The organism is Sphingobium sp. EM0848, from assembly GCF_013375555.1.
Taxonomy (GTDB): Bacteria; Pseudomonadota; Alphaproteobacteria; order Sphingomonadales; family Sphingomonadaceae; genus Sphingobium.
On the sequence record NZ_JABXWB010000001.1, the window covers coordinates 390053 to 502803 of the forward strand.

The window sequence follows — 112751 nt, forward strand, 5'->3', positions numbered from 1 at the left end:
GCCGTGGCCAGCGCGGACGAAAGCGCGCCGCCGGAGGTGCCGGCGATGGGGGATTGCTGGATCGTGGCGGCGGAGGCCGAGGGCGATTGGGCCGGACGGGAGGGGGCGGTGGCGTGCTGGACCGAAGGCGGCTGGCGCTTTGTCGTGCCGCGGGCGGGGCTTTCGCTATGGGTCGCGGATCGCGATCATGTCATGGCATATGACGGCGCGGTCTGGCGCGACGCGGCGGTGCGGCAGGAAGGGCTTTACTTCGGCGGGAGCAGGGTGGTAGGCGCACGGGGTACGGGGATCAGCGATCCGTCGGGCGGCGTGACCGTCGATGCCGAGGCGCGCTCTGCAATCGGCGCCATACTCAATGCGATGCGGACGCATGGCCTGATTGATCCATGACTTGGGATGTAGCGGCCTTTTACCAGATGGGCTGTTCGAATTAGCCTGAGGCGGGTAGCGAACAGGGTTAACTGCGCCATTTATGCAACAGTTTTGGCAAATGTGGACTTGCCATGAAACTTTCTAGCCGATAGATGGTTCCAGCAGTCCTTCGTGACACTTTTGAAAGGGGAATTCAGATGCGGAAGCTTGCCCTCGCGGCTGTGCTTGCGACCAGCGCCCTGGCCACCCCGGCCTTGGCGCGTGACAATAGCTGGTATGTCGGCATCGACTCCGGCGTTGTCCTCGTCGAAGATCAGAATGCCACCGTCAATGGCGTGGCAACCACCGGTTCCGTCGACTACCATAAGGGTTGGGACGGCGACGCCAACATTGGTTATGACTTCGGCGGTTTCCGTCTGGAAGCCGAAGCAGCTTATAAGCGCGCCAAGGTGGATCTGGACAAAACCGGCTTCGGTGGTTCGGCTTCGGCTCTGTCGTTCATGCTGAACGGCCTGCTGGACTTCGGTCCCGATGATGGCCTTCAGGGCTTCGTCGGCGGCGGTGTCGGCGTTTCGCGTGGCAAGCTGGCCAACGACATCGTCAACGATTCCGACACCGGCTTCGCCTGGCAGGCGATTGCTGGCGTTCGCTATCCGCTGACCAGCCATGTCGACGTATCGTTGAAGTATCGCTTCTTCAACCAGGACAACATCAAGGTCATCGCGGCCTATCCTGACCTGCGTTATGGCACCGGCGTCCGCGCTGGCGACACCATCGAGACCAAGCTGCGCACGCACAGCCTGCTGCTGGGTCTGACCTACAACTTCGGTGGCGAACCGGCTGCTCCGCCGCCCCCGCCGCCTCCGCCGCCTCCGCCGCCCCCGCCGCCCCCGCCGCCTCCGCCGCCGCCGGTCGCTGAGTGCAGCCCTGGGCCGTACATTGTCTTCTTCGAATGGAACAAGTCGGACATCACGCCTGACGCGGCCACCATTCTGGACAACGCGGTTTCGGCCTACAGCAACTGCGGTAGCGCTCAGGTCATGCTGGCGGGCTATGCGGACCGTTCGGGTTCGGCCTCCTACAACGTTGGCCTGTCCCAGCGTCGTGCTGACTCGGTCAAGGCCTATATGGCTTCGAAGGGCATCGCCGATGGCGTGATGACGACCCAGGCGTTCGGTGAAGCGAACCCCCGCGTCGAAACCGCCGACGGCGTCCGCGAACTGCAGAACCGTCGCGTGGAAATCACCTACGGTCCGGGTTCGGGTCACTGATAGGAATTTCCGTCCTTCGGGATGGAAAAGGATTGAGGGGCTGGTCGAGAGACCGGCCCCTTTTTCTTTGCCGGCTTGGGGAGCGAGGGAGCAAGCGGTGATGTGCTGCTCTTGTGTCGCAGGATTGGAAAATGGGTGACAATTCAGATCGCTTGGGCAACAAAAGATGAACTGCGGCGTTCGCCAATCAGCTTAGTTGTGGGAGTTCCATTCAGATGAAAAATCTCGCTTTCGCCCTGGCTCTGCCATTGGTTGTCCTTGCTTCGGCTTGCGCCACTTCCTCTGCCTCGTCGGCGGAGCCTGCCTCCGGCGCCGCGCCGATGGCGCATGCGAAATTGCTTGCAGGCGACGGGTCGCCGCGCGGTACGGCCATGGTGACTCAGGCTGCCGATGGGTTACATGTCGTGGTTAAGGCGCAGGGCCTGACTCCGGGCATGCATGCGGTCCATATTCACACCACGGGCATGTGCACGGGACCGGACTTCACCAGCGCGGGCGGGCATTGGAACCCGACAGGTCACAAGCATGGCAAGGATAATCCGCAGGGCATGCATATGGGCGATATGCCGAATATGATCGCGGGCGCCGATGGTGCGGGCGAACTGGAATATGTCATTCCCGGCGGCGCCATCAGCGGGGGCGCTACGCCCCTGCTGGACAGCGATGGCGCAGCGGTCGTCATCCATGCGCAGGCGGACGATTACAAGACCGATCCGGCGGGCAATGCCGGCGGGCGGGTCGCTTGCGGCATATTGTCGGCGGGGTAGGCTTTGGACGGCGCGGCGGGGCGTCGCGCCAGCCTTTTGCTACGGAATGGGGGCGTCGGCTCGATAGCGTTCGATCATATGATAGGTTGAGCCTGCCTGGCTAAGATGGCTTTCGAACAAGGCGAAGTCTTCGACCGTGAAGGATGGGCTGGCGAGGCCTGCGTGGCGGGCCATGAACGCGTCCATGGAGCCGACGGCCCGACCGAAGCGGGCGAGTGTGACATGCGGGAAATAGCTGCGGTCGTCCGGGGAGAGGCCGGCCTGGATGCACGCGCGGTCGGCCTTCCGATGGAGTTGGGCAAGGGGATCGCGCGGCTGTACGCCCGCCCAAAGAGTGTGGACGTGGCCCTTGCGATCGAAGCAGCCGACGCCGGAGAGGGCAATTTCAAAGGGTGAAAATCGCACCTTGCCAAGCGCATCGGCCAAGTCATTGGCTTGGTGGCGATCGACTTCGCCGACAAAGCGCAAGGTGAGATGCAGTTGATCGTCACTCTGCCAGCGCGCGCCCATGATGCCGTGCATCAGGGTGAGCAATCCGGCGCGGACCTCGGCGGGGGGACGGATGGCGATGAAAAGGCGATGCATGATCTTTCTATAGCTGTTCTGCCGCGATAAGTCAGGTTGCGCTACCGGCTTGAATTGGCGACCGGATGAGCCGATAATAGGGAAACCGGCCGCGAAGATGCCGGTGAAGGAGATTATCCCATGGCCAATTGGTCCGATCCGCGTTCCGACATTGCGGGTTTTGGCGGCACGACCGTTGCGCGCGGCGAGGCGTTCGATGCTGGCCTGCGCAGCTATATGCTGTCGGTTTATAATTATATGGCGAGCGGCGTGCTGCTGACCGGCGTGGTCGCCATGCTGTTCGCGTCGAGCGGCCTTGCCTATCAGATATTGGCCGGACCCGGCATTCTGAAATATGTCATCATGTTCGCGCCGCTGCTGTTCGTGATGGTCATGAGCTTTGGGATGAACCGGCTGTCGACCGTCGCGATGCAGGCGATGTTCTGGGGCTATGCGGCGGTGATGGGCCTGTCGCTTTCGTCCATCCTGCTCGTTTATACCGGCACGTCGGTAGCGCAGACCTTCTTCGCGACGGCGGCGGCTTTTGCAGGTTTGAGCCTGTGGGGGTACACGACGAAGCGTGATCTTTCGGCTTTCGGCACCTTCCTGATCATGGGTGTGGTCGGGTTGCTGGTCGCCAGCCTCATCAACCTGTTTTTCAAGTCCAGCGCGATGAACATGGTCATCAGCTTCATCGGTGTGCTGCTGTTCGCGGGTCTGACTGCCTATGACACGCAGAAGATCAAGAGTATCTATGCCTATGTCGCGGGCACGGACATGATGGGCAAGTCGGTGGTGATGGGGGCGCTGAACCTCTATCTCGACTTCATCAACATGTTCCTGTTCCTGCTGCGCTTCATGGGCAACCAGCGCAACTGAGGCTGGTGCACCAGGATAGCGGAAGGCCCGGCGGAGTGGTTCGCTGGGCCTTTTGCTTTATGCAGGCTTCTGCATCTGGGCGATCAGGGCGTTATCCAGTTCCTTCTGCCGCCGATAGGCGGGACGTTCACGCAGGCGGGCGGCATAGGTTTCGAAGCTGGGTCGGGTTGGGATGGTGCCGAAGCTCAGGCCCCAGTCGATCTGGGAGCCGACATAGACGTCGGCGGCGGTGAACTGGTCGCCGCAAATCCATGCAGGACTGGAAACGGCGTGTTCAAGGGCATCGATCATATGGTCGAACGTGCCATAGCCCGCCATGCGTTCGCGGCCTTCAGGGACAGTGAAACCAAGCGCCTTGTTGGTCACGGCGGCCTCGACCGGGCCGGCGGCGAAGAAGAGCCAGCGATAATAGTCGGCGCGCTTGTCGGTGGCGGGGGCGAGGCCGGCGGCGGGGAAGGCGTCGGCGAGATAGGCGCAGATGGCGGCGCATTCGGTCACCACCTTGCCTGCATGGACGATGGCGGGAACCTTGCCCATCGGGTTGATCGCCAGATAGTCGGGCGACTTCATGCCGCTCTCATAGTCCAGCACGATCATCTCATAGGGCTGGCCGACTTCTTCCAGCATCCAGCGGGCGATTTGGCCGCGCGACATGGGGTTGGTGTAGAAGGTGATAGCATTGGACATTGAGACTCTCCCATCCTGACTGACCGGATGAGTGTACCAGTCCCTGCGCCGACCCGAGAGGGGGCTTGGCCAATTCCATCATGAAAATGGGGCGACCCAAATGGGCCGTCCCTATTTTTCCGTTATTCGACAGGTGCGATTATTTCGCTGATTCCGCAGGCTTCGCCTTGCCACCCTTTTTGCCCTTTTTGGGGGCGGCGGGGGTGATTTCGAAGGCGAGGGCGTCGTCTTTCAGCCGGACATGGACCTCACCGCCGTGGACGAGCTTGCCGAACAGCAGTTCCTCGGCCAGCGGCTGCTTGATCTTCTCCTGCATCAGACGGCCCATCGGGCGGGCGCCGTAGAGCTTGTCATAGCCGCGCTTGGTGAGCCATGCCTTCGCCTCGTCGTCCAGGGTGATGTGGACGTCGCGGTCCGCCAACTGCAATTCCAGCTGAAGGATGAACTTGTCGACGACGCGGGCCACGATTTCCGGCGGCAGATAGCCGAAGGGCACGACGGCATCCAGACGGTTGCGGAATTCGGGGGTGAAGAGCTTCTTCACCGCGTCTTCCTGAACATCCTCGCGGGTCAGTTCACCGAAGCCGATGCTTTCCTTCGCCATGTCCGACGCACCGGCATTGGTGGTCATGATGAGGATGGTGTTGCGGAAATCCACCGTCTTGCCGTGGTGATCGGTCAGGCGGCCATTGTCCATCACCTGGAGCAGGATGTTGAACAGGTCGGGATGCGCCTTCTCGATCTCGTCCAGCAGCAGGACGCTGTGCGGATTCTGGTCGACCGCATCAGTCAGCAGGCCGCCCTGATCATAGCCGACATAGCCCGGAGGGGCGCCGATCAGGCGGCTGACCGAGTGCCGTTCCATATATTCCGACATGTCGAAACGCTGGAGCGGGATGCCGAGCAGATGGGCCAGCTGACGCGCGACCTCCGTCTTGCCGACGCCGGTGGGGCCGGAGAAGAGATAGTTGCCGATCGGCTTGTCGGGATCGCGCAGGCCCGCCCGCGACAGCTTGATCGCGGAGGACAGGACTTCGATGGCCCGGTTCTGGCCGAAGACGACGCGCTTGAGATCCGTATCGAGGGTTTCGAGCACCGACTTGTCGTCCGCCGACACCGTCTTGGGAGGGATGCGCGCCATGGTCGCGATGACCTGCTCGATCTCCTTCGGCGTGATCGTCTTCTTGCGCTTGCTGGGCACGACCAGCATCTGCATCGCGCCGACCTCATCGATCACGTCGATCGCCTTGTCGGGCAGCTTGCGGTCGTTGATGTAGCGCGCCGACAGCTCCACCGCCGCCTTGATCGCGTCGGGGGTGTATTTGACGTTGTGATGCTCCTCAAAGGCGCTGCGCAGCCCGGCGAGAATCTTGATCGTGTCCTCGACCGAAGGTTCGTTGACGTCGATCTTCTGGAACCGGCGCAGCAGGGCGCGGTCCTTCTCGAAATGGTTGCGGAACTCCTTGTAGGTGGTCGAGCCGATGCAGCGGATCGTGCCGCCCGACAGAGCGGGCTTCAACAGGTTGGACGCATCCATCGCGCCGCCGCTGGTCGCGCCAGCGCCGATCACCGTGTGGATCTCGTCGATGAAGAGGACCGCATGCGGCATCTTTTCCAGTTCGGTGACGACCGCCTTCAGGCGCTCCTCGAAATCGCCGCGATAGCGGGTCCCGGCGAGCAGCGCGCCCATGTCGAGCGAGTAGATCACCGCTTCCTTGAGGACATCGGGAACTTCGCCCTCGACGATCTTGCGCGCCAGGCCTTCCGCGATGGCGGTTTTGCCCACGCCCGGATCGCCCACATAGAGCGGGTTGTTCTTCGACCGGCGGCAGAGGATCTGGATCGTCCGGTCGACTTCGGCCGCGCGGCCGATCAGCGGGTCAACCTTGCCCCGCGCTGCCTTCTCATTGAGGTTGACGGTGAACTGCTCCAAGGCACTGTCCTTCTTGCCCTTGCTGTCCTGCGCCTTCTTTTCCTCTTCGGCAGCGCCCTTCGTTTCGCGCTGCTGTTCAGGAGCGGCCGTGCCCTTGCCGACGCCGTGGCTGATATAGCTGACGGCATCCAGGCGGCTCATGTCCTGTTGCTGGAGGAAGTAGACGGCATAGCTTTCCCGCTCGGAGAAAAGCGCGACGAGCACATTGGCTCCCGTCACTTCATCCTTGCCGGAAGACTGGACGTGCAGGATGGCGCGCTGGACCACGCGCTGGAAACCGCTGGTGGGGGAGGGGTCGCTGGCCCCTTCCACCTTCAGGCTGTCCAGTTCCGTGTCGAGATATTGCGTCACCGCATCGGAAAGCTCGCCAAGTTCCACACCGCAGGCCTGCATCACCTTCGACGCATGTTCATCGTCGATCAGCGCGAGCAGCAAATGCTCCAGCGTCGCATATTCGTGACGACGCTCCGAAGCGTGGGTCAGCGCATTATGCAGGGTGGTTTCAAGGGCGGGTGCGAAAGATGGCATGTCTTTTATACTCCTGACCCCAAAAGAGGGGCTGTCTTGAACCATATGTCGGCATTGCTCCACGACGGATCAAGATGGACATCCTGACCGCTGGAATTGCCAGACTGCCCATACCCGGTGAAGCCTTCAGCAAGGCCGCAGAGGGTGGGGCGCGGGTTCATCGCTTGAATAACGCCTCGGCACTTGCTTTGTGGTTAACGGCGCTTTCAATCTTTGATCGGGTTCGGGCGATTTCACCCTCCAGCGCGAGGATACGCGCTTCCAGATCGGCCACGGAAAGTGGACCCAAATCCTGTCGAAGCAGTTGGGCCAGCGGATCATCAGCCTTTCTTGGCAGATTGTCATCCATGTCCATGAATCGTAATGTTGACCCTGAGGATCAGTCTGTCAATAAGGCCTTCATTCCGCCCGTCGATTTAGGTGCGGTGCAACATTGACGGCGGGGGCGCCAGTGACGGTTGAAAACGCAATTCCGGGCGAAATGATGGCCATCGGCATAGCGGCGCCGGGTGGGCCGGAGGCTTTGGTGCCGGAACGGCGGCCGGTTCCGGTGCCGGGTCCCGACGAAGTGCTGATCAAGGTGGCGGCCGCGGGCGTGAATCGCCCGGACGTGATGCAGCGGCAGGGGAAATATCCGCCGCCGCCGGGTGCGCCGGATATTCCGGGGCTGGAGGTTTCCGGAACCATCGTTGCCGCCGGCGGGAGCGCCGAACTGCTCGTCGGGCAGCGCGTGTGTGCGCTGCTGCCGGGCGGGGGCTATGCCGAATATGTGGTGGCGCCTGCGGGCCAATGCCTGCCCGTGCCGGACGATTATGATCTGGTGGAGGCGGCGGCGCTGCCCGAAACGCTGTTCACCGTATGGAGCAACCTGTTCGAGCGGGCCTATGTGGTGGAGGGAGATACGGTGCTGGTGCATGGCGGCACCAGCGGTATCGGCACCATGGCGATTTCGCTCTGCAAGCTGTTCGATATCACGACCATCGTCACCTGCGGCAGTGACGAGAAATGTGAGCAGGCCAAGGTCTGGGGTGCGGATCATGCGATCAATTACCGCACTCAGGATTTCGTCGAGGAAGTGAAGCGCATCACCGGCGGACAGGGTGTGCAGGCGGTTCTGGATATGGTCGGCGGCGATTATGTCCCGCGCAACATCCAGTGCATGGCCGAAGACGGCCGCCATGTGTCGATCGCGGTGATGAGCGGGCCGAAGACGAGCGTCTTTCTGCCCACGATCATGAGCAAGCGGCTGACGCTCACCGGGTCGACGCTGCGGCCACGCTCCGTCGCGTTCAAGAGTCTGGTGGCGGACGAATTGATGCGGGTCGTCTGGACCTTCGTCGAGCAGGGCAAGCTGCGGCCTGCCATGGATAGCCGCTTTCCGCTGGCCGATGCGGCCAAGGCGCATGCGCGCATGGATGCCGGCGACCATTTCGGAAAGATCGTGCTGACGGTTTGAGGGGCAGCGGCTCCATCGATTCCGTGCTGTCGGCCGCTCGGGAATCCCCTGAAATCGTAGTATTTCCGTCATATTCGGTGCGGAGTTGTAACATAGCGGCGCTATGGATTCGCTCCTGAGGGAAACAGCTCAGGGGTCGCATCATGAACGCCATCACACGCCTGCCATTTCTGGCAGACGTTGGTTTGTCGGAGGGGGATGACGCCGCCGACGACAAGTTCACCATCCCCGAACGGGAAGGGCAGCGTCGCCGCTATCGCACGATCTGGATTTCGGACATCCATCTCGGCACGCGCGGCTGCAATGCGAAGATGCTGATCGACTTTCTCGACAGCGTCGACAGCGACACCATGTATCTGGTGGGCGACATCATCGACGGCTGGCGGCTCAAGAAGCGCTTCTACTGGCCCGCCGCGCACAATGATGTCGTGTGGCGCGTGATGAAGCGCGCCAAGCGCGGCACCCGCGTCGTCTATATTCCCGGCAATCATGACGAGATGTTCCGTCAGTTCACGGGCCTCAGCTTCGGCGGCGTGGAGATCCGGCGCAAGGCCATTCACGAAACCGCCGATGGCCGCAAGCTGCTGGTGCTGCATGGCGACGAGTTCGACACGATCATGCTCGCGCATCGCTGGCTCGCCTTCATCGGCGACGCGGCCTACACCATGCTGATGCGCGTCAATATCGTGGTGAACGCGGTGCGTCAGCGCATGGGGCTGCCCTATTGGTCGCTCAGCAAGATGGCCAAGCACAAGGTCAAGAATGCGGTCGAATTTATCTCCCGCTTCGAGGAAGTGGTGGCGCATGAAGCCGGATCGCGCGGCGTCGACGGCGTGGTCTGCGGTCATATCCACAATGCCGAGATTCGCGAGATAGCGGGCGTCGAATATTATAATGACGGCGACTGGGTCGAAGGCTGCACCGCGCTGGTCGAGCATTTCGACGGCCGGATGGAAGTGCTGCACTGGGCCGAGGAGATCGCCAAGCGCACCGCCGATGAACCCGCACGGATCGCGGCATAGGAGTGGAGCCGATGCGCCCACCCCTCATGCGGATCATCATCGTCACCGACGCCTGGAGCCCGCAGGTCAACGGCGTCGTCCGCACGCTCCAGACGATCCAGACGGAACTGGAGCATATGGGGCATGAGGTGAAGGTGATCTCGCCCGATCTTTTCGGCTCGATCCCCTGTCCGACCTATCCCGAAATCCGGCTGGCCTTTGTGCGTTCGACCGTGGTGGGGCAGATGATCGCGGCCTTCCGGCCCGATGCGGTGCATCTCGCCACCGAAGGCCCGCTCTGCCTCGCTGCCCGGCGCTGGTGCCTGCGCAGCGGTATTCGCTTCACCACCGCCTATCATACCCATTTCCCGGATTATGTGGCGCAGCGCACCGGCCTGCCTGCTTCCTGGTTCTGGCGCTATATCCGCTGGTTCCATGGACCCGCCGAAGCGGTGCTGGTCTCGACCCGCTCGGTGCGGCAGCAATTGCGTGCCCATGGGCTGGCGCAGGTCCGTGCATGGGGCAGGGGGGTGGACCTTGTCGCCTTCACCCCCAAGGCGCCGCAGCCCGCCGCCTTCGCCGACCTGCCCCGTCCGATCCAGCTCTATGTCGGGCGCGTGGCGGTCGAGAAAAATCTCGAAGCCTTCCTTGCCAGCGATCATCCCGGCACCAGGGTTGTCGTCGGTGACGGTCCAGCCCGCGCCATGTTGGAAAAGACCTATCCGCAGGCCCGTTTTCTTGGGCCGATGTTCGGCGCTGACCTCGCGGGCGCCTATGCGGGCGCCGATGTGTTCGTCTTCCCCAGCCGCACGGACACATTCGGCCTGGTCATGATCGAGGCGCTGGCGTGCGGCACGCCCGTTGCCGCCTATCCGGTCACCGGACCCATCGATATCGTCACGCCCGAAACCGGCGCGCTGTCCGACCGGCTGGAAGATGCCATCGCCGCCGCCCTGACCCGCGATCGGCGTGCCTGCGCCGCCTATGGGCAGAGTTTCAGCTGGGAACGCAGCGCCCAGGAATTTCTGGCGGGTCTGCACAATATCGACCGGGAAGTCCTGGAAAGCGCCGCCTGACGCTTTTTCTTGCCGTGTACGTTGGGATGCACTATCTCAGGTCGGGCGTGGCCGCCCTGCTTGGGCGGCCCTTATCGTTTTTAGTGCCGGAGAATTCCCGTGTCCCAGCCTCTCATGCCCCATGCGACTGCCAGTTGGCTGGTCGACAACAGCGCTCTGAGCTTTGATCAGATCGCGGAATTTTGCGGGCTGCATATTCTGGAAGTGCAGGCGATCGCCGACGATACCGCCGGCATCAAATATACCGGCCGCGACCCGGTCCGCGCCCATGAGATCACCATGGAGGAGATTCACAAGGGCGAGGCGAACCCCGATTACCGGCTGAAGATGCTGAAGGGCCCCGAGCCGGTCCGCCGTACCAAGGGGCCGCGCTACACGCCGGTTTCCAAGCGTCAGGACAAGCCGGACGGCATCGCCTGGATTCTGCGCAACCATCCGGAGATTTCGGACGGCGCCATCGGCAAGCTGATCGGCACCACCCGCACCACCATAGCCGCGATCCGCGACCGCACGCACTGGAACATCTCCAACATCGTGCCCAAGGACCCGGTGACGCTCGGCCTCTGTTCGCAGCGGGAACTGGACGCGCTGGTGGCCAAGGCCGCGAAGAAGGCAGGCATCGAGACGCCGACCGATTCGCGTCTGGATGGCGATCGGGAAGCGCTGATCAACGAACTGCGCAGGGAGCGCGAGGATGCGTCCCGCCGTGCGGAAGAGGCGCTGAAGGCTGAATCCGACCTTATTTCGGGTGCTGCCAAGATCCTCGATCCGTTCAGCGACAATAAGGACCATGCCTGATACCGTAGCGTCATTCCGTCGGTGACGGAGTGACGATCGGGCAATGACGAAAAGGGCCGCGCCTCCTGCCGAGGCGCGGCCCTTTTTGTCGGGCTTTACGCTTGCGTAAAGGGAAGGGGTGACTTACACCTGTACAAATGGAGAGCAGCGAAAATATCTGGAAAACCCGTTATAATCACCCCTCCGCCTGGGAGCAGGCCTTCCCTCCCTTGTCCATGGTCGACATGGTGGTGGGCAGCGCGACGGCGAACCCCGATGCGGTGATGATCGACTTCATGGGTCGCAAGACGACCTATGGCGACATGCTCCGGACCATCCGGCGCGTCGCAAAGGGCTTGCAGGATCTGGGCGTGCGGCAGGGCGACCGCGTTGGCCTCTATCTTCCCAATGTCCCCCATTATGTCGCGGCCTATTATGGCGCGATGATGGCCGGGGCCACGGTTGTCAATTTCTCCCCCCTCTATACCGCCGCCGAACTGGAGCATCAGGTCGAGGACAGCGGCACGAAGATTCTCTTCACCCTGTCGGCCAAGGCGCTGCTGCCGACCGCGCTGGAGGTGCTGGACAACAGCAGCCTGGAACGACTGGTCGTCGGCTGCGTGGCGGAGGCGCTGCCCCCGGCCAAATCCGTCCTGTTCCGCCTCTTCAAGCGCGCCGAAACGGCCCATGTCCCGCATGATCCGCGTATCACCCATTATGCCGACCTGCTGCGCCATGGGGATGACCCCGCGCCCGTCGCCATCGACCCTGAAAATGATGTGGCCCTGCTGCAATATACCGGCGGCACCACAGGCCGGCCCAAGGGCGCGATGCTCACCCATCAGAATCTGACCGCCAATGCCCGGCAGGTCCGCCTGATCGACCCGCATCCCGAGGCGCCCGACCGCATATTGGCGGTGCTGCCCTTCTTCCACGTCTTCGCCAATACCTGCGTCCTCAACCGCACGGTGCTGAACGGCGGGGAAATGGTGATGCTGCCCCGCTTCGAGGGGACGCAGGTCCTGGCCGCGCTCCAGCGGACCAAGGCCACCTCGCTGCCGGGCGTGCCGACCATGTATCAGGCGCTGCTGGATCATCCGGCGACGCCCAATATCGACTTCTCCTCGTTGCGCCTCTGCATTTCGGGCGGCGCGCCGCTGCCGCTGGAGGTCAAGCAACGGTTCGAGGCGGTGACGGGCTCCAAGCTGGTCGAAGGCTATGGCCTCACCGAAAGCAGCCCGGTCGTCTGCACCAACCCCTATGAAGGGCTGAACAAGGCCGGCACGGTGGGACAACCCGTCCCCGGCACCCGCGTCAAGCTGGTCGACCGGGAGGACCCGACCCGCCCGCCGCCTGAAGGCGAACCGGGCGAACTGGTCTTTTCCGGGCCGCAGATCATGAAGGGCTATTGGCAGCGGCCCGACGCCGACAGGGATGTGTTCGTCGACGGCTGGCTGCGCACCGGCGACGTCGGGCTGATCGACGAGGACGGTTATGTGAAGATCGTCGATCGGTTGAAGGATATGATCGCCGTCGGCGGCTTCAAGGTTTTCCCCAGCCAGGTCGAGGCGATCCTCTACCATCATCCGGCGATCAAGGAAGCGCTGGTGATCGGCATTCCCGATGCCTATCGCGGCGAAAGCCCCAAGGCATTCGTGACGCTTCAGGAGGGCGCGGAGATTGACGGTCCGGCGCTCAAGGACTGGCTCAACCCCCAACTCGGCAAGCATGAGCGGGTGAGCGAAGTCGAAGTGCGCCTGAACCTGCCCAAGACGCTGGTCGGCAAGCTGTCCCGCAAGGAACTGGTGGCCGAGGAGCGGGCCAAGGCGGAAACCGCGCAGGCGAAGGCTGGAACAGCGGGCTGACAGTCCCTATCTGAGCGGGCCATGCAAGATGCAGGGCAGGATAAGGACGGATAAATGGCGGAAGAGATCGCAACCCTGGCGGGTGGCTGCTTCTGGTGCACCGAGGCGGTTTACCAGAACCTCAAGGGCGTGAAGGCTGTCGAGAGCGGCTATATCGGTGGTACGCTGCCCAATCCGACCTATGAGCAGGTCTGCTCCGGCGCGACCGGCCATGCCGAGGCGATCCGCATCAGCTATGATCCGGCGGTGATCGGCTATGGCGATCTGCTGGACATTTTCTTCGCCACCCATGATCCGACGACGCTGAATCGCCAGGGCAATGATATCGGGACCCAGTACCGCTCCGCCATCTTTCCCCATTCGCCTGAGCAGGAGGCGGAGGCGAGGGCCGGTATCGAGCGTGCCCAGACGGATCAGGCGAACCCCATCGTCACCGCCATCGAGCCTGATGCCCCATGGTATCCGGCCGAGGATTATCATCAGAAATATTGGGAACGGGTGGGGGATCGCAACCCCTATTGCATGGCCGTGATCCCGCCCAAGCTCGCCAAGCTGCGCAAGGGCTTTGCCGAACGGATCGGCGGCTAATGCCAACCCGCTGAGATGCTGACGCATCACGGATTGGCAATGCTCAAGCGCCGCACGGGCTTAACCAAGGCGCAATGAGTCAAGCTCATCTCACCTTGGTATAACCGTTCGTCGCCAACGGCTTGCCCCTGCCGCCAACGTCTTTAGGCTGTGTTCCAGAAGACAAGCCGGGGAAGGTGAATGAAGCGGACATTATTGCTGAGCACGCCGGCGCTGATGCTGGTCCTGTCGGGCTGCATCGCGCGGACGGCGGCGAATGTCGTCACCCTGCCGGTGCGCGCGGGCGCGCAGGTGGTCGACTGGAGCACGACCAGCCAGGAAGAGGCCGACCGCAATTACGGCCGCAAGATGCGCAAGCAGGAAGCGCGCGACGCCCGGGAGCGCAAGAAGGAGGAAGAGCAGCGCCGTCGGGAATGCCGCCGTGCGGGCTATGATAATTGCGGGTGAGTCTAGGACGGATCGACATTCAGGAGATGGCGAGCCGAGCCGAAGGCCAGCGCAGCTAAAATGGCGGTTTTTCGAGATCCGGAGCGCAGCGTACTAAAAGTACGTGAGCACCGGAAGCGCGGAAAGCCGCCATTTGCAGGCCGCCAGAACTGAATGTCGATCCGTCCTAAGCCGCCGCCCGCCTCAGCCGGTCGTTGACCGCCACTCCGACCCCCTCATTCGGGATCGGCGCCACGGCGATCCGTTCGGCGGCACTGGCGTCCGCAATATGCAGCGCCGCGAACAGATTGGCCGCAGCCTCCTGCACATTGGCATTCGGGCTGAGGTTCATGTGGCAGGGCATCAGCCCGAAGCCGATCAGATATTCGTCCTTTTCCGCCTTCAGCGCGTTCAGCCGGACTGGCTTGGACGGCGCATAGTGGCTTTCAAGCTGCCCCGGCGCCTCGATCTTCGCCCCTTCCGGACCCGTAGCCGTGCCCGTCACCACCGGCAGGCGCGTGGCCTGCTGAAGCATAGCCGCCGTTATCGGACCGGGCCGCAGTAGGCGGATGCGCTTGTCTTCCGGCGCGGCGATGGTGGATTCCACGCCCTCGCTGGTGGGGCCTTCGTCCAGAATCATGCGAATCTTGCCATTCAGGCTGGCGAGTACATGCTCCGCCCGCGTCGGGCTGATCGCGCCGCTGCGATTGGCCGAGGGCGCGGCGAGCGGCCGTCCACTTTCCCGGATCAGCGCCCGCATTGCCGGATGGGCGGGCAGGCGCAGCGCGACGGTCGGCAGCCCCGCCGTCACCAGCGGCGACAGGCCGCTGTCGGCCCGCACCGGCAGCACCAGCGTCAGCGCGCCGGGCCAGAAGCGGGCCGCCAGCTTGTCGGCCACGGGTGAAAATTCCGCAAGCCGCTCCGCCATTTCCTTGTCCGCGACATGGACGATCAGCGGATTGAAGCTGGGGCGCCCCTTGGCGCTGTAGATTGCCGCCACTGCGTGAGAATCGGTGGCATCGGCGGCCAGTCCATAGACCGTTTCGGTCGGCACGGCGACGGGTTCGCCCGCGCGGATCAGCAATGCCGCCTCGCGCAGCGCCTCGCTGCCGTAGCGGCTTATCCGGGTTGAAAAGACTGGATTTGGGATGGTCACGGCCCCGCGATATAAACCCCGTAACCGTCAAGTAAAAGCCCATTGCTACAGAAGAATGACATGCCCGCCCTGCTTGCCGATGATGCGGGGGAGGGTTAAGCGCTTGACCATGAACGACGCTCTTCTCACCCGCATCGCCGAAGCGCTGGAACGGATCGCGCCGCCGCCTGCTTCCTCCGCCGATCTTGCCGCCGCGCCTGCCTATGTGTGGAACGGTGCATCGATCCGCCCGGTGGAGGCTTTTGCGCCGGTGGATTATGATCTGCTGACCGGCATCGATGCGCAGAAGAGCGCGCTGCTGGAAAACAGCCGCCGCCATGCCGCGGGCCATGCCGCCCATGACGTGCTGCTCTGGGGCGCGCGCGGCACTGGCAAGTCCGCCGTGGTCGCCGCGGTCGTCGGCAAGCTTCAGGCCGAAGGGCAGGACATCGCCCTGCTGCAATGCGCGATCGATGAACTGGCCAGCCTGCCGCAGCTTTTCGCCATCCTGCGCGATACGCAGCGGCCCTTCATCCTGTTCCTCGACGATCTGGGCTTCGATGAAAATGGCGCGGGCGATGCGCGTTCGCTGCGTTCGCTGCTTCAGGGCGGCACGGCTGCGCGCCCGGCCAATGTGCGGCTTTATGTCACGTCCAACCGCCGCCATATCGTGCCGCGCCACCTGTCGGAGCAGGACGATCCCGTCAATCCGCGCGATGTGATCGATGACAAGATGGCGCTGTCCGACCGTTTCGGCCTGAGTTTGGGTTTCCACGCCATCGATCAGGACGCCTATGTCGCGATCGTCAGCGGCTATGCGGCGAAGCTGGGGGTGAGCTTCGAGCCGCTCGACGCGATCCAGTGGGCGACCCAGCGCGGCAGCCGTTCGGGCCGAGTGGCCTGGCAATATGTGGTCGAATTGGCTGGGCGCAACGGGCTGACGGTCTGAGGTCAGTCCTTTCGCACGGCTATTTCGCCGGCGTCACCCGCCACACCACCCCGCCCACATCGTCGCTGACCAGCAGCGCGCCCTTGGCGTCGGCCGTCACGTCCACCGGACGTCCGCGCGCCTCGTTCTTGCTATCCAGAAAGCCCGACAGCACGTCGATCGGCTTGGCCTTGCCCACCTCGCCATTGTCGGCAAAGGGCACGAACACCACCTTGTAACCGGCCATCGGCTTGCGGTTCCAGCTGCCGTGCAGCCCGACAAAGGCGCCATTGGCATAGGGCGCGCCCAGCGTCATCTTATCGGCAAAGGCCAGGCCCAGCGGCGCCACATGATTGCCCAGCGCATAATCGGGCCGTTTGGTATATTCGCGGATTTCCGGGCGCTGCGGCTGGACGCGGCGATCCTCATAACCGCCCCAATAATTCCAGGGCCAGCCGTAAAAGCCGCCAAATTCCACCCGCGTCAGATAATCGGGCACCAGATCGCTGCCTAGCATGTCGCGCTCATTGACGACGCCCCAGAGCGCGCCGCTCTTTGGCTCAAAGGCCAGCCCGACCGGATTGCGCAGGCCCGAAGCAAAGATGCGATAATCGCCGGTTTTCGGATTGACCTCCAGTACGGCGGCGCGATTGGCCTCCGTCTCCAGCTCATTCTCGCCGATATTGCTGTTCGATCCGACGCCGACATAGAGCAGCCCCTGCGGGCTGGCGACAAGGCTGCGGGTCCAGTGCATGTTGGGCGCCTGCGCGGGCAGGTTCAGGATTTTCCGGCCCTTGTCGCTGATCTTCATGTCGCCCTCCTTATAGGGGAAGGCCATCAGCGCGTCGGTATTGGCGACGTACAGCGTGTCCCCGATCAGCGCCATGCCATAGGGCGAATGCAGGCCGGTCAGGAAAGCGGTCTTCGTCTCGGCCTTGCCGTCGCCATCGGCGTCGCGCAGCAGGGTGATGCGGTTGGCCGAGGGGCCTCCCGCGCCTGCCTTGTTCATCAGATAGTTCATCACCCGGTTGACGATGCCGCCGGTCGGCCGCGTCGGGCTGTTGGTTTCCGCCACCAGCACGTCGCCATTGGGCAGGCGCAGCAGCGAGCGCGGATGGTCGAGAGCGTCGGCAAAGCGATCGACGCTGAGCCCCTTGGCCGGAACAGGTTTTTCCCCTGCCTTCCACGGCATGGCGTCCGCGACGTTCATCGTCGGGATCATCTCGCTGCGCGGACTGGTGAAGACCGGCTCCTTGCCCACATCCGCGCCCTCCGGCAGCTGGGCCGTATCGCCGCGCGAAAAATAGAGAAAGGCGCCGCCCAGCAGAGCCAGCACAATCAGGGTGAGAGCGATCAGATGCTTCTTCATGGTCCCTCATCTATGCCGCCACGGCTCGCCGGGCAAGGCGAACAAGATCAGGAAATGACGCTATTTCCCGCGTTCGCGCAGCCACAGCAGCAGGGCGATGACAATGCCCAGCCCCGCGCCCGTCAGCAAGCCGATGCTCGGCTGGCCCAGCAGCCCGCCCACTATGGTTCCGCCCAGGATCATCAGCGCGATGATCGCCCCCGCGCCGGTCGGATTTTTCTTCGTCGTCATCGGCCACCCCTTGCCACGCGCCGGGCGACAAGGCCAGCCGCTTTCCCGTTTGCACCGTTTCGGGACGCCGCCGGTCCCGTTATGGGGCGATTGTGTCAGCATGGGACTTGGCTAACCGGCCGTTCACTTCTCTGTCCGGCACGATACCGCCAAAGGGCGGAACTGGCACGGTGTTTGAACGGTTCACCCATGGGCGGGACTTTGGGGGGTAGCGATGAACATGCCATATCTGTGCAACCGCAAAAGCTATGACGATGCGGCGGAACTCATTGCGCTTTTTGGCGACAATGCAGGCTATGAGGCCGCCGCGCGGGCGGACCAGAGCCGGGACCGGGGCAATTATATCCGTTTCTGCCACTGGCGGCAGATCGAGCGGCTGATCGTGCTGCTCACGTACGACGCGCCGCTCGGCACCATTCATTGATGGACTGGCGCGCCCTGCGGGGGCGGGGTGCGCCGGGGTTCAGAGCCGCAGGCCGGCCGTTTCGGGCAGTCCGGCGAGAATGTTGAGATTCTGCGCCGCCGCGCCGGCCGCACCCTTGCCCAGATTGTCCAGCGCCGCCACCAGCCGCGCCTGACCCGTGGCTTCATTGCCGAAGACGAACAGCGCCAGCCGGTCGGTCGCCCCGACATGCTCCAGACGAATCTGCGTCATCGCTGCGCCGTCCTCCAGCGTTTCCACGCTGACGATGGGCGATCCCGCATAGGCCGCCGCCAGCGCTCCATGCACATCCGCGACCGACGGCGCGCCCGGCATGGCCCGCAACTGCAATGGCACCTCGACGATCATGCCGCGATAGGCATTGGCGACGGCGGGCGCGAACAGGGGCGGATGCTGCAAGCCCGAATAGCGCAGCATTTCCGGGCCATGCTTGTGCGCAAGCCCTAGCCCATAAGGCCGGAAAGCGCTTGGCGCGCCCTCGGGGCCTTCAAATTCCGCGATCATCGACTTGCCGCCGCCCGAATAGCCCGACGCGCCCGACACCGTCACCGGCCAGTCGACAGGCAGCAGCCCGGCCAGCACCAGAGGCCGCACCAGCGCGAGGAAGCCGGTCGGCCAGCAACCCGGATTGGCGACGAATCGCGAGTTGGCCAGCTTTTCCCGATGCCCCGGCTCCAGTTCGGCAAAGCCATAGGTCCAGCCGTCCGCCACGCGATGCGCGGTCGATGCATCGATCACCCGCGTGCGGTCATTGTCGATCAGCGCCACCGCCTCACGCGCGGCATCGTCTGGCAGGCAGAGGATGACGATATCCGCGGTGTTCAGCGCATCCTTGCGCGCAGCCGCATCCTTGCGCCTGTCCTCATCCAGGGTGATGAGCGACAATTCCGGGCGGCCCGCCAGCCGCTCGTTGATTTCGAGGCCGGTCGTGCCGACGCCGCCATCGATAAAGATCTGAGTTGTCATGCGCCAATTCTCCGCCGCGCCAATATGGGTTCCGCATGGTCCGCCGCCAACCGGCCGACAAGGTCGGCCAGCGGTTCGATCACCACGCTCATCCAGTGCGCATTGGCATGCAGTATATGTTCGCCGTCGGTCATGATGCCGACATGGCCCGGAAAGAAGATGAAGTCCCCTCGTCGGAGCGCTGCGTCAGGCGCGATCGGGGCGCCGATCCCCTCACGCTGCAAATCGGTGTCGCGCGGCACCTTGATGCCGCACTGGCCCAGCGCAACCTGCACCAGTCCCGAACAGTCGATGCCGCGATGCCCGCGCCCGCCCCACACATAGGGCTGGCCCAGATAGGCTTCGGCAGCGGCAACCCAATCGCTTGCCACATCATCCAGCGCCGCTGCATGGCGCTGATGGACATAGCCGTCTGCGCAGGCGAAGAAATCGCCCTCGGCTTCACCGGCGAACCGCGCGCCGCGCGGCCAATAATCGGCAATGGGCGATTTGATGTCGGGCGCGCTGAACAGCGGCGCCGTGCCGGTGACGATCCGGCTGTTGGTTGTCTCGCGCATGTCCAGCGCTTCCCGCCGGACATAGCCGACATAGCCGTCATGTCCGCAAAAGCCCCATGCCCAGTCGGCGGTCACGTCCAGTGCGTGAAAGCTCTCGCCGCGCAACAATTCGCTGACCGCCTGCGCCTTGGGGCGATCAGATGCCAGCACCGGGGCACCGGCCGCCACGCAGGTCAGTTCGACGGCGCGGGCATAATGGGCGGAAAACAATATCCCGGCGAGCGCCAGATCGGCAAGGTCGCCGCGCGCCGCGTGGATGCGCGTGTCGAGCTTTACCGATCGGCCATCCAGCTTGAATCGGATACGTTCAGGCGGAGTGGCCCGCGGAAGAGAAGTTTTGGCGTTCATCGCGGCCGGTTCCTGCGATGAAATGGTGAAAGGCGTCAAGAAATTCCGCCCCTTTTGGCGTCCGGGTGATGAAAATATTGCGCCGGTCGGCCGAGTCACGCTCCCGCCGCAGATATCCAAGGGCGGATAATTTGTTCAGAGCCCGTGTAATGACCGGCTTGGACACGTTCAGCGCCTCCGCGAGTCCCCGCACCGTATGCGGCCCCGCGCTGATATAGACGGTCAGCATCAGGGCCATTTGCCGGTTGGTGAGGTCAGGCTTGCCTGACCGCACATAATCGACCAGCGTGCGCATCCACTGGCTGAGTGGCTTCAGGCCGGGCCGGTTCAACTCCGCGGCGTTATCCTGGGCAGAATGGGCATCCATGACCCCCTAACGCACAATAGCCAATCCGGTTGCGTAACGGCCTGCCCAAAGCGTTTCTTTTTACTTTTTATGGCTATAGCGCGCGGCAAGAACATGGAAAGCGGCGCGCAAACCCAGGGCTTCGCCGCCCTTGGGCCGCCCCGGCTTCGATGAAGGCCGCCATGCGAAAGTGTCGAGATGCATCCACTGGACATCGTCCGGCACGAACCGCTTCAGGAACAGCGCCGCCGTGATCGCCCCGGCAAAACCGCCTTCGCCCGCATTGTTGATGTCGGCGACGTCCGATTTCAGCATGTCGGCATAGCCGTCCCACAAGGGCAGGCGCCAGCTTGGGTCGTCCACCGCGCTCCCCGCCGCATCCATCTCGCGGGCCAGCGCATCGTCGTTGGTGAAGAGGGCAGGCAGGTCAGGCCCCACCGCCACCCGCGCCGCGCCGGTCAGCGTCGCATAGTCGATGATCAGTTCGGGCCTGCGCTCCCCAGCCACTTCTTCCCCCGCCAGCGTCAGCGCGTCGCCCAGCACCAGCCGTCCTTCGGCATCGGTATTGCCGATCTCGACCGTCAGGCCCTTGCGCGTGTGCAGGATGTCGCCGGGCCGGAAGGCGTTGCCCGAAACCGCATTTTCCGCCGCGGGGATCAGCAGGTGCAGCCGCACCGGGAGCCGCGCGTCCATGACAAGCTGCGCCAGCGCCAGTGCATGGGCCGCGCCGCCCATATCCTTCTTCATCAGCCGCATCGCCGAAGACGGCTTGATGTCGAGGCCACCGCTGTCGAAGCAGATGCCCTTGCCGACAATGGCGATCTTCGGATGCTTGGGATCGCCCCAGCGCAGTTCGATGAGGCGCGGCGCAAAGCCCTTGTCCGCCGCCCTGCCGACGGCATGGATCATCGGGAAACCCTGTTCCAGCGAGTCGCCCTTCGTCACCTTGCATTCGGCATCGAAACGTTCGGCCAGCCTCTTTGCCGCCGCTTCCAGATCGCCCGGCCCCATGTCGGCGGCGGGCGTGTTGACCAGATCGCGGACGAGCGCCACCGCTTCCGCCAGCCGGACTGTCGGCTCGATCCGCGCGACCTCTTCGGTCAGCAGCACCCGCGCCCCGGTGGCGGTTTCGTCCTTGCGATAGCGATCGAAGCGATATTGCCCGGTCAGCCAGCCCAGCATGGCCGCGCCGGGCGCACCCTGGGCCAGCCGATAGGCGCCCTCCGGCAGAGTCTCTGCCAGTTTGGCGAGGCACCATGGCCCCAGTTCCTCGCGCGACGCGACGCCCGCCACGACGAACCAGTCGGCGGGGCCTTCGCCGGGCAAAATGGCATGTTCATGCGCCTTTCCCTTGAATTTCTGGGCGGCGATCAGCGTCCGCACCCGCTCCGGCTGGCTTCCCAGCCAGTTTTCCAGGCCTTTCGCGTCCACGATTTGGATCGAATGGGCAGGTTGATGGTTGTCGGCTTTGAGCAGGTCGGAAAAAGCGGTCATGATCCCCATCTTCTGGACAAAGCCGGCGGCGATGGAAAGGGCATTTTTTCGTCGCCCGCCCGGCTCGGCCAGCCTCGGGATCATTTGCTTCGGACGGTCCACCGGCCTAACTATGGGTCTGCTGAAACGAAGGAGAGACGATCATGATGCACAGCGATGACAGCCGCCTTCAGGCTCTGCGCGCCCGTGCCTATACGTTGGCGGAAAGCGGACGGTTCGACGGAGCCCATGCCGTGGAGCAGGCGTTGATCGCGGAGGGCTGGCCCAATGCCGGCTCCGCACTTCAGAGCAGCTACACGCGCAAGGCGATCAGCGAACGCTGCATGGCGGCTCATAAGGCCCACTGATGCAGCGAGCGAGGGGGAGGAAGATGGCGGGGCCGCTGGTCGTGGCGGTCCTGCTGCTTGGCGCCTGTTCGGGCACCGACGATGCGGCGACGCTGGCGAATGACGTGGGCAATAATGCGGCGGCGAGTCAATTCGCCAGTCGCATGTCCGGCCAGCCCGCAAAGCCGCCTCCGGCCAAGCCGTTCGAGCGGAAGGAGAAGACCGATCTTCTCGAATTCGCCTATAGCTATCCCGCACCGGCGGCGCAGCTTCCCGCGCTGGTCGAGAAATTCGGCAAGCAACTGGCCGCGGGCAAGGCCGATGCGCTCAAAATGGCGCGGGAGGATCAGAAGGCTGCCCAAAGTTCCGGCTTTCCCTTTCATGCCCACAGCCTGGAAACCCATTGGACGGTGACGGCCGACACGCCGCGTTTCCTGGCGCTGGAATCGGAAAGCTATGCCTATACTGGCGGGGCTCATGGCATGACGGGCTATGACGCGTTGCTCTGGGACAGGGCGCGCAAACGGGAAACCGCCTTTTCCGCGCTGATGACGACGCCCGCAGCGTTCGCTGCCGCGATCCATGACCGCTTCTGCGACGCATTGGACAAGGCGCGGGCGGAAAAGCGCGGCGAGCCGGTCAAGCGCAGCAATGACGATGATTTCACCAAATGCATCGACCCGATGCAGCAGGTGCTGGTGCCCACGTCAAAGGATGGCAAGTTGATCGACGGCGTGACCGTTGTCATCGGTCCCTATAGCGCCGGTCCCTATGCCGAGGGCAGCTATGATGTTGCGCTGCCCGTCGACGCCGCCCTGCGAAGCGCGATCAAGACCGAATATCAGGATGCCTTCATCGCGGCGCCATGACGCCGCGATGCTGTTGCGGCAGGTCAGCCCTGCGGCACGCCATAAAGGTCATGATCGTCGGCATCCTCGATCAGCACGTTCAGGACGTCGCCGGTCTTCACCCCGTCGCTGACATCGCGCAGGAAGACATTGCCGTCGATCTCCGGCGCGTCGGCCTGTGACCGTGCCGTGGCGCCGATGGAACCATCCTCGTCCGGTTCGCCTACCTCGTCGATGATGACCGGCAGCACGCGCCCGACCTTGGCCGCCAGCTTGGCGGCGCTGATCGCGGCGGTCTTTTCCATGATCCGCTGGTAACGCTCTTCCTTGACCTCTTCGGGCACGGCGTTCGGCAGGTCGTTGGCGCTCGCGCCTTCGACCGGTTCGAAGCGGAAAGCGCCGACGCGGTCGAGTTGCGCCTCGTCCAGCCACTCCAGCAGATAATCGAAATCCGCCTCCGTCTCGCCGGGGAAACCGACGACGAAGGAGGAACGGATCGCGATATCCGGGCAGATGTCCCGCCATTTGCGGATGCGGTCCAGCACCTTCGCTTCATTGGCGGGGCGCTTCATCGCTTTCAGCACGCTGGGCGCGGCATGCTGGAACGGAATGTCGAGATAGGGCGTCAGCAGCCCTTCGGCCATCAGGGGAATGACCTGATCCACATGCGGATAGGGATAGACATAGTGCAGCCGCACCCAGGGCGGCGTGCCCTCGGCTGTGCGCAACTGCCCCAGTTCGCGCGCCAGATCGGTCATATGGGCGCGGACGTCGCGGCCCTTCCACTGGCGCGTCTCATGCCGGGTATCGACCCCGTAAGCGGACGTGTCCTGGCTGATGATCAGCAGTTCCTTCGTCCCCGCATGCACCAGCTTTTCCGCTTCGCGCAGCACGGCGTCGACGCGCCGCGACACCAGATCGCCACGCAGCGAGGGGATGATGCAGAAGGAGCAGCGATGGTTGCAGCCTTCGCTGATCTTCAGATAGCTGTAATGGCGCGGTGTCAGCTTCAGCCCGCCTTCGGGCACCAGATCGACAAAGGCATTGGGGATGGGCGGCGATGCTTCATGCACTGCATTCACCACCGCCTCATATTGATGCGCGCCGGTGACGGCCAGGACCTGCGGGAATTTCTGGCGGATCAACTCCGCTTCATTGCCCATGCAGCCGGTGACGATGACGCGGCCATTTTCCGCGATCGCCTCGCCAATGGCTTCGAGTGATTCTTCCTTGGCCGAATCGAGAAAGCCGCAGGTGTTGACCAACACGACGTCAGCGCCGGCATAGTCGGCGGACATCTGATAGCCGTCGGAACGCAGCTTGGTCAGGATGCGCTCGCTGTCGACCAGCGCCTTGGGACAGCCCAGCGACACCATGCCGACCTTCGGCGCTTCGGGAATTTTGGTTGCCATGATCGGCGCGCACATAGGGATTTTTGCGCCAAATGTCACGGGGCCACGCAAAAACACCTGAAACTCAGGCCGGATCGCGTGCTTTTCCGGCCTCATCTCCCTGCACGATCTCGATAATCAGGTCGCCGGTCTGGAGCTTTTCGGCGGCTGGACGGGGATGATCCTCACCGTGCTTTTGCCGGCAATGGGCGCGCCGGTAATTGCTGGGTCGGATCGACCGGCACCCGGTTCTTGCGCAGCTCGAAATGCAGCTTGGGCCGACTGGCATAGCCGCTGTCGCCCGAAAGTCCGATGATCTGCCCCTTGGTCACTTTCTGCCCCCTGACCACATCGACCCTGCTGGCATGACCATAGACGCTGACCCAGCCGCCGCCATGGTTGATCAGCATCAGGCCCCCGAATACCGCGACCTTGTCCCCCGCATAGGCGACCACGCCATCGGCGGCCGCGTGGATCGACGATCCGGCAGGGACGGCGATATCGATGCCATTGTTCCGAACACCCCCCGCGCCGCGCCCGAAGGAAGAGAGGATCGACCCGCGCACCGGCCAGGCGAAATCGCCCGCAAAGGCCTTGGGCGTGGCAATCGGCACATTGGAGGGCAGGGGGCGCGGCTCGCGGGAGGGCGGGGCCATGCGCTTTCCCGCCGCCGATGCGGGCTGGCCGCCGGTCAGCACATCGTCGATATCGATGCGGAAGGCGGCGGCGCGCTCCTCCATGGTCGGTGCCCGGCGGGGCGCGTCGTCGGGCAGCAGCAGCCGTCGCCCCTTGTGCAGCACATAGGGTTCGCCAAGCCCGTTGATCTCGACCATCCGGCTCCATTTGACGCCATAGGCGGCCGCGATGGCGATACCCGTCTCCCCCTCCGCCACCAGATGGTAACGGCCGCCGGGGATGCTCAGCTTCTGCCCGGCTCGCAGCGCATAGGGCGGTTTCAGCTGGTTGGCCTGCGCAATGACCTCCGCTCCCGCCCCGCTCCGGTTACTGACGCCCAGCAGCGTTTCGCCCGGCTGCACGACATAGGTGGACGCCGGAACGGTTTGCGCATGGGGCGCGACCTGTTGCGTGGTCCAGACCGGCTGTTCCTCGATGACCTTGGGCAGAACCAGCCCCCGAATGCTGCGCGGTGTTTCGCCGGAGGCGGGAAGGGCAGGGGACAGGATCAGGAGGGCGGGAAGAAAGATGCGCGACATCGCCATGTCTGTAATGGCGTCCCCCCGCAGTGGCCAGGGTCCGCCTGAGGGGTGGGAATAGCGCCTAAATTCCGAACGCCGCCGCCGTCGCCGCCATGGCGCTGTCCTGCGTCAAATCATAATGCAGCGGCGTCACGGTGATATAGCCTTCGGCGATGGCGGCCAGATCGCTGCCCTCGGGGACGGAATCGCTCGTGCCCAGTCCGAACCAGTAATAGGGATAGCCCCGTGGATCGGTCCCTTCGATGATCTTCGTGCGATCCACGTCATGAAAGCCCTGCCGCACCACTTGGATGCCCTTCACCGCGCCGGGATCGATGGCCGGGAAATTCACATTGAACAGCATCCGGGGGCTGGCGGGCATGGCGACCAGCGGCCGCAGCACTTTCTCGCCCCAGGCCCGCGCCGCCGCGAAGGGCACCGCATCGCCCATGCCTTCGCGCGCATAGACCTGGCTCAGGGCAATCGACTTGATCCCTGAAATCGCGCCCTCCATCGCGGCGGAAACGGTGCCCGAATAGGTCACGTCCTCCGCCAGATTGGCCCCGCGATTGACGCCCGACAGCACCAGATCGGGTTTTGCATCCTTCATCAGATGTCCGACCGCCATCATCACCGCATCGGTCGGCGTGCCGGTGACGCTGTAATGCTTTTCGCCATGCTGACGGATGCGCAAGGGCCGCGTCAGCGTCAGGCTGTGCCCCGCGCCGGATTGCTCCTCGCTCGGCGCGACGATCCAGTATCGTCGGACAGCGTCCGCGCAATCTCTTCCAGCACCTTCAGGCCCGGAGCATGAACCCCATCGTCATTGGTCAGCAGGATGCGCATGAAATTTCCGTCCGTTACCGAGGCCGCAGCCGCGTGAGGCCACCCATATAGGGCGCCAATACCTCCGGAACGATGACACTGCCGTCTTCCTGTTGATAATTTTCCAGCACCGCGACCAGCGTCCGCCCCACGGCCAGGCCCGATCCGTTCAGCGTATGCAGGAAGCGCGTCTGCTTTTCGCCTTCGGGCTTGTAGCGGGCATTCATCCGCCGCGCCTGGAAGTCGCCGCAATTGGATACGGAGCTGATCTCGCGATAGGTCTGCTGGCTCGGCAGCCAGACTTCCAGATCCCAGGTCTTGCGCGCGCCAAAGCCCATGTCGCCGGTGCACAGCAGCACCTTGCGATAGGGTAGCCCCAGTGCCTGCAAAACGCCTTCGGCCGCCGCGCACATGCGCTCATGCTCGGCTTCCGACTCCTCCGGCTTGCAGATCGCGACCAGCTCGACCTTCTCGAACTGATGCTGGCGGATGAAGCCGCGCGTGTCGCGTCCCGCCGACCCGGCTTCCGACCGGAAACAGGGGGTGAGGGCGGTCAGGCGCAAGGGAAGGCTTTCCACCGGCACGATCCGCTCCCGCACCAGATTGGTGAGGCTCACTTCCGCCGTTGGAATCAGCCAGCGCCCATCGGTGGTCCGGAACAGATCCTCCGCGAATTTCGGGAGCTGGCCAGTGCCGAACAGCGCCTCATCGCGCACCAGCAGCGGAGGATTGACCTCTTCATAGCCATTCTCGCCCGACTGGCGATCCAGCATATATTGCGCGAGTGCCCGGTGCAGCCGCGCCATCTGCCCGCGCAGAGCCGTGAAACGCGCGCCGGACAAGGCGGCGCCCCCTTCGAAATCCAGACCCAGAGCAGGCCCGAAATCCGCATGATCCTGCGGCGTGAACGTGAAGTTCCGTGGCTCGCCCCAGCGCGCCACCTCGACATTCTGCGCCTCGTCTTCACCCTGCGGCACGTCGTCCGCCGGCAGGTTCGGGATCGCCGCCAGCCGCGCCGTCAACGCGTCGCCAACCTCCCGATCCTCTGCCTCCAGTGCGGGCATCCGGTCCTTGAGCGCGGCGACTTCGGCCTTCAGCGCCTCGGCCTTTTCCATGTCCTTCTGGGCCATGGCCTGGCCGATCGCCTTGCTCGCTTCATTGCGGCGGGCCTGGCCCTGTTGCAGCTCTGTCTTGATCGCCCGGCTGCGCTCGTCGAGCGCCAGGAGCGCCGCGCTCAGCGGTTCAAGCCCGCGCCGGGCAAGGCCAGCGTCGAAAGCGGCGGGATTTTCGCGAAGGAAACGAATGTCGTGCATGGGTCAGCCCTATGCCGCTCTGCGACCAGCCGCGCAACCCTGCACACCCTCGTCCGTTGGTGCTAAAAGCAATCGGGAAAGGAGCCGGACGATGCGGATCGAACATGATGCGATGGTGCTGGTGGCGGATGGGCGGAAAATGCTCTTCTTCCGCAATCGTGGGAACAGCCAGTTCCCCAATCTCGAAGCGGAGACGGTCAAATATCAGGATAATCCCGCCGATCGTGAGCAGGGGTCTGATGCCCCAGGGCGTGCCGCCAATTCGGTTGGCGGTCATTTGAGCGCCATGGGGCAGACCAATTTCCACGATCTGGAGGAGACTCGCTTCGCGGCGGAGGCCGCCGATCTGCTCAAGCGACGTGCGCTTGCGCATGATTTCGACAAGCTGATCGTCGTCGCGCCGCCCGCGGCGCTCGGCGAGATACGCAAACATTATCACAAGGAAGTGCAGGACCGGCTGGTTGGGGAAGTCGCCAAGGATCTTTCCAACCATCCCGTGCCGGAAATCGAGCGGATCATTGCGATGAGTTGAACAGCGCGAAATCCGGCCAGCGCTCCCCTGCGCCGGCCGGAACGCCCCCGCTTAACCTTCCGTCGCCGCAGCCATTTTGGCGCGCGAGAATCGCTTGCGCGCCAGCAGCGCGGCTGCGCCGGCCCCGAACAGCAGGACCATCGGCGGCGCCGGCACATCGGTCGGCGGCTGCGGGTGATGGTGATCGCCGCCCGACGAGCTGGAAGACGATGATGAGGAGGAGGAGGAACTGGACGAGCTGGAGCTTGAACTCGAACTGGACGAGGAGCTGCTGCTGGTCACATTGCCGCTGGACGTCGAGACGTTGCCTGATGACGTAGATATGTTGCCCGAGGAGGTCGACACATTCCCCGACGAAGTGGAAACATTGCCCGAAGAGGTCGAAACCCCACCCGTGGAGGTCGAAACGCCCCCGGTTGAGGTCGACACGCCACCCGTGGTCGAACTGGTCGAGCTGGTGATGCCGCCGGTTGAACTGCTGGTGGAGGAGATCACGACCGATCCGCCGCCAGAGCCGCCGCTGCCGCCGAAAAAGCCGCCAAAGAAGCCGCCGCCGCCAAAGCCGGGACCGCCCGCCAGCACCACTGGCGCGCCGCCGCCGCCGCCGGACATGACCGGCATTTCGGCGGAAGGCGCGGGCGGCATGGGAATGGGTGCGGCCTGGGTCGTGACGCTGATCGTCTGCGGCGCGCAGGACGTGACCGTCCTGACCACCCGGCGCTTCATGGGTTGTACCGGTTTGCGCGGCGCTGCCTTCACGCTCTTGGTGCTGTGGAGCACGGCAGGGCGCGCGCTTTCTGCGACGTGGACGGCGCCACCCCCGATGATCGCCCCGCCGGCGGCGCAAGCGCATAATTTAGCCATCGCCATCCGTACGGACATCAGGTCTTACTCTTGTTTGTCTTGCGGTCCGGCGATTGCGTCACTGATCTCTATAGTAACGGTCGCCAAGCCATTGCTTGTGTCTAACAACGCAAAATAAAGCGTTAATTTCAATGGCGTTAACTCTCAATATCACGTGCAAGTCGAGTAAAATTCTAACAAACCGTGAATGAATATGGTTAACGTCCCATAGTGGAACGACCATCTGTCGATGCGTAAGTGCGGCTTGTCCAATTTCTTTTGGAGCCGGTGCATGAAGGGGAATCGCCGGATTTTCACGGGCAGGGGCGACATGCCGCGCCGTCGCTGCGCTGGATCAGCGATTGCCCGCTTGTGTCTGCCTCTGCCGCTGGCTATGAGGCGCCGGCAACCACAAGTCACGGATAGCCCGGCACTTTCAGCACCGGGCGTCCAGCGAGTCGGAGAGCCAGATGGCATCGGTACTGAATTCCGATAGAGACGGCCCAAATCCGCCGAAATCGGCTGTAATACTCCCCCCCGACTATCGTCCGTCCGCGGACGAGGAGTTCATGAATCCCCTGCAGCTTGAATATTTCCGGCAGCGTTTATGGGATTGGAAGAAGCAGATCCTGGCTGAAGCCGAAGGGACGCTGGCCGTCCTGCAGAACGAGCCGCTGCGCGAACCGGACCTCAACGACCGCGCATCAAGCGAGACGGACTGGTCGATCGAACTGCGCACCCGTGACCGTCAGCGCAAGCTGATCTCCAAGATCGACGCCGCGCTTCGCCGCATCGACGAGGGTGAATATGGCTATTGCGAAGTGACCGGCGAACCGATCTCGCTTGGCCGCCTGGAAGCCCGTCCGATCGCGACCATGACGGTCGAGGCGCAGGAACGGCATGAGCGGCAGGAAAAAGTCTCTCGCGACGATTAACCTTTTATCCATGCCGCCATGGCAATGTTGCTGCGATAATCCGATGATTTTGCAGGGCGTTGTGGATGAATAGCAATCAGGACGAAACTGGCCGTGGCCCGGCCCGCTCGGGGCCGCGGGACAGCCTGTTCCTGCTTACCAATCTCAGCTCGGCCGATGGCACGCCCCTTGGCCGGGCGCGGGTCCGCAACCTGTCCGCGACGGGGCTGATGGCCGATTGCGAACGGGTCGTCCCTGCCGGCATCCATGTCCGTTTCGACCTGCGCGGCATCGGTCAGGTCAACGGGTCGGTCGTCTGGTCGCGGGAGGACCGTATCGGCATCGCCTTCGATGTGGAGATCGATCCGCAACTGGCGCGCCGCCCGGTTTCCGGCGCCAAACATGGAACCATGCCGGACTATCTGCGCCAGAACCGTCTGGTTCGCTGAGCCGCCTTCCGGAACGCATTTCCAAAAAAAGCCCCGTCAACCATCTGGTTCCGGGGTTTTCATTGCCTGTTGAAGGTCTGGACCAGCGGCAAGGGGCCGCTGATCCATGCCCTCTTTCAGGCGTCACCAATCAATGGTGTTGCGCCTCCATTTCCTCCTTCAGGCGCAGCTTCTGCTTCTTGAGCGAGGCGACAAGGATCGCATCGGGCATGGGACGACTCGTCTCCGCCTTGATACGTGCCTCAAGCCCTGCATGCTTGGCCGAAAGAGCTGAAATGTGGCTGCTTTCCATGACATTCTCCTTACGAGGGTGATGGATGAACGAGTAGATCATGATTCGGGTGCTTTGTCTTTGGGTGATTCGCGCTTTGCGACAGTCCGCATCAAAATTTGCGATGGTTCGTGCGCGCGCGCCGGGCTATCAAGGGAAGATGGGACGGCAATGGTTGCGAAAGTAGGTGTATGGTGAGCCGGGAAGACATCATGCGTCGGCTGGAACTGTTGCGCGTCGAGCATCGCGATCTGGACGGCGCCATTGCGGCGCTGGTCGAATCGGGTTCGGGCGACCAGATGCAGATCGCCCGGCTCAAGAAGCGCAAGCTGCGCCTGCGGGACGAGATGACGTCGCTGGAAGATCAGCTGGTCCCCGACATCATCGCCTGAAACGGGTTATCGTGGTTAATGCCGCGCAGACCGCTTCTTATCGGGACAATTCGGGGTTAATGGCGGGCATCGGGCCTGACAAAGCATGATGCTTATGTCACATGTCGTCCATGTATCTCGCCGCTTCTCTTGATCAGGGCCTGCATCGTCGATTGGTCGATGGTCTTTACGTCGAAGCCATGGTCATGGCGGATGAGGCGCGGGCCTATTTCGACACGCGCGAAACCTCCGCTTCAGACGGTGACGATGGCGGCTGGGACGATCCGCTGCGTCGGGTGGCCTTTGCCTGCGAATCGTTGAAGGTCACGACCCGCCTGATGCACATCATCGCCTGGCTGCTCAGCCAGCGTGCATGGCAGCGGGGCGAGATCGACGATGCCGAGATGTGGGACGAAAAATACAGCCTTGGTCACGCCGCCGGGACCGATCCCGCCATGGCCGCGACCTTCCCCTTCGCGGCCCGCGCGCTGATCGACGCCAGCCAGGATCTCTACGAGCGCGTCGCCCGCCTGCAGGAACGCATGACCAGTCCGCGCGCGCAGATGGAGCCCAGCCCGGCCCGCGTTCTGATGGAGCGGCTCAGCACCGCCTTCTGACCGTCCCCCAGGTCTGATCCACCTGCGGATGGGGCAGGGTATCGTCGCCTGTCATCTTCGGGGCTGGCCTTTGCCCCGATAATTGGTCTAGATCAGGCATATGAACACCGGTTTGCGGACCTGCCGCCGCATTTCAGGCCTTCCGCAAGCTGCCCGATTTTGCCTCGCGCCGCTGCTTCTGCTCGCGCCCGTCGCCCATGCGCAGACGGCGCCCCAAACTGCTGTCCAGCCCGATCAGGATCAGCCGCTCGACCCCACGCTGGCGCCCATGCCCGATATCGGCGTCGATTGGCCCGACATGGGGCAGCCCGACAGCGTGACGCCGATGGTCGAACTGCCGCCCGAAGCACCCGACATGCCTCAGGAAGCCGTGGCGCCCGCGGCGCCGGAGGAAGGGGCGGAACCGGCGGAGGAGGTCGCGACCTTCACCGACACTGGGGAGGAGCACCGCTACACCGTGGCGCTCAATGGCATTGAGGGCATTGCCGACGCCCAGTTCCATATGCGTTTCGACGAATTGTCGGTGCTGCATCAGGGGGAGGGGAAGCCCGCCAACCTTGCCCAGATCAACCGGCGCATCAAGGAAGACAGCGACCTTCTGGAAAGGCTGTTGCGCGCCAAGGGCTATTATGCCGTCCGTGTCCGGGGCATGGTGGCCGCGCCTCCGCCTGGCAGCGACAGGCTGGCCGTCACGTTCCAGATCGTGCCGGGCGTCCGTTATCTGCTGTCGTCGGTCGATGTCATGGGTCTCGACACTACCGGCGAGCGCGAGGCGAAGCTGCGCGCGGCTTTCCCGCCCAAGCCCGGCGATCCGGTCGATGCCGACGCGATTCTGGCCGGCCAACTGTCGCTGACGGTGGCGCTCGCTGAAAACGGCTTTCCCTTCGGCAAGGTCGAGGAGCCGGAAGTCCGCATCGATCATGAAGAACGCAAGGGCGATCTTGATATCGTGGTCAATCCCGGCGCCTATCGCACCTTCGGCAAGATCGTGATGGCCGACGAAACCCTCTTCAGCGCCCGCCATGTCCAGCGCATCGCCCGCTTCCATCCCGGCGACACCTATATGGCGTCGGATGTCGAGGATCTGCGGCAGGCGCTGGTCGCGACCGGACTCGTCTCCTCGCTCAGCCTGACGCCGAAGGATGCGGGCGATGGCGAGCATGTCGACCTCGCCATCGACGCCAAACCCGCGCCGATGCGTACCATCGCGGGCGAACTGGGCTATGGCACGGGCGAAGGCTATCGCACGGAAATCAGTTGGACGCATCGCAACTTCTTCCCGCCCGAAGGCGCCGTCACCCTGCGCGGGGTGCTGGGCACGCAGGAGCAGACGGCGTCCGTCACCTATCGCCGCAATAATTTCCGTCACCGCGACAATGTGCTGACCGGACTGGTTTCGATCAGCAACATCAAGCGCGACGCGTATGATGCGCGTACCCTGACTTTCTCGGGCTCGCTGGAGCGGCAGACCAATATCCTGTTCCAGAAGAAATGGGTGTGGCGCGTCGGCGCGGAACTGATCGCATCGGATGAAGCCGATGCCTTCAGCAACGGCAACCGCCGGACCTTCTTCATCGGCGCGGTTCCTTTGAGCCTGACCTATGATGGCAGCGACGACCTTCTCAATCCGACGAAGGGCTTTCGTCTGGGCGGACGGGTCAGTCCAGAACTTTCCTTCCAGAACAGCACCTTCGGCTATGCCCGCGTGCAGCTTGACGGCAGCGTCTATCAGCCGATGAGCGACCGCATCGTGTTGGCCGCCCGCGCTCGTTTTGGTACGATCCTCGGTTCGACCGTCGACCAGATCGCGCCCTCGCGGCGCTTCTATGCGGGCGGCGGTGCGTCGGTGCGCGGCTATGGCTATCAGGCGATCGGCCCGCGCTACGGCCCGAACGACATGCCGGTGGGCGGCAAGAGCCTTGCGGAATTTTCGCTGGAATCGCGTATCCGCTTCGGCAATTTCGGCGTCGTGCCCTTTGTCGATGCCGGTAATATCTCGACCAGCTTCCTGCCGCGCTTCCGCGACCTGCGCATCGGTGCGGGCATGGGTGTACGCTATTACAGCAGCTTTGGCCCGATCCGCATCGATGTCGGCACGCCGATCAATCCGCAGTCGGGCGATCCGAAGGTCGCCGTCTATGTCTCACTGGGGCAGGCCTTCTGATGGCGCCGGACGCCCCCGATGCCGCAGTGAAGCCGCGCCGCCGCCGCGCCTGGGACGGACGCTGGCAGCGTTGGGTCGCGGGGCTATTGGTCACGCTGCTGCTGATCGTTGCGGGCGCGCTGATCTGGTTGGATACCGCGCCGGGCCACCGCTTCCTCGTCTCTCGTATCGCGCGGATCAGCCCGCCTTCCGGGCTGCGCATCCATGTCGACCGGATCGACGGCAGCATCTATCGCAAGGCGGTCCTGTACGGCCTGACCCTGTCCGATCCCAAGGGCGCCTTCCTTGACGCGCCGGTGGTGGAACTGGACTGGTGGCCCTTCGCCTGGCTCTCCAACAGGCTGGATATCGACCGGCTGGCCATACCGCAGGCGACGCTGCACAAGTTGCCCAAATTGAACCCGGCCGAGCGGCAGGGGCCGATCCTGCCCGGTTTCGACATCCGCCTGATGCAATTTTCGGTCGGCCGCCTGGTCATCGACCGGGGCGTCACCGGCAAGGTGCAGCAGGCCACATTGTCGGGCGATGCCGACATTCGCGGCGGGCGGGCGATCATCGACCTTTCGGCGCGGGTCCTGAATGGTGAGGATGCGCTCAACATCGCGCTGGACAGCCGCCCCGACGACAATAGATTCGACTTGGACGTCACCGTCAACGCGCCCGAAGGCGGCGTGCTGGCGGCGATGGCCGGGTTGAAGCAGGACGCCAATCTCCGCATTCAGGGCAAGGGCAGCTGGACCCGCTGGGACGGCCGCCTTGCGGGGACGCTGGACAGCGATCCCGCCATCGACCTCAAGCTCTCCGCCCGCAGCGGCGCCTACAGCGCCACCGGCACGATCGAGGGCAGCGCGATTGCCGGTCAGGGCCTGTTCCAGCGTATCGCTGCGCCGCGCCTCGCCATTCAGGCCAGCGGATCGATGACCAATCGGGTGATCGACGGCAAGCTTTTGCTGCGCTCCACCGCGATCGATTTGCAGGCCGATGGCGGGTTGGATCTGCGTAACAACGGGTTCGACAATCTGCTGCTCGATGTGAAGCTCGCCCGTCCGCAGGCGCTGCTCAAGACCATGGGCGGGCGGGACATTGCCGCGCGCGTCCGGCTGGATGGGCCCTTTGCCGGTTTCGGCTATGAATATCTGCTGACGGCGAAGCAACTCGCCTTCGGCAAGACGGTCATCCATGACGTGCGGGCCGACGGCAAGGGGCGCAAGGCGAAGGGCGGCCCGGCGCTGATCCCGGTCCATCTGCGCGCGCGCAGCCTGGACGGACAGGGGCCGCTGGTCGAAGGGATCATCCGCAATTTCGTGCTCGACGGCACGCTGCAACTGAAGAATCAGCAGATCGTCAGCAATCCGATGACGGTTCGTTCCGATAAGTTGCGGGGCAAGCTGATCTTCCTCGCTGACCTGAAATCGGGCCGTTACGATATCGGGCTGGACGGCCAGATCAGCAATCTCGCCATTCATGGCCTTGGCATTGTCGACCTGACCTCGAAGCTACGCGCGATCCCCGGTCCCAAGGGCGCCTTCACCCTCAGCGGCAACGCGATGGCGCGGATGCGGCGGCTGGACAACAGCTTCCTGCGTTCGCTGGGTGGTGGATTGCCGACCGTGCGCAGCGGCCTGTCGCTAGGGCCGGATGGCGAGTTGCAATTCACCGATCTACGGCTGGAAGCGCCGCTGATCGCGCTTCGGGCCAAGGGCTATCGCCGCCATGACGGCACGGTGCATTTCGAGGGCAGCGGCCAGCACAAAAGCTATGGCCCGCTGCGGCTGACGCTGGATGGAAAGATCGAGCGCCCGACCGTCGATCTCGTCCTGCAAAGCCCGCTCAAGGCGCTGGGCGTCACCGACATGCACGCGCACCTCGTTCCCGATGACGATGGCTACAGCTTCACGGCGGAGGGCGGGTCGACGCTCGGCGCCTTTACCGCCAATGGCGCCATACTCCTGCCTCCGGGCGGGCAGGCCGTTGTCCGCATCGTCCGCGTTACGGCATCGGGCGTCAGCGCGAGCGGCGACCTGCGGCCGGTGACGGGCGGCCTTGACGGCGTGCTCAATGTCACTGGTCCCTTGTCCGGCACTGTCGCCTTTGCGCCGGTCAATGGCGTGCAACAATTGATCCTCAAGCTGGATGCCACCGATGCCAGCTTCGATGGCCCAACCGTCATCGTCGTGCGCCGGGGCAAAATCGACGCGACGATCCTGCTCAACCCGGAAGGCACGTCGATCAACGCCACCGCCCAGGCGCGGGGGCTGCGGGTCGGCGGCATATTGCTTGGCCGCCTTGCCGCCAATGCCCAGTTGCTCGACGGTTGCGGCAAGGTGACCGCCAGCCTCTCGGGGCAGCGTGGCCGCCTGTTCGACCTCAGCGGCGAAGCGCAGGTCGAACCCGACCGCATCCGCATCCAGGCCGGCGGCACCATCGACAAGCGGCCGATCAAGCTGACCCGCGCCGCAATATTGACCCGTACCGAGGATGGCTGGCGCATGGCGCCCGCGACGATCGCCTTTGCGGGCGGCTCGCTTCAGCTTGGCGGGGAGTTGAGCGGCCAGACTACCAGCATAGAGGCGCGGATGCAGAAGCTGCCGCTCTCGCTGCTCGACATTGCTTATGACAATCTGGGTCTGGGCGGCACCGCCACCGGATCGCTCAGCTATGTCCATACGCGCGGCGGCATGCCAACCGGCAAGGCGGAGCTGCGGGTGCGGGGCCTGTCCCGTTCGGGCCTGTCGCTCAGTTCCCGTCCCGTCGATGCGGGGGTCAATGCGGTGCTGACCCATGATCGGCTCGCCACCCGCATGGTCTTCGTCGCCGACGGCCAGACCATCGGGCAGGCGCAGGCACTGCTGACCCCGCTCGGCACGGAAGGCAATTTGGTGGAGCGCCTCAATCGCGCACCGCTGTTCGCGCAACTGCGCTATAATGGCACCGCCGACACGCTCTGGCGCCTGACGGGGGTGGAGGTCGTCGACATATCCGGCCCGGTCAGCGTCATGGCCGATGCGCGCGGAACGCTGGGCGATCCGGTCATCGCCGGTTCGCTGGCGACGGACAATGCCGCGCTCAACAGCCCCGTTACCGGCATGCGCCTGCACGGCGTCAAGGCGCGGGGCCGCTTCTCCGGCGCGCAACTGGTCATGACCAGCTTCTCCGCCACCGCGCAAAATGGCGGTGCGGTAACGGGAACGGGCAGCTTCACCTTCAACGGCATTGCCGGGGTCGGCATGGACCTGCGCCTTCAGGCCGAAAATGCCGCGCTGCTGGAACGCGACGATATCGCCGCGACCGTCACCGGGCCGATCACGATCACCTCTACCGGCGTCGGCGGCACCATCGGCGGCGATCTCGTCCTCAACCGGAGCCGCTTCACCATGGGTCGCGCCGCGGCCGTGGCGCAGATCCCCGAACTCAAGGTGATCGAGATCAACCGGCGCGGCGACGAAATAGAACGCCCGCGCAGTTCAACGCCCTGGGCGCTGGCGATCAAGGCGCGGGCGCGCAACCGCCTGACCGTCACGGGCCTTGGCATCGACAGCGAATGGCGTGCCGATCTCAACATCGGCGGCACCGTCACCAATCCCGCCATATCGGGAACCGCCGATCTGGTGCGCGGCACCTATGATTTCGCGGGCCGCCGGTTCGACCTCAAGGAAGGCAAGATTCAGTTCGACGGCCGCACCCCGATCAACCCGACGCTGGACATTGATGCAGAGGCGAATGTCAGCGACCTGACCGCCACCATCCATGTCGGCGGCACCGGCCTCAAACCCGCGATCACCTTCACCAGCATCCCGGCGCTGCCGCAGGATGAGCTGCTTTCCCGCATCCTCTTCGGCACGTCGATCACCAACCTGTCCGCGCCCGAAGCGCTGCAACTCGCCTCGGCGGTCGGCTCGCTTCAGGGGCAGGGTGGCCTCGATCCCATCAACGCCGTGCGCAAGGCTGCGGGCCTTGACCGGCTGCGCATCATTCCCGCCGATCCGACGCAGGGGCAGGGCACGTCGATCGCGGCAGGCAAATATCTCTCCCGCAAGACCTATGTGGAGCTCATCACCGACGGGCAGGGCTATTCCGCCACGCGCATCGAATATCAGGTCACGCGCTGGCTCTCTCTGTTGGGCGCCATCTCGACCCTTGGGCGGGAAAGCGCTAACGTTCGCATCTCGAAGGATTACTGAGTTGACCAAGTCCCGCATCGACGCCGCTGCCGCCATCAGCGTCATGGACCTGTTCACCATCGGCATCGGCCCGTCCAGCTCGCATACGGTCGGCCCGATGCGCGCTGCGCTGATGTTCATGGATTCGCTGCCGACGACCCCGGTGCGCGTCCAATGCGAGCTTTACGGATCGCTGGCGCTGACCGGCAAGGGGCACGCCACCGATACGGCCATCCTGCTCGGCCTGTCCGGCTACCGCCCGGAAAGCGTCGATCCCGATGCCATCCCCGCGATCCTCGACGCCATCCGCAGCGAAGGCCGCATCCGCGCGGGCAGTGCCGTCAATCTCTTCATCCCCTTTGACGAGGCGACTGATCTCCTCTTCCGCATGGGCGAGTTTCTGGAAGCGCACAGCAACGGCATGCGCTTCTCGGCCTGGCTCGATGGGAAGAAGGAGCCGCTGGTCCGCGACTATTATTCGATCGGCGGCGGCGCGGTGCTGCCCGGTACGGTCGACATCGCGGACGACACGCCGCTCGGCCATAATGTAGTCCAGCCCCATCCCTTCTCCTCCGGCACTGAAATGCTGGCGCTGGGCGAAAGCACAGGTCTCAGCATCGCCACGCTCGTCCTGCGCAACGAAGGGGCGTGGCGTTCGCAACAGGAAACCGAGGGTTTTCTCGACAGCGTGATCGATGCGATGAGCGCCTCCATCGATCGCGGTCTCAAGGAAGAGGGGCTGCTGCCCGGCGGCCTGAAAGTCCGCCGCCGCGCCCGGACCATTCATAACCGGCTGGTTCTCCAGAAAAATGCCCTCGGTCCGGCCCAGATCTTCGAATGGGTCAGCCTTTTTGCGCTCGCTGTGAACGAGGAAAATGCCGCGGGCGGCCGCGTCGTCACCGCGCCCACCAATGGCGCGGCGGGCGTCATCCCGGCGGTGCTGCATTATTATCGCCGCTTTGTCCCCGGCGCCGACCGGGAAGGGGAGCGCCGCTTCCTGTTGACTGCCGCCGCCATCGGCTTCCTCTACAAGAAGCGCGCATCGATCTCCGCCGCAGAAATGGGCTGCCAGGGGGAGGTCGGTGTCGCCTGCTCCATGGCTGCCGCAGGCCTTGCCGCCGTGCTGGGCGGCACCAACGCCCAGATCGAAAATGCGGCCGAGATCGGCATGGAACATAATCTTGGCCTCACCTGCGATCCGATCGGCGGCCTTGTCCAGATTCCCTGTATCGAACGGAACACCATGGGCGCGGTCAAGGCGATCAACGCTGCCTATCTCGCGCTTCAGGGCGACGGCCGCCATATCGTCAGCCTCGACGCGGTGATCGAAACCATGCGCCAGACCGGCGAGGACATGGCGAGCCGGTACAAGGAAACATCCCAGGGCGGTCTGGCCGTCAATGTGGTGGAGTGCTGATCGTTTCGTCGTGTCGCCCGCTCGCCTTCGGGCTGAGTTGAGTCGGTTTTGTGGCGGTAATACAACATTATCAATTGTTTATCTGATATTCATGCAAGCTGACGGCTGTTCCATGACTTCAACGTCTTCCCTCTGGCAGGGTGGAATGAAGAAGAATGGAGTACCCGAAAATGCGAAAGATCATGATCGCAATCCTTCTGACCGGTAGTGCGGTCGCCAGTCCCGCACTGGCGCAGGAGCCGGCCCCGACTTTCACCGGTCCCCGTGTCGAAGCGATCCTTGGCTATGACCATGTTGGCGCAGGCAGCAGCGTGGATAATGACAATAATCGGGCCGATCAGTCGATCGATGGCCTGCTCTATGGCGTCGGCGCGGGCTATGACGTCAATCTCGGCGGCGCGGTGGTCGGCGTCGAGGGCGAATTCACCGATTCCACCGCGAAGAGCAGCCGCCGCGACTTCACCGACCAGTTCGGCTTTGGCCGGGTCAAGCAGGGCCGCGATCTTTATATCGGCGCCCGTGCCGGTATTCTCGCCAATCCGCAGACGCTGGTCTATGTGAAGGGCGGCTATACCAACAGCAAGCTGGGCGTGCTGGCGGGCGACACCAACCAGGTCACCGACACCTCGTTCAAGCTGGACGGTTGGCGCGTCGGCGCGGGCGTGGAGCGGGCGATCAACGCCAACACCTTCGCCAAGCTGGAATATCGCTATTCCAAATATAGCGACGCCCATATCGATTTCGCCAACGGCACGACCAGCGACGAATTCGGCATCGACACGGATCGCCATCAGGTGGTCGCCAGCGTGGGTTGGCGCTTTTGACGCAGGGAAGGGGCCGGCCCGAAACCGTCGGCCCCAAAGCCTCTCGGCCTATCGCGGATCGTCTATCGGGGGTCTTGCAGATTTGTTACTGTTGCCCATGTGAGCAACGCGATTCCTCATAGTTATACGGTCGGCATTGAACCGGACGACATCGACTTCATGGGTCATGTCAACAATGCCAGCTATCTGAAATGGGTGCAGGCGGCGGTGCTCGATCACTGGCGCGCGTTCGCCCCGACCGACGCGGTGGCGACGCATCTGTGGGTCGCGCTCAAGCATGAGATCACCTATCGCAAGCCGACCTTCCTGAACGACGATGTGATCGCCACCGTCCTGCTGGAAAAGGTGCAGGGCGCGCGCGCCTTTTACGAAACGGTGATCCGCCGGGGCGAAGAGGTCGTGGCGGAGGTCAAGTCCAGCTGGTGTTGTATCGATGCAGCGACGCTCCGCCCCGCGCGCCTCGCCCGGGACGTCATCCAGCGGTTCTTCGCGTCGGAGGACGATAGGCCTGACCGTTAAACCGTCAGGCTTACCGATTACAGCGTGGCCTCGATTTCCCGAGCCGCGATATCCGGCTTTTCCGCCAGGCTGATCGGCCGTCCGACGACCAGAATGGAGGCTCCCCGATCCAGCGCCTCGCGCGGCGTCACGGCGCGCTTCTGGTCGCCCATGGCGCCGCCCGAAGGTCGCACGCCCGGCACGACGAAATAGCCGTCCGGCCAGACCTGTTTCGCCAGCGCCACTTCCTCGCCGGAACAGACGATCCCGTCGAGGCCTGCGCTGCGCGCCAGATCGGCGAGCCGCGCCACCTGATCCTTCGCCTGGCCGCCCACGCCGATATCGAGCAGGTCGCCATTGTCCAGGCTGGTGAGCACGGTCACGGCCACGACCTTGGTATTGACGCCGGCCGCCGCCTTGGCATCCTCCAGCATGGCGCGGCCACCCGCCGCATGGACGGTCAGGATCGCGGGTTCCAGCACATGCAGCGCCTGCACGGCCTTGGCGACGGTATTGGGAATGTCGTGCAGCTTCAGGTCGAGGAAGATCGGCAGGCCGAACTTCATCATCTCATGCACGCCATGATGGCCATGGGCGCAGAAAAATTCGAGACCCAGTTTCAGCCCGCCCACATGATGGCGCACCTGTTGCGCAAGGTCCTGGGCCCTGCGCAAGTCGGGCGTATCGATGGCAACGTAAATCGGGCTGGTCATGCTTGTCCTGTGGTGGAGAGGGGGGAGGAGGCCGCAACCGCACTGTCGGCAGCGGCCATGGAAGGAGGAGTGGTCGGTGCGGCGGTGGCCGCGACCAGAGCGCGTTCGGCATTTTCAAGCCTGCGCTTCATCCGCCAGCGGGTGGCCCGCGCCATGATCCAGAAGGGCAGCGCGCCCAGCAGGAAGGCGCCGACCAGCAACACGGGCAGTTTGGTTTCCATGACAAGATCGCCCCACAGGCGAACGGTCACCGGGACGTAATTCGCCATGCAGAAAAAGGCGAGGGCGACGGCGATGACGACCCAGAAGGCAGTCCGCAGAAATTGCATCAACGCTCCTATAGCTGTTGAATGAGACAGCTTAGGCGATTTTGTCGCGCTTCGGAAGCGCTTCATCGGATTTCCCGATGACCATGCGCCGGGAAAGCGTCTTTTCCTGCCGTGGATCGACCCGATCCATGCCCGTTTCCCGGCCGACGTAGAGAGACGCCTGTAAGGCGATGATGCGGCTCAGCCGACCATATCCTCCAGTTCACGGCCCTTTGTCTCATGCACCAGGGCGCGGACGAAGAAGAAGGAAATGGCGGCGAAGATCGCATAGCCCGCATAAGTCACCGGCAGACCGGGCGAAACGGCGAGGGCGGGAAAACTCACCGAAATCGCCGCATTGGCGATCCACTGGGCAAAGCCCGACACGGCAAGGCCCGAGCCCCGGATCTGGTTCGGGAACATCTCGCCCAGCATCACCCACATGATCGGACCCCAGCTCATGTTGAAGAAGATCACGTAGAGATTGGCCGCGATCAGTGCGATCAGGCCGTTATTCCCCGGCAGCATGACGCCGCCAGTCTCCCCGGTGATCGCCGTGGAAAAGGCATAGGCCACCGTCGCCAGCGTCACGGCCATGCCTGCCGATCCAATCAGCAGCAGCGGCTTGCGCCCGATCCGGTCGACCAGCGCGATGGTGCCAAGGCAGGCGCCGATTGACAGCGCCCCCGAAAGGATATTGATCTGAAGCGCATTATCCTCGGAAAAGCCGACCGCTTCCCACAAGGTCGCGCCATAATAGAAAACGACATTGATGCCGACGAGCTGCTGGAACACGGCCAGACCAATGCCGGTCCAGACGATGGGACGGATCTTGCCGCTGCGCTTGTCGATCAGGTCGGACAGCTTGGGCCGATGATGGTCGGCGGCCAGGCTGGCACGGATTTCCGCGACCTTGCGCGAGGCTTCCGCGGCACCGAAGAGCCGGGTCAGCACTCTGCGGGCCCGTTCATCCTGCCCGCGCGTCACCAGATAGCGGGGGCTTTCCGGGATCACCAGCAGCGCGGTGAAGTAGATCGCCGCCGGGATCGCCTGCAACCAGAACATCCAGCGCCATGCGGGAAAGCCCAGCCACAGTTCCGCCGTCGATCCGCCCGCATAGCGTGCCAGCGCGAAATTCGCGACGAATGCGCCGGTCAGGCCGGAAATGATCATCACCTGCTGCACGCTGGACAGGCGTCCGCGCACCGCCGCCGGGGTCACTTCGGAAATATAGACGGGCGAAATGACGCTCGCCGCGCCGACGCCCAGACCGCCGATGATGCGCGCGAAGATGAAGATCGCAGAAGAAGCGGCGGCGCCGGCCAGCAGGGCGCTCAGCAGGAACAGCGCCGCCGCCAGCAGCATCACGCCGCGCCGCCCGATCAGGTCGGCCATTCGCCCGGCCAGGAAGGCGCCGATGGACGACCCCACAAGGATCGCGCCGACATTGACGCCGATGCCCAGCCTGCCAAGGGCGAAGGCGCTTTCCAGCCCCTTTTGCGTGCCGTTGATGACGCCGCTGTCATAACCGAACATGAACCCGCCAATGGTCGCGACGGCGACGATCGCGGCGATGAAGGCCATGTTGACCTTCCCGGCACTCCCTTCGGTCATTTCCTGTCCTTCCTGCTTATCGTTCTGAAATGGCCGAGATATGGCCGGATAGTCCACGCACACCGGATTGAAGGCAAAGAGATCGCCTGCCATGGCTGCTCGACAAGTCGCCGGTCAGTCAAGCCCTTGCGCGCGGTGGGAGGCAGGCCGAGGTCCGGTTCCCGGCGGAACCCGTATTGGCGTTCATGCTTTTCGCGCTGGCAAAGGCGGCCGCACGCTCATGACCGCGCCGGTCTGTTGGGATGAACTGGCCGACATCGACAGCGCCGGGTATTTCACGGTGAAGGATGTGGAGGTCTTGCTCCAGCGCGCCGGTTCACGGACCCTGCGTGGTCGGGGGGAGGCGCATCAACCCCTCCCTGCACATTAGTTGCCGCAGATTTTCGCCGCATCCGCCTTTCCTGCGCCGCTGCTTTATCGCATAGCTTGAGTCACCATGACGAAGTCGACCGAAGACGCGCCGGAAAGCGGCGCCGCCACCCCCGTCTCCATCGAGTCCGATATGGCCTCCGCCGCCCGTAAATCCGCGGGAAAAGCGGTCTGGATGGGGACTGCGGTCGGCATCGGCTCCGCCGCGATCGTTGCGGCGCTGCTCTACGCCAACAAGAAGCGCGGCTAAGCAGCCCCACCCGCTCGCCAAAAAAAAGAGGCGGCATGGCCTTCGCTCCATGCCGCCCCATATTGCGACCCAAATTGGGCTCTATTCCCCGCCTTCGTGACGGGAGCATTTTATCCTGCGCTGCCGCTCAGATAGGCGATCAGTTCAGGCTTGCTGACGGTCCCGCTCTTGTCCGTGTCGGCCGTTACGAACGCCCCGTCGGCCCATGCCGTCACTTCCGCAGGTGCCAGTGATTTGCCGGTCGCCTTCATTTCCTGATCCTTCAGCGCCACCATCCAGCGCGAAAATTCGGTGCGGTCGAGCTGACCATCATGATTCTGGTCGTAGGCCGGAAATTCGGTATCGACGATGGCGGCGACTCCGTCCCCCGAAGGTGCGGCTTGCGTGGCATTGTCCTGCGGCGCGGTTCCGGCTTGAGCGAAGGCGGGCGTGGTAACGGCAGAGGCCACCATCAAAAACAGGGCGCGGAACATTCCATTCTCCAAAACCGGCCGCTTGAAGGGTCGCGAGACCGTCCATCGGATTTTCACGCATGACAATAGCCAAGCATTTCAGTTGGTTCCTGAATATCCGTTCATCTTCATCCATTCATCCCCGGATTTGCCTCGATTCGGCGCGCAGTGCTGCGATTAATGCGACGAAAGGGCTGAAAAGATGGCAATATGGCCCTCGGCCATGGGCTGGATTTGCCCCGGAAAGGCGGTGCTGCTAGGCGGCACGGCGGTTTATCACTCATTCACGCAGGATTCGCCTCATGGTCCCCCGTTACGCCCGCCCGCAAATGACCGCCCTTTGGGAACCGGAAGCCCGGTTCAAGATCTGGTTCGAGATCGAGGCGCATGCGACCGAAAAGCTGGGCGAACTGGGCGTAGTGCCGCAATCCGCCGCCAAGGCGCTGTGGGACTGGTGGGAGACCAATCCCGCGATCGACGTGCCCGCCATCGATGCGATCGAGGCCGTTACCAAGCATGACGTGATCGCTTTCCTCACCTGGGTGGCGGAGCAGGTCGGTGACGAAGCGCGCTTCATGCATCAGGGCATGACGTCGAGCGACGTGCTCGACACCTGCCTTGCCGTCCAGCTCAGCCGTGCCGCCGATATCCTGATCGAGGATATCGACAAGCTGCTGGAGGTCATCAAGCGCCGCGCCTACGAACATAAGCTGACCCCGACCATCGGCCGCAGCCACGGCATCCATGCCGAGCCGGTGACCTTCGGCCTCAAGATGGCGGAGGCCTATGCCGAATTTTCGCGTTGCCGGGCCCGTCTGGTCGCGGCCCGTGAGGAAGTCGCGACCTGCGCCATTTCCGGCGCGGTCGGCACCTTCGCCAATATCGACCCGCGCGTCGAGGAGCATGTCGCGGAAAAGCTGGGCCTCGCCATCGAGCCGGTGTCCACTCAGGTCATTCCGCGTGACCGCCACGCCATGTTCTTCGCGACGCTGGGCGTGATCGCCTCGTCCATCGAGCGCCTTGCCGTCGAAGTCCGCCATCTGCAGCGCACTGAAGTGCTGGAGGCCGAGGAATATTTCTCGCCCGGCCAGAAGGGCAGCTCCGCCATGCCGCACAAGCGCAACCCGGTGCTGACCGAGAACCTGACCGGCCTTGCCCGCATGGTGCGCAGCTATGCCCTGCCGGCGATGGAGAATGTCGCGCTGTGGCACGAGCGCGATATCAGCCATTCTTCGGTCGAGCGCTATATCGGGCCCGATGCCACCATCACGCTTGATTTCGCGCTGGGCCGCCTGACGGGGGTGATCGACAAGTTGCTCGTCTATCCTGAGCGGATGATGAAGAATCTCGACAAGATGGGCGGTCTTGTCCACTCGCAGCGCGTGCTGCTGGCGCTGACGCAGGCAGGCGTGAGCCGCGAGGACAGCTATCGCTATGTTCAGCGCAATGCGATGAAGGTCTGGGAATCAGATGGCCAGCTTTCGCTGATGGAATTGCTGAAGGCCGACCCGGATGTGGCGGCGGCGCTCACGGCCGAGCAGATCGAGGAGAAATTCAACCTCGATTATCACTTCCGTCAGGTCGACACGATCTTTCGCCGGGTGTTCGGCGAATAAGATCAAGGTGCCATTTGGGACGTGGAAAGGGCGCGGAAACGCGCCCTTTTTTGTGGGAGTTTCACCGGGTCAAAGGGCGACTGTCGAAGCGCCGGAAGGGCAGGAAAATCCCTCAGTGCGGCACAGCGTCGGATTGCCGCCGGATCAACTCATAATCGAGCAGCAGATGCGCGAGCTGTTCGGTTGATTTGTTCTTGCGCGCCCTGATCTGCTTCACCAGCAATTCGACGGCGGCGCGTGACATGGCGCTGATCGGCTGGCGGATCGTCGTCAGTTCGGGCCAGATGGTGGTGGCGAGCGATGTATCGTCAAAGCCGCAGACGGTGAGGTCGCCCGGCACGTCCAGCCCACGGCGATGCGCGATGGCGACGGCTGCCGCCGCCATGTCGTCATTGCTGGCGAAGATTGCCGTCGGCCGCTGGGGCAGCGTGAGGATTTGTTCCGCCGCCTCCAACCCGGAGTGATAGGTGAAATAGCCCTGTTCGACCAAAGCGTCGTCCGGGGCGATGCCGGCTTCGGCCAGCGCGGCCCGATAGCCTTCCAGACGGCGCTGGCTGGCCCTTTGATTGGGATGGCCCTTGATGAAGCCGATGCGCCGGTGGCCGAGCGCGATCAGATGGCGGGTCATGGCCAGCGCGGCGGCATGGTCGTCGATGCTGACGGCGGACATATCCGCCGGCGCTTTACCGGTCGCCACGGCCACGGCCACGATATTCGCCGCGAGGAGGGCGTTCTTCATCGCCTGATGGTCGCAAAGCGGGGGAGGGAGGATGATGCCGTTGATGCGACCCCGCGTCAGATGATCGACCACCGTGTCGACGTCGGTTTCCTCATCCCATTTTTTCACCACCAGATCGACGCCGCTGCGGCTGGCCTGATCCAGGCTGCCGACGAGGAACTCACTCAGATAGGAGGCGGACGGGTTGCTGTAGAGCAGGCCGATCCGTATTTCCTCGCCGCCCGCCAGGCTGCGTGCGGCGGCGCTGGGCGAATAGTTGAGCGCGGCGATGGCGGCTTCCACCTTGGCGCGCGTGGCGGCACGGACGATCTGCTCGCCATTGATGACACGCGATACGGTCATGGGGGATACGCCCGCATATTTGGCGACATCGTTGATGGTCGGGACGTTGCGCTGTCGCCGCGAGCTTTTGGCTTCCGTCAGCGGAGCGGATGATGTCTCTGGCTTCATGCTTTGGATGGTAGCGGGCACATTGCGCGATTGCTAAGCGAAATATCGCCTGGTCGCGCAGGGAGCTGTGTCGTGACGACGATGCCCGCGATCCAAAACTTGCCCCCGCCTGCCCGCGCAGTTGGCTGGGGCATTTTTGGAGCGGCGGCACAGGCAAGCGACGCGCTTCCAGCGCGATCCGGCCATCCGAAAATCATGGTGATTTCAAGAAGAAGTAAATGGTCGGGGAGAGAGGATTCGAACCTCCGGCCCCTGCCTCCCGAAGACAGTGCTCTACCAGGCTGAGCTACTCCCCGACCGATAGCGGGTCCGGTTTGAAGCGGTCCCGCTGGGCAGGCCGCAGCCTATAGAGGCGGCTTTTCCGGCTGGCAAGCGGGGGATGAAGAAATTTTTGAAACTCATAGCAGTCCGGCTTCGCGGAAGCTGAAATGGCGGTTTCCGGCGCGGATGACATGGTCGGCGAGCGCGATCTCGATCGGGCGAAGCCGTTTCGACAGGGTGCGGGTCAGGTGAATGTCCGTCCAGCGGGGCAGGGGGCTGTGCGGCCGCGACTGTTCGATGGCGAGCCAGCGGCTGTTCCAGCGCAGCAGCGCATCCACGGTGCGGCGCCAGTCATGATCGGCCCGCAGCCGGTGGAGCGGGCGCCATTCCTCGTCGAGGACGAGCAGGTGCAGGGAAGTCGGGTCGCGCATGGCGGCAGGATGGTCTTGCGATGTGTTCGCGATAGGGGGATCATGGTCCCTTTCCGAGCGACCGGCGGAGAACTTGATCCGTTTCGCAGCATTTGGCGTGGGCGGGCCGCTTCGTTACATGACAATATTATCGTCAGAATCATGAGAGTCTCTGTCTTGACCAGCCTGTCCCCTTCGTCCGAACCGCATTATGAGCAGCAATATCTGGACCTGATGCGGCAGATCTGGCTGCATGGCGACGAACGGATCGACCGGACGGGCGTCGGCACGCGGTCGATATTGGGGGCGACGATGCGATTTTCGCTGGCCGATGACGCGGTGCCGCTGCTGACTACCAAGCGGGTCTACTGGAAGGTCGCGGCGCGGGAGATGCTGTGGTTCCTGACCGGTGACACCAATATCCGCGAACTGGTGCGGCAGGGCGTGCATATCTGGACCGACTGGCCGCTGGACGCCTATCGCCGCGCGACCGGAGAGCAGATCGACCGCGATGCTTTCGAGGCGCGGATCATTGAAGATGGCGCCTTTGCTGCGCGCTGGGGTGACCTGGGGCCGGTTTATGGCGCGCAATGGGTGAACTGGTCGCGTTATGAGGAGGTAGGGGACGGCCTCTACCGAAAGGCGGCGCAGGGGCATAACCAGATTGCCGATCTGGTCGAGGCGATTCGGACCAATCCGGGGTCGCGGCGTTTGCTGTTCACCGGCTGGAACGTCGCGGACGTGGCGCGGATGGCTTTGCCGCCCTGCCATATGACCTACCAGTTTCAGGTGGCCGACGGGCGACTCAACGGGCTGCTGTTCCAGCGGAGCTGCGATCTGGGATTGGGCTTCGCCTTCAATATCTTCGGTCTGTCGATGATCACGCGGATGCTGGCGCAGCAATGCGATCTGGAACCGGGCGAGGTGGTCTGGCAGGGTGGAGATGTCCATCTCTACCTCAATCATGCCGATCTGGTGGAGGAGCAGATCGCCCGAAATCCGTCCGGCGAACCGAAATTGCGGATCCATAGGCGGCCTTCATCCATTTTCGATTATCGGATCGAGGACTTTGAAGTGATTGATTATACACCACAAAGGCACATTGCCGCGCCCGTAGCGGTTTAGCGAAAAGCGGTTTGCGGCGAATTGGGTCAGCAAGACTTGCCTTTGGCGGTGTTGTAATATAATAATTGCGTTGAGCAATATTATTGCAATGCACAAAAGGAGGCAGGATGAGCGACCGGGTCGATTCGGACGCTGGAAAAGGCCAGCCGGGGCGCAATCTGCCCCCGCTTCGGCTGCATGTGCCGGAACCGAAATTCCGGCCGGGCGACACCGCCGATTTCAGTGATTTCGATATTCCGCCGGCTGGCGCGCAGGTCCGGCCGGATGAAGCCGCGCAGCCCGGCACGATGCGCGACCTGGCCTATGGGCTGGTCCGCGTGCTGGATGAGGATGGCGCCGCAGTCGGGCCGTGGGACCCCAAGCTGCCGGCGGAAACGCTGCTCAAGATGCTGCGTGCCATGGCGCTGACGCGTGCCTTTGACGGGCGCATGTTCCGCGCGCAGCGGCAGGGCAAGACCAGCTTCTATATGAAGTCCACGGGTGAGGAGGCCGTGTCCATTGGCGCGGCGGCCGCCTTGGCGAGCGATGACATGTGCTTCCCCAGCTATCGTCAGCAGGGCATATTGATTGCGCGGGGCTGGCCGATCATCGACATGATGAACCAGATCTACTCGAACAAGGGCGACCGGCTGAAGGGGCGTCAGCTGCCCATCATGTATTCGGCGCGGGAGGCGGGGTTCTTCTCCATCTCGGGCAATCTCACGACGCAATATCCGCAGGCCGTGGGTTGGGCGATGGCCAGCGCGGCGCGTGGGGATACGCGGATCGCGGCGACATGGTGTGGTGAGGGGTCCACGGCGGAGGGCGACTTCCATTCCGCCTGCACCTTTGCCAGCGTCTATCGCGCGCCCGTCATCATGAATGTCGTGAACAACCAGTGGGCGATCAGCAGCTTTTCGGGTTTTGCGGGGGCGGAGGCGACGACCTTCGCGGCGCGGGCCATCGGCTATGGCATTGCCGGGCTGCGCGTGGACGGCAATGATGCGCTGGCGGTCTATGCCGCGACGCGCTGGGCCGCCGACCGGGCACGGGCCAATGCCGGACCCACGCTGATCGAGCATTTCACCTATCGCGTCGAGGGGCACAGCACCTCCGACGATCCGAGCGCCTATCGCTCTGCCGATGAGGCGAGCCATTGGCCGCTGGGCGATCCGATCGCCCGGTTGAAGAAGCATTGCATCGCCCTTGGCATATGGGACGAGGAGCGACACGCCGCAATGGACAAGGAACTGGCCGAAATGGTCCGCGACGCCGCGCGTGAGGCGGAGAAGAACGGTATTCTGGGTCATGGCCTGCATCATCCGATGGAATCCATGTTCGAGGATGTGTTCGAGGAGATGCCCTGGCATTTGCGCGAACAGCAGCAGGCTATGCTCGACGAATGGAAGGCGGCAGGGCTGTGAGCGAAGCGATCGGATCAGAAGCTGTGAGCGACATTCAGCAGATGAACATGATCCAGGCGATCAACAGCGCGCTGGACGTGATGATGGACCGCGATCCCGATGTGGTCGTGATGGGGGAGGATGTCGGCTATTTCGGCGGCGTCTTCCGCGCGACGGCGGGCTTGCAGCAGAAATATGGCAAGAACCGGGTATTCGACACGCCGATCACCGAATGCGGCATCATCGGCGTGGCCGTGGGCATGGGCGCCTATGGGCTGCGGCCGGTGCCTGAGATCCAGTTTGCCGACTATATCTATCCCGCGCTGGACCAGCTGGTGTCGGAGGCGGCGCGGCTGCGCTATCGTTCGGCGGGGGAGTTCATCGCGCCCATGACGGTGCGCTCGCCCTTTGGCGGCGGGATTTTCGGCGGGCAGACGCACAGCCAGTCGCCCGAGGGCATCTTTACCCATGTCTCCGGCGTGAAGACGGTGATTCCTTCGACGCCCTATGACGCCAAGGGCCTGCTGATCGCGGCGATCGAGGATAATGATCCGGTAATCTTCTTCGAACCCAAACGCATCTATAACGGGCCGTTCGACGGGCATTATGACACGCCGGCCAAAAGCTGGGCCGGGCATGAACAGGCGCAGGTGCCGACGGGCTATTATCGGGTTTCGCTGGGCGAGGCGCGGGTGGCGCGGGCGGGCGAGGCGCTGACGGTGCTTTGCTATGGCACGATGGTGCATGTGGTCGAGAATACGGTGGCCCAGATGGGCGTGGACGCAGAGATTCTTGACCTCCGGACATTGGTGCCGCTCGATATCGAGGCCATTGAGCGGTCGGTGAAGAAGACCGGGCGCTGCCTGATCGTGCATGAGGCAACGCGGACCAGCGGTTTCGGGGCGGAATTGTCGGCGCAGGTGCAGGAGCGCTGCTTCTACCATCTCGAAGCGCCCATCGGGCGCGTGACCGGCTTTGACACGCCTTATCCGCATAGTCTGGAATGGGCTTATTTCCCCGGACCAGTGCGCATTCGCGAAGCCATCAACAAGATTTTGAAGGACTGACAGGTCATGGCGCTTTTTAGTTTCAGGCTGCCGGACATCGGCGAAGGGATCGCGGAAGCGGAGATCGTCGGCTGGCATGTGAAGGTCGGGGATCGGGTTGAGGAGGATCAACCGATTGCCGACATGATGACCGACAAGGCGACGGTGGAAATGGAAAGCCCGGTCGCCGGTACGGTGGTCCGGCTGGCGGGCGAGCCGGGGCAGCAGATCGCCATCGGATCGATGCTGGTGGAGATCGAGACTGAGGGAGAGGAAGAGGCTCCCGTTGCAGCGGCGGCGGTGGAAAAGGCCGAAGCGCCTGCTCCTGTCGTTCCCGTCGCCGTCGAGGCGGGGCCTGAGCGCAGCGAGCCTGTCGCGGTCGTCGAGGACAAGCCGGCTGTCGCGGCGCCCTCTTCCGCTTCCTCTCCTGTCAAGGTGGAGGTTCTGGCTTCCCCAGCCGTGCGTGCTCGTGCGAAGGAACTGGGGATCGATCTTGCCCAGGTGAAGCCGAGCGGCGATCATATCCGGCATTCCGATCTCGACGCCTTCCTGCTCTATGGGGCGGGGCAGGGCTATCGGCCGGCGGGACGGTCGGCGAAGCGGGCGGATCAGGAGGTCAAGGTCATCGGGCTGCGCCGCCGCATTGCCGAGAATATGGCGGCCTCCAAGCGGGCCATTCCGCATTTCTCCTATGTCGAGGAGATTGACGTCACCGCGCTGGAGGAAACCCGCGAGCAGTTGAACGCCAACCGGGGTGATCGGCCCAAGCTCACCATGCTGCCGCTGCTGATCGTGGCGATCTGTCGGGCGTTGCCGGACTTTCCGATGCTGAATGCGCGCTATGACGATGAGGCGGGCGTGGTGACGCGCTATGGCGCGGTGCATATGGGCATTGCGACGCAGACCGATGCCGGGCTGATGGTGCCGGTGATCCGCGACGCGCAGGACCGGAATGTCTGGCAGTTGGCGGCGGAGATCAGGCGGTTGGCCGATGCGGCGCGGACGGGCAAGGCGAAGTCGGAGGAGTTGTCCGGCTCCACCCTGACGCTGACGTCCTTGGGGCCGTTGGGCGGAGTGGCGACGACGCCGGTGATCAACCGGCCCGAAGTCGCGATCATCGGGCCGAATCGCATCATCGAGCGGCCGGTATTCCGCGGCAAGGAAGTGGTGCCCGCCAAGCTCATGAACCTGTCGATCAGTTGCGACCATCGCGTGGTCGACGGCTGGGATGCGGCGAGCTTCGTTCAGGCGGTGCGCAAGCTGCTGGAAACGCCCGTCCTGTTGTTCGCGGATTAACGGACCGTCGCGCGGTAGCTGAGGCGGCCGCTTTCGCCGGGGGAAATCTCTTGCGGAACGGTCCAGCGGATATGGGTGATGTCCGCCGGGACCGCCCGGCGGATGCCGCCCAGCGGCGTCGGCAACCACAGATCGGTGAGGCGGCCCCAATGGGCGCCGCCATCCACCGACACCTGCATCGCGGAATCGGTGAGGTCGAGTTGTGCCCCGCGCGGAATGGCGTTGGTGACGGCAAGGTTGCGGACCGGGCGGTCGCCTTCATTGCGCCAGTTGACCACCAGAATCAGTTGGTCGCCCGATCCGGCGCGGTCTGCGCTTTGCAGGATACGGCGTTCCCGGCCGTTGATGTCGGTGCTTGTCCGCTCGACGAACATCTGGGTTTCCAAGCGGATATCCTGCCGCGCCTGAACGATCTGCGGCGCGCCCAGACAGGCCAGAGCGATGAGCCAAACCCCCGATTTCATGCCAGTCCCCCGACTTCCTTTCTGGCCGAATGTGGCAGCAGGTGCCGAAGATTTGGTTAAGGCCTTGTTTCCCTTGCTATCCATCTGTTTCGCTGATGTAAATTGACGGATCAGGGACGCCGGTGCACAAAAGGACGGCGGGCAGGGACATTTCAGGCGTGACACTTCAAGAGCAGCAAGAGATCAACAGGCGGCGGGATCGCCTGCTGGCGTCGATTGCGCTGACGACCGGAATCGGGCTGATCCTGGCCTTGCCCTTTGCCTTGCAGGAAGGGGCGGAGTTCTTCCTGCCGTTGACCGCCGCACTGGTGATCGCGATCGCGTTGGTGCCCTTTCTGGAATGGATGGAACGGCGGGGGGTGCCTTCGCCGCTGGCGGCGCTGACCGCGGTGATCGCTTTCCTGCTGGTGGCGAATACGGCGCTGGTGCTGATCATTGTCCCGGCGGCCGACTGGTTTCGCCTGTTGCCCGAACGCCTGCCCAAGATTCAGAATAATCTGGCGCCCCTGATCGATTTCTACTCACAGCTTCAGCGCTTCGTCGATGAGACGGTGCAGATGCTGGCGAGCGGGCCGGTGGCGGCGGCGCAGACGGCGGCGGTGGATGCGCCCCGGTCCCTGCTGCAATTTGCGGCGACCTCTGCGCCTTCGGCCATCATTCAGATGGTGTTCGCGCTGCTCATCATCTATTTCTTCCTGGCCGGCTGGACGCGGCTGCGGCGGCGGACGATCAACAGCCGGGAAAGTTTCGACGGCGCCATGGCGGTGGCGCGGGTCATCCAGAATGTCGTGGATGCGACCTCCGCCTATGTGCTGACCATCGCCACCATCAATCTGTGCCTGGGGCTGGCCGTGGCCTTTGCGCTGTGGCTGATCGGCATGCCTTCGCCCCTGATGTGGGGCGGCATCGTCGCGCTGCTCAACTTCGTGCCCTATTTCGGGCCGATGCTGGCGGCGGTGCTGCTGGCGCTGGGCGGCCTGATGGTGTTCGACGATGTATGGAAGGCCTTGCTGCCCGCCGCGCTCCAGATCGGTTTTCATCTGGTCGAGGCCAATTTTGCGACGCCGACGATTCTCGGGCGGCGGCTGACCATGAATCCGCTGCTGATTCTGGTGTCGCTCACCTTCTGGGGTTGGGTGTGGGGGACACCGGGAGCATTGCTGGGCGTGCCGTTGCTGATCATCATCCAGACCGTCGTGGGTGCTGCGGGGACACCGGATATTGCCGGATTCCTGTTCGAACGGGGGACGTTGACCGTGTCCCCGCGCAAAGAAAATGACGAAAGCCACGAAACTGATGTTACAGGCGGTTGACAGGGGCGGCAGGCCCGCATAGATGCCCGCCCACACCGAACGCGGGTGTAGCTCAGTTGGTTAGAGCGCCGGCCTGTCACGCCGGAGGTCGCGGGTTCGAGCCCCGTCACTCGCGCCACTTTCTCTAGGGAAGGTGGATGGTTTTTCAGATCAGCATCGTCTGGTGGCCCCGTCGGGTCGCGACAAGATGCCGCCCTGCGCGGGTGTAGCTCAGTTGGTTAGAGCGCCGGCCTGTCACGCCGGAGGTCGCGGGTTCGAGCCCCGTCACTCGCGCCACTCCTTTGATGAGTGATATTGCCGGTTCTGGGCAACTGGCTTTTCCTTGCAAGAGCGATGGATGGTTTCGACCATTTTTTGCCGCTGCGATGGTCGAATTATCCGCCTCTAACCTGACATTAGTGGCTCCCCACCGGTTGAATAAACCGGCGTTCCGCGCCATCAAAACGCATATGAAACATACACTGTTCTTCCCACTGTTGATGACTACCGGCTCGCTTGTCGCTGGTGCATGTTATGCGAAGGGAACCACAGAGCAGACCTATCGCGGGAAATTGATATTCCTAGATGATGGCGCTTTCTTTCGTATGGATCGTGCCACTGCGGGTTCGCTGCCCGTCAAAACGTGCAGTTCCACAAGCGCTTTTTCAGCTTTGGCGGACGCCGAAATAGGCCAAGTATGGTCCGTTCGATTCAAGGGTCATCCGATGGCTGACGATCAAGGTCAAACGATACAAACCCGCTGCATAATCAACATCACCCGGTTCATTGAGGCTAAGCGGTAAGGCTGCTATCGAATGATTTCGGCGAATGACCGAACCGTCGCCAAACCACCCCCATCTTCACGTCAAAAGCTGCGCCAGCGTCCCGTCTCCATCCATGCCAGCAGACGCCGCAGCGGCAGCACCCAAATCCAGATCAGGCCGAGAAAAACATAAATGGGCACCTGCGCGACCATCGGCAGGCGACCGATCAGGCCCGACAGGCTGCCGACCAGCACGGCCCAGAGCGCAATCAGCCCCAATATGATGAACATGCCTGCCGGTTTGCGCCAGCTTGGCTTGTAAACGTGCCGGGGGTCGATGCTCATGCTTCGTTGCTTTCGATCAGTTCGACTTCGGTCAGGATCAGGTGCAGTGGCAAATCCCAAGGATCAGCGGGTAAGGCGTCATGTTCCTGCACCGACCAGGCGAGGCCAATGCGCAGGGCATCGGGATGGCGCGCGAAGGCCCGGTCATAATAGCCGCCGCCTTGCCCCAGCCGGTTCATCGAGCGGTCGAATCCGACCAGCGGTGCGATGATGACATCGGGTGTCACCGGATCGCCGGTAGGTTCAGGGTGGCTGGTGCCGAATAGGCCGGGGAACAACTGGTCCTCCGGGCGCCAACTGAGGAAATCCATGCTGCCCAGCCGGTCGATCACGCGCGGCAGGGCGATCGTCTTGCCCATGGCCTGAAGAGGCGCCGCCAGCCGTTGCGCCGGGGCTTCGTCATCCAGCCCCATGTAAAGCGCGACCACCTGCGCGTCGGCCAGCCGCCGGGCGAGGGGGGAGGGGACCACCTTGAACGCCAGCCGGTGGGCCAGCGGATCGAGCGAGGCCACGAAGGCGCGCCGCCTTTGCCGGGCGATGGCGCGCAGGGCCGCCTTGTCGGTGTCGTCGCTCATCATCTGGTCCGGGTTTGGGGAGGGGGGTGACGGGACCGCCTCGGCCGTGTGCTGGAATATCCTCTGACGCCTCAACGTCAGGTGGGAACCATGTAGATCGGGCCAGAGCCCGCCCAGGGACAGCCCCCGTGGATGTGATTATCGCCTCAGGGATGTTCGCTAAAGCTCGTACCGTACAGTGCCCGTCGCCTGTCTATCTAGGCTTCGGGCGTGACGGCGGCAAGTCTCTCGCGCAGCTTTTCTATGCGAACGGTGAGGGATTCGAGCGCGCGGACCGTCGGTTCGTCCTCCGGCTCCAGCGCCAGGCTCTGCTGGCGGCCGATGGCTTCGCGTTTCAGGTCGTTGAGTTCATCGGCCAGGAAGAGGGCGGCGAACAGCAGGGAGCGCACTTCGGTCAGGCCCGGCGTGTTCTGCTGCGCCAGCCGCATCTTGCGCTCGATCAGATTGGCGAGATGCGCCAGATGCGTTTCCTCCCCGTCGCGGCAGCGTATGTCATAGACGCGCCCGGCGATATGCAATGTGGTTTCAGCCATCCGTCTGGCCTTTCAATTCGGTGATGAGACTGTCCAGCGACTGGAGCGCCGCGCGGGCGGCCGAGCTATCCATGCCGGGGGAGGAGTCGGAGGAGGAAGCGGCCGACAAAAGGCCATTAACATCCTGTTCGAGTTGGCTGATCGCACGCTCCAGCGTGGCGATCGCCTTCATCATGCGGTCGCTTGGCATAGCCAACGCATAAACAAAGTTTTCACCGTGCAAAAGCAGTCATTGGGCGGCTTGGCGCGGCATTGGGGCTGGCTGTGGTTGACGCATAGGTTCTGACTCGACAAAGGGGGCGCAATTTCGATTCGCAGGCCTTAACAGGGGGCCGCCGACAAGCAGGAAAGACGCCGCTTCGATGACTGTTTCCGAAAAGTCCCTTGCCAACGCCATCCGGGCGCTCTCCATGGACGCCGTGCAGGCTGCGAACAGCGGCCATCCGGGCATGCCGATGGGCATGGCGGACGTCGCCACCGTACTGTTCGGCGATTATCTGAAGTTCGACCCCAAGGCGCCGAAATGGGCCGACCGCGACCGTTTCGTGCTGTCGGCGGGCCATGGGTCGATGCTGATCTATTCGCTGCTGCACCTGACCGGCTATGACAAGCCGACGATGGAGGACATCCGCAACTTCCGTCAGTTGGCCAGCCCCTGCGCCGGGCACCCGGAGAATTTCGAGCTGGCGGGCGTGGAAGCGACCACCGGGCCGCTGGGTTCGGGTCTGGCCACCGCCGTCGGCATGGCGATTGCCGAGCGGCATTTGAATGCGCAGTTCGGTGACGAGATCGTCGATCACCGGACCTGGGTGGTGGCGGGCGATGGCTGCCTGATGGAAGGCATCAACCATGAAGCCATTGGTCTGGCGGGCCATCTGAACCTGGGCCGGCTGATCGTGCTGTGGGACGACAACAAGATCACCATCGACGGTTCGGTCGATCTGTCGAGCAGCGAGGATGTCCGCGCTCGCTATGCCGCGACCGGTTGGCATGTGGTGTCGTGCGACGGTCATGATGTGGCCGATGTGCGCCGCGCCATCGATGAGGCGCTGGCCGATCCGCGTCCTTCGCTGGTCGCCTGCGCCACGAAGATCGGTTATGGCGCGCCCAACAAGGCGGGCACGTCGGGCGTTCACGGTTCGGCGCTGGGTGAGGCGGAAGTCGCCGCTGCCCGTGAATTTCTGGGCTGGACGGCTGAGCCTTTTGTCATCCCTGAGGATATCGCCGCCGCCTGGCGCGCCATCGGTGCGAAGGGCGCGGGCGTTCGCGCCGAGTGGGAAGGCCGTCTCGCCAACAACGAGCAGAAGGCGGAGTTCGAGCGCCGCATGGCTGGCGAACTGCCCGCCGGTTTCTCGCTCGACGCCTATATCGATACGCTGATCGCCAATCCGCAGAAGGTCGCGACCCGCAAGGCAAGCGAACTGGCGCTGGGCGCGATCAACGACCTGCTGCCCGAAACGCTGGGCGGTTCGGCGGACCTCACCGGTTCCAACAACACCAAGACCAAGTCGACCGGGCCGCTGACCAGGGACGATTATTCGGGCCGCTATGTCTATTATGGCATTCGCGAGTTCGGCATGGCCTGCGCGATGAACGGCATGGCGCTGCACGGGGGCGTCATTCCCTATGGCGGCACCTTCCTGGTCTTCTCCGACTATATGCGGGCAGGCATTCGTCTCGCCGCGCTCCAGCAGACTCGCGCGATCCATGTGCTGACCCATGACTCCATCGGTCTGGGTGAGGACGGTCCGACCCACCAGCCGATCGAGCATGTCATGTCGCTGCGCATGATCCCCAATCTCGACGTCTATCGTCCGGCGGACATCGTCGAAACGGCGGAGTGCTGGGAACTGGCGCTGAAGGATGCGGAAGGCCCGTCCGTGCTGGCGCTGACCCGTCAGAATCTGGCGCAGCTCCGCACCGAGAAGGCGTCGGAGAATCTCTGCGCCAAGGGCGCCTATCTGCTGCGCGCGGCCAAGGGTGAGCGCAAGGTGGTGCTGATCGCCACCGGCTCGGAGGTTGAGATTGCCGTCGCCACCGCCGCTCTGCTGGAAGAGCAGGGCATTGGCGCCGATGTCGTTTCGATGCCGAGCTGGGCGCATTTCGAGGCGCAGCCGCAGGCGTATAAGGATGATCTCCTTCCGCACCATGTCCTGCGCTGCTCGATTGAGGCGGGCACGACCTTCGGCTGGGAACGCTATGTCGGCATTGCAGGGCTTCGCTTCGGCATCGACAGCTTCGGCGCCTCGGCTCCGGCGGAAGCGCTTTACGAGTATTTCGGCCTCACGGCCGCCAAGATCGCGCCGCAGGTGGCGGCCGCTCTGGATCATTAAAGAAAACAGACCCCCAATCAGGAGGAAATTGCAGTGGCAACGAAGGTAGCAATCAACGGTTTCGGACGCATCGGTCGCCTTGTCGCGCGCGCCATTCTTTCGCGCACCGACCATGATCTGGAACTGGTGAGCATCAACGACCTGGGCGATGCCAAGTCGAATGCCCTGCTGTTCAAGCGTGACAGCGTCCACGGTAACTGGGCCGGTGAAGTCAGCGTCGACGGCGACGCCCTGATCATCAACGGCAAGCGCATCGCCGTCACCGCAGAGCGTGACCCCGCCAAGCTGCCGCACGCCGCGCAGGGCGTCGACATCGCGCTGGAATGCACCGGCATCTTCGCCAGCAAGGAAAAGGCGAGCGCGCACCTGACCGCCGGCGCCAAGCGCGTCGTCATTTCCGCGCCTGCCACGGGCGTCGACAAGACCATCGTGTTCGGCGTCAACCATGACGCGCTGAGCGCGGACGACATCGTCATCTCGAATGCCAGCTGCACCACCAACTGCCTGGCCCCGCTCGCCAAGGTCCTGCACGACGCCATCGGCATCGAAAAGGGCTTCATGACCACGATCCACAGCTACACCAACGACCAGAACACGCTGGACCAGCTGCACAGCGACATGCGCCGCGCCCGCGCCGCCGCCCTTTCGATGATCCCGACAACCACTGGCGCCGCTCGCGCCGTGGGTGAGGTTCTGCCCGAGCTCAAGGGCAAGCTGGACGGCTCGTCGGTGCGCGTGCCGACCCCGAACGTCTCGGTCGTCGACCTCAAGTTCATCGCCAAGCGCGAAACGAACAAGGAAGAGGTCAACAATCTGCTCAAGGCCGCTTCGGAAGCCGGTCCGCTCAAGGGCGTTCTGGGCTATTCGGACGAGCCGCTGGTGTCGATCGACTATAACGGCGATCCGCGCAGCTCGACCGTCGACAGCCTGGAAACGGCCGTGATCGACGGCACGCTGGTCCGCGTGCTGAGCTGGTACGACAATGAATGGGGCTTCTCGAACCGCATGATCGACACCACGGGTGTCGTGGCGAAGTTCCTCTAAGCGACAGAACCCCGCCGGAACGTTCCGGCGGGGTTTTTCATCACTGACTGGTTATAGGATTACAGGGAGCGATCATGGCAAAGCCGTTCAAGACACTCGACGACATGGGAGACATCACGGGCAAGGTGGTGCTGGTGCGCGAGGATCTGAACGTGCCGATGCAGGATGGCTCCGTCACCGACGACACCCGTCTGCGCGCAGCCATGCCGACCGTGCTGGAACTGGCCGATCGGGGTGCGAAGGTGCTGATCCTCGCTCATTTCGGCCGTCCCAAGGGGCAGAAGAACCCGGAATTTTCGCTGTCGAAGATCACCCGGCCGCTGACGGCGGTGCTGGGGCGCGATGTGCAGTTCATTCCCGATTGCCAGGGTGAAGCCGCTACGGACGGCATCAAGGTCATGCGCAATGGCGACATCGCGATCCTCGAAAACACCCGCTTCCATGCCGGTGAGGAAAAGAACGATCCGGCGCTGGTCGAGGCGATGGCGGCGATTGGCGATCTCTATGTGAACGATGCTTTCTCCGCCGCGCACCGTGCGCATGCTTCGACCGAGGGACTGGCGCACAAGCTGCCGGCTTTTGCGGGCCGATCGATGGAGAAGGAGCTTGACGCACTTGAGGCCGCGCTAGGCGAGCCGGTGAAGCCGGTCGCGGCGGTCGTCGGCGGGGCGAAGGTTTCCACCAAGCTCGACGTGCTGAACAATCTCGTCGCCAAGGTCGATCATCTGATCATCGGCGGCGGCATGGCCAATACCTTCCTCTATGCGCGCGGCGTCGATATCGGCAAGTCGCTGTGCGAGAAGGATCTGTCCGAGACGGCTGAGGCGATTTTCGACAAGGCCGAGGCGGCGGGCTGCACCATCCATCTGCCCTATGATGTGGTGGTATCGAAGGAATTCGCCGCCAATCCGGCTTCGCTGCGCACCTGCAACGTTCATGAGGTGGCGCAGGACGAGATGATCCTCGACGTTGGTCCGGCCGCTGTCGAGGCGCTTGGCGATGCGCTCAAGAACTGCCGGACGCTGGTGTGGAACGGACCGCTCGGCGCGTTCGAGATCGCGCCCTTCGACAAGGCGACCGTCGCGCTGGCGAAGACCGCCGCGGCGCTGACCAAGGAAGGCGGCCTTACGTCCGTCGCGGGCGGCGGCGACACGGTCGCGGCGCTCAACCATGCAGGCGTGGCGGGCGATTTCAGCTTCGTTTCCACTGCGGGCGGCGCTTTCCTGGAGTGGATGGAGGGCAAGGAACTGCCCGGCGTGAAGGCGCTGATGGCCTGAACAAGATTGCGGGGCCGGCCCTGGAGAGTGGCCGGCCCCGCTCGACCGTGGACGCCGGTGCAAGGCGTCCTCCTTTCATGTGCGCCGCCGGAGGGGCGGCGCTTCAGACAAAGAGGTATGTGCAGATGCAGTTCGAGGACATGAAGGCGAAGATTGAGGGCGGCAACGGCTTCATCGCGGCGCTCGACCAGAGCGGTGGTTCGACGCCCAAGGCGCTGAAGGGCTATGGCATCGAGGAAGACGCCTGGACCAATGAAGAGGAAATGTTCGGCCTGATCCACGCCATGCGCAGCCGCATCATCACCTCGCCGGTTTTCTCGGGCGAGAAGGTGCTGGGCGCGATCCTGTTCGAGCGCACCATGGATGGCGAGGCCGGTGGCAAGTCGGTTCCGCAGGCGCTGATCGAGCGCGGCGTGGTGCCCTTCATCAAGATCGACAAGGGTCTGGAAGACGAAGCCAATGGCGTTCAGCTGATGAAGCCCAATCCGGGCCTCGACACGCTGTTGCACCGCGCCAAGGCGCTGGGCGTGTTCGGCACCAAGGAGCGTTCGGTCATCAACCTCGCCAACCGCGAGGGCATTGCCGCCGTCGTCAAGCAGCAGTTCGAGGTCGGGCAGCAGGTGCTGGCCGCCGGTCTGGTTCCGATCATCGAGCCGGAAGTGAACATCAAGAGCCCCGAGCGTGCCGAAGCCGACCAGATTCTGCTGGAGGAAATCCTCAAGAATCTCGACGCGATGCAGGGTGATGACAAGGTCATGCTGAAGCTGTCGCTGCCGACCAAGGCGGGCCTGTTCGATCCGCTGGTCGACCATCCGCGCGTGCTGCGCGTGGTCGCTCTGTCGGGCGGTTTCTCGCGCGCCGAAGCCTGCGTCGAACTGGCCAAGAATCGCGGCATCATCGCCAGCTTCAGCCGCGCGCTGCTGAACGACCTGCGTCATCAGATGAGCGACGATGAGTTCAACGCCTCGCTGGGCGAAGCGATTGACGAGATCCACGGCGCCTCGACCAAGAAGGCCGCCTGATTTTGGGGAGCCATGGCGGTCGCCCGTGACCGCCATGGCCCTTTCGCCGGTGGCACGGTTGTTCTACTGAGCGTGCATGACCGACTTTACCGACGAAGAACTGGCCCTCGATCCCCATTTTGCTGATCGTTTCGAGCAGGGCTTTCGCCCCGCCTGCCAGCTTTATCTGATTTCGCCGCCCGCCATCGACGCGGGCTTTGCCGACAGCCTTGCCGCCGCTTTTGAAGGGGGCGGTGTCGCGGCTTTCCAGTTGCGGCTGCAGGGGGTGGATGACGATGCCATCGCCCGCGCCGCCGAACCGATCCGGACGCTCTGCGCTGATCGGGGGATCGCCTTCATCATCAACGACAGCGTCGCGCTCGCCAAGCGGCTGGGCGCGGATGGCGTGCATTTGGGGCAGGGGGATGGCGATCCGCGTGAGGCTCGCAAAATCCTTGGTCCGTCGGTGCAGATCGGCGTGACCTGCCATGACAGCCGCCATCTGGCGATGGAGGCGGGCGAGTCGGGGGCGGACTATGTGGCCTTCGGAGCCTTTTATCCGACCAGCACCAAGGAAACGCATCATCGGCCGGAGCCGTCGATCCTGAGCTGGTGGACGACCCTGTTCGAACTGCCCTGCGTCGCGATCGGCGGGATCACCGCGGACAATGCGCCGCCGCTGGTGGCGGCGGGTGCCGATTTCCTGGCGGTGAGCGGCGCGGTGTGGAACCATCCGCAGGGTCCTAAAGCAGGCGTGGCGGCCTTTGCCGAGGTGCTGAAAGGCTAGGCGCAGCTTTCCGCCGGTCCCTTGCCTTTGCGGTACGCCCCGAACCGGCGGGCGCGCCTGATCAACTGGGGCGCGGCGCGGTTGGCGCAAATGGTGAAGCCGGGCGTGAAGGCGGTGTTTCAGGAATAGCGCTCCCCCTTGCCCTTCGGCGCCGGGCCATGTAAAGGCGCCCGCAGCCTTGCGAGGCCGGCTCTTTTCATCATTCAGACATATAGGCAGGCTCTTCCCATGAAGATCAGCGGCGTCGAGATTCGTCCCGGCAACAACATCGAATATGACGGAAGCCTGTGGCGTGCCGTCAAGATCCAGCACACCCAGCCCGGCAAGGGCGGCGCCTATATGCAGGTGGAACTCAAGAACCTGATCGACGGGCGCAAGAACAACGTCCGTTTCCGCTCCGCCGAGACGGTCGAGCGCATCCGCCTGGACACCAAGGATTTCCAGTATCTTTATGCCGAAGGCGACATGCTCGTCTTCATGGATACGGAAACTTATGAGCAGATCAACCTGCCGCAGGATCTGGTGGGCGATGCCTCGGCCTTCCTGCAGGATGGCATGATGGTCATGCTGGAAATGTATGAGGAGCGTCCGATCTCCGTGCAGCTGCCCGAAACGGTCGAAGCGACCGTGGTCGAGGCCGACGCCGTGGTGAAGGGCCAGACCGCTTCGGCCAGCTACAAGCCCGCCATCCTCGACAATGGCGTGCGCGTCATGGTGCCGCCGCACATCGTCACCGGCACGCGCATCGTCGTCGATGTGTATGAGCGCGAATATGTGAAGCGCGCGGACTGACATGATTGTCTCCCCTCCCGCTGGCGGGAGGGGGCAGGGGTGGGCGGCAAGCGAAAGCGAGCCTTCTACCCCTTCCTTTTTTAGGGCCGCTGGCGCGGCCGCCCACCCCCGGCCCCTTCCGCTTGCGGGAGGGGGGAGAAGAGAAAAATGGTATCGCACTCGGGCCTTCTGACCGTCATGGAACGCGCCGCGCGCAAGGCCGGCTCCAAGCTGCGCCGCGACTTTGGCGAGGTCGAGCATCTCCAGGTGTCCCGCAAGGGGCCGGCGGACTTCGTGTCAAAGGCCGACAAGCAGGCGGAAAAGACGCTGGTCGAGGAATTGCAGAAGGCGCGGCCCGACTGGGGCTTCCTGCTGGAAGAGGGCGGCGAGATTGCCGGCGATCCCACCAAGCCGCGCTGGATCATCGATCCGCTCGACGGCACCACCAACTTCCTGCACGGCATCCCGCATTTCGCCATCTCGATTGCCGTCGAGGAGCCGCTTTTCGGCGGATCGAAGCGCGAGGTGACGAGCGGTATCGTCTATCAGCCGGTCACTGACGAAACCTATTGGGCGGAAAAGAGCCGGGGCGCATGGCGGCATGACCAGCGGCTGCGCGTATCGGCGCGGCGCGATCTGGGCGAATGTCTGATCGCCACGGGCATCCCGTTCATGGGCCATGGCAATATGGCGGAATGGACCCGCATCTTCGGCGCGGTGGCGCCGTCGGTGGCGGGCATCCGGCGTTTCGGTGCGGCGTCGCTCGACCTCGCCCATGTGGCGGCGGGGCGCTATGACGGCTTCTGGGAAAGCGGTTTGCAGCCCTGGGATGTGGCGGCCGGCCTCCTGATGGTGCGTGAGGCGGGCGGTTTCGCAACCGACTTCCGTGGCGGGGATCAGCCGATCGAGCGCAAGGAGGTTATTGCCGGAAATGACGCCATTCACAGCAAATTGCATAAGCTGGTGGCTGGCGCACTCCGCTGAAAACAACCCTTTTGGTAGCGTAATCAGGCCTGTGTAATTGTTGCGAATCATTCTCACGGGTTCGCCCCTTGCTTCGCATATGCAGCAGGCCTAAAGCGCCAACACATTTCATTCGCCCAGGGGATTCCGTTGGTCGATCTTGCCCAATATCTGCCGATCCTGATTTTTCTCGGGATCGCCTTGCTGCTTTCGAGCGCGTTCGTATTCCTGCCGATGCTGGTGGGGCGCCTGACCGGAGCGCATAAGCCCGATCCGGCCAAGCTTTCCGAATATGAATGCGGCTTTCCGGCATTTGAAGAGCCGCGCAGTCAGTTCGACGTGCGATTCTACCTCGTCGCCATTCTGTTCATCGTCTTCGATCTGGAAGCGGCGTTCCTCTTTCCCTGGGCGGTCAGCCTCGATCAGATCGGCTGGGCCGGCTGGGCGACGATGATGATCTTCATAGCGGAGCTGGTGCTCGGCCTCGTCTATGCGTGGAAGAAGGGAGCACTCGATTGGGAGTAGAACTTGACCGTCCCATCCCCGGCACACAGCCGCCGGTGGGAACGCAGCCCGACCAGGATTTCTTCAACGCGCTGAACAGCGAAGTCAGTGACAAGGGCTTTCTCGTCACCTCGACCGAGGAACTGTTCCAATGGGCGCGCACCGGCTCGCTCTGGTGGATGACCTTCGGTCTCGCCTGCTGCGCGGTGGAGATGATCCACGTCAACATGCCGCGTTACGACATGGAGCGTTTCGGCGCCGCGCCGCGCGCTTCGCCGCGCCAGTCGGACGTGATGATCGTCGCGGGGACTCTCTGCAACAAGATGGCCCCGGCGCTCCGCAAGGTCTACGATCAGATGTCCAATCCGAAATATGTGATTTCGATGGGCAGCTGCGCCAATGGCGGCGGCTATTATCACTACAGCTATTCCGTGGTGCGCGGCTGCGACCGGATCGTGCCGATCGACATCTATGTGCCGGGCTGCCCGCCGACCGCCGAAGCGCTGCTTTACGGGGTGATGCAGTTGCAGCGGAAGATCCGCCGGATCGGCACGGTGGAGCGTTAATATGGGTCATTCTGCTCCTAAGATCGCGGCCATCGACGGTATCGCGCAGGAAATCGCCGGACTGCTGGGTTCGATGCTGGTCGAAACGGTTGACCATGCTGATGAGCTGAGCTTCACCGTTGTTCGGGAAAGTCTGGCCGATGCGATGGTCCTGTTGCGGGATCGCGCGCAGTATCAGCAGCTTATGGAAGTGGCGGGCGTCGATTATCCGGAACGCCCGGATCGTTTCGAGGTCTGCTACCATCTGCTCAGCGTCACGCGGAACCATCGCATCCGCGTCAAGGTATCCACCGACGAGAATATGCCCGTTCCCACCGTCACGCACATCTGGCCGGTCGCCGGCTGGCTGGAGCGTGAAGTGTTCGACATGTACGGGGTCATCTTCGGCGGCAATACCGACCTGCGGCGCATCCTGACCGACTATGGCTTCAAGGGCCATCCGCAGCGCAAGGACTTCCCGCTGACCGGCTATGTCGAGTTGCGCTATTCCGAGGAAGATCAGCGCGTGGTCTATGAGCCGGTGAAGCTGGCGCAGGACTTCCGCAGCTTCGACTTCATGAGCCCGTGGGAAGGCGCGCAATATGTGCTGCCGGGCGACGAAAAGGCAGAGGCCAAGGACCAGGGGAGCAAGGCCTGATGTCCGATTATCTGGAAAAGCTGGATCATCTGACCGACGCGGTCGACCCGACCTATGGCGACACGCAGATTCAAAACTACACGATCAACTTCGGTCCGCAGCACCCGGCGGCGCACGGCGTTCTGCGTCTGGTCATGGAACTGGACGGCGAGATCGTCGAGCGTTGCGACCCGCATGTCGGGCTGCTTCATCGCGGCACCGAGAAGCTGATCGAGTACAAGACCTATTTGCAGGCGCTACCCTATTTCGACCGGCTGGACTATTGTTCGCCGCTCGGCATGGAGCATAGCTATGTTCTGGCTATCGAGAAGCTGCTGAATCTGGAAGTGCCGCTGCGCGCGCAATATCTGCGCGTGTTCTTCGCGGAACTGACCCGCATCTGCAACCACATGCTGAACCTCGGCTCGCACGTCATGGACGTCGGCGCGATGACGCCGAACCTGTGGCTGTTCGAAATCCGCGAGGACTGCCTCAACTTCTTCGAGCGCGCTTCGGGCGCCCGCATGCACTCGGCCTATTTCCGTCCGGGCGGCGTGCATCAGGATGTGCCGCTGAAGCTGCTGACCGATATCGCCGACTGGCTCGACACGCGTCTGCCGCGCCTGTTCGAGGATGCGATGAGCCTGGTGGTGGACAACCGCATCTTCAAGCAGCGCAACGTCGACATCGCCGTGGTGAGCAAGGAAGACGCTCTCAAGTGGGGCTTCTCCGGGCCGATGATCCGTGGTTCGGGCATCCCCTGGGATATTCGCAAGGCGCAGCCTTACGACGTCTATGACCGGATGGAATTCGATATTCCGGTCGGCACCAATTTTGACTGTTACGACCGTTTCATGGTCCGCGTCGAGGAGGTGCGGCAGTCCGCGCGCATCATGAAGCAGTGCCTCAATGAGATGCCGGAAGGGCCGATCGCCAGCTTCGACCGCAAGGTTTCGCCGCCCAAGCGTGGCGAGATGAAGCGTTCGATGGAATCGCTGATCCATCATTTCAAGCTCTATACGGAGGGCTTCCACGTTCCGGCGGGCGAAGTCTATGTGGCGACCGAAAGCCCCAAGGGCGAATTCGGCGTCTATCTGGTCAGCGACGGCAGCAACAAGCCCTATCGCTGCAAGATCCGTCCGACCGCCTTCTCGCACTTGCAGGCGATGGACTTCATGATGAAGGGCCACATGCTGGCCGACACAACCGCTGTCCTGGGCGCCATGGACATCGTGTTTGGAGAATGTGACCGCTAATGGCTGACGCAGTTCATATCCCGGACGAGGCCGAAACGCGCGCGCGCTGGGGCGCGTTTGCGTGGACGGCCGAAAATGCCGAGCAGGCGAAGAAAGTCATCGCCCGTTATCCCGCTGGTCGTCAGCAGTCGGCGGTCATGCCGCTGCTCGATCTGGCCCAGCGTCAGGTCGGTGCGGAAACGCAGACCAATGGCTGGCTGCCGGTGCCGGTGATGGAATATATCGCAGACCAGCTCGAAATGCCCTATATGCGCGTTTACGAGGTCGCGACCTTCTACACCATGTACAACCTCGCGCCGGTCGGCCGCTATCATGTGCAGGTTTGCGGCACGACGCCTTGCATGTTGCGTGGGTCTGACGATGTGTTCGCGGCTTGCAAGAACAAGGGGCTGGTCAAGGGCGGCACGACGCCCGACGGTCTGTTCACGCTCACCGAGGTCGAGTGTCTGGGCGCCTGCACCAATGCGCCAATGGTCCAGATCAACGACGATAATTTCGAAGACCTGACCTATGACAGCATGAGCGCGATCCTCGACGATCTCGCCGCTGGCAAGCAGCCCAAGATCGGGCCGCAGATCGATCGCCAGACCAGCTGCCCCGAAGGCGGGCCGACCAGCCTCACGGACATGGTCAAGGAAAATCACGACTATCGGGGCGAATGGGCATGAGCGACGTGATTGCGCCTCTCAGCGACAAGGATCGCATCTTCACCAACGTCTATGGCTTCCAGGATTGGGGCATCGACGCGGCGATGAAGCGCGGCGATTGGGATAATACTAAGAAGCTGCTGGAAATCGGCCAGGACGAAATCATCGAGCGCATCAAGGCTTCGGGCCTGCGCGGCCGTGGCGGCGCGGGCTTCCCGACCGGCATGAAGTGGAGCTTCATGCCCAAGGAAAGCAAGGATGGCCGTCCGAGCTTCCTCGTCATCAACGCCGACGAATCCGAACCGGGTTCGTGCAAGGACCGCGAAATTGTCCGCCACGATCCGCACAAGCTGCTTGAAGGCGCGCTGATCGCCGGTTTCGCGATGCGGGCGCGCGCCGCCTATATCTACATTCGCGGCGAGTTCATCTATGAGGCGAAGGTGCTCTTCGCCGCTGTCGAGCAGGCCTATGAAAAGGGCTTCCTCGGCAAGAATGCCTGCGGTTCGGGTTATGATTTCGACGTCTTCGTCCATCGCGGCGCGGGCGCCTATATCTGCGGCGAGGAAACCGCGCAGATCGAAAGCATCGAGGGCAAGAAGGGCCAGCCGCGCCTGAAGCCGCCTTTCCCGGCAGGTGCGGGTCTTTATGGTTGCCCGACCACCGTGAACAATGTGGAATCGATCGCGGTTGGTCCGACGATCCTGCGCCGTTCGCCGGAATGGTTCGCCAGCTTCGGTCGCGAGAACAACAAGGGCACCAAGCTCTTCCAGATCAGCGGCCATGTGAACAAGCCCTGCGTCGTCGAAGAGTCGATGGGCATCAGCTTCAAGGAACTGATCGACCGGCATTGCGGCGGCATTCGTGGCGGTTGGGACAATCTGCTGGCGGTGATCCCCGGCGGGTCGTCGGTTCCGCTGGTTCCGGCCGCGCAGATCATGGACGCGCCGATGGACTTTGATGGGCTGCGGGCGCTAGGCTCGGGCCTTGGCACCGCCGCCGTCATCGTCATGGACAAGTCGACCGACATCGTCCGCGCCATTTCGCGTCTCTCCTACTTCTACAAGCATGAGAGCTGTGGCCAGTGCACGCCCTGCCGCGAAGGCACCGGCTGGATGTGGCGGGTGATGGAGCGGCTGCGCTCGGGCGATGCCGACATCAGCGAAATCGACATGCTCCAGCAGGTCACCAAGCAGGTCGAAGGCCACACCATCTGCGCGCTCGGCGATGCGGCGGCATGGCCGATCCAGGGGCTGATCCGGCACTTTCGTCCGGAAATCGAACGCCGGATCAACGAAAACAAGGGTAGCGCCCCCGTCATGGAGGCAGCGGAGTAACCATGCCGAAGGTCAAAGTAGACGGCGTAGAACTCGAAGTCCCGGCGGGCGCCACTGTCCTCCAGGCCTGCGAGCTGGCGGGGAAGGAAATCCCGCGTTTCTGCTATCATGAGCGGCTGAGCATCGCGGGCAATTGCCGCATGTGTCTGGTCGAAGTGAAGCCCGGACCGCCCAAGCCGCAGGCGTCGTGCGCGCTTCCGGCGAGCGAAGGCCAGGAAATCCGCACCGACAGCGAGATGGTCAAGAAGGCGCGGGAAGGGGTGATGGAGTTCCTGCTCATCAACCACCCGCTCGACTGCCCGATCTGCGATCAGGGCGGCGAATGCGATCTTCAGGATCAGTCGGTGGCCTATGGTAAGGGCGACAGCCGCTTCGAAGAAAATAAGCGCGCCGTCACCGAAAAATATATGGGTCCGATCGTCAAGACGGTCATGACCCGTTGCATCCAGTGCACCCGCTGCGTGCGCTTTGCCGAGGAAGTCGCGGGCGTGCCGGAAATCGGCGCCATCTATCGCGGCGAGAATATGCAGATCACCACCTATCTCGAACATGCCGCGAAAAGCGAGCTGTCGGGCAATGTGGTCGATCTCTGCCCGGTCGGCGCGCTGACGGCCAAGCCCTATGCGTTCGAGGCGCGTCCCTGGGAACTCAAGAAGACCTATGCCATCGACGTGATGGATGCGGTCGGCACCAATATCCGTCTCGACAGCCGTGGCCGTCAGGTGCTGCGCGCCGTGCCGCGCATCAATGACGATGTGAACGAGGAGTGGGCGAGCGACAAGACCCGGCACAATGTCGACGGTCTGGTCCGCAAGCGGCTCGACAAGCCGTTCGTTCGCAAGGACGGCAAGCTGGTTCCGGCGACCTGGAATGAGGCTTTCGCGGCGATTGCGGCCATCAAGCATGGCAGTTCGGTTGCGGCGCTGGCTGGCGATCTGCTCGATTGCGAAACCATGTTCGCAGGCAAGGCGCTGGTCGAGAAGCTGGGCGGCTCGCTGCTCGAAGGGCGTCAGACCGGGCTTTCCTATGACGTGTCGAGCCTGAGCGCGGTGAACTTCAACACCACGCTGGCTGGCCTTGAAACCGCTGACGTGATCCTGCTGGTCGGCACCAATCTGCGCTGGGAAGCGCCGCTGGTGAACACCCGCATCCGCAAGGCGATCAAGAAGGGCGCGAAGGTCTTCGCCCTCGGCCCGCAGGTCGACCTCACCTACAAGGTCGAATGGCTGGGCAATGATGCGTCGCTGCTCGCCAAGTTGCCTGAAGCGGTGATCGAGGCGTTCGGCAAGGCGGCGCGTCCGGCGATGATCGTCGGCGGCGGCGTGCTGGCAAAGGATGGCGCGCATGGCGATACGCTGGCGCTGGTCGAGACGCTGGGTCTGATCAAGGACGGCTGGAACGGTTACAACGTCTTGCACTTCGCGGCGGCGCGCATGGGCGGGCTGATGCTCGGCTATGCGACGCAGGGCGGCATCAAGGCGGTGGCGGCGGCCAAGCCCAAGCTGCTCTTCTCGCTCGGCGCGGACGAGGTCGATTATTCGGCGTTCGAGGACAGCTTCAAAGTCTATGTCGGCCACCATGGCGACAAGGGCGCCCATGCGGCGGACGTGATCCTGCCCGGCGCGAGCTATGCCGAAAAGGCGGGCACCTATGTCAATCTGGAAGGCCGGGTGCAGCGTGGCGAAAAGGCCGTGTTCGCGCCGGGCGATGCCCGCGAGGACTGGTCGATCCTGCGCGCTCTGTCGGAAGTGCTGGGCGCGACCCTGCCGTTCGACAGCTTCGAAGCGCTGCGCGCCGAAATGGCCAAGGCGGTTCCAGCTTTGGGCGTCGAAGGTCTGGCCGATTATGGCTGGTCCGCGCCGTCGTTGCCGACTGGTGCTGCCGGCGAATTTGGTTCGCCGATCAAGGATTTCTACCTGACCAACGCCATCTGCCGCGCCAGCCCGACGATGCAGCAATGCTCGGCCGAACTGATCCATGGTGAGAGCTTCGCGGAGGCCGCAGAGTGACCGCTTTTTTCCAAAATCTCGGCCTGCCTTTTGAAGGGGCGTGGCTGCTTTCGACGATCATCGGAATCCTGGTGATCGCACTGCCGCTGATGCTGGCGGTTGCGATGATCATTTATGCCGACCGCAAGATCTGGGCGGCGATGGCGCTGCGCCGTGGTCCGAACGTGGTCGGTCCCTTTGGTCTGCTGCAGTCCTTTGCGGACGGCGCCAAGGTTTTCCTTCAGGAAACCATCATCCCGTCGGCGGCCAACCGTACGCTGTTCCTGATCGCGCCGATCATCACCTTCACCGTCGCGCTGATGGCCTGGGCGGTGATCCCATTCCAGGTGGGGGTGGTGCTGGCCAACATCAATGTTGGCCTGCTCTACATTCTCGCGATCAGCTCGCTCGGTGTTTATGGCGTCGTGCTGTCGGGCTGGGCGTCCAACTCCAAATATCCCTTTTATTCGGCGATCCGCGCCAGCGCGCAGATGATCAGCTATGAAGTCTCGATCGGCTTCATCCTGATCACCGTGGTTCTCTGGGCGGGCAGCTTCAACATCTCGACCATCGTCGAGAGCCAGAAGGGCTATTATGGCTTCCTGAACGGCAACGGCTTCAACCCGCTGCTCTTCCCGATGGCGATCATGTTCCTGATCTCGGCCATGGCCGAAACGGCGCGCGCGCCTTTCGACCTGACCGAGGCGGAATCCGAACTCGTCGCGGGTTACCAGACCGAATATTCGTCCATGGCCTTCGCCCTGTTCTGGTTGGGCGAATATGCGAACGTCATCCTGATGTGCGGTCTGAATGCCATTCTGTTCTGGGGCGGTTATCTGCCGCCGTTCGACTGGGCGCCGCTTTATCTGGTGCCGGGGATCATCTGGTTCCTGCTCAAGATCGCTTTCTTCTTCTTCGTCTTCTCCTGGGTGAAGGCGACGGTGCCTCGCTACCGTTACGACCAGCTGATGCGGCTGGGCTGGAAGATCTTCCTGCCGACCTCGCTGCTGTTCGTCTTCCTGGTTTCGGGCTTCCTCATGCTGACGCGCTATGGAGGCGCACAATGAGCCTCGGTTACTACGTCAAATCCTTCACCCTCTGGGAGTTTGTGAAGGCGCATTGGCTGACCTTGAAATATTTCTTCAAGCCCAAGGCGACCATCAACTACCCTTACGAAAAGAACCCGATTTCGCCCCGCTTTCGCGGCGAGCATGCGCTGCGCCGCTATCCCAATGGGGAAGAGCGCTGCATCGCGTGCAAGCTGTGCGAGGCGATCTGTCCGGCGCAGGCGATCACCATCGAGGCGCAGCCGCGCGACGACGGCAGCCGCCGGACGACCCGCTACGACATCGACATGACCAAGTGCATCTATTGCGGCTTCTGTCAGGAAGCCTGCCCGGTGGATGCAATTGTTGAAGGTCCGAATTTCGAATTTGCAACGGAAACGCGCGAGGAGCTGATCTATGACAAGGCCAAGCTTCTTGAAAACGGCGACAAATGGGAACGCGCGATCGCCGCGAACCTTGCCGCCGATGCGCCCTACCGTTAAGCCGCAGCCGCCGAAGGGGATAATGGTCCTGTGATTCACGTCTTCGCCTTTTATCTGTTCGCCGCGATCGTGGTGTGCAGCGGCGCGCTGACGATCCTGTCGCGCAATCCGGTTCATTCGGTGCTGTGGCTGATCCTTGCGTTCTTCAACGCGGCGGGCCTGATGGTTCTGCTGGGCGCCGAATTCATCGCGATGCTACTTGTCATCGTCTATGTCGGTGCGGTCGCCGTGCTGTTCCTGTTTGTCGTCATGATGCTCGACATCGATTTTGCCGAACTGCGCGCCGGTTTCGTCGATTATCTGCCCTTTGGGTTGCTGATCGCGCTGGTGCTGCTGGCCGAGATCGTGCTGGGCATCGGCCTGTGGAGCGCCGGTCCCATCGAACTGGCGCAGCGCGCCGCGCCGGTGAACCCGGAGCTTTCCAACATTCAGGCGATCGGCGGGCTGCTTTATACCCGTTACATCTTCCTGTTCGAAGCGGCGGGCATCGTCCTGCTGGTCGCGATGATCGGCGCGATCGTGCTGACCCATCGTGCCCGTGGCGGTGTACGCAGCCAGAATATCGCGCGGCAGAACCGCCGCCGGCCGGAAGAGGCCGTGCGTAATATCAATCAGCCCGTGGGGCAGGGGGTGGAGCTGTGATCGGCCTTCAGCATTATATGGTGGTCAGCGCGATCCTGTTCGTGATGGGGGTGCTGGGCATTTTCATCAATCGCAAGAACGTCATCATCATCCTGATGGCGATCGAGCTGATCCTGCTCAGCGTGAACATCAACCTTGTCGCCTTCAGCGCCTTCCTGGGCGATCTGGTGGGCCAGGTGTTCAGCATGTTCGTGCTGACCGTCGCGGCGGGTGAAGCGGCCATCGGCCTTGCCATCCTCGTCATTTACTTCCGTGGTCGCGGCACCATCGCCGTCGACGATGTCAACCGGATGAAGGGCTAAAGCTCGATGATCCAGCTTATTGTCCTTCTCCCGTTGCTGGCTGCTGCCATCGCCGGTCTTGGCAACAAGGCCCTTGGCAAGCTGCCAGCCAAGATTATCACCACCGGCGCGCTCTTTGCCTCCTGCGCAATGAGCTGGCCGATCTTCCTCAGCTTCGTGACCGGGCATGCCGAGCCTTATGTGGCGCCGGTGTTCACCTGGATTCAGTCGGGCAGCTTCGATGCCCAGTGGGCGCTGCGCGTCGACACCATGACCGCCGTCATGCTGGTGGTCATCACCAGCGTGTCGAGTCTCGTCCACCTCTATTCGTGGGGCTATATGGAGGAGGAGCCGGATCAGCCGCGTTTCTTCGCCTATCTGTCGCTCTTCACCTTCGCGATGCTGATGCTCGTGACGGCGAACAACCTGCTTCAGATGTTCTTCGGCTGGGAAGGCGTCGGTCTGGCCTCTTACCTGCTGATCGGCTTCTGGTTCCGTAAGCCCTCGGCCAATGCCGCCGCGATCAAGGCGTTTGTCGTCAACCGCGTCGGCGACCTTGGCTTCATGATGGGCATTTTCGGCACCTATCTGGTGTTCAACACCATCTCGATCCCGGAAATCCTGGCGGCTGCGCCTTCGATGACCGGTTCGACCATCGGCTTCCTCGGCCACCGTTTCGACACCATGACCGTGCTTTGCCTGCTGCTGTTCATCGGCGCGATGGGCAAGTCGGCGCAGCTTGGCCTTCACACCTGGCTGCCGGACGCGATGGAAGGCCCGACCCCGGTGTCGGCGCTGATCCACGCGGCGACTATGGTGACCGCAGGCGTGTTCATGGTATGCCGCCTGTCGCCGATGTTCGAAACCTCGCCGACGGCGCTGCACTTCGTGACCTTCATCGGTGCCGCCACCTGTCTGTTCGCGGCGACCGTGGGCACGGTGCAGAACGACATCAAGCGCGTCATCGCCTATTCGACCTGTTCGCAGCTGGGCTATATGTTCTTCGCGGCGGGCGTCGGCGCCTATGGCGCGGCGATGTTCCACCTCTTCACCCACGCCTTCTTCAAGGCGCTGCTGTTCCTTGGCGCCGGTTCGGTCATCCATGCGATGCACCATGAGCAGGACATGCGTTACTATGGCGCGCTGCGGAAGGAGATTCCGATCACCTTCTGGACGATGACGCTGGGCACGCTGGCCATCACCGGCGTCGGCCTGCCGCTCGTCGGCGTGGGTTTCGCGGGCTTCTATTCGAAGGACGGCATTCTCGAAGCGGCCTATGCTTCGGGCGGTGCGGGCGTCGGCGCCTATCTGGTCGGCGTGTTCGCGGCGCTGCTCACCAGCTTCTACAGCTGGCGTCTGGTGTTCCTGACCTTCTTCGGCAAGCCGCGCTGGGCTGCTTCGGAGCATATCCAGCATGCGGTGCACGGCCATCATGAAACGCTGGAGGAAGAAACCGACCATGACGGCCATGGCCATCATGACCATCATGGTCAGGAACTGACCGGCACGGCGGGTTATCATCCGCACGAAAGCCCGTGGGTCATGCTGGTGCCGCTGGTGGTGTTGAGCCTTGGCGCGGTGTTCGCGGGCTTCGCCTTCCACGACCAGTTTATCGGTCCGGAAGAGGGCATCGAGTTCTGGAAGGGCGCGCTCGCGTTCGACAGCCACCTGATGCACGCCGCGCATGAAGTGCCGACCTGGGTCAAGTTCGGTCCGTTCACGGTGATGCTGACCGGCCTCGTGATTGCCATGCTGGCTTATCTGAAGTTCACCGATTGGCCGCGTCGCTTCGTGGCTACCTTCGGCGCGCTCTACCAGTTTCTGCTCAACAAATGGTATTTCGACGAACTGTACAACTTCCTGTTCGTCAAACCTGCCTTCGCCATCGGCCGCTTCTTCTGGAAGTTCGGTGACGTCGGTTTCATCGACCGCTTTGGCCCCAATGGTCTGGCTGCGCTGGTCGTGCAGGGCAATAAAGTCACCCGTCGGCTTCAGTCCGGCTACCTCTACACTTACGCGCTGGTGATGCTGATCGGCCTCGCCGCGGCCGCAACCTGGGCGATGACACGATAATGGACGGCTTCCCCATCCTTTCCCTGATGATGGCAGTGCCGATGGCAGGGGCCATCGCCTGTCTCTTCGCAGGCGCCAATCAGGCCCGCTGGATCGCGTTGCTCGCAACGCTGGTCGATCTGGTCCTGGGCGTGATCCTCTGGATGAACTTCGACCAGTCGGGCACGGCCGCCCAATGGCAGTTCCAGGAATATGCACCGATCTTCGGGCGGTTCGCCTGGGCGCTGGGCATTGACGGCATTGCGCTGCTGCTCATCGCGCTCACCGTGTTCCTGATGCCGATCTGCATCGGGGCGAGCTGGCTCGCGATCGAAAAGCGCGTGCCGGAATATATGGCGGCGTTCCTGTTCATGGAGGTGCTGATGATCGGCGTCTTCACGGCGCAGGATCTCTACCTCTTCTACATCATGTTCGAGGCCGGCCTGATCCCGATGTATCTGATCATCGGCATCTGGGGTGGTGCGGAACGCATCTACGCTTCGTATAAATTCTTCCTCTACACGCTGCTCGGCTCGGTGCTGATGCTGATCGCGATGATGTGGATGGTGCATGAAGCGGGCACGACCGACATCCCGACGCTGATGGCGTATAATTTCGATCCGAAGATCCAGACGTGGCTGTGGCTGGCCTTCTTCGCCAGCTTCGCGGTGAAGATGCCGATGTGGCCGGTCCACACCTGGCTTCCCGACGCGCACGTTCAGGCGCCGACCGCCGGTTCGGTCATTCTGGCGGGCGTGCTGCTGAAGATGGGCGGCTACGGCTTCATCCGCTTCTCGCTGCCGATGTTCCCCGAAGCCTCGGCGCAGCTTGCGCCGCTGGTCTGGGGTCTGTCGATGGTGGCGGTGGTTTATACCAGCCTGGTCGCCCTCGTTCAGTCGGACATGAAGAAGCTGATCGCCTATTCGTCGGTCGCGCATATGGCGATCGTCACCGTCGGCCTGTTCGCCTTCAACCAGGCGGGCATCGAAGGCGCGATGATGGTGATGCTGGGCCATGGTCTGGTGTCGGGCGCGCTCTTCCTCTGCGTCGGCGTCATCTATGACCGCCTGCACACCCGCGAGATTGCCCGTTATGGCGGGCTCAGCATCAACATGCCGAAATATGCGGTGCTGTTCATGCTGTTCACCATGGCGTCGGTCGGTCTGCCGGGCACCAGCAACTTCGTCGGGGAGTTCCTGTCGCTGATGGGCGTTTACCAGGCATCGAGCTGGGTGGCGCTGGTGTGCACCACGGGCATCATCCTGGGCGCCGCCTACATGCTCTATCTCTATCGCCGCATCTGCTATGGCGACCAGAAGAATGCCGACGCGGCGGCCATGCCGGACCTGTCGGTGCGCGAAGTCTGGCTGCTGGCGCCAATCGCTGCGGCGGTGCTGTGGATGGGCATCTATCCGGAGAGCTTCCTGAGCCCGATGCGGTCGGATATCCGCGCGCTTGAAGCGCGCATCGCCTCTGCCGCTCCGGCGGGAGATTCCAAGATCAAAATGGGTCCGGCCATCCCGGCTGCGGAGGCCCATCATGAAGAAGCACCGGCGCACGGGGAGGCGCACTAATGATTGATTCCGCTTCCCTTCTGGCCGTCGTGCCGGAACTGATCCTGACGGCCGGTGGCCTGATTTTGTTGCTGGTGGCGGCCTATGGCGGCGACAAGTCGGCGCGGGTCATCAACTGGCTTGCGGTCGTGACACTGATTGCCGCCGGTGTTTCGCTGTCCTGTTCGCTGGCTCATGGGCCGGTGGCGTTTGATGGGCTGGTCCGGGCCGATGCCTTTTCGGTCTTTGCCAAGGCGCTGATCTACGGCGCGGCTGCTGCCGCCATCCTGCTGGCTCCGCGCTATTTTTCGGTCGGCGGTCATCCCCGGCCCGAATATCCGGTTCTGATCGTCTTCGCCGCCGTTGGCATGGGGATGATGGTGTCGGCGGGCGACATGCTGACGCTGTATGTCGGCCTCGAAATGAACAGCCTTGCCTCCTATGTGCTGGCGAGCTTCATGCGGCAGGATGAGCGGTCGTCCGAAGCGGGCCTCAAATATTTCGTCCTCGGTTCGCTGGCGAGCGGCATCCTGCTTTACGGCATCGCGCTGCTTTATGGCTTCACCGGCAGCACCAGCTTCGACGGTATCGCGCTCGCGTTGGGCGACGGCGTGTCGAAGGGTGAGCTTTTCGGTCTGGTCTTCGTTCTGGCCGGCCTGGCGTTCAAGATCAGCGCCGTGCCGTTCCACATGTGGACGCCGGACGTGTATGAAGGCGCGCCGACCCCGGTCACGACCTTCTTCGCCAGCGCGCCCAAGGTTGCGGCCATCGGCCTTACCGTCCGTGTGGCGATCGAGGCGCTGGGTCCGGCAGGTCTGGATTGGCAGCAGGTCGTGATCTTCGTTGCGCTTGCCTCGATCCTTTTCGGTGCGGTTGCGGCGATCGGTCAGAGCAACATCAAACGACTGATGGCCTATTCGTCGATCAACAATGTCGGTTTCGCGCTGATCGGCCTTGCCGCAGGGACGCCAGCAGGCGCAGCGGCGACGATGAGCTACATGGCGATCTACATCGTCATGACCATCGGCGCCTTTGCCTGCATCCTTCAGATGCGTGACGCAGAGGGCAAGCCGATCGAGACCATCGCCAGCCTTGCCGGCCTGTCGCGGTCGCGCAAGGGGCTGGCGGCGGCGCTGGCGATCTTCATGTTCTCCATGGCCGGCATTCCGCCGCTCTTCGGTTTCTGGGCGAAGTTCCTGGTGTTCGACGCGGCGGTGGCGGCGGGCCTGACGGCATTGGCGGCCTTTGGTATCGCGATGTCGGTGATCGGTGCCTTCTATTATCTGAAGGTCATCAAGACGATGTATTTCGACGAGCCGGCCGCGCCCTATGAAGCGCGTGGCGGGGCGGTTGAGAATATCATCCTGACGGCCTGTGCCGTGGTCATCGTCTTCGGTTATTTCCTCAATCCGATGCTCGACAAGGCGAGCGCGGCGGCAGCGGCGTCGCTGTTCTGACCGAGCTTCGCTTCGTCGAGGAGACTGGCTCCACCAATGCCGACATGCTGGCGTTGGTGGAGCAAGGCGTTTCCGAGGGCTGCTGGTTGCGCGCGGGGCGCCAGACCGGCGGGCGGGGGCGTCTGGGACGGAATTGGGAAAGCCCGGACGGCAACCTCTATTGCTCGACGGTCATTCGTTTGCGGGACGGCGATCCGTTGCCCCACACGCTGGCGTTGGTCGCGGCCAATGCGGTGCATGCGCTGGCGGCGCCGCTTTGCGCGGGACAGGCGCGGATCAAATGGCCCAATGATGTGCTGGTCGATGGCGCGAAAATCGCCGGTATCCTGTTGGAGCGGGCTGGAGACGCCATTGTCGCAGGCATCGGCATCAATGTCACAGGGCATCCGACAGGGCTGGACCGGCCGGTGACGAGCCTTGTCGCGCAGGGCGCCCAGAATGTTGACGCAGGTGCGTTGCAGCAACGATTAGCCGAACTGTTCGCCCATTGGCTGGCGATCTGGCGGGCGCAGGGACTGGAGCCTGTGCGGACGCACTGGCTGCTCAACGCCCATCCTGCCGGTACGCCGATGCGCGTGGTACAATCTGATGGCGAGACGGTCGAAGGCAGCTTCGATACGCTCGACCGGCATGGCATGCTGATCCTGCGCTTGGCGAATGGCGAGAGCCGTGCCATTCATGCCGGTGACATCCTTCTCATCTGACATCCGGGGGACCGGCTATGCTTCTCGCGATCGACGCGGGTAATACCAATGTGGTTTTCGCGCTGCTGGACGGGCGGGATATCCGCGCGCGTTGGCGGATCGCGACCGATCCACGGCGCACGGCAGATGAATATGCGGTGTGGCTGAACCAGCTTCTGATGCTGGAGGGCTATAAGATCGCCGATGTCGAGGCGGTCATCATTGCGACGGTCGTGCCGCGCGCGCTGCATAATCTTCAGGTGCTGGCCGAGAAATATTTCAAGACCACGGCGTTGATAGCGGGGCACGCGCCGGTGGAGTGGGGCGTCCGGCTCGACGTCGCCGAACCGGCTTCGGTCGGCGCGGATCGGGTTGTAAACGCCATTGCGGCGCACCACCTGTACGAAGGCGACCTGATCATCATCGATTTCGGCACAGCCACGACTTTTGATGTGATCGACTATCATGGCGCCTATAAGGGCGGGGTTATCGCTCCAGGCATCAACCTGTCGCTGGATGCTTTGGTGGCTGCGGCGGCGAAGCTGCCGAAGATTGCGATCGCGCCGCCGGAGAACCGATCGGTTATCGGTCGCACGACCGAGGCGCAGATGCATATCGGCGTCTTCTGGGGTTATGTGGCGATGATGGAAGGGCTGGTCACGCGCATGCGCGCTGAGATCGGCCGTCCCGCCAAGGTGATTTCGACGGGGGGCCTCGCGGTCCTCTTTGATGACAACAGCGATATTTTCGATGCGATCGCGCCCGATCTCACGATCCTGGGCCTCGCATTATTGTATGAACGGAGTAGACAAGCATAATGACACCCGGAGATGAGCTGATCTTCCTGGCCCTTGGCGGGTCGGGGGAGATTGGCATGAACGTCAATCTGTACGGTTGCCGGGGCAAATGGGTGATGGTCGATCTGGGCCTCACCTTTGCCGATCCGGCCTATCCGGGCGTGGAACTGGTATTGCCCGACCTCGCCTTTATCGAGGAACGGCGCGAGGATCTGCTCGGCATCGTCCTGACGCATGGGCATGAAGACCATATCGGCGCCATCCCCTATCTTGCCGCTGATCTGGGCGTGCCACTCTATGCCACGCCCTTTACCGCGGGGCTGATCCGGCTGAAGCTGGAGGAGGAAGGGCTGACGAAGGAGGTCGAACTCAACGTCATCGACAATGAGGGCAGCTTTGCGCTGGGGCCGTTCGGTTTCCGCTATGTGCCGCTGGCGCATTCCATTCCCGAAGGCAATGCGGTGCTGATCGACACGCCTTATGGCCGGGTCTTCCATACCGGCGATTGGAAGCTGGATGAGCGGCCCGTGCTCGGCCAACCCTCCACGCCGGAAGAGCTGACCGCGATCGGCGATGAGGGCGTGCTCGCGCTGGTGTGCGACAGCACGAATGTCTTCAATCCGGAGGCCAGCGGGTCCGAAGGCGATGTGCGCGAAGGGCTGATGGACACGATCAAGGGCGCGAAGGGACGCGTGCTGGTCACGACCTTTGCGTCCAATGCCGCGCGCTTGCAGACTTTGGGCGAGGTGGCCAATGCCGTGGGGCGCAAGCTCTGCGTGGCGGGGCGGTCGCTCGACCGGATCATTTCGACGGCGCGCAATGCGGGCTATCTGAAGGATTTTCCGCCGACCGTCGATTGGGACGACGCGATGGCGCTGCCGCATAATGAGGTGATGATCATCGCCACCGGCGGGCAGGGGGAAGCGCGGGCCGCGCTGTCCCGCATTGCGTTCGACAGCCATCCGATCAAGCTGGATGAAGGCGATCTGGTCGTTTTCTCCTCCAAGCAGATTCCGGGCAATGAGATCGCCATCGGTCGCATCCAGAATGCGCTGGCGGCCAAGGGCGTGCGGATGGTGACTGACCGTCAGGCGGAAGTGCATGTATCCGGTCATCCGGGTCGACCCGAATTGCAGGCCATGTATGGCTGGGTTCGCCCGCAGATATTGCTGCCCGTCCATGGCGAGCGGCGGCACATGGCCGAACAGGCGCGACTGGGTCTGGCGAGCGGCGTGCCGCATGCGGTGGTGCAGTCCAATGGCGACGTGCTGCGGCTGGCGCCCGATGGGCCGGAGATCATCGGTCATGAAGCGACCGGGCGGCTGGTACTGGATGGCGACGTCATCCTGCCGGCGGACGGATCGACCATGAACGAGCGGCGGAAGATTTCGCTGCATGGGCAGATCAGCGTCGCGGTGGCGCTGGATGGCAAGGGGCGGGTGCTCGGAACGCCAGCGCTGCGCACGCAAGGAGTGCCGGTCGAGGAAGACAAGACGGCGTTTCTCGAGGAAGCGGCCGAGGAAGCCGCCGGCGCGGTCGCCAAGGGATCGCAGGAGGAAGAGGCATTGCGCGAGCGGGTGCGTCTGGCGGTGCGGCGCACGGCGACGCGCTGGACAGGCAAGAAGCCGGTGGTGGACGTGCTGCTCATTCGGGCCTAAGTCGGTTTCCCATGAACTGGTACGCCATCTTTGCCATCTACATATTGTTCTGGACGATCAGCGCGTTCATCGTGCTGCCCTTCGGCATTCGCACGCCCGACGAAACGGGCGAGCAACTGCTGAAGGGGCAGGCCGACAGCGCGCCGAGCAATTTCCGGCCGGGTATCGTTGTATTCCGGGCGACGGTCCTCTCGGCGGTGCTGTTCGGGCTTTATTATGCCAATTATGTCGAGGGCTGGGTGACGCTGGAGCGGTGGACGCATATTGGCTGACGGTCTTTGCCGGCTTCCGTGCAAGCCGAAAGGCCGTTGTCGCTCCCCCGGCCTTGCTTGTAGGTTCGGAGAATGATCAGGCTTTCCTGCCTCTGCGGCCAGATCCGTGTCGAACTTGAGAAGCGTCCGGATTATATCCACGAGTGCAACTGCACATTATGCAGCAAGACGGGCACCCGCTGGGGCTATTTCCACCCGTCGGAAGTGCATGTCGATGGCGTTGCCAAGGGATATTGCAGGGAAGATAAGGCCGACCCTGCGGCGGAAATCCGGTTCTGCGAAACCTGTGGTTCGACAACGCATTTCAACCTGACCGCCAGCGCCGCATCGAAGTTCGGGAACACACTGATGGGCGTCAATATGCGGCTGGCGGATGAGCGCGATCTGGCCGGTCTGGAATTGCGTTTCCCCGATGGGCGAGCCTGGGCGGGTGAGGGGGAATTTACCTATATCCGCGAGGCGCGCATTCTGGGGTAAGAGGCCCTCTTCGCAAGAGCCCTTGCGGTTTTCCCAAAAGCCTAGAGCATCGTGCGGGAAAGTGGGAACCGGTTTCCCGCTTAAAACGATGCGACACCAAAAACTTGGAGCGCGCATCCTGCGTTCGATTTAATGCAGCGCGCTCTAATGCCCGTTCCTGATTATTGCCGTAGCCGCTCGATGGCTTGAGCCAGCGCCACATAGAGCTTGCCCATGTCGGATGACAGGATCGCCACGCCCAGCGCATTGCCGTCGCGGGCAGAGAGAATGATCCGCAGCATCGATTCGAAATCGTGGATGTAGCGGTTCACATGCTCCTGAAATTCGGGATCATTGTCGTAATGCAGTGCGATTTCGCGAGATTCCCCCGCGTCCAGCAGCTTGACCGCGCGTCGGGTGAAGACGCCGCGGTCGCCCTTCAGATAGGATGACCAGGCGGAATCGGTGACGTCGTTGGACAGGATCTTGGTGACGTCGATCGCGGTGCTGTTGAGCGACTCGATGATGAGCGCGGAGCGGCGCGCGAAATGGTCGCGGTCGCGGTCCTCGGCGGCGCGTTCGGCTTCCTCTATCCGGGCTTCCACCGCGGCGCTGGTGTCGGCAATGGTCAGCAACTGACGGGTGAGGCGGTCGGACGCCTGATGGGCGGCCTTGACGGCTTCCTCGGCAACCTTCGCGACCTGCTCGATCTGCGCGGTGATCTTGTCGCCGATGACGCGCTCCATCGCTTCCTCGCTGGCGTCGGCGAGCGACTGGGCCGCGTCGGGAATGGCGCGGCTGAGCGCCTGACGGGCGCGTTCGGCGGCCTGATCGGCGGTGTCCTTGACGCGCAGCAGGGCCGTGACGAGCAGCGGACCCGCGCCTTCGGTGATGCGCGTCGCGTCCTGATGCGCATTGTCGAGCGCGGTGCGTAGCCGTTCGACCAGTTCGCGATTGGCGTCCACGCCGCTTTGCGTGCTTTCCAGCCATTCGCTGAGGCGACGGCCCTGACCGCGCAGCAGTTCCTCGGCCTCCTGCGTGCGGCCGACCAGCGCTTCGGAGATGGCCTCCAGCCGCTCGATTTCCGGCGCCGCGCTGTCGAGCAGGGTGCGGCTGGTCTCGATCCGCCCGTTGAAGCGCTCCAGCGCCGCAGGGAAGGTTTCGTCCAGTTCGCGCACGCTGGAATCGAGCGCGACCATCAGCGTTTCGGCGCTGCCGATCAGCTTTTCGGCCGTCATGCCGCCGGTGGCGAGGGCGCTGTCGATGCGCTGCGTCTCATCAGTCAGGCGCTTGAGCGCCTCGGTCAGCCGTTCGTTGCGGGCGAGAGCGGCTTCCTCCATCGCGGTGAAACGGGTTTCGGCCGAGATGACCGCGTCGTGGAGGCTGGTTTGCAGCCCAGCAACCAGAGCGCGCTGGCCCTCGACCAGATCGTTGATCTGATGCAGGCGGCTTTCGACCTCGCCGACATGATCGGCCAGATTGGCGACGGTTTCTTCGCCGATCGCCGCTATACCGCTGCGGGAACGCGCGATCAGCACATCGAGCGCCTCGCTCTGGCGGGCAATGCCTTCGTCGGTGATGGCCATGCCATTGCGCGCCTGCGCCACGGCGGTTTCGATCCGCTGGCGCAACTCGGCCTCGACGGTTTCCGCATCGCGGGACAGGGCGGTGAGTGCGGAGTGGCTGGTGGACGCGATGCCGCTCTGCGCGCCTTCGATCAGCGATTTGAGCGAAAGCGCCTGCGCCGTCAGATTGGCGTCGACCGCCGCCATGGTTTCCTGCGCGCGGCCATGGGTGGTTTCGAGGCGGTGAAGCACGTCGATCTCGACGCGGTTCAGTTCCTGAGTCAGCAGCGCGATGACCGACTGGGTGGTTTCCGCAACCTCTTCCCTGGTGCGGATGGTCAGGCTACCGAGAGAGACGGACTTCTGTTCCAGATCCTGCCAGCTTTCCTCCATCGCCTTGCGCGCGCTTTCCATCGTCGCGTCGATCCGGGCGGCGGCGATGTCGGCCATGCCGTTCACCTCCTGCGTGGTGGAGCGCGTGGCTTCCTGAAGCTGGGTCAGCTGGCTCGAAAGGCTCTTGGTGGCCGAAAGCGTGCGGGTGCGGGCGTCGTCCGACAGCTCACCCAACGCATGCAGCCGCGCCTCCAGCATGTCGATCCGTTCGGACAGGGAATGGCTGTTGTCGGCGATCTGGGCCGACATGCGCGTTGCCCGGTCCTCCAACGCGGGAATGGAGGCGATCAGCGTTTCCATGCGCTGGACCAGTGACAGGGCCGCGCGTTCGGCTGCTTCGGCACGCTCGGCGGTGCTGTGGGCCCGGCCCGCGATCAACTCGGCCGATGCCTCCATATTGCTGCTGGCGGCGGCGCCGTAGCTGTCGAGCAGTTCCGCCTGATCCTGCATGGTCTGGCGGGATGTCTCCAACTGCCCGGCGATTCGACCCAGCCGCAGTTCCAGCAATTCCGCCTCTGTCCGCAAGGCGCGGGCGGTGTCGAGATAGCGGCGCGTTTCGCTGCGGCTGTTGCGCAGAAGAAGAAGATAGCAGACGCCGAGCAGGATCAGCGGAATGAGGATCGTCGCGACAAGTCCCGGCCAGGCCGCCGGGCCGCCGCGCCACTGGCCGGATGAAGCCGTCGCCCAGCCGGCAAAGCCGATCCAGAGCAGGCCCGCGGCGAGGAGGGCCCATGACGTGCCGGCCATGCCATGGTCCGGGCGGTCCGTGGAGGCGTCGAGATCCTCCATATCCACGATCGTCTGCTTCAAAGGCAGCCTGTCGTCCGCCTGCGAAGAGTCATCTGCCGCGCGGTCCTTGTCCCGCCAGAATTCCACTATGGTGCTGCCCCCGGTCATGCCGCCTATCCTAGCAGTTTTTGCGCGCACGAAAATGCCCTGTTACCAAAACTTAACGCAAGCCAGATAGCGTCTGCCCCATGTCCTATGATCCTGGCGCCCTGAATACGGCTTTGGCCGCCGCTGTCGGTGAAGACAGGCGATTGATTGAGGATCTGCGCGTCGCCTTCATGGAAAGCGCGGAGCGGCAGTTCGATCTGCTGGGTCGCGCAAGCTGTGACGCCAATTGGCAGTTGGCGGCCTGGCGGCTGAAGGGGCTGGCGGCGAGTTTCGGGCTGACCAGCCTGATGGCGATGGCCGATGAGGCGGCCGACGCGGTTCCCGGCGATCCCCGGATTTTGCGCCGATTGCGCGCCATGCTCAGCGAACTTGCGCGGGATTGATGGACAGTCGGCTTGCGTGATTGTGTCCGCCTTGCAAGAAGGTGGGCTGAACAAGAAGCGGGTCGGTTTCATCACGCATGACTTTTGCGGCAATTCTTAGCGCCAGCCGGGCATCCAATGATGCCGCTGGATCGCTGCGCGCCAGCCTGCATTTCGCGGGGCAGACGCTGGTGGAATATCAGGCGCGTCAGGCGGCGCGGGCGGGCGCCGACCGAATCATGATATTGGTGAGCGTGATTACGCCCGCCCTGTCGCAGGCGGTCGACCGGCTGTCGGCGGACGGGATCGCCGTCGCGCTGATCCGTGACATGGTGTCGATGGTGCGCGATGCGCCGCGTCATGCCGATACGCTGCTGGTGGCCGATGGCGCGATCGTCGGTCAGGCCTATTTCGAAGCGATGGCGAGCAGCGAGGGCAACGCCCTGCTGGTGGCGGACGACAGCCGGGCGAGCGCGCCGTTCGAGCGGATCGATGCGGGGCAGCGCTGGGCGGGACTTGCGCGGATCAGCCCGGACCTGCTGTTCAATACGCTGGACATGATCGGGGACTGGGACCTGTCGCTGACGCTGGTGCGCGCTGCGGTGCAGGCGGGCGCGCGGCGCGTCACCGTGCCGCAGGACGATTTGATGGAAGGCCGGGTGGCGCTGGTCGAGGCGCAGGAGCAGGCGAATCTCGCAGCGCAGGCTGTGATGGCGCATGGCCCGCGTGGCCAAAGGGTGCGCGGCGCGGCGGAACATTATCTGTTGGCCCCGGCCGCGCGGCTGGTTGCTCCGGCGCTGATGCGGATGCAGGTGCCTGCCCTGCAGGTGCGGATTGCCGCCATGGCGCTGGGGGCCATTGCGCTGGTGCCGATCGAGTTGCTCTGGATCGGGACGGGTTTTTGCCTGTTGCTGCTGTCGCTGTTGCTGGCGGAGACGGCGGACCGGCTCGAAGAAATGGCGCTGCGGCCCTTGCCCATGGGGTGGATGGCCTTTGTCGCGCCAGCCTTTGCCGTGGGGGGAATTGCGCTGGCGGGGCAGGGAACGGCGCCGACCTATCTGGCGCTGCTGCTGGCGATCGTCCAGATGGCGGACCGATGGCGGAAGGCGGGCGGCGTGCGGCCGTGGATGATCTTTACACCCGCCGGCGCGCTGATCCTGCTGTTGGCGGGGTCGCTGTTGGGCGTGCTGGCGCTGGCGGTGGAAGTGGCGATGGTCTGCGCCATTGCCTCTGTCGGGGCGATGATCCTGCTGCGGCGTGATTGAGCGATTTTACGCGTTACGGTTTAGTGCATTTTAACGACGTGGCACTATGCTGGCCTGCATGAGCGCCTTTTCGTCCCTGATCGGACCGACCATGGCGGACAGTTGGCCCATGGCGCAGGTCATGGCCGGCATGTCCGCCGTTCCTGTTGGTCATGCCATTGATCTGGCGTTTTTCTTTCCGGATGAGGGGCGGGAGCGGCATGACGCGCTGATGGCGGAGACGCGGCGGCATCTGGGCGGATGCCTGACCGGAATCGAGATCGGATTGCGTCTGGCGCTGGAGGAAACGCCCGAAATCAAGGCGGCGCTGGAGCAATGGCCGCAGCCGGTTTGCTGGCCGACCCTGTGTGCGCAGCCGACTTTGCTGGGGCCAGCTTTGCTGGCGCATATGCAGATGCGCGGCGGGATCAGCCTGATGCTGCGACAGTTCGGGCGCCCCGATGGCGAATATGGCGAATCGGAAGCCGAATCGCTGTTCCCTGCCCAGGATAGTGCGGTCGGTGATGCGCTGGCCGCGCTGGCGCTGGCGGAAGGGCGTTGGCTGATGACCGGGGCGGAAGAGCAGCCGATGCAGCCGGACCTGCCGGTGGAACATTTCGCGGAATTGTTATGGACCGCTACCGCCTGCCTTGCGGCGGTGACGCAGCGAAGCGGGCTGGTCGATCCGGAGGCGGTGCTGCCTGTGTTCGAGGCGGCGGGGCAGGCGCTGCTCGCGCGGCATGACGAAGCCGCGGGGCCGATCGCGGCGGCGGAGCGGCTGGTGCGCCTGCTGGGTGATCGGACGGATGCACCCGAACTGATGGGCGCCGCGCTGGGCCAAAGGCAATTTCTGTTGTTCGCGGCGTTTGCCGGGCGGCAATTGCGCATGGAGAGCGCGCGGGTTGCCGACATTCTGGTGATGGGGCCGGTCGGGCAGGTGGCGGCGCTGTGTCGTGCACTTGGCGGATCGGATTCGGATTATCGCCATTTGCTGCTGGCGCTGCGTCCGGTGCGGCCATCGCTGTCCGACGCGCGGATTGTCGGGGAGGCGCTGCGCTATCAGGATTTGACCGTGGCGCAGGCCGATGCGGCGATAGGGGCTTTGCGCGCGCCGGCGGCGTTGCGCGCAAAGCTGGACCATTTGCGGCGGATCATCGGCTGATGAACATGCCGGCGCATCCCGCCGTCATCCGGGCGACGGTCGCCGCGGATGGCCGGTTGCTGAGTGCGGATGCGCCCTTGCTCGCCTTGCAGCAGGAAGCGGGCGGAGAGCTGGGAGAGGTGATCGCGATCCCGCAACTGGCGGCGATGGCGCGGCTGGCGGCGAGACTGGGAGTCACCGTGTCGCGTCCGGTGGCGGCGGCGGCCGAGCGTGGCGATATCGACATGTGGGTGCGTGCCAAGCCGGATGGCCAGAGCGTGCACATGGCCGTCATCGATTGGCATGAGCGGTCCCCCGTCACCGCGCCCGTCGATCTGGCGCAGCGGGATATGGATATTGCAGCCCTGTCCGAAGGTTGGACATGGCAGATCGATACGCAATTGCGATTCCAGATGGTGCTGGAAGGGCAGGGCGGACAGGGCGTTCTGCCCGGCGCACCGCCAGTGCCGGGTAGCCCCTTCACCAGCTATTTCGAATTGCGGCCGAATGGGGAGGGCGATCTGCCGATTCTGCACGGCTTCGCTCAGCGGCGCGCGTTTCGCGGTCAGCTTGCCGCACTGACCAGCGACGCAGAGCAGCATTTCGCCTTGTCGGGTTTCCCGATGTTCGACCTGAGCGGTCAGCTTGTGGGCTATCGCGGCAAGGCCCTGCCGATGGAGCGGGCGATCATGGCGCCGCTTGCCGCGGCCGAACCGACGGTGCTTTATCCCGCCGAGTTCGGGAAGAGGCTGGACCGGTCGCTGCGTCAGCCATTGGGGCGGATCATCGCCAATGCCGATTCGATCGGCGCTCAGTTCGAAGGTCCCTTGCGGCCCGACTATGTCGGCTATGCTCATGACATTGCGTCGGCTGGACGGCATCTGATGGCGCTGATCGATGATCTGGCCGATCTCCAGGCGATCGACCGGCCCGATTTTGCCGTGATCGCCGAGGAGCTCGACCTGTCAGACATAGGGCGGCGCGCGGCGGGATTGTTCCTGGTCAAGGCGATGGACCGCGGCATGTCCGTGGTGGCGCCGGCAGCGGAATCGTCGGAGCCTGCGGTTGGCGAGTTCCGCCGGGCTTTGCAGATATTGATGAATCTGGTCGGCAATGCCGTGCGCTATGCGCCGGAGGGATCGACCGTGCGGATCGAAACGGGGCGGGACGGCGAACAGGCCTGGATCACCGTGCTGGATCAGGGCGAGGGGGTTCCCGCCGATAGCCGCGAGCGGATATTCGACAAGTTCGAGCGACTGGGCCGCAGCGATGCGGGGGGCAGCGGCCTTGGCCTTTATATCTCGCGCCGTCTGGCTCGGGCCATGGGTGGGGATATCCGCGTCGACGACGCGCCCGGGGGCGGGGCGCGGTTCACGCTTTTTCTGCCCGCCTTGAACTAAAAAAACGGCGCCCGATGGGGCGCCGTTCCTGTTTTGGCTTGTCAGCGCCGTTTAGCGCTTGTCGACCGGGACATAGTCGCGCTGGGCGGGGCCGGTGTAGAGCTGACGCGGACGACCGATCTTCTGTGCTGGGTCCGAAATCATTTCGTTCCACTGAGCGACCCAGCCAACCGTGCGGGCGAGGGCGAAGAGCACGGTGAACATCTCGGTCGGGAAGCCGATGGCCGAGAGGATCACGCCCGAATAGAAGTCCACATTCGGGTAGAGCTTCTTCTCGATGAAATAAGGATCGTTGAGCGCGATCTGCTCCAGTTCCTTCGCCACGTCGAAGATCGGATCGCTGACGCCCAGCTTGGCCAGAACATCCTTCGCGGTCTTCTGCATGACGGTCGCGCGCGGATCGTAGTTCTTGTAGACGCGGTGACCGAAGCCCATCAGGCGGAACGGATCGTCCTTGTTCTTGGCACGGGCGATATATTCCGGAATGCGATCAACGGTGCCGATTTCGCGAAGCATGTTGAGCGCGGCTTCATTCGCGCCGCCATGCGCCGGACCCCAGAGGCAGGCGATGCCGGCCGCGATGCAGGCGAAGGGGTTGGCGCCCGAGGAGCCGGCCAGACGCACGGTCGAGGTCGAGGCGTTCTGCTCATGGTCGGCATGGAGCGTGAAGATCTTGTCCATCGCGTCCACGACGACCGGATCGATCTCATATTCTTCCGCCGGGACCGAGAAGGTCATGTTCAGGAAGTTGGCGGTGTAGCTGAGGTCGTTGCGCGGATAGACGAACGGCTGACCCACCGTATATTTATAGGCCATAGCCGCGATCGTCGGCATCTTGGCGATCAGGCGGTGGCTGGCGATCCGGCGCTGGTCCGGGTCATTGATGTCGGTCGAGTCATGGTAAAAGGCCGACAGCGCGCCGACCACGCCGCACATCACGGCCATCGGGTGCGCGTCGCGGCGGAAACCGCGATAGAAGGCGGTGAGCTGTTCATGCACCATGGTATGGCGCGTGATGGTGCGGGTGAAGTCCTCCAGCTCCTGCTTCGAGGGCAGTTCGCCGTTGAGGAGCAGATAGGACACTTCCATGAAGCTCGACTGTTCGGCGAGCTGATCGATGGGATAGCCGCGGTGCAGCAGCACGCCGGCGTCGCCGTCGATGTAGGTCAGGCCCGAATCGCAGCTTGCGGTCGAGGTGAAGCCCGGATCGTAGGTAAACATGCCGGTGTTGGCGTAAAGCTTGCGAACATCGATGACCTGCGGGCCGACCGTGCCGTTCAAAATGGCATAGTCTTTTGTGTCGCCTGCGACAGTCAAAGTGGCATTATTATCCGACATGGTGTTCTCCTGATACTTCAACTGGCCGATGCGTGCCTCACAGCGGCCAATCGTTCCAAGCTCTCCGTCTTTCCCAGAAGGAAAAGGACGTCGAAAATTCCCGGCGAAACCGTACGTCCGGTCAGCGCCGCGCGCAAAGGTTGCGCGACCTTCCCCAACCCGAGGCCGACATCCTCTGCCACGCGGCGTATTGCATCTTCGATCGCTTCGACCGTCCAGGACTGAACGGGGGCAAGAGCGTCGGCTGTTTGTCCCAGCAGCGCACGCGCGGAGTCGTCTAGCAGAGAAATGGCCTTCTCGTCAAAATCGAGAGGGCAATTTTTGAACAAAAATTCGGCGCCTTCAGCAATTTCATTAAGCGTCTTGGCGCGCGGCTTCAGCGAGGGCATCGCCTCCGTGAGCAGCTTTTCCCCGCTTTCCGGAAGGTTGTGGCCCAGCCGGGCGGCAACGCGCGGTGCGACCAGAGCAGCCAGCCGGGCATCGTCCGCCTCACGCATATAATGGCCGTTCAGATTCTCCAGCTTCTTGATGTCGAAGCGCGAGGGCGAGCGACCGACTCCTGCGATGTCGAACAGTTCGACGGCGCGGTCGCGGGAAATGATTTCCTCATCCCCATAGCCCCAGCCGAGTCGAAGCAGATAGTTGAGCACGGCTTCGGGCAGCATCCCCATTTCGTCGCGATAGGCATCGACGCCGAGCGCGCCGTGCCGCTTCGAAAGCTTGGCGCCGTCGGAGCCGTGGATCAGCGGAATATGGGCGTAGATCGGTTCTTCCCAGCCCATGGCCTTGATGATGCCGAGCTGGCGAAACGCGTTGTTGAGGTGATCGTCGCCGCGAATGACGTGGGTGACGCCCATGTCATGATCGTCGACCACCACGGCCAGCATATAGGTCGGCGTACCGTCGGAACGCAGCAGGATCATGTCGTCCAGCTCCGCATTCTGGACGACGACGCGGCCCTGCACGGCATCCTCGATCACCGTCTCGCCTTCGCGCGGGGCCTTCAGTCGGATGACATAGGGCGCGCCTTCCGGCGCTTCTTCGGCCGAGCGATCGCGCCAGCGACCGTCATAGCGCATCGGCTGCTTGGCGGCGCGCTGCTGTTCGCGCAATTCCGCCAGTTCCTCAGGCGTGGCGTAACAGCGATAAGCATGACCGGCTTCGAGGAGTCGATTGGCGACTTCCGCATGGCGCGGGGTGCGCTCGAACTGGAACACGGCGGGCTCGTCGCCGCCCAGACCCAGCCATTCCAGACCATCGAAGATGGCGGCCACCGCTTCTTCGGTCGAACGGGCGCGGTCGGTATCCTCGATCCGCAGCAGGAACTTGCCGCCATGATGGCGCGCGAACAGCCAGTTGAAGAGCGCAGTGCGCGCTCCGCCGATGTGAAGAAAACCGGTAGGCGATGGCGCAAAACGGGTTACTACCTGTTTGTTCGAACCCGTGGCACTCACCGCTTCATTCCTTGACATTCGCCCCGATATCCACCTGGCCTATCCATGATCGCGACGCCCCCTAGCATGGCTTTCGAGCCACGACAAACCTCCGTTGTCGCTTCCGTCCGGCAAAGGGCGCGGACGCTTTTGAACGGGGTCGAAGATTGGCTTGAAGAAGAGCGTGAGCAGATTCCGCTCTGGGTGCCGGTGGGCTTGGGCGGCGGGATTGCGGCCTGGTTTTCCTTGGATAATCGATTGGAATAGCTGTCTTTTTCCTGTCTTGCATTGGCTGTCGCCTGCGGGGCGGCGCTGCTGCCCGGTGGTGGGCGGTTGCGGCAGGGGGGCGTCATGGGCGGACTTCTCGCCTGCCTGGGGTGCGTCCTGATCTGGGGCAAGGCGATGCTTTGGGGCGCGCCGCCGCTCGCCCAGCCGGTTTTCGTGACGCTCTCGGCAGAGGTGCGGGCGGTCAATCCGGTGCCCGCGCAGAAGATGAGTCGCGTTCTCGTGCGACCGCTGGACGCGCCGGGCCTGCCGTCGCGGATCAGGATCAATTTCGACGAGGCCTTGCTGCCCGCTGGGGTGGGGGAAGGTGCGATCATTCGTTTTCGCACGCGGTTGATGCCTCCGGCCCCTCCCAGCTTGCCGGGCGGATATGATTTTGCGCGGCGGGCCTATTTCGACGGCATCGGTGCAACCGGGCGCGCCTTGCGGCCTATCGCGGTGTTGCGTCCGGCAAAGGGCGCGCCGCCGCTGAGGGGGCGGCTGTTCGCGCATATATTGGAAAAGGTGCCGGGGCCGGGCGGGGGCATTGCCGCCGCGCTGGCGACGGGAGATCAGGGCGCCATTGCCGGACGGGATGCGGAGGCGATGCGGCGCAGCGGCCTGGCGCATCTGTTGTCGATCAGCGGGCTGCATGTGACGGCGCTGATCGCGGCGGTCGTGTTCCTGCTGATGCGGGTGATGGCGCTTAACCGGCGGGCCGCCCTCGACTGGCCGTTGATGTTGATCGCGGCAGGCGGCGGGGCGCTGGCGGGCATCGGCTATACGCTTTTGACGGGGGCGGAAGTGCCGACCGTGCGATCCTGCGTGGCCGCCTTGCTGGTGCTGGGCGGGTTGGCGATGGGGCGCGATGCGATCACGCTGCGGCTGGTCGCGGCGGGGGCCTTGGTGGTGTTGCTGCTCTGGCCCGAGGCATTGGTCGGGCCGAGTTTTCAGATGAGCTTCGCGGCTGTGGTCGCGCTGGTGGCGCTGAGCGAGTATCCGCGCTTCCGGACATTCGTCGCGGCGCGTGAAGAAGCGGGCTGGCGGCGGATCGGGCGCCATCTGGCGGGCTTGCTTGCGACGGGTCTGGTGGTGGAACTGGTGCTGGCGCCGATTGCGATCTTTCATTTCCACAAGGCGGGAGTGTTGGGATCGGTCGCCAATCTGGTGGCGATTCCGCTGACCACTTTTGTCGTCATGCCCTTTGAGGCGCTGGCCCTGTCGTTCGATCTCATCGGCTGGGGTGCGCCCTTCTGGTGGCTGACTGCGCGGGCGCTCGATCTGTTGCTGCTGGTCGCTCATGGGGTGGCGTCCAGCCCTTGGGCGATTGTGCGTTCCTCCGCGCAGTCGCCGGGGATGTTCGCGCTGATCCTGGCGGGCCTGCTCTGGTGTCTGCTGTGGCGCAGCCGGTGGCGTTGGGTGGGATTGATCCCGGTGGCGACGGGTGTGGCGATGATCCTGAAAAGTGCGCCGCCGGCTCTGCTGGTGACGGGAGATGGTCGCCATGTCGCGGTTCGCACCGCGAACGGGGGCATGGCCATTTTACGGGAGAGGGCGGGCAGCTATGTGCGCGACGCTCTGGCGGAGACTGCTGGCTATGACGGTGTGCTGGAGCCGATGGCGGCGCTGCCCGAAGCGCGCTGTTCGCTTGACCTGTGCGCGGTTCGGCTGACGGGCGGGGGACGGAACTGGACCGTGCTGGTAACGCGGAGCAGCGCCGTGATCGGCGGCGACATTCTCGCTCGGGACTGCGCAAGGGCGGATATCGTGATCAGCGACCGGCGTTTGCCATGGGCCTGTCGCCCACGATGGTTGAAAGCGGATCGCAGCCTGCTTGCGCGGACAGGAGGCCTTGCCATCGACCTTGACCGCCTGACTGTGCGCACGGTCAGGCAGGCGGGCGATCAGCATCCCTGGATCGCCCGGCCCATGACGGGACCGTTGCGATCCAGGCCAAGTCAGTTATAGCGGCGCAGCAACCCGGCGAGCTTGCCCTGGATGCGCACCTGCTGCGGATCGTAGATTTGCGGCTCATAGGCGCTGTTCGCTGGATCGAGCCGGACCTTCGGTCCTTCGCGCCGGAAATATTTGAGCGTCGCCTCGCTCTCATCGATCAGGGCGACGACGATCTGCCCTTCCCGTGCGACGTCGGTACGCTGGATCAGGGCGAAGTCGCCGTCGAGAATGCCGGCCTCCATCATGGAATCGCCCGCCACCTCCAGCGCATAATGATCGCCCGCACCCAGCAGGGCAGCCGGCACGGAGAGCATGTTCTGTCCCTCCAGCGCCTCGATCGGCACGCCAGCCGCGATCCGCCCGTGCAGGGGGATTTCCAGCACGTCATTGGCGGCGATGGGTGGGCTGGCCACCAGTTGCGGTTTGGGCGGAACGACCAACGGTTGCGGACGGTGCATGGCATCGGGAAGCTTCAGCACCTCCAGCGCGCGGGCGCGGTTGGGCAGGCGGCGAATGAAGCCGCGTTCTTCCAGCGCATTGATCAGGCGATGAATGCCGGATTTGGACCTGAGATCCAGCGCTTCCTTCATCTCTTCAAAGGAAGGGGAAACGCCCCCTTCCTCCAATCGGATCTGAATGAAGCTCAGCAATTCCTGTTGCTTGGGTGTCAACATGCCTGCTTGCCCTCTTTGGAACGGATGAAGAACGCATAGGAAACGAAAAGGGGTAAGTCAAGCGCCGCCAACCGTTGGCCGCATTTGCGGGAACGCGGGCGCGGACGGGCCGTTTAATCCCTGCCTTCCCCAAGGAGGTGAATAGGAGAGTCAGATGGCCAACCAGAAGAGTCAGGACAAGAATCAGCGCCGCGATCAGCAGGGGGGCGACCGCTCGGGCCAGGGTGGACGGCAGCAGCAGCAGGAGAACCGGCAGGGCCAGATGGGCAATGAACGGCGTCAGGACAAGGCACCTGACAAGCAACAGCGCTGAAGGGTTGGCTGTCATTCAGAAGATGATCTGAATGCCGGCGAATTTGCATCAGGACTGCACTGGAAGGGGTCGCGTCGCGGCCCCTTTCCTTATGAAAGTGGCAGGACCGTGACGGGATCGCCGGCAGCGGCTGGAGGCGATCCGGCGGGGCGCAGGATCAGGCAGTCGGCCATTGCCATGGCAGCGGTCGCCGCGCTGTCCTGCGAGGTGACGGAGACGATGCCTGCCTCGCTGCGATAGGCGCGCAGATAGTCGTCGCGCTCTCCGGTCGCGGGAAGGGGCGCGGCCAGGGTCGCGGGTGCGGTCCGGGGCAGGGGCGATGCCGAACCCATGAGATGACGCACCAGCGGCAGCAGGAACAGAGTCGCCGTGACGAAGGCCGACACCGGATTGCCGGGCAGGCCAAGGAAGATGGCGGAACCCAATGTGCCAGCCATCAGCGGTTTGCCGGGCCGCATCTTGATCTTCCAGAAATCCAGCGAGCCGCCCGCACTGGCGAAGGCGGGGCGAACGATATCGTGATCCCCGACCGACGCGCCGCCGGTCGAGACGATGATATCGGCTTGTGCGGCGCGGCTGAAGGCGTCGACCATGTTCTCGAGATCGTCGCGCACAATGCCAAGGTCGATGATCTCGCAAGGCAGGCTGCCGAGCAGCGCAGCCAGCATGGGCGCGTTGGAGGCGGGCAGCTCGCCGGGCTGGACCAGTGCGCCGGGGGGCACCAGTTCGTTGCCTGTCGAAAGCAGCGCAATGCGGGCCGGTCGGGCAACCGGCAGGGCGCCATGGCCGCCCAGCACGGCCAGGGCGATCTGGGCGGGTCCCAGCGTGGCGCCTGAGGGCAGGAGACGGTCGCCTGCACGGAAATCGGACGCGGCGGAGCGGACATTCCGGCCATATGCCAGCGGTCCGTCCGTGGCGCGAAGGACGTCGCCTTCCCGCGTTGCGTCCTCCTGGATCAATATGCTGTCCGCGCCCTGCGGCAGCGGTGCACCTGTGAAGATGCGGCATGCCTGACCGGGGGCGAGGGGCGGTGGCAAGGGGCCGCCCGCTGCGCTTTCGCCCGTCACATGCCATGGGCCGGGCCATTCGGCGGCGCGGATGGCGTAGCCGTCCATGGCGGAGAGATCGGCCCATGGCTGGTCGCGCAGCGCCGGAATGTCGCGGGTGAGCCAGCGTCCGGCGCAGGCGGGAATCGGGATATCCTCGGTCGGCAGGGTCGTGCCCAGCGCCATCAGGCGGCGTTGCGCCTCTGCGACAGGAAGCAGGTTCATGCCGTGCGTCCGCCTCCGGCCGTCCAGTTGCCGGACTTGCCGCCCTTCTTGGCGAGCAGACGGACCTCGCCGATGACCATGGTCTTGTCCAGCGCCTTGGCCATGTCATAGACGGTGAGCAGCGCGACCGTCGCGGCGGTGAGCGCCTCCATCTCCACCCCGGTCTGGCCCGCTGTTCGGGCCGTGGCGGTGACGGTGACGCCTGCCGAACCGAGGCCGAAATCGATCGTCACGCTGCTGAGCGCGATCGGGTGGCAGAGCGGGATCAGTTCGGCGGTGCGCTTGGCCGCCATGATCCCGGCGACGCGGGCGACGGCAAGGACGTCGCCCTTCTTCACCAATCCCTGAGCGATCGCGGCGGCGGCGTCCTCGCTCATGGCGATGTGGCCGGTGGCGACGGCTTCGCGTGCGGTCACCGCCTTGGCCGAGACATCGACCATGCGCGCCGCGCCATCCTCGTCCAGATGGGTGAGCCCGTTCATTCGCCCGTCAGCAGATTGTGGGTCGCGGTTTCGACATCGGCCTGCCGCATCAGCGTTTCGCCGACCAGGAAGCAGCGCACCCCATGTTCCGACATGGCGAGCAGATCCGCGTGGCTGCCGATGCCGCTTTCCGCGACGAAGGTGCAGCCTGCGGGCGCTTGCCCCACCAGTTCATAGGTGCGGGCGAAATCGACGGTGAAGTCGCGCAGGTCGCGGTTGTTGACGCCGATCAGGCGCGAGCGCAGCTTCATCGCGCGCTCCAGTTCCTGCGCGTCATGCACTTCGATCAGGGCGTCCATGCCAAGGCCGAGGGCGGCATCCTCGATCTCCGCCATCTGATTGTCGTCCAGCGCTGCGGCGATGATCAGGATCGCGTCGGCGCCCAGTGAGCGGCTTTCCAGCACCTGCCAGGGATCGACCATGAAATCCTTGCGCAGCACCGGCAGGGCGCAGGCCGAACGGGCGGCCATCAGATAATCGTCATGGCCCTGGAAATAAGGCACGTCGGTCAGCACCGAAAGGCAGGCCGCGCCGCCCGCCGAATAGGCCTGGGCATGGGCGGGCGGATCGAAATCGGGGCGGATGAGCCCCTTGGAGGGGCTGGCCTTCTTGATCTCCGCGATCAGGCCGAAGCCGGAACGGGCGGCATCGTCCAGCGCCTTGCGGAAGCCGCGCGGGGGCGTCTGCTCGGCGGCGCGGGCGTGAAGTGTCGAGACGGTGATCGCGGCCTTGCGGCGGGCGACTTCCTCCCGCTTCACATCGCAGATTTCGATCAGCTTGTTGGTCATGAATAGGCAATCCAGCAATTGAGGAGCGCGTTGGCAAGGCCGCGATCGATGGTTTCGGCAGCCTCTTCAACGCCTTCGCGAAAATCGGATACGGCATCCGCGACGACAAGGGCCGCAGCCGCGTTCAGCAGCACCGCGTCCCGATATGGCCCCGTTTCACCCTGCAGCAGGGCGCGGAGGGCAGCGGCATTATGGGCCGGGTCGCCGCCCCTGATGGCTTCGACCGGATGGGTGGAGAGGCCGAGTTCAGCGGCCGTCAGACGGCGCATGGCGACCAGGCTGTTGCCCTTCACCTCCGCAAGGTCGTTGCCGCCGGCGAGCGAGAGTTCATCAAGGCCTTCGTCGCCGGAGATGATCATGGCGTGGTCGACGCCCAGTTCCGCCAGCGCTTCGGCATAGATGGGGACATAGGCGGGACGGGCGATGCCGACCAGCTGGCGGCGAACCCTGGCCGGATTGGCGAGCGGCCCCATCAGGTTGAAGATGGTGCGTTCACCGATCGCCTTGCGGATCGGGCCGAGTCGTTTCAGCGCGGGGTGATAGTTCTGCGCGAAGAGGAAGCAGATGCCGAGATCGGCCAGCGTCGCTTCCGCGGTTCGCGCCGCGCGGTCGAGGTCGAGGCCCAGCGCTTCCAGCGTATCGGCGGCACCCGCCTTCGAGGAGGCGGCGCGGTTGCCATGCTTGGCGACGGGAACGCCCGCGGCGGCGACGACCAGCGACACGGCGGTGGACACGTTCAGCGTATGGTGGCCATCGCCGCCCGTGCCGCAGACGTCTATGGCGCCTTCCGGCGCGCCGACCGGGATCATGCGCGCCCGCATCGCACGCGCCGCGGCGGCGATTTCCGTGGCCGTTTCGCCGCGCCGGGCCATGGTGACGAGAAAGGCGGCGATTTCCGCTTCAGGAAGATCGGCATCGAACAGCAGGTCGAAAGCCTCTGCGGCAGCGGCTGTGCTTAGCGGCGTGGCGGGGTCGGGCAAGCGGGTCATCGCGCTTGCCTTAATCATGCCGGGGGGGATGAGTCGAGATCGGGATGCCGGAAAGTCGAATTATGGCGATTCTCCCTCGCGCAAACGGGTGGGGCCTGTTGAACGCACCCCCTTGACGACGGCGGCAAAGGGGCGTTGTCGGGTGGGATGCGCCGTGGGTGGAAATCGCTGTTCTGGTCGTTCGCCATCCGGCAGCGCCGCCGCCTACGGGAAAGCGAGGCGGCGTTCATCCTGTTGGCGGTGCTGGCTGGCCTCGCCGCGGGGTTGATGACCAATGTGCAGCAATTTCTGGCGCATGGATTGCAGCAACTCTTCTACGGCGTCACGGCTAACCGACTGAGCGCGCTGGGCGCCATCCATCATCCCTGGCGATTGTTGGCGCTGCCGGCCGGCGGGGTCGTGCTGATGCTGTTCGCGCTGCTGCTGAAGGGACGCAAGCGCGCACCGATCGACGTGGTGGAGGCCAATGCGCTGCATGGCGGACGGATTCCGGCGAGCGACAATCTTGTTATTGCGGCGCAGACCGTCATTTCCAACGGCATGGGCGCCTCGGTCGGGCTGGAGGCGGCCTATGCGCAGATGGGCGGCGGCTTCGCTTCGCTAATGGGGCAATGGCTGAGGCTGCGGCGCAATGATTTGCGGACGCTGGTGGGGGCGGGCGCGGGGGCTGCGGTGGGCGCGGCCTTCGGTGCGCCGCTGACCGGCGCTTTCTATGCTTTCGAGATCGTGATCGGCCATTATACGCCCTCGGCCATTGCGCCGGTGGTTGCGGCGGCGCTGGCCGGCGTGTTCGTGACGCGGACGCTGGGCGTGGAGCCGTGGCTGATCGCGACCACGGCGGACCGGGTGGTGACGACGGGCGATTATCTGCTCTTTGCGCTGCTGGGGCTGCTGTGCGCCTTTCTGGGCATGTTCGTCATGCGGCTGGTGACATTTGCGGAAATTCGCGTTCAGGGCTGGACGCGGCTGGGGCGGTGGAAGCCGCTGATCGGCGGGCTGTTGCTGATGCCGCTGGCGCTGGCGTCGCCGCAGACCCTTTCGGCGGGGCACGGGGCGCTGCACCTCAACCTTGTCCTGCAACCGGCCTTTACCGTGCTCCTGCTGGTGCTTGGCCTGAAGATCGCCGCGTCAGTGATTTCGTTGAGCTTCGGTTTCAGGGGCGGCCTGTTCTTTGCCTCCCTGTTTCTGGGATCGTTGGCCGGGCAGATTTTTGCGGGCGCGATCAATGCGGCGGGCATGGGGATATGGGTCGATCCCAATGATGCGGCGCTGGTCGGCATGGCGGCGCTCAGCGTATCGATCGTCGGCGGGCCGATGACGCTGGCGCTGCTGATGCTGGAAACGACGCATGACTTCGCGCTGATGGGGGTGGTGCTGACGGCATCGTTGCTGTCGAGCGCGGTGACGCGGGAGATGTTCGGCTATTCCTTCTCCACCTGGCGGCTGCATCTGCGGGGATCGAGCATACGCAGCCCGCGCGATATCGGATGGGTGATGAACCTGACCGCCGCGCGGATGATGCGGCGCGACTGGGTGTCGGTGCGCGACGATTGCACCGTGGCTGAGTTCCGCATCCGCGTGCCGTTGGGATCGGCGAGCAAGGCGGTGATGATCGATGCGGCGGGGCGCTATGGCGGGATCGTGCCGACGGCGGCGGCCTATGCGCCGGAACTGGAGGGGGATGCGCCGGTCGCGCGGCTGGCGGTGCTGGGCGATACGTGGCTGGAGCCGGGGGCGGACATCCGCGCGATCCTGCCGCTGTTCGACCGGGAGGGCGCGGACGAACTGGCGGTGGTGGACGCCAGCGGGATGGTGTTGGGTGTCCTGACCGAGAAACATGCCCGGCGCCGTTATTTCGAGGAGGTCGAATCCTCCCAGCGTGAACTGTTTGGGGAAAGCTAGGCCGGCTCGCGCTCTTTCACCGGGATGCCGGCGATCCTCAGGAAATTCGCCAGCATGTCATGGCCATGTTCGGTGGCGATGCTTTCCGGGTGGAACTGGACCGAGTGGATCGGCAGGTCGCGGTGGCGGAAACCCATGACCGATCCGTCCTCGCTGGCGGCGTTGACGATGAGGCTCTCTGGAATGTCCTCCACGATCAGCGAATGGTAGCGCGTCGCGATGAAGGGAGAGGGCAGGCCTTCGAACAGGCCGGTCCCGTCATGGCTGACCGGGGAGGTCTTGCCGTGCATCAGGCCGCCGCGCACGACTTTGCCGCCGAAATGCTGGCCGATCGACTGATGGCCCAGACACACGCCGAGCAACGGCATTTTGGCATCGGCGCAGGCGGCGACGAGGTCGAGACTGACGCCCGCTTCATTGGGGGTGCAGGGGCCTGGGGACAGTAGGAATGCGCTGGCGCCGCTGGACAGGGCCTGCCCGGCGGAAATGGCGTCGTTGCGCACCACCTCCACCTGTGCGCCCAGTTCCATGAGATAATGGACCAGATTCCAGGTGAAGCTGTCGTAATTGTCGATGACGAGGATCATGGCGGGAGGCTTTAGCGCGGGATGCGGGCGGGGGGAAGGGGCGAAGGGGGGACGGATGACGGTCGTCCACGATCTTCAGGCCGGCCAATGGAAGCCGATGCTGTCTTCGCCCGTCCGTTCTCCGTGAGGGTCGAAGCGGCGCTCGGTGATCGTGCCATGGCCCTGCGCGTCCATGGCGATGATCGTGCTGCATCGCGTGCCATAGACCGGGTTGCGGATGAAGATCGGGGAAATGGCCGCTTCGTCGGGTGCGTCGGAAGGCGCGTCCGGGACGATGCCGCCGTCCGGCATGCTTTCGGCGCGCAGGGCGTCGAACAGGTCAAGCGGGTCCTTTGCGCCCGCCACCAGCCAGTCCAGCAAGGCCGTCTTAAGCGCCAGCGTCTTGGGCCATGGCGCGTCGAGCGCGCCATTGGAAAGGCCATAAAGGCCGGGTGTCAGATGGGTACGAACGGGGGCAGGGCGATTGGTGAGGAAATGGGCGTGCAGGCCGTCGATCCATATCAGGTTGAAGGGGTTGAAATCCTCCAATCTCGCCGTCTGGGGATCGGAATATGCGCCTTTGCCGGTCAGCAGGTCCGTCACCAGCGTGCCGCGTGATGCACGGTCGGGGGAGGGCGCGCCATAGCCGCGCAGATTCGTGACGATGGCGGCGCGGCCCCCTGCGGATTTGACGGCGTCCGACACGCCGATCCAGGTGCCGCCCGATTGCAGGTCGCGCCCTGCGAGGAGCGAGGGTTCGTCCTGCCAGCGCGCCAGCGGTGCGGTGGGGCGCGCGTGGAGTTCGTCGCGATTGCCGATCAGGATCAGTTTCCAGCGCGGATGCGCTGCCCATGCCATGGCCATGATGCACATGCTTGAAATACCCTCCTTCGGTCGGCTTTATAGCGGCTTGATAAACGCTTCGGCCCTCTCCATATAGGCCGGTGCCGGGTTCGCCCGGCTATGGTGATAAATCGTGTCGTGCAATAGGCGCAGCGGACCCGGGGGCGGTACCCGGCGGCTCCACCACATTCCCCGTTCTTGCGGGGTACGTGACGGGGCCGAACTAGGATCGACGTGTGTTGAAAAGCGGTGCCTTCACCCGGCCTGAGTACGCCGTAAAAAGGTTCAAAACTCACAAGTGCCAACGATAACGAGGCTCTTGCTCTTGCTGCGTAATTGATGGCCTCACGGCCGGACATTACTCAAAAAGAACGCGGTTGAACCCACCGGGCAACAGAAGGGAATTCAGCGGCCGCCGGAGGGGCCGGGCAACAGAACCCTCCGGACCTTCATCCCATTCCCCCTGTTTCATTGCGGCGCGCGGCCGATGGATCGCGTTGCCCGTTGTCGATTCGAATCGATGTTCATGGGGCGCCTCAACATTCGATTGCAGTTTTATGACAGTAATGTGTAAAAATCATAACTATCTATTTTTAAAGGAATAAAAATCATTTTCGGGATATTCTCCTGCCCTTGTCGCCTTGTCATCAAAGTGAAATACTCATGGCTATATTAAAAAGTTTTTTCAGGAGAGATTGAATGAAAATGGTGGCTGCGACTTTCGGTCTGGTGCTGGCTGCGCTCGCGCCGACTGTGGCTTTCGCGGCGCCTGACGAGATGGTCGTCGTCGGCGTGCCTGATGGTCGTCTGGCTGCCGGTGCGCTGGTATCGGGTGACTATGCCCATGCGGCACGGCGTTTGGAAGAGGTGCGCCCTGATGCCGCCAACGATCCTGCGCGGCTGATCAATCTGGGTAATGCCTATGCCGGGATGGGGAAGGTGAAGGCTGCGCATGCCGCCTATAAAGCGGCTCGTTTCGCACCGGATTCGCTGCTGGTGACGGCGGATGGGAAGGAATCCTTTTCGCGGGATATCGCGCGCCGGGCGATGGGCCGTCTGGAAACGCAATACGCCATGCGCTAAAGCGCGTGGCGCAAGCCCGGGGTGCAGGGAGAGGGGGCGTCGCCTAGCGTAGGGCGGCGCCCCTGCTGTTTTATGGCAACTGCCGCCGTGTCATTTAAATGCAATAAAAGTCTTCAAACTGTCATTTATAAGACTCTCATTCGTCACAGAAACAAAATGATGATGTCATTTGTAACGCCTAGCTGCCGCCCACGTAGGGCGACAGGGGGCGTTGTCCGTTTCAAATACCCCTTGCGCTCCGCATCACATCACAAACCGGCAGGCGCCGGAGCGGAGACGACATGGCCAAGATTAACCGTTTTCAAACGATCCTGATGGCGGGCTGCGCCTGTGCGGCACTGAGCGCTTGCGGTGCGGATGATATCGCTTCGCCCGGCGAAGGCACCATCGTTCTGCCCACGCCGACCCCGACACCCACTCCGACGCCTACGCCGACCCCGACGCCCACCGCGGTGACGCCTGCTGCCGATTGCCCGGCGATTGCAGGCTCGGACCAGCTCGCCAACCTCGGCACGATCACCGACGGCACGAACACCTGGCGGAATTGCGGTTTCCCGGCCCGTTTCAACAGCACCACGGCGATCGCCAAGACCGCCGGCGTCATCTACTCGCTGCCGGGCCGCGTCGATGTCGGTACGGACCAGGGCGCGGCCAGCACCGGCTCCAACGTCACCCTCTCGATCGATCCGGGCGTCGTGGTCTTCGCCAGCACCGGCAACGCCTATCTGGCGGTCAACCGGGGTAACAAGATCAACGCTGTCGGCACCGCTTCCAGCCCGATCGTTTTCACGAGCCGTGAAAATGTCACCGGCGCTGCCAACGACCAGTCGTCCGGTCAGTGGGGCGGTGTGGTGCTGCTGGGCCGTGCGAAGATCACCGATTGCGATCAGGCGCCGAATGCCGCGCCCGGCACGACCGCCTGCCAGCGCGATACGGAAGGTACGACCGGCGCGATCTATGGTGGCGCGGACGACGCCGACAACTCGGGCCGCATGAGCTATGTCCAGATCCGCTATTCCGGTTTCGTCCTGGCGAACGGCAAGGAATTGCAGGGCCTCACTCCCTCGGGCGTGGGTACCGGCACGCAGCTCGACCATATCCAGATCCACAACAGTTCGGATGACGGTATCGAGGTCTTCGGCGGTTCGACCCATATGAAATATCTGGTCCTGACCGGCAATGAGGACGACAATCTCGACACCGACGTCGGTTTCCGCGGGACGGCGCAGTTCATCATCTCGGTTCAGCGCGCCAATGCGAATATCGGCGACACCTTCACCGAAACCGACTCGAACGGTTCGACCACCGGCACCAGCTTCTCCGAAGATGCGCTGCCCCGCCAATATCTGAAGGTGGCGAACTTCACCCACATTCAGCGGTCGAACACCGGCGATGACGGCGCGGCGATGATGCTGCGCGGTGGCGCGGACCTTGCCATGGTCAACGGCATCATCGTCAGCCCCAATCAGAGCTGTCTGCGTATCGACAGCCCGGCGACGGTTCGCGACGCCGACCCCGCGCTGCAGGATGCCGGCAAGCCGGTCTACAAGTCGGTGGTGATGCAGTGCAATTCCACGCCGTTCAAGAGTTCGAGCACGGCTGCGCTGACGGTCAGCACGTCGGTCATCCAGTCGATCTTCACGCTGGACCCGAACAATAACTACACCACCTACACCCCCTCGCTGACCAGCATCTTCATCAATGGTGCGACCGAAGCGGCGGTGCCCGCAGTCGATCCCAAGACCATCGACAGCAACTTCGTCACCACCAATTACATCGGCGCGGTGAAGGACAGCAACGACACCTGGTATGCCGGTTGGACCTGCAACTCCGTGACCGCCAGCTTCGGCAGCAGCAGCAAGAACTGCACCGCCATCCCGACCGCCTGATCGGTTCCTGACCTCAACAGGGGCGGGGAAGCGTGCATCCGACGCTTCCCCGCCTTCTTTGCACAGAATTTCTTTTGGGGGACATTTGCATGTCACAGCCGCTGAACATGGCGCGCCTGCTCCTGATTTCCACCGCGCTGGTCGCGCCTGCCGCCATGGCCCAGAACAGTGCGCCCGCGCGGCCCGCCACATCGGGCACGCCCACGCAATCCGAGGAAGCCGATGCGCAGGCCGGCCGGGTCGATGTTTCCATTCCCGGTTCCGATATCATCGTCACCGGCCGCCGCTCCACCAACGTGTCGCAGGCTGCGCCGCAGGTGGTCAACGTGCTGTCGGCCGCCGACATCAAGCGCACGGGTGAAGGCGACATCGCCGGTTCGCTTCAGCGCGTGACCGGCCTTTCGGTCGTTTCGGGCGGCTATGTCTATGTGCGTGGCCTGGGCGACCGCTATTCGCTGGCGCTGCTCAACGGTTCGCCGCTGCCCAGTCCCGAACCGCTCAAGCGCGTCGTGCCGCTCGACATCTTCCCGACCAGCGTGATCGCCTCGACCCTGGTGCAGAAGAGCTATTCGGCCAATTTCCCCGGCGAATTCGGTGGCGGTGTCATCAACCTCACGACCAAGGCGATCCCGGTCGAAAGCTATCTGGAACTGAGCGTCGGCAGTTCGGCCAATACCGAAACCTCGGGCCAGCTGGGCTATACCTATTATGGCGCCAAGTCCGACTGGACCGGATTTGACGACGGTTCGCGCGACGTGCCGCCGCTGCTGGCGCAGGCGTTCAAGGGTGGTGTACCCTTCTCGAACATCCCGCGCACGGATTTGCAGGCGATTTCGATGCAGTTCCTCAACGCCAAGACGTCGGTGTTGCAGCGGACGAACAGCCTGCCCTTCAACTTTTCCGGTTCGCTCAATGCCGGAACGTCCTTCGACGTTGGCAGCGACGGGCGCCTGGGCCTTTTGCTGACCACCTCCTACAGCAATAAATGGCGCACGCGCGAATCGTTGCAGCAGGCTTCGCTCAATCTGGAAAATGCACCGGGCAAGTCCGCGGTGCAGGTCAACACCGACAATGAGGTCACGCTCAACGCCCTGTTCGGCGTCGGTCTGGAACTGGGCGAGCAGAAGGTCCGCTGGACCAACGTCTATATCCGCGACACGCTGAAGCGCGGCGCCCTGTCGCTCGGCCGCAATGACGGCGCGATCGCGGGCGCGGACTATATGAAGCAGAACACCGCCTGGTATGAGCGGCAGCTGATCGACACGCAGATGGTCGGCGAATTCAAGCTCAGCGACGCCCTCAGCCTCGACCTGCGCGGCGGCTACGCCAATTCGCAGCGGGAAGCGCCCTATGAGCGCGAATTCGAATATGTGCGGACCAATCGCGACCTCAGCGTCGATCCGGTCGGCGATCGTTTCATCAATGCGCTGAACCGCCAGCGCGGCGATGCGTCGATCACCTTCAGCGACCTGAATGAGGATCTGTGGTCGGCGGGCGCTGACCTCAGCTACAAATTCTCGTCGGACCTGACGTTGACGGCGGGCTATGCGTTCACCGACACGAAGCGCACCTCGTCGCGTTACGAACTGCATTTCGACGCGACCAATCTGCCGATTTCGGTGCAGCAGTTGCGGCCCGACTATCTGCTTTCGGACGCTTCGATCCAGCTTTACGACATGTCGCTGCTCGACTTTTCGGGCAATTATCCGGTCTATGACGCGGCGCTGCGCGTCCATGCCGGCTATGGGCAGGTGAAGGCGGAGTTGGTGCCGGGCCTGACCATCGACGCGGGCGTGCGTTATGAAAAGGGCCAGCAGTCGGTCACGGGTGTCGACGTCTACAACACGGGCGTGACGCCGGTGAACCGGATCGACAAAAGCTATTGGCTGCCCGCCGCGACGATCACCTTCGAAGCGTCCAAGGGCCTTCAGTTCCGCCTCAGCGGGTCGAAGACCATCGCCCGCCCACAGTTCCGCGAACTGATCGCCCAGCCCTATATCGACACCGACTCCAATCGCTTCTATCGCGGCAACCCGTTCCTGCAGGACAGCCAGCTGTGGAATGCGGAAGCGCGCGCCGAATGGTATATGGGGCGTGACGAGCGGCTGACGGTGGCGGGTTTCTGGAAGAAGATCGACAATCCGATCGAAACCTACACCACGATCAACGACAAATATGACGTTTCCACCAGCTTCGCCAACGCGCCGGAAGCGACGCTCTATGGCGCGGAGATCGAGGCGCAAAAATATCTGCCGCTCGATAGCTGGTCGGACGGCGCCTTCTTCCAGAGCCGCCGGATCGTGCTGATCGGCAACTATACCTACACCAAGTCGAAGTTGAAGGTGCGGGAGGGCGACACCACCATCCCCTATAGCTACACCACCGGCCCGCTGCCTGCGGCGTCGGACTATTTCCAGGATGGCGTGCCGCTGACCGGCCAGTCGGACCATCTGGTGAACTTCCAGCTTGGGCTGGAGGATACCGACAGGCTGTCGCAGCAGACGCTGCTGCTGACCTATGCCAGTCCGCGCGTGACCAGCCGTGGTCCGAACCTTCAGCCCGACATCAAGGAAAAGCCGGGTCTGACGCTGGACTTCGTCGCGCGGCAGGGTGTGAAGCTGCCCGGCGGCATCAACAGCGAGGTGAAGTTCGAGGCCCGCAACATCACCGGCCGGAAATTCCAGGAGTTCCAGGAACTGAACGGCAACAAGGTGTTCTATAACAAATATAAGATCGGGACGACCATCGCGGCTTCGCTGACGGTCGCCTTCTGAACGCCCCAGACTCTGGCTCCCGTCAGAGGCGTCGAGCGGCCGATCCGTCCCGGACGGGTCGGCCGTCATGATTCTGAACGATTCGCGCCGCAGGCGGGTTCATGATAGAGGCTCCACTCCACCAGCCATCATCATGGATGCGCGGAGCGACCCGTGAAACAGGAAGTCGAACTGAAGCTGGAACTGGCGCGCGAAGAAGTGGGCGCGTTCGAACGGCTGGCCTTCCTGCCCGGCGAAAGCGACGTGTCGGCGTTGCGCGCCATCTATTTCGACACGCCGGACCAGGCTCTGGCCGCAAGGGGGGTCAGCCTGCGCATCCGGCGATCGGGCGAAAGGCTGGTCCAGACGGTCAAGGCCGATAATGAAGGCGACGCCGGACTGTTCGCGCGGGCCGAATGGGAAATGCCGGTCGCGGGCGAGACGCCCGTGCTCGATACGCGCACGCCCGTTGCGGCGATGCTGGGCGATGCCGTGCATGTCATAGAGCCTGTCTTCCATGTCGATGTCGAGCGGCGGACATGGATGGCGGTGCAGGATGAGACCGAAATCGAATTGGTGCTCGATCAGGGATGCGTGCGCGCCGACGGGCGGCAATCGGCAATCTGCGAAATCGAATTGGAACTGAAAAGCGGCGAGCCCGTGGCGCTCTTCGCCCTGGCGCGACGGATCGATGCGGAGGTTCCGGTGCGGCCCGGCGTCTTGACCAAGAGTGAGCGTGGCTATCGGTTGCGCGAGGCCGTGAAGGTGGCGGTCAAGGCGGAGCCGGTTCCGCTTGTCCACTCGATGACGGCGGGCGAAGCCTTTCTGCGGATAGCCGGGGCTTGCCTGCGTCATTATCGGCTCAATGAAGCGCTGCTGCTGGACCATTATGATCCCAAGGCGCTGCATCAGGCGCGGGTGGCGATCCGGCGGCTGCGGTCATCCTTCTCTCTGTTCCGGCCGATATTGCTTCGCGCGGATGTGGAGCGTTTCCAGAGCGAATTGAAATGGCTGGCCGGAGTGTTGGGCGACGCGCGCAATCTGGATGTGCTGGTCGAGCGGATCGAGGCGCAGGATCTGCGCGAGCGGCTGGAGGCGATCCGGGTGCAGGTGCACGACCGGACCGGGCAATGGTTGCGGTCGGCGCGGGTGCGGATGCTGCAGATCGACCTGCTTGAATGGCTGACTCTGGGGGTGGGGCAGGTGGATGGCGAGGCTGCGGCCTTGCGGGAAGGGGCGGCGGTCGATTTTGCCGCCGGGCGATTGCAGCGGTTGCGCAAGCGGATCGCGAAGGATGGCGAAAATCTTGCCGGGTTGAGCGACGAAGCCCGGCATGAGGTCCGCAAGGATGCGAAAAAGCTGCGCTATGCCTCCGAATTTTTTGCGGGCCTCTTCGATCGAAAGAAGGAACGGCGGCGGCAGGCGAAATTCATCGCGGCGCTGGAAGATGTGCAGACGGACCTGGGTGAGTTGAACGATCTGGTCGCCGCACCCGCACTATTGGCCCATTATGGGCTGGATGAGGCGGGGCTTGGGATCGGTCCGAAGAAGAAGCGGAAATTGTTGGCGGCGGCGGCCTGCGCTCATGCTGGACTGTTGGAGGCGCCGCGCTTCTGGCGATGACGGACGCGATCAGGTCCAGGGGCGTTCGCGATACCATTTGGTGATGACATGCTTCACGCCGCTGCGCACTTTCATGCCGTGGTGGATGCTGGCGGCATTATAGTCATCGGGGCCGAGGCGGTTGTTCCAGGCGAGGAGCTTGCCGGCTTCGGGCTGAACCGTCTTGCCGATCTTGACGAAGCGGGTTGCGCCGCCGGCCGCCGGTTCGTTGAGATAGACCATCAAGGTCCAGGTACGGTTGCCCGCGACAGCGCAATAGCGCTCGAAATCCGGACCCTTCGGTTCGAAATAGTCGGTATGCGCCTTGAACTCCTGCCCCACGGCATAGCGTTGGCCCTGGATCGGCTCGCCATAAGCGGGATCGATGCCTGTAAAGGCGGCCAGTTTTGCGTCGATGGCCGCGATGAAGGGGTCGGCCGCATCGAGGTCGCAGGTCTCGCTGGTGCGGAAATAGCCGTCGCCATTGGCGTCCGCGATGGTGGAGGGACGGCGATGCGCATCGATCCGATCGATCAGGCCGGCGCATTCCTGTCCGGAAAGGAAATCGCGCTGGATGAACAGCGTCAGTTCCCGGCTGGGGACGCGCTGAACGCGGGGATGTCCGGCGATCCAGGCGGGATCGGCGTCGGGCGCGGAAGGGGGTGGGCTGTCGGCCATCACTCATCCTGAAAAAGCAGGGCCTGGAAGAAGGCGCCTCTTGCTATCGCCGGCCGCGTGAAATGCAAGCACCGTCGTTTCCGCGTTGCGCCTGTCACGAAAACGTCACACAAATGTCATCCGGCAGTAAAAGCATTTGCCTAGCAGGCGCCGGTATCAAGGGGGACCATCGACGCATATGCGTGTGCCTTTCGGCGATAATATCCTGAAATTCGGCGGGCGGCTACGGCCCATCGACTGGCTGGCGGTGGTTGAAAAGCTGCTGCTGGGCGTGCTGGCTTTGCAGGGCGCCTGGCTGGTCTGGGTGTTGCTGACGCCGGTGGGCAGTTTTGGTCCCTGGGAAGGGCGTCAGGCGCAGTTTCCTTCGCTTGCCGAACGGCAGTCGCTTTTTTCCGGTTTCGACCCCTTTTATCGCAGCGGCCCGCAACAGACGGGCAGTGGCGTCGTCACCTCTCTGGCGCTGACGGTCTATGGCATAAGGTTGAATGAAGGATCGGGCTTGGGTTCGGCCATCGTCGCAGGGCCGGACGGGGTGCAGAACAGCTTTGCCGTGGGGGAGGAGATCATGCCCGGCGTGAAGCTGAAAGCCGTTGCCTTCGATCATATCACCATCGATCGCGGCGGGGCGGAGGAGCAGGTTTTCCTTGACCAGTCGCAGCCCGCGCCGACCGCCGCGCCCGAAGGCGGAACGCCCGCCGGCCCGCCGCCTCCACAGCAAGGGATGGACAATCCGACTGCCGACAGTCTGAAGCGCGACGTTGGCTTCACGCCCCGGATGCAGAATGGGCGCGTGACCGGGTTGATTCTGACGGCCAAGGGGCCGGGGTTCCAGAATGCCGGTTTTCAGCCCGGCGATATCGTCACCCAGATTGACGGCCAGCCGGTCGGATCGGTGGGCGATCTTCAGGCGTTGCAGGGCAGGATCATGCCCGGCGCGCGCATTTCCCTGACTGTCGAACGCGGTGCGGCCGTGTCTTCGGTCAACCTGACACTGCAAGGCCAATGACCAGAAAATTGTTTCTTTCCGCCGCCATGGCTCTCGCTCTGGCGACTCCCATCGCTTCGCCCGTCATGGCGCAACAGACGCTGAACGTGCGCGATGCCGATATCCGGGCCTTTATCCAGGACGCGGCGCGGGTCACGGGGCGGACCTTCATCATCGACAACCGTGTGCAGGGGAAGGTTTCAGTCGTAACCGATCGGCCGCTGTCGCGGTCGGAATATTTCGAGATTTTCCTGTCGACCCTGCGCGCAAATGGACTGGTGGCGGTGCCGGCGCCGGGTGGCGCCTATCGCATTCAGCCAGCCGATGGCGCGGCGGGGCAGCCCAGCGCCGTGGGGCGGGCGGCCAATCGCAATCAGTTCGTGACGGAGGTGTTCCGGCTGCGCTCCATCGATGCAGCCAGTGTGCTGGAAACGCTGAGGCCTCTGGTGAGCAAGGATGGCTCCGTGACGGCGAACCGCGCCGGG

The 112751-nt window shown here is 63.6% G+C and carries 109 protein-coding genes, 3 tRNA genes, 1 other RNA gene and 3 pseudogenes (2 of these 116 running past the window's edge); 76 read left to right on the plus strand and 40 right to left on the minus strand.

The window, feature by feature from the left end; all coding sequences use genetic code 11:
• From HUK73_RS01920 to HUK73_RS01930, 3 genes are all read left to right on the plus strand, one after another.
• Positions 1-390: the 3' portion of a DUF2793 domain-containing protein gene (locus HUK73_RS01920; RefSeq protein ID WP_176590385.1), read on the plus strand. It extends 114 nt beyond the left edge of the window; only the last 390 of its 504 coding nucleotides appear in the window; the start codon falls outside the window, past its left edge; its stop codon occupies positions 388-390.
• A gap of 179 nt (positions 391-569) precedes the next feature.
• Positions 570-1643, plus strand: coding sequence for an OmpA family protein (locus HUK73_RS01925; RefSeq protein WP_176590386.1), 1074 nt, complete (start codon positions 570-572; stop codon positions 1641-1643).
• 215 nt (positions 1644-1858) lie between these two features.
• Entirely contained in the window at positions 1859-2410 is a 552-nt protein-coding gene (locus tag HUK73_RS01930) for a superoxide dismutase family protein (protein ID WP_176590387.1), read from the plus strand.
• 39 nt (positions 2411-2449) lie between these two features.
• Here the strand turns inward: HUK73_RS01930 and thpR are convergent, their stop codons facing one another.
• Positions 2450-2995, minus strand: a complete 546-nt coding sequence (gene thpR / locus HUK73_RS01935; protein ID WP_176590388.1) for an RNA 2',3'-cyclic phosphodiesterase — start codon at positions 2993-2995, stop codon at positions 2450-2452.
• Between the two features lie 120 nt (positions 2996-3115).
• Between thpR and HUK73_RS01940 the strand changes: the two genes are divergently transcribed.
• Positions 3116-3853 (plus strand): Bax inhibitor-1/YccA family protein, encoded by a 738-nt coding sequence (locus HUK73_RS01940; protein ID WP_176590389.1) that lies wholly within the window; start codon positions 3116-3118, stop codon positions 3851-3853.
• Positions 3854-3910: 57 nt separating this feature from the next.
• Here the strand turns inward: HUK73_RS01940 and HUK73_RS01945 are convergent, their stop codons facing one another.
• The 3 genes from HUK73_RS01945 to HUK73_RS01955 all read right to left on the minus strand — a co-directional run bounded on the left by HUK73_RS01945 (position 3911) and on the right by HUK73_RS01955 (position 7356).
• Positions 3911-4540: a glutathione S-transferase family protein gene (locus HUK73_RS01945; protein ID WP_176590390.1), complete on the minus strand. Its 630-nt coding sequence runs from the start codon at positions 4538-4540 to the stop codon at positions 3911-3913.
• Positions 4541-4679: 139 nt separating this feature from the next.
• A complete protein-coding gene (clpA, locus tag HUK73_RS01950; protein WP_176590391.1) occupies positions 4680-7001 on the minus strand; it encodes an ATP-dependent Clp protease ATP-binding subunit ClpA in 2322 nt (773 codons plus the stop codon).
• Positions 7002-7158: 157 nt separating this feature from the next.
• Positions 7159-7356, minus strand: coding sequence for a DUF1192 domain-containing protein (locus tag HUK73_RS01955; protein ID WP_176590392.1), 198 nt, complete (start codon positions 7354-7356; stop codon positions 7159-7161).
• Positions 7357-7482: 126 nt separating this feature from the next.
• Between HUK73_RS01955 and HUK73_RS01960 the strand changes: the two genes are divergently transcribed.
• The 7 genes from HUK73_RS01960 (at position 7483) to HUK73_RS01990 (ending at position 14211) form a co-directional block, all read left to right on the plus strand.
• Positions 7483-8457: an NAD(P)H-quinone oxidoreductase gene (locus HUK73_RS01960; protein WP_176592773.1), complete on the plus strand. Its 975-nt coding sequence runs from the start codon at positions 7483-7485 to the stop codon at positions 8455-8457.
• A gap of 143 nt (positions 8458-8600) precedes the next feature.
• The gene (locus HUK73_RS01965) at positions 8601-9479 is read left to right on the plus strand and encodes a UDP-2,3-diacylglucosamine diphosphatase (RefSeq protein WP_176590393.1); all 879 of its coding nucleotides are present in this window, start codon (positions 8601-8603) and stop codon (positions 9477-9479) included.
• Between the two features lie 26 nt (positions 9480-9505).
• Positions 9506-10534 carry a glycosyltransferase family 1 protein gene (locus HUK73_RS01970; protein ID WP_176592774.1) on the plus strand — a complete coding sequence of 343 codons (1029 nt, stop codon included), beginning with the start codon at positions 9506-9508 and terminating at the stop codon, positions 10532-10534.
• Positions 10535-10648: 114 nt separating this feature from the next.
• Positions 10649-11332: a DUF1013 domain-containing protein gene (locus tag HUK73_RS01975; RefSeq protein ID WP_176592775.1), complete on the plus strand. Its 684-nt coding sequence runs from the start codon at positions 10649-10651 to the stop codon at positions 11330-11332.
• A 137-nt stretch (positions 11333-11469) separates the two neighbouring features.
• Entirely contained in the window at positions 11470-13176 is a 1707-nt protein-coding gene (locus HUK73_RS01980; protein WP_176590394.1) for a long-chain fatty acid--CoA ligase, read from the plus strand.
• Between the two features lie 54 nt (positions 13177-13230).
• The gene (msrA, locus tag HUK73_RS01985) at positions 13231-13764 is read left to right on the plus strand and encodes a peptide-methionine (S)-S-oxide reductase MsrA (RefSeq protein WP_176590395.1); all 534 of its coding nucleotides are present in this window, start codon (positions 13231-13233) and stop codon (positions 13762-13764) included.
• A gap of 180 nt (positions 13765-13944) precedes the next feature.
• Positions 13945-14211, plus strand: a complete 267-nt coding sequence (locus HUK73_RS01990; protein ID WP_176590396.1) for a hypothetical protein — start codon at positions 13945-13947, stop codon at positions 14209-14211.
• Positions 14212-14377: 166 nt separating this feature from the next.
• On the opposite strand, the gene HUK73_RS01995 is transcribed toward HUK73_RS01990, so the two are convergent.
• Positions 14378-15346, minus strand: a complete 969-nt coding sequence (locus HUK73_RS01995; RefSeq protein ID WP_176590397.1) for an L-threonylcarbamoyladenylate synthase — start codon at positions 15344-15346, stop codon at positions 14378-14380.
• Positions 15347-15455: 109 nt separating this feature from the next.
• On the opposite strand from HUK73_RS01995, the gene HUK73_RS02000 reads away from it, so the two are divergent.
• Positions 15456-16274, plus strand: a complete 819-nt coding sequence (locus HUK73_RS02000) for an ATP-binding protein (RefSeq protein WP_176590398.1) — start codon at positions 15456-15458, stop codon at positions 16272-16274.
• Between the two features lie 19 nt (positions 16275-16293).
• Here HUK73_RS02000 and HUK73_RS02005 read toward each other — a convergent pair whose 3' ends face one another.
• The gene (locus tag HUK73_RS02005) at positions 16294-17622 is read right to left on the minus strand and encodes a sorbosone dehydrogenase family protein (protein WP_176590399.1); all 1329 of its coding nucleotides are present in this window, start codon (positions 17620-17622) and stop codon (positions 16294-16296) included.
• Positions 17623-17682: 60 nt separating this feature from the next.
• The gene (locus HUK73_RS02010; RefSeq protein ID WP_176590400.1) at positions 17683-17853 is read right to left on the minus strand and encodes a hypothetical protein; all 171 of its coding nucleotides are present in this window, start codon (positions 17851-17853) and stop codon (positions 17683-17685) included.
• 220 nt (positions 17854-18073) lie between these two features.
• On the opposite strand from HUK73_RS02010, the gene HUK73_RS02015 reads away from it, so the two are divergent.
• A complete protein-coding gene (locus tag HUK73_RS02015) occupies positions 18074-18277 on the plus strand; it encodes a hypothetical protein (RefSeq protein WP_176592776.1) in 204 nt (67 codons plus the stop codon).
• Between the two features lie 39 nt (positions 18278-18316).
• Here HUK73_RS02015 and argC read toward each other — a convergent pair whose 3' ends face one another.
• Genes argC through HUK73_RS02035 form a run of 4 tightly spaced genes read right to left on the minus strand, consistent with a single transcriptional unit; the run spans position 18317 to position 22006 of the window.
• A complete protein-coding gene (argC, locus tag HUK73_RS02020) occupies positions 18317-19261 on the minus strand; it encodes an N-acetyl-gamma-glutamyl-phosphate reductase (protein WP_176590401.1) in 945 nt (314 codons plus the stop codon).
• Positions 19258-20166 carry a C40 family peptidase gene (locus tag HUK73_RS02025; protein ID WP_176590402.1) on the minus strand — a complete coding sequence of 303 codons (909 nt, stop codon included), beginning with the start codon at positions 20164-20166 and terminating at the stop codon, positions 19258-19260. Before HUK73_RS02025 ends, argC begins: the two co-directional genes overlap by 4 nt.
• Positions 20126-20533: a MarR family transcriptional regulator gene (locus HUK73_RS02030; protein ID WP_176590403.1), complete on the minus strand. Its 408-nt coding sequence runs from the start codon at positions 20531-20533 to the stop codon at positions 20126-20128. Before HUK73_RS02030 ends, HUK73_RS02025 begins: the two co-directional genes overlap by 41 nt.
• 60 nt (positions 20534-20593) lie before the next feature.
• A complete protein-coding gene (locus tag HUK73_RS02035; RefSeq protein ID WP_176592777.1) occupies positions 20594-22006 on the minus strand; it encodes a M17 family metallopeptidase in 1413 nt (470 codons plus the stop codon).
• A 143-nt stretch (positions 22007-22149) separates the two neighbouring features.
• Between HUK73_RS02035 and HUK73_RS02040 the strand changes: the two genes are divergently transcribed.
• Positions 22150-22353, plus strand: coding sequence for a hypothetical protein (locus HUK73_RS02040; protein WP_176590404.1), 204 nt, complete (start codon positions 22150-22152; stop codon positions 22351-22353).
• Complete coding sequence (locus HUK73_RS02045; protein WP_176590405.1) at positions 22353-23201, plus strand: DUF4163 domain-containing protein; 849 nt, start codon at positions 22353-22355, stop codon at positions 23199-23201. The genes HUK73_RS02040 and HUK73_RS02045 overlap by 1 nt, the downstream gene beginning before the upstream one ends.
• Before the next feature lie 23 nt (positions 23202-23224).
• Here HUK73_RS02045 and rimO read toward each other — a convergent pair whose 3' ends face one another.
• From rimO to serS, 4 genes and pseudogenes are all read right to left on the minus strand, one after another.
• Complete coding sequence (rimO, locus tag HUK73_RS02050) at positions 23225-24607, minus strand: 30S ribosomal protein S12 methylthiotransferase RimO (protein ID WP_176590406.1); 1383 nt, start codon at positions 24605-24607, stop codon at positions 23225-23227.
• Between the two features lie 149 nt (positions 24608-24756).
• Positions 24757-25785 carry a peptidoglycan DD-metalloendopeptidase family protein gene (locus tag HUK73_RS02055; protein WP_176590407.1) on the minus strand — a complete coding sequence of 343 codons (1029 nt, stop codon included), beginning with the start codon at positions 25783-25785 and terminating at the stop codon, positions 24757-24759.
• 64 nt (positions 25786-25849) lie between these two features.
• Positions 25850-26613, minus strand: a pseudogene (gene surE / locus HUK73_RS02060) (5'/3'-nucleotidase SurE).
• A gap of 14 nt (positions 26614-26627) precedes the next feature.
• Positions 26628-27905, minus strand: a complete 1278-nt coding sequence (gene serS / locus HUK73_RS02065) for a serine--tRNA ligase (protein ID WP_176590408.1) — start codon at positions 27903-27905, stop codon at positions 26628-26630.
• A 91-nt stretch (positions 27906-27996) separates the two neighbouring features.
• On the opposite strand from serS, the gene HUK73_RS02070 reads away from it, so the two are divergent.
• A complete protein-coding gene (locus HUK73_RS02070) occupies positions 27997-28437 on the plus strand; it encodes a host attachment family protein (RefSeq protein ID WP_176590409.1) in 441 nt (146 codons plus the stop codon).
• Positions 28438-28488: 51 nt separating this feature from the next.
• Here the strand turns inward: HUK73_RS02070 and HUK73_RS02075 are convergent, their stop codons facing one another.
• On the minus strand, positions 28489-29319 hold the full coding sequence (locus tag HUK73_RS02075; RefSeq protein ID WP_176590410.1) for a PEP-CTERM sorting domain-containing protein: 831 nt from the start codon (positions 29317-29319) through the stop codon (positions 28489-28491).
• Between the two features lie 431 nt (positions 29320-29750).
• On the opposite strand from HUK73_RS02075, the gene dksA reads away from it, so the two are divergent.
• Both dksA and HUK73_RS02085 read left to right on the plus strand, forming a co-directional pair.
• A complete protein-coding gene (gene dksA, locus HUK73_RS02080) occupies positions 29751-30215 on the plus strand; it encodes an RNA polymerase-binding protein DksA (protein WP_176590411.1) in 465 nt (154 codons plus the stop codon).
• Between the two features lie 65 nt (positions 30216-30280).
• Complete coding sequence (locus HUK73_RS02085; RefSeq protein WP_176590412.1) at positions 30281-30643, plus strand: PilZ domain-containing protein; 363 nt, start codon at positions 30281-30283, stop codon at positions 30641-30643.
• 130 nt (positions 30644-30773) lie between these two features.
• Here HUK73_RS02085 and HUK73_RS02090 read toward each other — a convergent pair whose 3' ends face one another.
• Positions 30774-30935, minus strand: coding sequence for a YdcH family protein (locus tag HUK73_RS02090; RefSeq protein ID WP_176590413.1), 162 nt, complete (start codon positions 30933-30935; stop codon positions 30774-30776).
• A 191-nt stretch (positions 30936-31126) separates the two neighbouring features.
• Here HUK73_RS02090 and HUK73_RS02095 point away from each other — a divergent pair, with 191 nt between their 5' ends.
• The 7 genes from HUK73_RS02095 (at position 31127) to HUK73_RS02125 (ending at position 40986) form a co-directional block, all read left to right on the plus strand.
• Positions 31127-31306 (plus strand): YdcH family protein, encoded by a 180-nt coding sequence (locus tag HUK73_RS02095; RefSeq protein ID WP_176590414.1) that lies wholly within the window; start codon positions 31127-31129, stop codon positions 31304-31306.
• 110 nt (positions 31307-31416) lie between these two features.
• Positions 31417-31902: a DUF1465 family protein gene (locus HUK73_RS02100; protein WP_176592778.1), complete on the plus strand. Its 486-nt coding sequence runs from the start codon at positions 31417-31419 to the stop codon at positions 31900-31902.
• Positions 31903-32002: 100 nt separating this feature from the next.
• Positions 32003-34066, plus strand: coding sequence for an autotransporter assembly complex family protein (locus HUK73_RS02105; protein WP_176590415.1), 2064 nt, complete (start codon positions 32003-32005; stop codon positions 34064-34066).
• Positions 34066-38247: a translocation/assembly module TamB domain-containing protein gene (locus HUK73_RS02110; RefSeq protein ID WP_176590416.1), complete on the plus strand. Its 4182-nt coding sequence runs from the start codon at positions 34066-34068 to the stop codon at positions 38245-38247. The genes HUK73_RS02105 and HUK73_RS02110 overlap by 1 nt, the downstream gene beginning before the upstream one ends.
• A gap of 1 nt (position 38248) precedes the next feature.
• The gene (locus tag HUK73_RS02115) at positions 38249-39643 is read left to right on the plus strand and encodes an L-serine ammonia-lyase (protein WP_304413748.1); all 1395 of its coding nucleotides are present in this window, start codon (positions 38249-38251) and stop codon (positions 39641-39643) included.
• 170 nt (positions 39644-39813) lie between these two features.
• Complete coding sequence (locus HUK73_RS02120; RefSeq protein WP_176590417.1) at positions 39814-40467, plus strand: outer membrane protein; 654 nt, start codon at positions 39814-39816, stop codon at positions 40465-40467.
• A 99-nt stretch (positions 40468-40566) separates the two neighbouring features.
• Entirely contained in the window at positions 40567-40986 is a 420-nt protein-coding gene (locus HUK73_RS02125) for a thioesterase family protein (protein WP_176590418.1), read from the plus strand.
• 17 nt (positions 40987-41003) lie between these two features.
• On the opposite strand, the gene pyrF is transcribed toward HUK73_RS02125, so the two are convergent.
• The 3 genes from pyrF to HUK73_RS02140 form a co-directional block, all read right to left on the minus strand.
• Entirely contained in the window at positions 41004-41678 is a 675-nt protein-coding gene (gene pyrF, locus HUK73_RS02130; protein WP_176590419.1) for an orotidine-5'-phosphate decarboxylase, read from the minus strand.
• On the minus strand, positions 41675-42007 hold the full coding sequence (locus HUK73_RS02135) for a LapA family protein (RefSeq protein ID WP_176590420.1): 333 nt from the start codon (positions 42005-42007) through the stop codon (positions 41675-41677). The genes pyrF and HUK73_RS02135 overlap by 4 nt, the downstream gene beginning before the upstream one ends.
• Before the next feature lie 180 nt (positions 42008-42187).
• Entirely contained in the window at positions 42188-43600 is a 1413-nt protein-coding gene (locus HUK73_RS02140) for a sugar porter family MFS transporter (RefSeq protein ID WP_176592780.1), read from the minus strand.
• 220 nt (positions 43601-43820) lie between these two features.
• On the opposite strand from HUK73_RS02140, the gene HUK73_RS02145 reads away from it, so the two are divergent.
• Together HUK73_RS02145 and HUK73_RS02150 are read left to right on the plus strand one after the other, a co-directional pair.
• A complete protein-coding gene (locus tag HUK73_RS02145; RefSeq protein WP_176590055.1) occupies positions 43821-43970 on the plus strand; it encodes a hypothetical protein in 150 nt (49 codons plus the stop codon).
• Positions 43971-44036: 66 nt separating this feature from the next.
• Positions 44037-44219 (plus strand): hypothetical protein, encoded by a 183-nt coding sequence (locus HUK73_RS02150; RefSeq protein WP_176590421.1) that lies wholly within the window; start codon positions 44037-44039, stop codon positions 44217-44219.
• A gap of 110 nt (positions 44220-44329) precedes the next feature.
• On the opposite strand, the gene HUK73_RS02155 is transcribed toward HUK73_RS02150, so the two are convergent.
• Complete coding sequence (locus HUK73_RS02155; protein WP_176590422.1) at positions 44330-44692, minus strand: EF-hand domain-containing protein; 363 nt, start codon at positions 44690-44692, stop codon at positions 44330-44332.
• 281 nt (positions 44693-44973) lie between these two features.
• Between HUK73_RS02155 and purB the strand changes: the two genes are divergently transcribed.
• Positions 44974-46287 carry an adenylosuccinate lyase gene (gene purB, locus HUK73_RS02160; protein ID WP_176590423.1) on the plus strand — a complete coding sequence of 438 codons (1314 nt, stop codon included), beginning with the start codon at positions 44974-44976 and terminating at the stop codon, positions 46285-46287.
• A gap of 112 nt (positions 46288-46399) precedes the next feature.
• Here purB and HUK73_RS02165 read toward each other — a convergent pair whose 3' ends face one another.
• The 3 genes from HUK73_RS02165 to HUK73_RS02175 all read right to left on the minus strand — a co-directional run bounded on the left by HUK73_RS02165 (position 46400) and on the right by HUK73_RS02175 (position 48168).
• Positions 46400-47476 carry a LacI family DNA-binding transcriptional regulator gene (locus HUK73_RS02165; RefSeq protein WP_176590424.1) on the minus strand — a complete coding sequence of 359 codons (1077 nt, stop codon included), beginning with the start codon at positions 47474-47476 and terminating at the stop codon, positions 46400-46402.
• A 219-nt stretch (positions 47477-47695) separates the two neighbouring features.
• A tRNA-Pro gene (locus HUK73_RS02170) sits at positions 47696-47772 on the minus strand.
• Positions 47773-47874: 102 nt separating this feature from the next.
• On the minus strand, positions 47875-48168 hold the full coding sequence (locus tag HUK73_RS02175) for a JAB domain-containing protein (RefSeq protein ID WP_176590425.1): 294 nt from the start codon (positions 48166-48168) through the stop codon (positions 47875-47877).
• Between the two features lie 141 nt (positions 48169-48309).
• Here HUK73_RS02175 and thyA point away from each other — a divergent pair, with 141 nt between their 5' ends.
• The 4 genes from thyA (at position 48310) to HUK73_RS02195 (ending at position 52996) form a co-directional block, all read left to right on the plus strand.
• Complete coding sequence (thyA, locus tag HUK73_RS02180) at positions 48310-49272, plus strand: thymidylate synthase (protein ID WP_176590426.1); 963 nt, start codon at positions 48310-48312, stop codon at positions 49270-49272.
• A gap of 107 nt (positions 49273-49379) precedes the next feature.
• The gene (locus tag HUK73_RS02185; protein ID WP_176590427.1) at positions 49380-50675 is read left to right on the plus strand and encodes a 3-methyl-2-oxobutanoate dehydrogenase (2-methylpropanoyl-transferring) subunit alpha; all 1296 of its coding nucleotides are present in this window, start codon (positions 49380-49382) and stop codon (positions 50673-50675) included.
• A 41-nt stretch (positions 50676-50716) separates the two neighbouring features.
• On the plus strand, positions 50717-51721 hold the full coding sequence (locus HUK73_RS02190; RefSeq protein WP_176592781.1) for an alpha-ketoacid dehydrogenase subunit beta: 1005 nt from the start codon (positions 50717-50719) through the stop codon (positions 51719-51721).
• A 6-nt stretch (positions 51722-51727) separates the two neighbouring features.
• Positions 51728-52996 carry a dihydrolipoamide acetyltransferase family protein gene (locus HUK73_RS02195; protein ID WP_176590428.1) on the plus strand — a complete coding sequence of 423 codons (1269 nt, stop codon included), beginning with the start codon at positions 51728-51730 and terminating at the stop codon, positions 52994-52996.
• Here the strand turns inward: HUK73_RS02195 and HUK73_RS02200 are convergent.
• On the minus strand, positions 52993-53460 hold the full coding sequence (locus tag HUK73_RS02200; protein WP_176590429.1) for a hypothetical protein: 468 nt from the start codon (positions 53458-53460) through the stop codon (positions 52993-52995). The genes HUK73_RS02195 and HUK73_RS02200 overlap by 4 nt on opposite strands.
• 158 nt (positions 53461-53618) lie before the next feature.
• Between HUK73_RS02200 and HUK73_RS02205 the strand changes: the two genes are divergently transcribed.
• From HUK73_RS02205 to HUK73_RS02220, 4 genes are all read left to right on the plus strand, one after another.
• Positions 53619-54773, plus strand: coding sequence for an AI-2E family transporter (locus HUK73_RS02205; RefSeq protein ID WP_176590430.1), 1155 nt, complete (start codon positions 53619-53621; stop codon positions 54771-54773).
• A gap of 41 nt (positions 54774-54814) precedes the next feature.
• Positions 54815-54891: transfer RNA gene (locus tag HUK73_RS02210), tRNA-Asp, on the plus strand.
• Between the two features lie 81 nt (positions 54892-54972).
• Positions 54973-55049, plus strand: a tRNA-Asp gene (locus HUK73_RS02215).
• A gap of 8 nt (positions 55050-55057) precedes the next feature.
• Positions 55058-55555: a hypothetical protein gene (locus HUK73_RS02220; protein WP_176590431.1), complete on the plus strand. Its 498-nt coding sequence runs from the start codon at positions 55058-55060 to the stop codon at positions 55553-55555.
• Positions 55556-55617: 62 nt separating this feature from the next.
• Here HUK73_RS02220 and HUK73_RS02225 read toward each other — a convergent pair whose 3' ends face one another.
• The 4 genes from HUK73_RS02225 to HUK73_RS02240 all read right to left on the minus strand — a co-directional run bounded on the left by HUK73_RS02225 (position 55618) and on the right by HUK73_RS02240 (position 57143).
• Positions 55618-55860, minus strand: a complete 243-nt coding sequence (locus tag HUK73_RS02225) for a DUF2842 domain-containing protein (RefSeq protein WP_176590432.1) — start codon at positions 55858-55860, stop codon at positions 55618-55620.
• Positions 55857-56435 carry a 5-formyltetrahydrofolate cyclo-ligase gene (locus HUK73_RS02230; protein WP_176590433.1) on the minus strand — a complete coding sequence of 193 codons (579 nt, stop codon included), beginning with the start codon at positions 56433-56435 and terminating at the stop codon, positions 55857-55859. Before HUK73_RS02230 ends, HUK73_RS02225 begins: the two co-directional genes overlap by 4 nt.
• Positions 56436-56632: 197 nt before the next feature.
• Complete coding sequence (locus HUK73_RS02235; RefSeq protein WP_176590434.1) at positions 56633-56968, minus strand: cell division protein ZapA; 336 nt, start codon at positions 56966-56968, stop codon at positions 56633-56635.
• On the minus strand, positions 56961-57143 hold the full coding sequence (locus HUK73_RS02240; protein ID WP_176590435.1) for a hypothetical protein: 183 nt from the start codon (positions 57141-57143) through the stop codon (positions 56961-56963). The genes HUK73_RS02235 and HUK73_RS02240 overlap by 8 nt, the downstream gene beginning before the upstream one ends.
• A 187-nt stretch (positions 57144-57330) precedes the next feature.
• On the opposite strand from HUK73_RS02240, the gene tkt reads away from it, so the two are divergent.
• The 26 genes and pseudogenes from tkt to HUK73_RS02370 all read left to right on the plus strand — a co-directional run bounded on the left by tkt (position 57331) and on the right by HUK73_RS02370 (position 83476).
• Entirely contained in the window at positions 57331-59301 is a 1971-nt protein-coding gene (gene tkt, locus HUK73_RS02245; RefSeq protein WP_176590436.1) for a transketolase, read from the plus strand.
• A gap of 33 nt (positions 59302-59334) precedes the next feature.
• Positions 59335-60345, plus strand: a complete 1011-nt coding sequence (gap, locus tag HUK73_RS02250; protein ID WP_176590437.1) for a type I glyceraldehyde-3-phosphate dehydrogenase — start codon at positions 59335-59337, stop codon at positions 60343-60345.
• Between the two features lie 74 nt (positions 60346-60419).
• Positions 60420-61622 carry a phosphoglycerate kinase gene (gene pgk, locus HUK73_RS02255; RefSeq protein ID WP_176590438.1) on the plus strand — a complete coding sequence of 401 codons (1203 nt, stop codon included), beginning with the start codon at positions 60420-60422 and terminating at the stop codon, positions 61620-61622.
• A gap of 125 nt (positions 61623-61747) precedes the next feature.
• Positions 61748-62644 (plus strand): fructose bisphosphate aldolase, encoded by an 897-nt coding sequence (locus tag HUK73_RS02260; protein WP_176590439.1) that lies wholly within the window; start codon positions 61748-61750, stop codon positions 62642-62644.
• A gap of 76 nt (positions 62645-62720) precedes the next feature.
• Complete coding sequence (gene thiE / locus HUK73_RS02265) at positions 62721-63410, plus strand: thiamine phosphate synthase (RefSeq protein ID WP_176590440.1); 690 nt, start codon at positions 62721-62723, stop codon at positions 63408-63410.
• 228 nt (positions 63411-63638) lie between these two features.
• Positions 63639-64202, plus strand: a complete 564-nt coding sequence (gene efp, locus HUK73_RS02270; protein WP_025549544.1) for an elongation factor P — start codon at positions 63639-63641, stop codon at positions 64200-64202.
• A 147-nt stretch (positions 64203-64349) separates the two neighbouring features.
• Complete coding sequence (locus tag HUK73_RS02275; RefSeq protein ID WP_150290919.1) at positions 64350-65165, plus strand: inositol monophosphatase family protein; 816 nt, start codon at positions 64350-64352, stop codon at positions 65163-65165.
• Positions 65166-65294: 129 nt separating this feature from the next.
• Positions 65295-65669, plus strand: a complete 375-nt coding sequence (locus tag HUK73_RS02280; protein WP_176590441.1) for an NADH-quinone oxidoreductase subunit A — start codon at positions 65295-65297, stop codon at positions 65667-65669.
• Positions 65660-66214 (plus strand): NADH-quinone oxidoreductase subunit B family protein, encoded by a 555-nt coding sequence (locus tag HUK73_RS02285; protein ID WP_176590442.1) that lies wholly within the window; start codon positions 65660-65662, stop codon positions 66212-66214. Before HUK73_RS02280 ends, HUK73_RS02285 begins: the two co-directional genes overlap by 10 nt.
• Position 66215: 1 nt before the next feature.
• Positions 66216-66821 (plus strand): annotated as a pseudogene (locus tag HUK73_RS02290) (NADH-quinone oxidoreductase subunit C); the annotation flags it as partial.
• Between the two features lie 29 nt (positions 66822-66850).
• Positions 66851-68086 (plus strand): NADH-quinone oxidoreductase subunit D, encoded by a 1236-nt coding sequence (locus HUK73_RS02295; RefSeq protein ID WP_176590444.1) that lies wholly within the window; start codon positions 66851-66853, stop codon positions 68084-68086.
• Entirely contained in the window at positions 68086-68754 is a 669-nt protein-coding gene (gene nuoE, locus HUK73_RS02300) for an NADH-quinone oxidoreductase subunit NuoE (protein ID WP_176590445.1), read from the plus strand. The genes HUK73_RS02295 and nuoE overlap by 1 nt, the downstream gene beginning before the upstream one ends.
• Positions 68751-70067: an NADH-quinone oxidoreductase subunit NuoF gene (nuoF, locus tag HUK73_RS02305; protein ID WP_176590446.1), complete on the plus strand. Its 1317-nt coding sequence runs from the start codon at positions 68751-68753 to the stop codon at positions 70065-70067. Before nuoE ends, nuoF begins: the two co-directional genes overlap by 4 nt.
• Positions 70068-70069: 2 nt before the next feature.
• Positions 70070-72076: an NADH-quinone oxidoreductase subunit NuoG gene (nuoG, locus tag HUK73_RS02310; protein ID WP_176590447.1), complete on the plus strand. Its 2007-nt coding sequence runs from the start codon at positions 70070-70072 to the stop codon at positions 72074-72076.
• On the plus strand, positions 72073-73122 hold the full coding sequence (nuoH, locus tag HUK73_RS02315) for an NADH-quinone oxidoreductase subunit NuoH (protein ID WP_176590448.1): 1050 nt from the start codon (positions 72073-72075) through the stop codon (positions 73120-73122). Before nuoG ends, nuoH begins: the two co-directional genes overlap by 4 nt.
• Positions 73119-73604: an NADH-quinone oxidoreductase subunit NuoI gene (nuoI, locus tag HUK73_RS02320; protein ID WP_004211738.1), complete on the plus strand. Its 486-nt coding sequence runs from the start codon at positions 73119-73121 to the stop codon at positions 73602-73604. Before nuoH ends, nuoI begins: the two co-directional genes overlap by 4 nt.
• A 30-nt stretch (positions 73605-73634) precedes the next feature.
• Entirely contained in the window at positions 73635-74246 is a 612-nt protein-coding gene (locus HUK73_RS02325) for an NADH-quinone oxidoreductase subunit J (RefSeq protein WP_176590449.1), read from the plus strand.
• Complete coding sequence (gene nuoK, locus HUK73_RS02330; RefSeq protein ID WP_004211745.1) at positions 74243-74548, plus strand: NADH-quinone oxidoreductase subunit NuoK; 306 nt, start codon at positions 74243-74245, stop codon at positions 74546-74548. Before HUK73_RS02325 ends, nuoK begins: the two co-directional genes overlap by 4 nt.
• Positions 74549-74554: 6 nt before the next feature.
• Positions 74555-76600, plus strand: a complete 2046-nt coding sequence (nuoL, locus tag HUK73_RS02335) for an NADH-quinone oxidoreductase subunit L (protein WP_176590450.1) — start codon at positions 74555-74557, stop codon at positions 76598-76600.
• Positions 76600-78153 carry an NADH-quinone oxidoreductase subunit M gene (locus HUK73_RS02340; protein WP_176590451.1) on the plus strand — a complete coding sequence of 518 codons (1554 nt, stop codon included), beginning with the start codon at positions 76600-76602 and terminating at the stop codon, positions 78151-78153. The genes nuoL and HUK73_RS02340 overlap by 1 nt, the downstream gene beginning before the upstream one ends.
• Positions 78153-79589, plus strand: a complete 1437-nt coding sequence (gene nuoN / locus HUK73_RS02345; protein ID WP_176590452.1) for an NADH-quinone oxidoreductase subunit NuoN — start codon at positions 78153-78155, stop codon at positions 79587-79589. The genes HUK73_RS02340 and nuoN overlap by 1 nt, the downstream gene beginning before the upstream one ends.
• Positions 79586-80293 (plus strand): biotin--[acetyl-CoA-carboxylase] ligase, encoded by a 708-nt coding sequence (locus HUK73_RS02350; protein WP_255326312.1) that lies wholly within the window; start codon positions 79586-79588, stop codon positions 80291-80293. The genes nuoN and HUK73_RS02350 overlap by 4 nt, the downstream gene beginning before the upstream one ends.
• A 17-nt stretch (positions 80294-80310) precedes the next feature.
• Entirely contained in the window at positions 80311-81090 is a 780-nt protein-coding gene (locus HUK73_RS02355; RefSeq protein ID WP_176590454.1) for a type III pantothenate kinase, read from the plus strand.
• Positions 81090-82727: a ribonuclease J gene (locus HUK73_RS02360; protein WP_176590455.1), complete on the plus strand. Its 1638-nt coding sequence runs from the start codon at positions 81090-81092 to the stop codon at positions 82725-82727. Before HUK73_RS02355 ends, HUK73_RS02360 begins: the two co-directional genes overlap by 1 nt.
• An 11-nt stretch (positions 82728-82738) precedes the next feature.
• Positions 82739-82999 (plus strand): DUF1467 family protein, encoded by a 261-nt coding sequence (locus HUK73_RS02365; protein ID WP_176590456.1) that lies wholly within the window; start codon positions 82739-82741, stop codon positions 82997-82999.
• 72 nt (positions 83000-83071) lie between these two features.
• On the plus strand, positions 83072-83476 hold the full coding sequence (locus HUK73_RS02370) for a GFA family protein (RefSeq protein WP_176590457.1): 405 nt from the start codon (positions 83072-83074) through the stop codon (positions 83474-83476).
• 161 nt (positions 83477-83637) lie between these two features.
• Here HUK73_RS02370 and HUK73_RS02375 read toward each other — a convergent pair whose 3' ends face one another.
• The gene (locus tag HUK73_RS02375; protein ID WP_176590458.1) at positions 83638-86310 is read right to left on the minus strand and encodes a hypothetical protein; all 2673 of its coding nucleotides are present in this window, start codon (positions 86308-86310) and stop codon (positions 83638-83640) included.
• An 80-nt stretch (positions 86311-86390) separates the two neighbouring features.
• Between HUK73_RS02375 and HUK73_RS02380 the strand changes: the two genes are divergently transcribed.
• The 4 genes from HUK73_RS02380 to HUK73_RS02395 all read left to right on the plus strand — a co-directional run bounded on the left by HUK73_RS02380 (position 86391) and on the right by HUK73_RS02395 (position 90457).
• Positions 86391-86693: an Hpt domain-containing protein gene (locus HUK73_RS02380; protein ID WP_176590459.1), complete on the plus strand. Its 303-nt coding sequence runs from the start codon at positions 86391-86393 to the stop codon at positions 86691-86693.
• Positions 86694-86770: 77 nt separating this feature from the next.
• On the plus strand, positions 86771-87937 hold the full coding sequence (locus HUK73_RS02385) for a hypothetical protein (RefSeq protein ID WP_176590460.1): 1167 nt from the start codon (positions 86771-86773) through the stop codon (positions 87935-87937).
• Positions 87938-87983: 46 nt separating this feature from the next.
• Positions 87984-89078, plus strand: a complete 1095-nt coding sequence (locus HUK73_RS02390; RefSeq protein WP_176590461.1) for a DUF2336 domain-containing protein — start codon at positions 87984-87986, stop codon at positions 89076-89078.
• Positions 89078-90457 (plus strand): sensor histidine kinase KdpD, encoded by a 1380-nt coding sequence (locus HUK73_RS02395; protein ID WP_176590462.1) that lies wholly within the window; start codon positions 89078-89080, stop codon positions 90455-90457. Before HUK73_RS02390 ends, HUK73_RS02395 begins: the two co-directional genes overlap by 1 nt.
• Positions 90458-90508: 51 nt before the next feature.
• On the opposite strand, the gene HUK73_RS02400 is transcribed toward HUK73_RS02395, so the two are convergent.
• Complete coding sequence (locus HUK73_RS02400; protein WP_176590463.1) at positions 90509-91795, minus strand: citrate synthase; 1287 nt, start codon at positions 91793-91795, stop codon at positions 90509-90511.
• Between the two features lie 17 nt (positions 91796-91812).
• A complete protein-coding gene (gltX, locus tag HUK73_RS02405) occupies positions 91813-93267 on the minus strand; it encodes a glutamate--tRNA ligase (RefSeq protein WP_176590464.1) in 1455 nt (484 codons plus the stop codon).
• A 48-nt stretch (positions 93268-93315) separates the two neighbouring features.
• On the opposite strand from gltX, the pseudogene HUK73_RS02410 reads away from it, so the two are divergent.
• Positions 93316-95460 (plus strand): annotated as a pseudogene (locus tag HUK73_RS02410) (ComEC/Rec2 family competence protein).
• Here the strand turns inward: HUK73_RS02410 and lexA are convergent.
• Entirely contained in the window at positions 95451-96122 is a 672-nt protein-coding gene (gene lexA, locus HUK73_RS02415) for a transcriptional repressor LexA (RefSeq protein ID WP_176590465.1), read from the minus strand. The pseudogene HUK73_RS02410 and the gene lexA sit on opposite strands and share 10 nt — an antisense overlap.
• Positions 96123-96276: 154 nt before the next feature.
• Here lexA and HUK73_RS02420 point away from each other — a divergent pair, with 154 nt between their 5' ends.
• Entirely contained in the window at positions 96277-96435 is a 159-nt protein-coding gene (locus HUK73_RS02420) for a hypothetical protein (RefSeq protein WP_176590466.1), read from the plus strand.
• 89 nt (positions 96436-96524) lie between these two features.
• Here HUK73_RS02420 and HUK73_RS02425 read toward each other — a convergent pair whose 3' ends face one another.
• Genes HUK73_RS02425 through trpD form a run of 4 tightly spaced genes read right to left on the minus strand, consistent with a single transcriptional unit; the run spans position 96525 to position 99965 of the window.
• Positions 96525-97706, minus strand: a complete 1182-nt coding sequence (locus HUK73_RS02425; protein WP_176590467.1) for a molybdopterin molybdotransferase MoeA — start codon at positions 97704-97706, stop codon at positions 96525-96527.
• Positions 97703-98188: a cyclic pyranopterin monophosphate synthase MoaC gene (gene moaC / locus HUK73_RS02430; protein WP_176590468.1), complete on the minus strand. Its 486-nt coding sequence runs from the start codon at positions 98186-98188 to the stop codon at positions 97703-97705. Before moaC ends, HUK73_RS02425 begins: the two co-directional genes overlap by 4 nt.
• Positions 98185-98976 (minus strand): indole-3-glycerol phosphate synthase TrpC, encoded by a 792-nt coding sequence (gene trpC, locus HUK73_RS02435; protein ID WP_176590469.1) that lies wholly within the window; start codon positions 98974-98976, stop codon positions 98185-98187. The genes moaC and trpC overlap by 4 nt, the downstream gene beginning before the upstream one ends.
• Positions 98973-99965, minus strand: a complete 993-nt coding sequence (gene trpD / locus HUK73_RS02440; RefSeq protein ID WP_176590470.1) for an anthranilate phosphoribosyltransferase — start codon at positions 99963-99965, stop codon at positions 98973-98975. Before trpD ends, trpC begins: the two co-directional genes overlap by 4 nt.
• Positions 99966-100112: 147 nt before the next feature.
• Between trpD and HUK73_RS02445 the strand changes: the two genes are divergently transcribed.
• Positions 100113-101867 carry a chloride channel protein gene (locus HUK73_RS02445; RefSeq protein ID WP_176590471.1) on the plus strand — a complete coding sequence of 585 codons (1755 nt, stop codon included), beginning with the start codon at positions 100113-100115 and terminating at the stop codon, positions 101865-101867.
• Here the strand turns inward: HUK73_RS02445 and HUK73_RS02450 are convergent.
• Positions 101864-102454: an aminodeoxychorismate/anthranilate synthase component II gene (locus tag HUK73_RS02450; RefSeq protein ID WP_176590472.1), complete on the minus strand. Its 591-nt coding sequence runs from the start codon at positions 102452-102454 to the stop codon at positions 101864-101866. The genes HUK73_RS02445 and HUK73_RS02450 overlap by 4 nt on opposite strands.
• Before the next feature lie 75 nt (positions 102455-102529).
• Positions 102530-103306: an NRDE family protein gene (locus HUK73_RS02455; protein WP_176590473.1), complete on the minus strand. Its 777-nt coding sequence runs from the start codon at positions 103304-103306 to the stop codon at positions 102530-102532.
• A 33-nt stretch (positions 103307-103339) separates the two neighbouring features.
• Between HUK73_RS02455 and ssrA the strand changes: the two genes are divergently transcribed.
• From ssrA to HUK73_RS02480, 5 genes are all read left to right on the plus strand, one after another.
• Positions 103340-103684, plus strand: a transfer-messenger RNA (tmRNA) gene (ssrA, locus tag HUK73_RS02460).
• 291 nt (positions 103685-103975) lie between these two features.
• A complete protein-coding gene (locus HUK73_RS02465; protein WP_176590474.1) occupies positions 103976-104359 on the plus strand; it encodes a tetratricopeptide repeat protein in 384 nt (127 codons plus the stop codon).
• 281 nt (positions 104360-104640) lie between these two features.
• Positions 104641-106248: a hypothetical protein gene (locus HUK73_RS02470; protein ID WP_176590475.1), complete on the plus strand. Its 1608-nt coding sequence runs from the start codon at positions 104641-104643 to the stop codon at positions 106246-106248.
• 89 nt (positions 106249-106337) lie between these two features.
• Positions 106338-109022: a TonB-dependent receptor domain-containing protein gene (locus HUK73_RS02475; protein WP_176590476.1), complete on the plus strand. Its 2685-nt coding sequence runs from the start codon at positions 106338-106340 to the stop codon at positions 109020-109022.
• A 153-nt stretch (positions 109023-109175) separates the two neighbouring features.
• Positions 109176-110624: a CHAD domain-containing protein gene (locus HUK73_RS02480; protein WP_176590477.1), complete on the plus strand. Its 1449-nt coding sequence runs from the start codon at positions 109176-109178 to the stop codon at positions 110622-110624.
• 9 nt (positions 110625-110633) lie between these two features.
• Here HUK73_RS02480 and HUK73_RS02485 read toward each other — a convergent pair whose 3' ends face one another.
• Entirely contained in the window at positions 110634-111281 is a 648-nt protein-coding gene (locus tag HUK73_RS02485; RefSeq protein WP_176590478.1) for a 2OG-Fe(II) oxygenase, read from the minus strand.
• A 178-nt stretch (positions 111282-111459) separates the two neighbouring features.
• Between HUK73_RS02485 and HUK73_RS02490 the strand changes: the two genes are divergently transcribed.
• Both HUK73_RS02490 and gspD read left to right on the plus strand, forming a co-directional pair.
• The gene (locus HUK73_RS02490; RefSeq protein WP_176590479.1) at positions 111460-112287 is read left to right on the plus strand and encodes a type II secretion system protein N; all 828 of its coding nucleotides are present in this window, start codon (positions 111460-111462) and stop codon (positions 112285-112287) included.
• Positions 112284-112751 carry the 5' portion of a type II secretion system secretin GspD gene (gspD, locus tag HUK73_RS02495; RefSeq protein WP_176590480.1) on the plus strand. It continues 1716 nt past the right edge of the window, so 468 of the gene's 2184 nt are visible here — the first part of the coding sequence; it begins with the start codon at positions 112284-112286; the stop codon falls past the right edge of the window. The genes HUK73_RS02490 and gspD overlap by 4 nt, the downstream gene beginning before the upstream one ends.

Coding starts and splice junctions, on each gene's coding strand:
- HUK73_RS01925 (WP_176590386.1), top strand. CDS start 570: ATGCGGAAGCTTGCCCTCGCGGCTGTGCTTGCGACCAGCGCCCTGGCC.
- HUK73_RS01930 (WP_176590387.1), top strand. CDS start 1,859: ATGAAAAATCTCGCTTTCGCCCTGGCTCTGCCATTGGTTGTCCTTGCT.
- thpR (WP_176590388.1), bottom strand. CDS start 2,995: ATGCATCGCCTTTTCATCGCCATCCGTCCCCCCGCCGAGGTCCGCGCC.
- HUK73_RS01940 (WP_176590389.1), top strand. CDS start 3,116: ATGGCCAATTGGTCCGATCCGCGTTCCGACATTGCGGGTTTTGGCGGC.
- HUK73_RS01945 (WP_176590390.1), bottom strand. CDS start 4,540: ATGTCCAATGCTATCACCTTCTACACCAACCCCATGTCGCGCGGCCAA.
- clpA (WP_176590391.1), bottom strand. CDS start 7,001: ATGCCATCTTTCGCACCCGCCCTTGAAACCACCCTGCATAATGCGCTG.
- HUK73_RS01955 (WP_176590392.1), bottom strand. CDS start 7,356: ATGGACATGGATGACAATCTGCCAAGAAAGGCTGATGATCCGCTGGCC.
- HUK73_RS01960 (WP_176592773.1), top strand. CDS start 7,483: ATGATGGCCATCGGCATAGCGGCGCCGGGTGGGCCGGAGGCTTTGGTG.
- HUK73_RS01965 (WP_176590393.1), top strand. CDS start 8,601: ATGAACGCCATCACACGCCTGCCATTTCTGGCAGACGTTGGTTTGTCG.
- HUK73_RS01970 (WP_176592774.1), top strand. CDS start 9,506: ATGCGGATCATCATCGTCACCGACGCCTGGAGCCCGCAGGTCAACGGC.
- HUK73_RS01975 (WP_176592775.1), top strand. CDS start 10,649: ATGCCCCATGCGACTGCCAGTTGGCTGGTCGACAACAGCGCTCTGAGC.
- HUK73_RS01980 (WP_176590394.1), top strand. CDS start 11,470: ATGGAGAGCAGCGAAAATATCTGGAAAACCCGTTATAATCACCCCTCC.
- msrA (WP_176590395.1), top strand. CDS start 13,231: ATGGCGGAAGAGATCGCAACCCTGGCGGGTGGCTGCTTCTGGTGCACC.
- HUK73_RS01990 (WP_176590396.1), top strand. CDS start 13,945: ATGAAGCGGACATTATTGCTGAGCACGCCGGCGCTGATGCTGGTCCTG.
- HUK73_RS02000 (WP_176590398.1), top strand. CDS start 15,456: ATGAACGACGCTCTTCTCACCCGCATCGCCGAAGCGCTGGAACGGATC.
- HUK73_RS02005 (WP_176590399.1), bottom strand. CDS start 17,622: ATGAAGAAGCATCTGATCGCTCTCACCCTGATTGTGCTGGCTCTGCTG.
- HUK73_RS02010 (WP_176590400.1), bottom strand. CDS start 17,853: ATGACGACGAAGAAAAATCCGACCGGCGCGGGGGCGATCATCGCGCTG.
- HUK73_RS02015 (WP_176592776.1), top strand. CDS start 18,074: ATGCCATATCTGTGCAACCGCAAAAGCTATGACGATGCGGCGGAACTC.
- argC (WP_176590401.1), bottom strand. CDS start 19,261: ATGACAACTCAGATCTTTATCGATGGCGGCGTCGGCACGACCGGCCTC.
- HUK73_RS02025 (WP_176590402.1), bottom strand. CDS start 20,166: ATGAACGCCAAAACTTCTCTTCCGCGGGCCACTCCGCCTGAACGTATC.
- HUK73_RS02030 (WP_176590403.1), bottom strand. CDS start 20,533: ATGGATGCCCATTCTGCCCAGGATAACGCCGCGGAGTTGAACCGGCCC.
- HUK73_RS02035 (WP_176592777.1), bottom strand. CDS start 22,006: ATGACCGCTTTTTCCGACCTGCTCAAAGCCGACAACCATCAACCTGCC.
- HUK73_RS02040 (WP_176590404.1), top strand. CDS start 22,150: ATGATGCACAGCGATGACAGCCGCCTTCAGGCTCTGCGCGCCCGTGCC.
- HUK73_RS02045 (WP_176590405.1), top strand. CDS start 22,353: ATGCAGCGAGCGAGGGGGAGGAAGATGGCGGGGCCGCTGGTCGTGGCG.
- rimO (WP_176590406.1), bottom strand. CDS start 24,607: ATGTGCGCGCCGATCATGGCAACCAAAATTCCCGAAGCGCCGAAGGTC.
- HUK73_RS02055 (WP_176590407.1), bottom strand. CDS start 25,785: ATGTCGCGCATCTTTCTTCCCGCCCTCCTGATCCTGTCCCCTGCCCTT.
- serS (WP_176590408.1), bottom strand. CDS start 27,905: ATGCACGACATTCGTTTCCTTCGCGAAAATCCCGCCGCTTTCGACGCT.
- HUK73_RS02070 (WP_176590409.1), top strand. CDS start 27,997: ATGCGGATCGAACATGATGCGATGGTGCTGGTGGCGGATGGGCGGAAA.
- HUK73_RS02075 (WP_176590410.1), bottom strand. CDS start 29,319: ATGTCCGTACGGATGGCGATGGCTAAATTATGCGCTTGCGCCGCCGGC.
- dksA (WP_176590411.1), top strand. CDS start 29,751: ATGGCATCGGTACTGAATTCCGATAGAGACGGCCCAAATCCGCCGAAA.
- HUK73_RS02085 (WP_176590412.1), top strand. CDS start 30,281: ATGAATAGCAATCAGGACGAAACTGGCCGTGGCCCGGCCCGCTCGGGG.
- HUK73_RS02090 (WP_176590413.1), bottom strand. CDS start 30,935: ATGGAAAGCAGCCACATTTCAGCTCTTTCGGCCAAGCATGCAGGGCTT.
- HUK73_RS02095 (WP_176590414.1), top strand. CDS start 31,127: ATGCGTCGGCTGGAACTGTTGCGCGTCGAGCATCGCGATCTGGACGGC.
- HUK73_RS02100 (WP_176592778.1), top strand. CDS start 31,417: ATGTATCTCGCCGCTTCTCTTGATCAGGGCCTGCATCGTCGATTGGTC.
- HUK73_RS02105 (WP_176590415.1), top strand. CDS start 32,003: ATGAACACCGGTTTGCGGACCTGCCGCCGCATTTCAGGCCTTCCGCAA.
- HUK73_RS02110 (WP_176590416.1), top strand. CDS start 34,066: ATGGCGCCGGACGCCCCCGATGCCGCAGTGAAGCCGCGCCGCCGCCGC.
- HUK73_RS02120 (WP_176590417.1), top strand. CDS start 39,814: ATGCGAAAGATCATGATCGCAATCCTTCTGACCGGTAGTGCGGTCGCC.
- pyrF (WP_176590419.1), bottom strand. CDS start 41,678: ATGACCAGCCCGATTTACGTTGCCATCGATACGCCCGACTTGCGCAGG.
- HUK73_RS02135 (WP_176590420.1), bottom strand. CDS start 42,007: ATGCAATTTCTGCGGACTGCCTTCTGGGTCGTCATCGCCGTCGCCCTC.
- HUK73_RS02140 (WP_176592780.1), bottom strand. CDS start 43,600: ATGACCGAAGGGAGTGCCGGGAAGGTCAACATGGCCTTCATCGCCGCG.
- HUK73_RS02145 (WP_176590055.1), top strand. CDS start 43,821: ATGACCGCGCCGGTCTGTTGGGATGAACTGGCCGACATCGACAGCGCC.
- HUK73_RS02150 (WP_176590421.1), top strand. CDS start 44,037: ATGACGAAGTCGACCGAAGACGCGCCGGAAAGCGGCGCCGCCACCCCC.
- HUK73_RS02155 (WP_176590422.1), bottom strand. CDS start 44,692: ATGTTCCGCGCCCTGTTTTTGATGGTGGCCTCTGCCGTTACCACGCCC.
- purB (WP_176590423.1), top strand. CDS start 44,974: ATGGTCCCCCGTTACGCCCGCCCGCAAATGACCGCCCTTTGGGAACCG.
- HUK73_RS02165 (WP_176590424.1), bottom strand. CDS start 47,476: ATGAAGCCAGAGACATCATCCGCTCCGCTGACGGAAGCCAAAAGCTCG.
- HUK73_RS02175 (WP_176590425.1), bottom strand. CDS start 48,168: ATGCGCGACCCGACTTCCCTGCACCTGCTCGTCCTCGACGAGGAATGG.
- thyA (WP_176590426.1), top strand. CDS start 48,310: ATGAGAGTCTCTGTCTTGACCAGCCTGTCCCCTTCGTCCGAACCGCAT.
- HUK73_RS02185 (WP_176590427.1), top strand. CDS start 49,380: ATGAGCGACCGGGTCGATTCGGACGCTGGAAAAGGCCAGCCGGGGCGC.
- HUK73_RS02190 (WP_176592781.1), top strand. CDS start 50,717: ATGAACATGATCCAGGCGATCAACAGCGCGCTGGACGTGATGATGGAC.
- HUK73_RS02195 (WP_176590428.1), top strand. CDS start 51,728: ATGGCGCTTTTTAGTTTCAGGCTGCCGGACATCGGCGAAGGGATCGCG.
- HUK73_RS02200 (WP_176590429.1), bottom strand. CDS start 53,460: ATGAAATCGGGGGTTTGGCTCATCGCTCTGGCCTGTCTGGGCGCGCCG.
- HUK73_RS02220 (WP_176590431.1), top strand. CDS start 55,058: ATGAGTGATATTGCCGGTTCTGGGCAACTGGCTTTTCCTTGCAAGAGC.
- HUK73_RS02225 (WP_176590432.1), bottom strand. CDS start 55,860: ATGAGCATCGACCCCCGGCACGTTTACAAGCCAAGCTGGCGCAAACCG.
- HUK73_RS02230 (WP_176590433.1), bottom strand. CDS start 56,435: ATGAGCGACGACACCGACAAGGCGGCCCTGCGCGCCATCGCCCGGCAA.
- HUK73_RS02235 (WP_176590434.1), bottom strand. CDS start 56,968: ATGGCTGAAACCACATTGCATATCGCCGGGCGCGTCTATGACATACGC.
- HUK73_RS02240 (WP_176590435.1), bottom strand. CDS start 57,143: ATGATGAAGGCGATCGCCACGCTGGAGCGTGCGATCAGCCAACTCGAA.
- tkt (WP_176590436.1), top strand. CDS start 57,331: ATGACTGTTTCCGAAAAGTCCCTTGCCAACGCCATCCGGGCGCTCTCC.
- pgk (WP_176590438.1), top strand. CDS start 60,420: ATGGCAAAGCCGTTCAAGACACTCGACGACATGGGAGACATCACGGGC.
- HUK73_RS02260 (WP_176590439.1), top strand. CDS start 61,748: ATGCAGTTCGAGGACATGAAGGCGAAGATTGAGGGCGGCAACGGCTTC.
- thiE (WP_176590440.1), top strand. CDS start 62,721: ATGACCGACTTTACCGACGAAGAACTGGCCCTCGATCCCCATTTTGCT.
- efp (WP_025549544.1), top strand. CDS start 63,639: ATGAAGATCAGCGGCGTCGAGATTCGTCCCGGCAACAACATCGAATAT.
- HUK73_RS02275 (WP_150290919.1), top strand. CDS start 64,350: ATGGTATCGCACTCGGGCCTTCTGACCGTCATGGAACGCGCCGCGCGC.
- HUK73_RS02295 (WP_176590444.1), top strand. CDS start 66,851: ATGTCCGATTATCTGGAAAAGCTGGATCATCTGACCGACGCGGTCGAC.
- nuoE (WP_176590445.1), top strand. CDS start 68,086: ATGGCTGACGCAGTTCATATCCCGGACGAGGCCGAAACGCGCGCGCGC.
- nuoF (WP_176590446.1), top strand. CDS start 68,751: ATGAGCGACGTGATTGCGCCTCTCAGCGACAAGGATCGCATCTTCACC.
- nuoG (WP_176590447.1), top strand. CDS start 70,070: ATGCCGAAGGTCAAAGTAGACGGCGTAGAACTCGAAGTCCCGGCGGGC.
- nuoI (WP_004211738.1), top strand. CDS start 73,119: ATGAGCCTCGGTTACTACGTCAAATCCTTCACCCTCTGGGAGTTTGTG.
- nuoL (WP_176590450.1), top strand. CDS start 74,555: ATGATCCAGCTTATTGTCCTTCTCCCGTTGCTGGCTGCTGCCATCGCC.
- HUK73_RS02340 (WP_176590451.1), top strand. CDS start 76,600: ATGGACGGCTTCCCCATCCTTTCCCTGATGATGGCAGTGCCGATGGCA.
- nuoN (WP_176590452.1), top strand. CDS start 78,153: ATGATTGATTCCGCTTCCCTTCTGGCCGTCGTGCCGGAACTGATCCTG.
- HUK73_RS02355 (WP_176590454.1), top strand. CDS start 80,311: ATGCTTCTCGCGATCGACGCGGGTAATACCAATGTGGTTTTCGCGCTG.
- HUK73_RS02360 (WP_176590455.1), top strand. CDS start 81,090: ATGACACCCGGAGATGAGCTGATCTTCCTGGCCCTTGGCGGGTCGGGG.
- HUK73_RS02365 (WP_176590456.1), top strand. CDS start 82,739: ATGAACTGGTACGCCATCTTTGCCATCTACATATTGTTCTGGACGATC.
- HUK73_RS02370 (WP_176590457.1), top strand. CDS start 83,072: ATGATCAGGCTTTCCTGCCTCTGCGGCCAGATCCGTGTCGAACTTGAG.
- HUK73_RS02375 (WP_176590458.1), bottom strand. CDS start 86,310: ATGACCGGGGGCAGCACCATAGTGGAATTCTGGCGGGACAAGGACCGC.
- HUK73_RS02380 (WP_176590459.1), top strand. CDS start 86,391: ATGTCCTATGATCCTGGCGCCCTGAATACGGCTTTGGCCGCCGCTGTC.
- HUK73_RS02385 (WP_176590460.1), top strand. CDS start 86,771: ATGACTTTTGCGGCAATTCTTAGCGCCAGCCGGGCATCCAATGATGCC.
- HUK73_RS02390 (WP_176590461.1), top strand. CDS start 87,984: ATGCTGGCCTGCATGAGCGCCTTTTCGTCCCTGATCGGACCGACCATG.
- HUK73_RS02395 (WP_176590462.1), top strand. CDS start 89,078: ATGAACATGCCGGCGCATCCCGCCGTCATCCGGGCGACGGTCGCCGCG.
- HUK73_RS02400 (WP_176590463.1), bottom strand. CDS start 91,795: ATGTCGGATAATAATGCCACTTTGACTGTCGCAGGCGACACAAAAGAC.
- gltX (WP_176590464.1), bottom strand. CDS start 93,267: ATGTCAAGGAATGAAGCGGTGAGTGCCACGGGTTCGAACAAACAGGTA.
- lexA (WP_176590465.1), bottom strand. CDS start 96,122: ATGTTGACACCCAAGCAACAGGAATTGCTGAGCTTCATTCAGATCCGA.
- HUK73_RS02420 (WP_176590466.1), top strand. CDS start 96,277: ATGGCCAACCAGAAGAGTCAGGACAAGAATCAGCGCCGCGATCAGCAG.
- HUK73_RS02425 (WP_176590467.1), bottom strand. CDS start 97,706: ATGAACCTGCTTCCTGTCGCAGAGGCGCAACGCCGCCTGATGGCGCTG.
- moaC (WP_176590468.1), bottom strand. CDS start 98,188: ATGAACGGGCTCACCCATCTGGACGAGGATGGCGCGGCGCGCATGGTC.
- trpC (WP_176590469.1), bottom strand. CDS start 98,976: ATGACCAACAAGCTGATCGAAATCTGCGATGTGAAGCGGGAGGAAGTC.
- trpD (WP_176590470.1), bottom strand. CDS start 99,965: ATGACCCGCTTGCCCGACCCCGCCACGCCGCTAAGCACAGCCGCTGCC.
- HUK73_RS02445 (WP_176590471.1), top strand. CDS start 100,113: ATGCGCCGTGGGTGGAAATCGCTGTTCTGGTCGTTCGCCATCCGGCAG.
- HUK73_RS02450 (WP_176590472.1), bottom strand. CDS start 102,454: ATGATCCTCGTCATCGACAATTACGACAGCTTCACCTGGAATCTGGTC.
- HUK73_RS02455 (WP_176590473.1), bottom strand. CDS start 103,306: ATGTGCATCATGGCCATGGCATGGGCAGCGCATCCGCGCTGGAAACTG.
- HUK73_RS02465 (WP_176590474.1), top strand. CDS start 103,976: ATGAAAATGGTGGCTGCGACTTTCGGTCTGGTGCTGGCTGCGCTCGCG.
- HUK73_RS02470 (WP_176590475.1), top strand. CDS start 104,641: ATGGCCAAGATTAACCGTTTTCAAACGATCCTGATGGCGGGCTGCGCC.
- HUK73_RS02475 (WP_176590476.1), top strand. CDS start 106,338: ATGTCACAGCCGCTGAACATGGCGCGCCTGCTCCTGATTTCCACCGCG.
- HUK73_RS02485 (WP_176590478.1), bottom strand. CDS start 111,281: ATGGCCGACAGCCCACCCCCTTCCGCGCCCGACGCCGATCCCGCCTGG.
- HUK73_RS02490 (WP_176590479.1), top strand. CDS start 111,460: ATGCGTGTGCCTTTCGGCGATAATATCCTGAAATTCGGCGGGCGGCTA.